The sequence below is a fragment of the Stenotrophomonas sp. STEN008 genome (genome assembly GCF_056760435.1).
Map to the genome: position 1 here is coordinate 1 of NZ_JBRRET010000007.1, position 114243 is coordinate 114243.

General features: G+C 67.4%; 106 protein-coding genes, 2 tRNA genes, 1 pseudogene and 1 riboswitch (1 of these 110 only partly in view). Of the genes and pseudogenes, 58 read left to right on the forward strand and 51 right to left on the reverse strand.

The annotated features are described in order from the left end of the window. Positions 1-162 precede the first annotated feature (162 nt). Positions 163-900, forward strand: a pseudogene (locus ACVOME_RS05330) (endonuclease/exonuclease/phosphatase family protein); the annotation flags it as partial. A 175-nt stretch (positions 901-1075) separates the two neighbouring features. Here the strand turns inward: ACVOME_RS05330 and ACVOME_RS05335 are convergent. Then, positions 1076-1687: a superoxide dismutase gene (locus ACVOME_RS05335; RefSeq protein ID WP_049458515.1), complete on the reverse strand. Its 612-nt coding sequence runs from the start codon at positions 1685-1687 to the stop codon at positions 1076-1078. Between the two features lie 218 nt (positions 1688-1905). Between ACVOME_RS05335 and ACVOME_RS05340 the strand changes: the two genes are divergently transcribed. Together ACVOME_RS05340 and ACVOME_RS05345 are read left to right on the forward strand one after the other, a co-directional pair. Beyond that, entirely contained in the window at positions 1906-2364 is a 459-nt protein-coding gene (locus ACVOME_RS05340) for a guanyl-specific ribonuclease (RefSeq protein WP_180875611.1), read from the forward strand. After that, positions 2361-2774 (forward strand): barstar family protein, encoded by a 414-nt coding sequence (locus ACVOME_RS05345; protein WP_164152668.1) that lies wholly within the window; start codon positions 2361-2363, stop codon positions 2772-2774. The genes ACVOME_RS05340 and ACVOME_RS05345 overlap by 4 nt, the downstream gene beginning before the upstream one ends. A 121-nt stretch (positions 2775-2895) precedes the next feature. Here the strand turns inward: ACVOME_RS05345 and ACVOME_RS05350 are convergent, their stop codons facing one another. Together ACVOME_RS05350 and ACVOME_RS05355 are read right to left on the reverse strand one after the other, a co-directional pair. Next, positions 2896-4656, reverse strand: coding sequence for a hypothetical protein (locus tag ACVOME_RS05350; RefSeq protein WP_481504811.1), 1761 nt, complete (start codon positions 4654-4656; stop codon positions 2896-2898). Between the two features lie 10 nt (positions 4657-4666). After that, positions 4667-5266, reverse strand: a complete 600-nt coding sequence (locus tag ACVOME_RS05355; RefSeq protein ID WP_065175480.1) for an NfuA family Fe-S biogenesis protein — start codon at positions 5264-5266, stop codon at positions 4667-4669. Between the two features lie 90 nt (positions 5267-5356). On the opposite strand from ACVOME_RS05355, the gene ACVOME_RS05360 reads away from it, so the two are divergent. The 3 genes from ACVOME_RS05360 (at position 5357) to zupT (ending at position 7023) form a co-directional block, all read left to right on the forward strand. Next, positions 5357-5707, forward strand: coding sequence for a 4a-hydroxytetrahydrobiopterin dehydratase (locus tag ACVOME_RS05360; protein WP_065181954.1), 351 nt, complete (start codon positions 5357-5359; stop codon positions 5705-5707). Beyond that, on the forward strand, positions 5704-6117 hold the full coding sequence (locus ACVOME_RS05365) for an energy transducer TonB (protein WP_053516898.1): 414 nt from the start codon (positions 5704-5706) through the stop codon (positions 6115-6117). The genes ACVOME_RS05360 and ACVOME_RS05365 overlap by 4 nt, the downstream gene beginning before the upstream one ends. 96 nt (positions 6118-6213) lie before the next feature. After that, complete coding sequence (zupT, locus tag ACVOME_RS05370) at positions 6214-7023, forward strand: zinc transporter ZupT (RefSeq protein WP_111186415.1); 810 nt, start codon at positions 6214-6216, stop codon at positions 7021-7023. A 147-nt stretch (positions 7024-7170) separates the two neighbouring features. On the opposite strand, the gene ACVOME_RS05375 is transcribed toward zupT, so the two are convergent. After that, positions 7171-8145: an RluA family pseudouridine synthase gene (locus tag ACVOME_RS05375; RefSeq protein WP_481504812.1), complete on the reverse strand. Its 975-nt coding sequence runs from the start codon at positions 8143-8145 to the stop codon at positions 7171-7173. Positions 8146-8553: 408 nt separating this feature from the next. On the opposite strand from ACVOME_RS05375, the gene rne reads away from it, so the two are divergent. Continuing rightward, the gene (gene rne, locus ACVOME_RS05380; RefSeq protein WP_262218745.1) at positions 8554-11784 is read left to right on the forward strand and encodes a ribonuclease E; all 3231 of its coding nucleotides are present in this window, start codon (positions 8554-8556) and stop codon (positions 11782-11784) included. Between the two features lie 111 nt (positions 11785-11895). On the opposite strand, the gene ACVOME_RS05385 is transcribed toward rne, so the two are convergent. The 10 genes from ACVOME_RS05385 to ACVOME_RS05430 form a co-directional block, all read right to left on the reverse strand. Next, positions 11896-12780: an endonuclease/exonuclease/phosphatase family protein gene (locus tag ACVOME_RS05385; protein ID WP_065181951.1), complete on the reverse strand. Its 885-nt coding sequence runs from the start codon at positions 12778-12780 to the stop codon at positions 11896-11898. Positions 12781-12782: 2 nt separating this feature from the next. Beyond that, positions 12783-15950, reverse strand: a complete 3168-nt coding sequence (locus ACVOME_RS05390; protein ID WP_481504813.1) for a discoidin domain-containing protein — start codon at positions 15948-15950, stop codon at positions 12783-12785. After that, the gene (locus ACVOME_RS05395; protein WP_053516890.1) at positions 15947-16783 is read right to left on the reverse strand and encodes a carbohydrate ABC transporter permease; all 837 of its coding nucleotides are present in this window, start codon (positions 16781-16783) and stop codon (positions 15947-15949) included. Before ACVOME_RS05395 ends, ACVOME_RS05390 begins: the two co-directional genes overlap by 4 nt. Further along, positions 16780-17661, reverse strand: a complete 882-nt coding sequence (locus ACVOME_RS05400) for a carbohydrate ABC transporter permease (RefSeq protein WP_065175483.1) — start codon at positions 17659-17661, stop codon at positions 16780-16782. Before ACVOME_RS05400 ends, ACVOME_RS05395 begins: the two co-directional genes overlap by 4 nt. After that, a complete protein-coding gene (locus ACVOME_RS05405; RefSeq protein WP_440210869.1) occupies positions 17658-18980 on the reverse strand; it encodes a sugar ABC transporter substrate-binding protein in 1323 nt (440 codons plus the stop codon). The genes ACVOME_RS05400 and ACVOME_RS05405 overlap by 4 nt, the downstream gene beginning before the upstream one ends. A gap of 25 nt (positions 18981-19005) precedes the next feature. Continuing rightward, a complete protein-coding gene (locus tag ACVOME_RS05410) occupies positions 19006-20610 on the reverse strand; it encodes a glucoamylase family protein (protein ID WP_053516886.1) in 1605 nt (534 codons plus the stop codon). Positions 20611-20787: 177 nt separating this feature from the next. After that, entirely contained in the window at positions 20788-23844 is a 3057-nt protein-coding gene (locus ACVOME_RS05415) for a TonB-dependent receptor (protein ID WP_053516885.1), read from the reverse strand. 77 nt (positions 23845-23921) lie between these two features. Further along, positions 23922-24959 carry a LacI family DNA-binding transcriptional regulator gene (locus ACVOME_RS05420; protein ID WP_053516884.1) on the reverse strand — a complete coding sequence of 346 codons (1038 nt, stop codon included), beginning with the start codon at positions 24957-24959 and terminating at the stop codon, positions 23922-23924. Between the two features lie 148 nt (positions 24960-25107). Beyond that, complete coding sequence (locus ACVOME_RS05425) at positions 25108-25383, reverse strand: BolA family protein (RefSeq protein WP_065181947.1); 276 nt, start codon at positions 25381-25383, stop codon at positions 25108-25110. Continuing rightward, positions 25380-25679, reverse strand: coding sequence for a YciI family protein (locus ACVOME_RS05430; protein ID WP_065181993.1), 300 nt, complete (start codon positions 25677-25679; stop codon positions 25380-25382). The genes ACVOME_RS05425 and ACVOME_RS05430 overlap by 4 nt, the downstream gene beginning before the upstream one ends. 359 nt (positions 25680-26038) lie before the next feature. Here ACVOME_RS05430 and ACVOME_RS05435 point away from each other — a divergent pair, with 359 nt between their 5' ends. The 3 genes from ACVOME_RS05435 to ACVOME_RS05445 are packed head-to-tail and all read left to right on the forward strand — an operon-like array spanning position 26039 to position 29430. Further along, the gene (locus tag ACVOME_RS05435) at positions 26039-26944 is read left to right on the forward strand and encodes a segregation and condensation protein A (RefSeq protein ID WP_053516881.1); all 906 of its coding nucleotides are present in this window, start codon (positions 26039-26041) and stop codon (positions 26942-26944) included. Positions 26945-26957: 13 nt separating this feature from the next. Then, positions 26958-27830, forward strand: coding sequence for an SMC-Scp complex subunit ScpB (gene scpB / locus ACVOME_RS05440; protein ID WP_180875560.1), 873 nt, complete (start codon positions 26958-26960; stop codon positions 27828-27830). Next, positions 27823-29430, forward strand: a complete 1608-nt coding sequence (locus tag ACVOME_RS05445) for a pseudouridine synthase (protein ID WP_065175486.1) — start codon at positions 27823-27825, stop codon at positions 29428-29430. Before scpB ends, ACVOME_RS05445 begins: the two co-directional genes overlap by 8 nt. A 79-nt stretch (positions 29431-29509) precedes the next feature. On the opposite strand, the gene ACVOME_RS05450 is transcribed toward ACVOME_RS05445, so the two are convergent. The 3 genes from ACVOME_RS05450 to ACVOME_RS05460 all read right to left on the reverse strand — a co-directional run bounded on the left by ACVOME_RS05450 (position 29510) and on the right by ACVOME_RS05460 (position 32019). After that, positions 29510-29944, reverse strand: a complete 435-nt coding sequence (locus tag ACVOME_RS05450; RefSeq protein ID WP_053516878.1) for a hypothetical protein — start codon at positions 29942-29944, stop codon at positions 29510-29512. Between the two features lie 105 nt (positions 29945-30049). Then, positions 30050-30856 carry an amidohydrolase gene (locus ACVOME_RS05455; protein ID WP_053516876.1) on the reverse strand — a complete coding sequence of 269 codons (807 nt, stop codon included), beginning with the start codon at positions 30854-30856 and terminating at the stop codon, positions 30050-30052. 14 nt (positions 30857-30870) lie between these two features. After that, a complete protein-coding gene (locus ACVOME_RS05460) occupies positions 30871-32019 on the reverse strand; it encodes a pyridoxal phosphate-dependent aminotransferase (protein WP_065181945.1) in 1149 nt (382 codons plus the stop codon). 143 nt (positions 32020-32162) lie between these two features. Here ACVOME_RS05460 and ccmA point away from each other — a divergent pair, with 143 nt between their 5' ends. The 11 genes from ccmA to ACVOME_RS05515 all read left to right on the forward strand — a co-directional run bounded on the left by ccmA (position 32163) and on the right by ACVOME_RS05515 (position 40626). Next, positions 32163-32864 (forward strand): heme ABC exporter ATP-binding protein CcmA, encoded by a 702-nt coding sequence (gene ccmA / locus ACVOME_RS05465; protein WP_428992327.1) that lies wholly within the window; start codon positions 32163-32165, stop codon positions 32862-32864. Then, positions 32861-33556: a heme exporter protein CcmB gene (ccmB, locus tag ACVOME_RS05470; protein WP_053516872.1), complete on the forward strand. Its 696-nt coding sequence runs from the start codon at positions 32861-32863 to the stop codon at positions 33554-33556. Before ccmA ends, ccmB begins: the two co-directional genes overlap by 4 nt. 43 nt (positions 33557-33599) lie before the next feature. Further along, on the forward strand, positions 33600-34370 hold the full coding sequence (gene ccmC / locus ACVOME_RS05475) for a heme ABC transporter permease CcmC (protein WP_065181944.1): 771 nt from the start codon (positions 33600-33602) through the stop codon (positions 34368-34370). Further along, positions 34367-34555 (forward strand): heme exporter protein CcmD, encoded by a 189-nt coding sequence (gene ccmD, locus ACVOME_RS05480; protein WP_053516869.1) that lies wholly within the window; start codon positions 34367-34369, stop codon positions 34553-34555. The genes ccmC and ccmD overlap by 4 nt, the downstream gene beginning before the upstream one ends. Continuing rightward, positions 34552-35028, forward strand: coding sequence for a cytochrome c maturation protein CcmE (gene ccmE / locus ACVOME_RS05485; RefSeq protein WP_111186423.1), 477 nt, complete (start codon positions 34552-34554; stop codon positions 35026-35028). Before ccmD ends, ccmE begins: the two co-directional genes overlap by 4 nt. Beyond that, entirely contained in the window at positions 35029-36948 is a 1920-nt protein-coding gene (locus ACVOME_RS05490; protein WP_478053641.1) for a heme lyase CcmF/NrfE family subunit, read from the forward strand. It abuts the gene before it with no gap. An 8-nt stretch (positions 36949-36956) separates the two neighbouring features. After that, positions 36957-37574: a DsbE family thiol:disulfide interchange protein gene (locus ACVOME_RS05495; protein WP_053516864.1), complete on the forward strand. Its 618-nt coding sequence runs from the start codon at positions 36957-36959 to the stop codon at positions 37572-37574. 4 nt (positions 37575-37578) lie between these two features. Next, on the forward strand, positions 37579-38025 hold the full coding sequence (locus ACVOME_RS05500; RefSeq protein WP_053516933.1) for a cytochrome c-type biogenesis protein: 447 nt from the start codon (positions 37579-37581) through the stop codon (positions 38023-38025). Beyond that, positions 38019-39011, forward strand: a complete 993-nt coding sequence (locus tag ACVOME_RS05505; protein ID WP_478053647.1) for a tetratricopeptide repeat protein — start codon at positions 38019-38021, stop codon at positions 39009-39011. Before ACVOME_RS05500 ends, ACVOME_RS05505 begins: the two co-directional genes overlap by 7 nt. Before the next feature lie 161 nt (positions 39012-39172). Further along, positions 39173-40285 (forward strand): homoserine O-acetyltransferase MetX, encoded by a 1113-nt coding sequence (gene metX / locus ACVOME_RS05510; protein WP_197571230.1) that lies wholly within the window; start codon positions 39173-39175, stop codon positions 40283-40285. Continuing rightward, entirely contained in the window at positions 40285-40626 is a 342-nt protein-coding gene (locus tag ACVOME_RS05515; RefSeq protein WP_053520347.1) for a DUF1294 domain-containing protein, read from the forward strand. Before metX ends, ACVOME_RS05515 begins: the two co-directional genes overlap by 1 nt. Before the next feature lie 13 nt (positions 40627-40639). Here the strand turns inward: ACVOME_RS05515 and cydC are convergent, their stop codons facing one another. Continuing rightward, positions 40640-42313 carry a thiol reductant ABC exporter subunit CydC gene (gene cydC / locus ACVOME_RS05520; protein ID WP_481504814.1) on the reverse strand — a complete coding sequence of 558 codons (1674 nt, stop codon included), beginning with the start codon at positions 42311-42313 and terminating at the stop codon, positions 40640-40642. Further along, entirely contained in the window at positions 42310-44049 is a 1740-nt protein-coding gene (gene cydD / locus ACVOME_RS05525) for a thiol reductant ABC exporter subunit CydD (RefSeq protein ID WP_193396141.1), read from the reverse strand. The genes cydC and cydD overlap by 4 nt, the downstream gene beginning before the upstream one ends. A 228-nt stretch (positions 44050-44277) precedes the next feature. Between cydD and ACVOME_RS05530 the strand changes: the two genes are divergently transcribed. The 6 genes from ACVOME_RS05530 (at position 44278) to ACVOME_RS05555 (ending at position 49003) form a co-directional block, all read left to right on the forward strand. Continuing rightward, positions 44278-45867: a cytochrome ubiquinol oxidase subunit I gene (locus ACVOME_RS05530; protein ID WP_053520344.1), complete on the forward strand. Its 1590-nt coding sequence runs from the start codon at positions 44278-44280 to the stop codon at positions 45865-45867. A gap of 17 nt (positions 45868-45884) precedes the next feature. Further along, positions 45885-47036, forward strand: a complete 1152-nt coding sequence (gene cydB / locus ACVOME_RS05535; RefSeq protein ID WP_481504815.1) for a cytochrome d ubiquinol oxidase subunit II — start codon at positions 45885-45887, stop codon at positions 47034-47036. A gap of 27 nt (positions 47037-47063) precedes the next feature. Next, positions 47064-47180: a cytochrome bd-I oxidase subunit CydX gene (gene cydX / locus ACVOME_RS05540; RefSeq protein WP_053520342.1), complete on the forward strand. Its 117-nt coding sequence runs from the start codon at positions 47064-47066 to the stop codon at positions 47178-47180. Positions 47181-47235: 55 nt separating this feature from the next. Continuing rightward, positions 47236-47312, forward strand: a tRNA-Pro gene (locus ACVOME_RS05545). Positions 47313-47453: 141 nt separating this feature from the next. Next, a tRNA-Pro gene (locus ACVOME_RS05550) sits at positions 47454-47530 on the forward strand. Positions 47531-47797: 267 nt separating this feature from the next. Next, positions 47798-49003, forward strand: coding sequence for a CynX/NimT family MFS transporter (locus ACVOME_RS05555; RefSeq protein WP_277380888.1), 1206 nt, complete (start codon positions 47798-47800; stop codon positions 49001-49003). Between the two features lie 38 nt (positions 49004-49041). Here the strand turns inward: ACVOME_RS05555 and ACVOME_RS05560 are convergent, their stop codons facing one another. The 11 genes from ACVOME_RS05560 to ACVOME_RS05610 all read right to left on the reverse strand — a co-directional run bounded on the left by ACVOME_RS05560 (position 49042) and on the right by ACVOME_RS05610 (position 60346). Beyond that, positions 49042-50313, reverse strand: a complete 1272-nt coding sequence (locus ACVOME_RS05560; protein WP_481504816.1) for a glutamate-5-semialdehyde dehydrogenase — start codon at positions 50311-50313, stop codon at positions 49042-49044. Then, positions 50310-51467, reverse strand: a complete 1158-nt coding sequence (gene proB / locus ACVOME_RS05565) for a glutamate 5-kinase (RefSeq protein WP_053519697.1) — start codon at positions 51465-51467, stop codon at positions 50310-50312. Before proB ends, ACVOME_RS05560 begins: the two co-directional genes overlap by 4 nt. Positions 51468-51477: 10 nt before the next feature. Then, positions 51478-51741 carry a YciI family protein gene (locus ACVOME_RS05570; protein ID WP_065181936.1) on the reverse strand — a complete coding sequence of 88 codons (264 nt, stop codon included), beginning with the start codon at positions 51739-51741 and terminating at the stop codon, positions 51478-51480. After that, complete coding sequence (gene argH / locus ACVOME_RS05575; RefSeq protein ID WP_481504817.1) at positions 51741-53036, reverse strand: argininosuccinate lyase; 1296 nt, start codon at positions 53034-53036, stop codon at positions 51741-51743. The genes ACVOME_RS05570 and argH overlap by 1 nt, the downstream gene beginning before the upstream one ends. Before the next feature lie 19 nt (positions 53037-53055). Then, a complete protein-coding gene (argC, locus tag ACVOME_RS05580) occupies positions 53056-54009 on the reverse strand; it encodes an N-acetyl-gamma-glutamyl-phosphate reductase (RefSeq protein WP_053519694.1) in 954 nt (317 codons plus the stop codon). After that, positions 54006-54608 (reverse strand): GNAT family N-acetyltransferase, encoded by a 603-nt coding sequence (locus ACVOME_RS05585; protein WP_065175501.1) that lies wholly within the window; start codon positions 54606-54608, stop codon positions 54006-54008. Before ACVOME_RS05585 ends, argC begins: the two co-directional genes overlap by 4 nt. 3 nt (positions 54609-54611) lie before the next feature. Next, a complete protein-coding gene (locus tag ACVOME_RS05590; protein ID WP_053519692.1) occupies positions 54612-55940 on the reverse strand; it encodes an acetylglutamate kinase in 1329 nt (442 codons plus the stop codon). Positions 55941-56015: 75 nt separating this feature from the next. Further along, a complete protein-coding gene (locus tag ACVOME_RS05595; protein ID WP_053519691.1) occupies positions 56016-57104 on the reverse strand; it encodes an acetylornithine deacetylase in 1089 nt (362 codons plus the stop codon). Between the two features lie 85 nt (positions 57105-57189). Further along, complete coding sequence (locus tag ACVOME_RS05600) at positions 57190-58386, reverse strand: argininosuccinate synthase (RefSeq protein ID WP_053519690.1); 1197 nt, start codon at positions 58384-58386, stop codon at positions 57190-57192. A 60-nt stretch (positions 58387-58446) separates the two neighbouring features. Further along, positions 58447-59457, reverse strand: coding sequence for an N-acetylornithine carbamoyltransferase (locus ACVOME_RS05605; RefSeq protein ID WP_053519689.1), 1011 nt, complete (start codon positions 59455-59457; stop codon positions 58447-58449). A 319-nt stretch (positions 59458-59776) separates the two neighbouring features. Further along, positions 59777-60346 carry a glycine zipper 2TM domain-containing protein gene (locus tag ACVOME_RS05610; protein WP_053519688.1) on the reverse strand — a complete coding sequence of 190 codons (570 nt, stop codon included), beginning with the start codon at positions 60344-60346 and terminating at the stop codon, positions 59777-59779. A 187-nt stretch (positions 60347-60533) separates the two neighbouring features. Here ACVOME_RS05610 and cysS point away from each other — a divergent pair, with 187 nt between their 5' ends. Genes cysS through ACVOME_RS05625 form a run of 3 tightly spaced genes read left to right on the forward strand, consistent with a single transcriptional unit; the run spans position 60534 to position 63642 of the window. Beyond that, the gene (cysS, locus tag ACVOME_RS05615) at positions 60534-61910 is read left to right on the forward strand and encodes a cysteine--tRNA ligase (RefSeq protein WP_262218727.1); all 1377 of its coding nucleotides are present in this window, start codon (positions 60534-60536) and stop codon (positions 61908-61910) included. 35 nt (positions 61911-61945) lie between these two features. After that, the gene (locus tag ACVOME_RS05620; protein WP_053519686.1) at positions 61946-62398 is read left to right on the forward strand and encodes a SufE family protein; all 453 of its coding nucleotides are present in this window, start codon (positions 61946-61948) and stop codon (positions 62396-62398) included. Continuing rightward, on the forward strand, positions 62395-63642 hold the full coding sequence (locus ACVOME_RS05625; RefSeq protein ID WP_180875549.1) for an MFS transporter: 1248 nt from the start codon (positions 62395-62397) through the stop codon (positions 63640-63642). The genes ACVOME_RS05620 and ACVOME_RS05625 overlap by 4 nt, the downstream gene beginning before the upstream one ends. 541 nt (positions 63643-64183) lie before the next feature. Here ACVOME_RS05625 and dksA read toward each other — a convergent pair. Further along, a complete protein-coding gene (dksA, locus tag ACVOME_RS05630) occupies positions 64184-65401 on the reverse strand; it encodes an RNA polymerase-binding protein DksA (RefSeq protein WP_481504818.1) in 1218 nt (405 codons plus the stop codon). 272 nt (positions 65402-65673) lie between these two features. On the opposite strand from dksA, the gene yidD reads away from it, so the two are divergent. The 12 genes from yidD (at position 65674) to ACVOME_RS05690 (ending at position 77902) form a co-directional block, all read left to right on the forward strand. Further along, entirely contained in the window at positions 65674-65928 is a 255-nt protein-coding gene (gene yidD / locus ACVOME_RS05635; protein WP_053519683.1) for a membrane protein insertion efficiency factor YidD, read from the forward strand. 1 nt (position 65929) lies between these two features. Beyond that, positions 65930-67276 carry a dihydroorotase gene (locus ACVOME_RS05640; RefSeq protein WP_279942401.1) on the forward strand — a complete coding sequence of 449 codons (1347 nt, stop codon included), beginning with the start codon at positions 65930-65932 and terminating at the stop codon, positions 67274-67276. Continuing rightward, a complete protein-coding gene (locus ACVOME_RS05645; protein ID WP_312551699.1) occupies positions 67276-68121 on the forward strand; it encodes a M23 family metallopeptidase in 846 nt (281 codons plus the stop codon). Before ACVOME_RS05640 ends, ACVOME_RS05645 begins: the two co-directional genes overlap by 1 nt. 156 nt (positions 68122-68277) lie before the next feature. Continuing rightward, on the forward strand, positions 68278-69024 hold the full coding sequence (locus ACVOME_RS05650; RefSeq protein ID WP_481504819.1) for an N-acetylmuramoyl-L-alanine amidase: 747 nt from the start codon (positions 68278-68280) through the stop codon (positions 69022-69024). 144 nt (positions 69025-69168) lie between these two features. Continuing rightward, positions 69169-70329: a murein transglycosylase A gene (gene mltA, locus ACVOME_RS05655; protein ID WP_283219057.1), complete on the forward strand. Its 1161-nt coding sequence runs from the start codon at positions 69169-69171 to the stop codon at positions 70327-70329. A 184-nt stretch (positions 70330-70513) separates the two neighbouring features. Then, complete coding sequence (locus ACVOME_RS05660; RefSeq protein ID WP_065182072.1) at positions 70514-71467, forward strand: alpha/beta fold hydrolase; 954 nt, start codon at positions 70514-70516, stop codon at positions 71465-71467. A 144-nt stretch (positions 71468-71611) separates the two neighbouring features. Further along, positions 71612-71893, forward strand: coding sequence for a hypothetical protein (locus tag ACVOME_RS05665; RefSeq protein ID WP_053520269.1), 282 nt, complete (start codon positions 71612-71614; stop codon positions 71891-71893). A gap of 82 nt (positions 71894-71975) precedes the next feature. Then, the gene (locus ACVOME_RS05670) at positions 71976-74021 is read left to right on the forward strand and encodes a TonB-dependent receptor (protein ID WP_481504820.1); all 2046 of its coding nucleotides are present in this window, start codon (positions 71976-71978) and stop codon (positions 74019-74021) included. 65 nt (positions 74022-74086) lie between these two features. Further along, positions 74087-75148 carry a two-component system sensor histidine kinase NtrB gene (locus ACVOME_RS05675; protein WP_053518064.1) on the forward strand — a complete coding sequence of 354 codons (1062 nt, stop codon included), beginning with the start codon at positions 74087-74089 and terminating at the stop codon, positions 75146-75148. Then, positions 75141-76589 (forward strand): nitrogen regulation protein NR(I), encoded by a 1449-nt coding sequence (gene ntrC, locus ACVOME_RS05680; protein ID WP_065174140.1) that lies wholly within the window; start codon positions 75141-75143, stop codon positions 76587-76589. Before ACVOME_RS05675 ends, ntrC begins: the two co-directional genes overlap by 8 nt. Positions 76590-76682: 93 nt before the next feature. After that, the gene (locus tag ACVOME_RS05685) at positions 76683-77249 is read left to right on the forward strand and encodes a superoxide dismutase family protein (protein ID WP_445393939.1); all 567 of its coding nucleotides are present in this window, start codon (positions 76683-76685) and stop codon (positions 77247-77249) included. Positions 77250-77281: 32 nt separating this feature from the next. After that, on the forward strand, positions 77282-77902 hold the full coding sequence (locus ACVOME_RS05690) for a superoxide dismutase family protein (RefSeq protein ID WP_065174141.1): 621 nt from the start codon (positions 77282-77284) through the stop codon (positions 77900-77902). 151 nt (positions 77903-78053) lie between these two features. On the opposite strand, the gene ACVOME_RS05695 is transcribed toward ACVOME_RS05690, so the two are convergent. After that, positions 78054-78941, reverse strand: a complete 888-nt coding sequence (locus tag ACVOME_RS05695) for a hypothetical protein (protein WP_253118354.1) — start codon at positions 78939-78941, stop codon at positions 78054-78056. A 93-nt stretch (positions 78942-79034) separates the two neighbouring features. On the opposite strand from ACVOME_RS05695, the gene ACVOME_RS05700 reads away from it, so the two are divergent. Then, positions 79035-80330 carry an acetyl-CoA C-acetyltransferase gene (locus tag ACVOME_RS05700; protein WP_476342861.1) on the forward strand — a complete coding sequence of 432 codons (1296 nt, stop codon included), beginning with the start codon at positions 79035-79037 and terminating at the stop codon, positions 80328-80330. A 97-nt stretch (positions 80331-80427) separates the two neighbouring features. On the opposite strand, the gene ACVOME_RS05705 is transcribed toward ACVOME_RS05700, so the two are convergent. The 3 genes from ACVOME_RS05705 to ACVOME_RS05715 all read right to left on the reverse strand — a co-directional run bounded on the left by ACVOME_RS05705 (position 80428) and on the right by ACVOME_RS05715 (position 83635). Beyond that, the gene (locus ACVOME_RS05705) at positions 80428-81738 is read right to left on the reverse strand and encodes a heme biosynthesis HemY N-terminal domain-containing protein (RefSeq protein ID WP_053518053.1); all 1311 of its coding nucleotides are present in this window, start codon (positions 81736-81738) and stop codon (positions 80428-80430) included. Then, positions 81735-82724 (reverse strand): uroporphyrinogen-III C-methyltransferase, encoded by a 990-nt coding sequence (locus ACVOME_RS05710; protein ID WP_164152958.1) that lies wholly within the window; start codon positions 82722-82724, stop codon positions 81735-81737. Before ACVOME_RS05710 ends, ACVOME_RS05705 begins: the two co-directional genes overlap by 4 nt. Positions 82725-82828: 104 nt before the next feature. Continuing rightward, positions 82829-83635: a uroporphyrinogen-III synthase gene (locus tag ACVOME_RS05715; protein WP_053518049.1), complete on the reverse strand. Its 807-nt coding sequence runs from the start codon at positions 83633-83635 to the stop codon at positions 82829-82831. Between the two features lie 35 nt (positions 83636-83670). Between ACVOME_RS05715 and ACVOME_RS05720 the strand changes: the two genes are divergently transcribed. The 5 genes from ACVOME_RS05720 to ACVOME_RS05740 all read left to right on the forward strand — a co-directional run bounded on the left by ACVOME_RS05720 (position 83671) and on the right by ACVOME_RS05740 (position 86754). Beyond that, on the forward strand, positions 83671-84138 hold the full coding sequence (locus tag ACVOME_RS05720; protein WP_053518047.1) for a YiiD C-terminal domain-containing protein: 468 nt from the start codon (positions 83671-83673) through the stop codon (positions 84136-84138). Between the two features lie 32 nt (positions 84139-84170). Beyond that, on the forward strand, positions 84171-84596 hold the full coding sequence (locus ACVOME_RS05725; protein WP_065182065.1) for a hypothetical protein: 426 nt from the start codon (positions 84171-84173) through the stop codon (positions 84594-84596). A gap of 56 nt (positions 84597-84652) precedes the next feature. After that, a complete protein-coding gene (locus ACVOME_RS05730; protein ID WP_053518043.1) occupies positions 84653-85090 on the forward strand; it encodes a rhodanese-like domain-containing protein in 438 nt (145 codons plus the stop codon). 100 nt (positions 85091-85190) lie between these two features. Continuing rightward, positions 85191-85709 carry a protein-export chaperone SecB gene (gene secB, locus ACVOME_RS05735; RefSeq protein ID WP_004153553.1) on the forward strand — a complete coding sequence of 173 codons (519 nt, stop codon included), beginning with the start codon at positions 85191-85193 and terminating at the stop codon, positions 85707-85709. Between the two features lie 19 nt (positions 85710-85728). Beyond that, complete coding sequence (locus ACVOME_RS05740) at positions 85729-86754, forward strand: NAD(P)H-dependent glycerol-3-phosphate dehydrogenase (protein WP_053518041.1); 1026 nt, start codon at positions 85729-85731, stop codon at positions 86752-86754. A gap of 151 nt (positions 86755-86905) precedes the next feature. On the opposite strand, the gene ACVOME_RS05745 is transcribed toward ACVOME_RS05740, so the two are convergent. The 6 genes from ACVOME_RS05745 to ACVOME_RS05770 form a co-directional block, all read right to left on the reverse strand. Further along, positions 86906-87385, reverse strand: coding sequence for a YybH family protein (locus tag ACVOME_RS05745; RefSeq protein ID WP_481504821.1), 480 nt, complete (start codon positions 87383-87385; stop codon positions 86906-86908). Positions 87386-87481: 96 nt separating this feature from the next. After that, the gene (locus ACVOME_RS05750) at positions 87482-87853 is read right to left on the reverse strand and encodes a hypothetical protein (protein ID WP_481504822.1); all 372 of its coding nucleotides are present in this window, start codon (positions 87851-87853) and stop codon (positions 87482-87484) included. Between the two features lie 524 nt (positions 87854-88377). Further along, positions 88378-89094, reverse strand: coding sequence for a DUF2971 domain-containing protein (locus ACVOME_RS05755; RefSeq protein ID WP_414487556.1), 717 nt, complete (start codon positions 89092-89094; stop codon positions 88378-88380). Between the two features lie 449 nt (positions 89095-89543). Continuing rightward, complete coding sequence (arsB, locus tag ACVOME_RS05760; RefSeq protein ID WP_481504823.1) at positions 89544-90590, reverse strand: ACR3 family arsenite efflux transporter; 1047 nt, start codon at positions 90588-90590, stop codon at positions 89544-89546. Positions 90591-90604: 14 nt separating this feature from the next. Continuing rightward, the gene (locus tag ACVOME_RS05765) at positions 90605-91108 is read right to left on the reverse strand and encodes an arsenate reductase ArsC (protein ID WP_164152961.1); all 504 of its coding nucleotides are present in this window, start codon (positions 91106-91108) and stop codon (positions 90605-90607) included. A gap of 38 nt (positions 91109-91146) precedes the next feature. Then, a complete protein-coding gene (locus tag ACVOME_RS05770) occupies positions 91147-91476 on the reverse strand; it encodes an ArsR/SmtB family transcription factor (protein WP_053518034.1) in 330 nt (109 codons plus the stop codon). 17 nt (positions 91477-91493) lie between these two features. On the opposite strand from ACVOME_RS05770, the gene arsH reads away from it, so the two are divergent. After that, positions 91494-92234 carry an arsenical resistance protein ArsH gene (gene arsH / locus ACVOME_RS05775; protein ID WP_065182062.1) on the forward strand — a complete coding sequence of 247 codons (741 nt, stop codon included), beginning with the start codon at positions 91494-91496 and terminating at the stop codon, positions 92232-92234. Positions 92235-92267: 33 nt separating this feature from the next. On the opposite strand, the gene ACVOME_RS05780 is transcribed toward arsH, so the two are convergent. Further along, positions 92268-92792, reverse strand: coding sequence for a DUF6622 family protein (locus ACVOME_RS05780; protein WP_180876382.1), 525 nt, complete (start codon positions 92790-92792; stop codon positions 92268-92270). A 320-nt stretch (positions 92793-93112) separates the two neighbouring features. On the opposite strand from ACVOME_RS05780, the gene ACVOME_RS05785 reads away from it, so the two are divergent. The 3 genes from ACVOME_RS05785 (at position 93113) to ACVOME_RS05795 (ending at position 95376) form a co-directional block, all read left to right on the forward strand. Beyond that, positions 93113-93688 carry an OmpO family porin gene (locus ACVOME_RS05785; protein WP_065174160.1) on the forward strand — a complete coding sequence of 192 codons (576 nt, stop codon included), beginning with the start codon at positions 93113-93115 and terminating at the stop codon, positions 93686-93688. A 220-nt stretch (positions 93689-93908) separates the two neighbouring features. Further along, complete coding sequence (locus ACVOME_RS05790) at positions 93909-94883, forward strand: Dyp-type peroxidase (RefSeq protein ID WP_460256175.1); 975 nt, start codon at positions 93909-93911, stop codon at positions 94881-94883. A gap of 73 nt (positions 94884-94956) precedes the next feature. Continuing rightward, a complete protein-coding gene (locus ACVOME_RS05795) occupies positions 94957-95376 on the forward strand; it encodes a hypothetical protein (protein WP_346475825.1) in 420 nt (139 codons plus the stop codon). Between the two features lie 16 nt (positions 95377-95392). Here the strand turns inward: ACVOME_RS05795 and pnuC are convergent, their stop codons facing one another. The 5 genes from pnuC to ACVOME_RS05820 form a co-directional block, all read right to left on the reverse strand. Then, entirely contained in the window at positions 95393-95965 is a 573-nt protein-coding gene (gene pnuC, locus ACVOME_RS05800; RefSeq protein WP_053518445.1) for a nicotinamide riboside transporter PnuC, read from the reverse strand. Between the two features lie 8 nt (positions 95966-95973). After that, positions 95974-98163, reverse strand: coding sequence for a TonB-dependent receptor (locus ACVOME_RS05805; RefSeq protein ID WP_262100937.1), 2190 nt, complete (start codon positions 98161-98163; stop codon positions 95974-95976). 70 nt (positions 98164-98233) lie between these two features. Continuing rightward, a riboswitch (TPP riboswitch) is annotated at positions 98234-98328 on the reverse strand. 43 nt (positions 98329-98371) lie between these two features. Further along, positions 98372-99496, reverse strand: a complete 1125-nt coding sequence (locus ACVOME_RS05810) for a phosphotransferase enzyme family protein (RefSeq protein WP_481504824.1) — start codon at positions 99494-99496, stop codon at positions 98372-98374. 123 nt (positions 99497-99619) lie between these two features. Next, a complete protein-coding gene (locus ACVOME_RS05815) occupies positions 99620-100003 on the reverse strand; it encodes a glycine zipper 2TM domain-containing protein (protein WP_074902303.1) in 384 nt (127 codons plus the stop codon). Positions 100004-100191: 188 nt separating this feature from the next. Further along, complete coding sequence (locus tag ACVOME_RS05820) at positions 100192-100830, reverse strand: response regulator (RefSeq protein ID WP_053518414.1); 639 nt, start codon at positions 100828-100830, stop codon at positions 100192-100194. A 75-nt stretch (positions 100831-100905) separates the two neighbouring features. Here ACVOME_RS05820 and ACVOME_RS05825 point away from each other — a divergent pair, with 75 nt between their 5' ends. Continuing rightward, on the forward strand, positions 100906-104508 hold the full coding sequence (locus tag ACVOME_RS05825; protein WP_481504825.1) for an ATP-binding protein: 3603 nt from the start codon (positions 100906-100908) through the stop codon (positions 104506-104508). Here ACVOME_RS05825 and ACVOME_RS05830 read toward each other — a convergent pair. Further along, entirely contained in the window at positions 104502-104903 is a 402-nt protein-coding gene (locus ACVOME_RS05830) for a c-type cytochrome (RefSeq protein WP_053518416.1), read from the reverse strand. The two genes, ACVOME_RS05825 and ACVOME_RS05830, sit on opposite strands and share 7 nt — an antisense overlap. Positions 104904-104968: 65 nt before the next feature. Further along, entirely contained in the window at positions 104969-106645 is a 1677-nt protein-coding gene (locus ACVOME_RS05835) for an electron transfer flavoprotein-ubiquinone oxidoreductase (RefSeq protein WP_128989300.1), read from the reverse strand. A gap of 256 nt (positions 106646-106901) precedes the next feature. Here ACVOME_RS05835 and ACVOME_RS05840 point away from each other — a divergent pair, with 256 nt between their 5' ends. Continuing rightward, a complete protein-coding gene (locus ACVOME_RS05840) occupies positions 106902-108065 on the forward strand; it encodes an acyl-CoA dehydrogenase family protein (protein WP_322523090.1) in 1164 nt (387 codons plus the stop codon). A 141-nt stretch (positions 108066-108206) separates the two neighbouring features. Here the strand turns inward: ACVOME_RS05840 and ACVOME_RS05845 are convergent, their stop codons facing one another. Next, on the reverse strand, positions 108207-108686 hold the full coding sequence (locus ACVOME_RS05845; protein ID WP_061479351.1) for a tRNA (cytidine(34)-2'-O)-methyltransferase: 480 nt from the start codon (positions 108684-108686) through the stop codon (positions 108207-108209). Between the two features lie 69 nt (positions 108687-108755). Continuing rightward, a complete protein-coding gene (locus ACVOME_RS05850; RefSeq protein ID WP_065182052.1) occupies positions 108756-109232 on the reverse strand; it encodes an XAC0231 family protein in 477 nt (158 codons plus the stop codon). 415 nt (positions 109233-109647) lie between these two features. Between ACVOME_RS05850 and ACVOME_RS05855 the strand changes: the two genes are divergently transcribed. From ACVOME_RS05855 to ACVOME_RS05870, 4 genes are all read left to right on the forward strand, one after another. Then, positions 109648-112497 carry a M16 family metallopeptidase gene (locus tag ACVOME_RS05855; protein ID WP_053518421.1) on the forward strand — a complete coding sequence of 950 codons (2850 nt, stop codon included), beginning with the start codon at positions 109648-109650 and terminating at the stop codon, positions 112495-112497. Between the two features lie 96 nt (positions 112498-112593). Then, the gene (locus tag ACVOME_RS05860) at positions 112594-112911 is read left to right on the forward strand and encodes a DUF4156 domain-containing protein (RefSeq protein ID WP_053518422.1); all 318 of its coding nucleotides are present in this window, start codon (positions 112594-112596) and stop codon (positions 112909-112911) included. 103 nt (positions 112912-113014) lie between these two features. Further along, positions 113015-114031, forward strand: coding sequence for a 3-oxoacyl-ACP synthase III (locus ACVOME_RS05865; protein WP_008264841.1), 1017 nt, complete (start codon positions 113015-113017; stop codon positions 114029-114031). A 61-nt stretch (positions 114032-114092) separates the two neighbouring features. Then, positions 114093-114243: the 5' portion of an alpha/beta fold hydrolase gene (locus tag ACVOME_RS05870; RefSeq protein WP_053518424.1), read on the forward strand. Its footprint extends 740 nt past the window's final position; 151 of the gene's 891 nt are visible here — the first part of the coding sequence; it begins with the start codon at positions 114093-114095; its stop codon lies off the right edge, out of view.

A 114243-nucleotide genomic window follows, 5' to 3' on the forward strand; every position in this document is an offset into this window, starting at 1 on the left:
CCCCGGCGTTACGCCCCGCCACCCGCCCCCACCCGCGTTAACTTTTTGTTTCGGCGCCCCCCCGCCCCGGCCCGCCCGGTGCGGGGGGGGGGGTGGTGGGGGGTCGCCTGGGGGGGGGCGCGGCGGCCGCCGGCGGCGGACACCCCTACCCTCGACGCGCAGGCCCGGCAGCTGACCGTGGCGGCCCTGGAACTGCCCGGGCGGGACGATGCGCAGTGGAAGCAACGCCGCGAACAGGTGGCGCAGCTGTTGACCGAGCTGCAGCCGGACGTCATCTCGGTGCAGCAGGTACGGCAGCAGCAGGGGCGCAACCCGGCCTGCTGGCTGGCCAATCGGCTGCGCTACAGCTGCGACTTCGTCACGGCCGACCCGCCCAGCCAGCCGCTGCGGCACGGCAATGCGATGCTGACGCGGCTGCCGGTCAGCGAGGATGGCGTGACCCTGCTGCACCCGCCCGGTACGTTCAGCGCGGCGGGCATGATGCGGCTGCGGCTGGGCGAGGCCCTGGTCAATGTCTACGTGACCCGCCTGCGCCCGGAGCCGGATGAAGCGGCGGCCCGCCAGCACCAGACCAGCGATCTCATGGCCTGGATCAGCGCGACCGCAGAAGGCCTGCCCAGTGTGATCGCAGGCGATTTTTCCGCCGGCACGGTGGAACTGGTGCGCGCTACGCCGGGCTTCCAGCCGGCCCGGCGCAGCCCGGGCGGCCGGGCGGAAGCGTCAGCTTCCGGTGCCGGCGGCGCCAGCGGCCATGGCCTGGATGTCCTGTTCCAGGTCAAGCATTTCGGTGGCATCCGCCAGCAGCCCATCCTGCTGCCTGCCGACGGCGAGCTGCCTGGACTGCGCCTGGGGATGATGGCCACCCTGCGCCTGCAGGGCGATACGGCCACCGCGGAATAGGCCCGCCCTTGGCTCCGGTGGGTGCCGACCTTGGTCGGCACATTCCCACCGCGCTCGCACCATCGCCCGTGCCGACCAAGGTCGGCACCCACCAGGTCCCGCCCGACGTCCAGAAGCTGGCAAACAAAAAGGCCGGGGTCTCCCCCGGCCTTCTCATGTCATCCCGTCACCGCCTTCAGGCGATCGCGTCCTGGTAACGGCGCTCGACTTCGTTCCAGTCGATGACGTTGAAGAACGCGCCGATGTATTCCGGACGACGGTTCTGGTACTTCAGGTAGTACGCGTGCTCCCACACGTCCAGACCGAGGATGGGCGTGTTGCCTTCCATCAGCGGGCTGTCCTGGTTGCCGGTGCTTTCCACCACGACCTTCTTGTCGGGGGTGACGCTCAACCATGCCCAGCCGCTGCCGAAGCGGGTCAGCGCCGCCTTGGTGAAGGCGTCCTTGAACTTGTCGAAACCGCCCAGGTCCTTGTCGATGGCCTTGGCCACGTCGCCCACCGGGTTGCCGCCCGCGTTCGGCGCCATCACCGTCCAGAACAGCGAGTGGTTGGCATGGCCACCGCCGTTGTTGCGCACCGGGCCCTGCAGGTTCTCCGGCAGCGACTTCAGCTTCTTCACCAGCTCTTCCACCGGCAGGTCAGCGTACTCGGTACCTTCCAGCGCCGCGTTGACGTTGTTGATGTAGGTCTGGTGATGCTTGGTGTGATGGATCTCCATCGTCGCCGCGTCGATATGCGGCTCCAGCGCGTCGTAGGCGTAGGACAGCTTGGGCAGGGTATAGGCCATGATGCATCTCCTGATTGCGAGGGCACCCGACGGTGTCGGGTGTAGCGCGGTGAATGATGGGGACAGACCACTAGATTACCAAGGGGGATGTAAAGGAAATTGCGTCCTGCCGGTGAGCATGCCGGCAATTGTTACGCAGCGGTGACGCGGCGGTTCCTCATGCAGCGTGCAGCGCACAGGCGCTACAGTGCATGCACCACCCTCACCCGTTCGTGCCCATGCGCAACCCCCGGCTGCTGATCACTGCCATCGCCCTGCTGCTGCTCGGCCTGGTCGTCAACCACGTCATGCAGCGGCCGCCGGCACCGCAGTTCGCGCCGGACCTGCAGGGCGCCCCGACCCGGACTGCCCCCACCCCGGCACACGGCGATGGCGCACGCAACGGCCTGCCCGCCTTCCTTCCCGCCGAAGCACGCCAGACCATCACCCTGATCCAGCGGGGCGGGCCCTTCCCGCACCGCCAGGATGGCAGCACCTTCGGCAACCGCGAGCAGCGCCTGCCGCAGCGGCCGCGTGGCTACTACCGCGAGTACACGGTCGACACCCCCGGTGCGGGCAACCGGGGGGCACGCCGCATCGTCACGGGCGGCGATCCGGCAGAGGCGTGGTACTACACCGATGACCATTACGGCTCATTCCGCAGCTTCACCGTTCCATCCCCCGGAGACGCTCGATGAGCCACGATGATTTCGGCCTCGGCCTGCACGACATCAACAACGCCGGCGTGTATGCCATCGACAGCGCGGACATCGGCGCGCTTGCCGCGGCCATGCGCGATGCCGGCCTGAAGGTGATCCGCATCGATCTGGAGGGCGTGACCGACAAGCGCACCCTGCTGGCGCGGCTGTCCGCGCAGCTGGACTTCCCGGCCGGCTTCGGCGGCAACTGGGATGCCCTGTCGGACAATCTTCGCGACCTGCAGTGGCTGCCGGCCAGCGGTTATGCGCTGTTCCTGGCGGATGTCGACGCGCTGCGCGCTGGCGCAGCCAAGGATTTCGACACCCTGCTCGACGTGCTGGACGAAGCCAGCCGGGATTGGGTCGGCCGCGACGTGCCGTTCTGGGTGTTCCTGTCACAGAGCGGGTAAAGGGGCGACGCCGACCAAGGCCGGCCGCCCGCAATGGTTCCGGCGAAGAGCCCCCTTGTTGTTCAAAGGGGGCGCGCCAACGGCGCGGGGATAAGGAAACATGCGTGGACAATGGGAGCCGCTAGCGGCTCCCATTGTCTTCCTGCAGTTCCTTCTTGAACGGGATATCCGGCGGCGGCCGGGCCACGGCCGGCTGGTCCTGCATGTTCGGGTCGGTCAGGCCGCAGCCGCCACCCGCCTGCAGAATGGAGATGACGCAGGAAATCCGGGTGCTGGTGCCGGGAAGCGGAATCTCCATCGCCTTGACGCCCTTGCGCACCCACTCGGCCAGCAGCGACTCCTGCGGCACCCAGTATTTGTCGAACGAGGTGGGCGTGTAGTCGTAGGGCGGTCGCTTCAGCCATGTCCCCGACTGGGCGATGCGTTCCTTGCTCCAGCCGTCGTTGTCCCCCCCGGGAGCGCCACGCTGCGCATTGCCGGGGCCGTCCTGCCCCGGTACACGCACGCTGCCGTCGGCGTTGAACAGGCCGTTGCCCCGGCCCGCGCTGCTCGCCTGCGCGGCGCCGCTGCGGGCGCCATCACGAGTGCGATCCGAGGCCCCCCAGTCGTCGCCCCGGGCCGGCGTAGCCCAGTTGCCCGGGGTCGGCGTCGGGCGGGCACCGGCCTGTGCCGGTGTCGTGGCGGCGGCTGATGGGCGCGCCGCGGGACTGCTCACCGCAGCCGCGCTGCCCTGGGCTGCGGGGGCGGAGGTTGCGGCACTGCCACCGGAAGGCGCAGGCGAAGCGACCGGTGCAGACGCCACCTCACGTTCGCGCACCTGCACGTCGCGGCCCGCGGGCGCCCGTACTGCAGGCTCACGGCCTGCGATCGGCGCCATCCGCACCTGCGGATCGACAACCGCCTGCACTTCGCGTTCGCGCACCTGCACATCCTGCTGCGGAACGCGGATCGGTACTTCCGCTGCGCGCACCGCCGGAGCCACGACGGGTGTCTCCACGATGGCCACCTCACGTTCCTGCACCTGCGGCTGGCGGATCTGCGGCACCCTCACCTGCACATCCGGTGTGCGCAGCGCTTGCGGTGTGGGCGGCGCCTCCAGCGGCTGCACGCTGCGCTCGCGTACGCTGGGCGTTGTGTCGCGCGGCACGATGCTCACTTCGGTGCGCGGCACGCTGACCGGCGGCACCACGAAATCGGTCGTGGCCTGCGCCACGTCGGTCGCCTGGACCGGCGAAGGCGGCGGCGTGGCCGGTGGGGCCGGCTCGGTCGGCATGGCTTGCGGAGGCGTACTGGCGGCAGCGGGGGCCGCAGCAGGGGATGGCTGCGGGCGCGCCGCGACCGGTCGCGGCTGCGGCGCAGTTGCCGATCCTGCCGCGTCTCCTGCAGCCGTGCGGCCGGCTGCAGCTGCTGCAGCCGATTCGGCGCCGGGCTGGTCGCCTCCGCCCTCCTGGCTGGCGCGGCCGACAAACTCGATCTGCACGCGCTCACCGTCGGATCCCTGCTCGGCGGGCACCGAGGTGCGGATCACCGCCACCCACAGCAGCAGCAGGAAGAACAGCAGGTGCAGCAATGCACTGGCGACGGCCGACGTCCAGCGCATCCAGCGCTGGTCACGCGGCGCCGGCTCCCAGTCCTGCCACAACAGGCGCCGCAGCGCCTGCCAGCGGGGCAGCGCCGGCAGCGTCCCGGGGCGTCCCGGCAGAGGCCTGGGCAGCAGCACCGCGATCACCTCGCGGGCATGGAACGGGCGTGGCAACGGGCTCAGCGAGCGCAGCCACAGCGCCCAGCCATAAGGCAGGCGCGTGTTCTTCTCCAGGATGATCGGTTGCTGCTGGCGCGCCAGCAGCAGGTCGATGAGTTGCTCGGCTCTGGGCAGAGGCACGCGTCGGCGATCAGGCGGCGTTGCCGCGCGGGATGTACGGTGCGTGGCCGCTGTCGTGGTCGGTCGCGTCGCGCACTGCGGTCACGCCGGGCACCCGGCCCATCAAGGTCTTTTCGATGCCCTGCTTGAGGGTCACATCGGCCATGCCACAGCCCTGGCAGCCACCACCGAAACGCAGCAGCACCACGCCCTCGGCCGAGACTTCCTGCACTGCGACCTTGCCGCCATGGGAGGCGAGCTGTGGATTGATTTCATTCTCCACCACCCAGTGCACGCGCTCGACCAGCGAAGCGGCCTCCCCGGGCGCTTCGCCCTTGATGCGCGGCGCCTTGATGGTCAACTGCTGGGCACCTGCCGCGCCGGCCACGATGTCAATCTCCGCGCCATCGAGCCAGCCGACGCTGCCGGCGTCGACATACAGGGTGAACCCGTCGCAGTCCACGGCCCACTCGTCGCCGTGCAGGTCCGAGGGTTCGGCGAATTCCAGCCGCGCATCGGCACGCGGAGTGCCGGGATCGACCGCGCTCAGGCGTACGCCCATGCCGGGCGCGCCCTCGCGTTCGATCAGCTTGCGGAAATGGGTCTGGGCAGTGTCGGAGATCTGGATCATCAGGCTATTCTAGCCAAGTAAGTGTCAACCGCTCATTCGGTTTATACACCGTCCGGCGCATTGTTCAGTCAACACGAGGTGGAGATTCCCATGGCCGACCTGATTCCACTGGCCCAGGCCCGTTGCGTGCCGCGCAAAGGCAGCGACCACAAGCTGGGCGAGGCCCGCCTGGCCGAGCTGCTGCCGCAGATTCCCGGCTGGGAACTGACCGAAGGCGGCCAGGCGCTGCTGCGCACCTTCCGCTTCAAGGACTACTACGCCACCATGGCCTTTGTGAATGCACTGGCCTGGATCGCCCACCACGAGGATCACCACCCGGACCTGGGCGTGCACTACGACCGCGCCGTGGTGCGCTATTCGACCCACGACGTCGGCGGCCTGAGCGAGAACGACTTCATCTGCGCGGCCAAGACATCGGCCCTCACGGAGCAACTGCCATGAATGTGCGAGTGCTGAGCCTGTCCCTGATCGCTGTGACCGGCCTCGCCGGCTGTGGCGCCTCCGAGCCGTCGCCGCCCGTGCCGCCGCCGACCGAGGTGGCTGCGGTGAAGACGCCGCCACCCCAGTACCCGCTCGAGCTGGCCTGTACCGGTACGGGCGGCACCAGCACCTTCAAGGTGACCATCGGCACCGACGGCAAGCCCAGCGAAGTGACCCTGCTGAGCGGCGCGGGCAACCCGCAGCTGGATGAGCTGGCCAGGAATGCCGTGCAGGGCTGGCAGTTCAAGGCCGCCACCCGCAATGGCCAGGCCGTGCCCGCCACCATCCAGGTGCCGGTCAGCTTCAACCCGCCGCAGCCGAAGCCGGACCAGTGTTTCGCGGTGGAAGAGCGCCTGCGCCGCGGCGGCTGACCGCACACCATGACGAGGCCAGCCGACGCCCGCCTCGCCCTTGCCGCCCCGGCAGTGCCCGGGGCGGTTGTCTGTTGACCAGGACCGCGTCGGTACATGCTGCAGATCCCCCCCGAAAACATCTGGATCGCGCTGGCGGTCACCCTCGCGGCCGGCCTGGCGACCGCCATCGGCAGCCTGCTGGTGCTGTTCTCGCGCCGCCCCAACCCGCGCCTGCTGGCGTTCGGCCTGGCCTTCGCCGGCGGCGCGATGGTCTACGTGTCGCTGTCGGAGATCCTCAACAAGTCCATCGCGTCGTTCGCCCTGGCCTATGGCGAGCGCACCGGCTTCACCTACGGCACGCTGGCGTTCCTGGCCGGTGTGATCGTGATCGTGCTGATCGATCACTTCATTCCCAATCCGCACGACAGCCTGGACAAGCAGGACCCTGCGTTCCGCGAGAACAGCCGTGAGTACCTGAAGCGGGTCGCGCTGCTGACCTCGGTGGCGATCACCGCACACAATTTCCCGGAAGGGCTGGCGACCTTCTTCGCTACGCTGGAAAGCCCGTCGGTGGGCATGCCGCTGGCCTTCGCCATCGCCATCCACAACATTCCCGAGGGCATCGCAATCGCGGTCCCGGTGTACTTCGCCACCCAGAACAAGCTCTATGCGTTCGGCGCCAGCCTGCTGTCGGGCCTGGCCGAGCCGGTGGGGGCCATGCTGGGCTACTGGCTGCTGTCCGGATCGCTGTCGCACGCCACGTTCGGCTGGGTGTTCGGCCTGATCGCCGGCGTGATGGTGTTCCTGGCCCTGGATGAACTGCTGCCGGCGGCCAAGCGCTACGCCAAGGGTCACGAAACGGTGTACGGCCTGGTTGCAGGCATGGGAACGCTGGCGGTCAGCCTGGTGCTGTTCAAGTGGTGAGCGGGTTGCGGCCAACGGGCTGAGCCCCCTCGCGGCTGGCGGCGTGTTTCTTTGGTTGCTTTCTTTGCACGAGCAAAGAAAGCGACAAGCCCCTCATCGCAGGGAAGCGACGGTGCCGACCCAGCGCCCGGCGCCGCCGAACCGCCGTCAGCGCAGGCGGTCCAGCGCCTCGACCAACTCATCCGCCAGCGGAGCGTTCAGCACGTAGGGGGTCTTGCCGTCGTCCAGCGCGAACTCCAGCGAGGCCGCGTGCAGGAACAACCGCTTCAGGCCGACCTGCTCACGAAGCCGCTTGTTCACCGCAGGATCGCCGTACTTGTCGTCACCGGCCACCGCATGCCCCAGATGCTGGGCGTGCACCCGGATCTGATGGGTCCGGCCGGTCTCGATGCGCACCTCGCAATAGGAATGGCCCCCACGCCGCTCCAGCACGCGGAAATGACTGATCGATTCCTTGCCGATCACATTGACCTGGACATGTCGCTCACCGCCCTGGCGCAGGCCCACGTGCAGCGGCGCGTCCACCGTCATCACCCCGTCGGGCATGCGTCCGGTCAGCAGGGTCAGGTAACGCTTGCGGATGCCGGCGCCATGGTCTTCACGCAGCAGCGCCTGCAGCTCGCTCAGCGCCGAGCGCTTCTTGGCCACCACCAGCAGGCCCGACGTATCGCGGTCGAGACGGTGCACCAGTTCCAGCGTCTGGCCCGGGCGCAGGGCGCGCAGGGTCTCGATGGCGCCGAAGCTGATCCCGCTGCCGCCATGACTGGCCACGCCCGAGGGTTTGTTCAGCGCCAGCAGCCGTGCGTCCTCGAAGACGATGGCCTGTTCCAGACGGCGCATGAACGACTCGGGAGGGCCAGCCTTGTCTCCCTCCTCGGTGAGACGAACCGGCGGCACCCGCACCTCGTCGCCCGCCTCCAGCTTGCGCTCGGCCTTGGCGCGGCCGCCATTGACCCGCACCTGACCGCTGCGCACCAGCTTGTAGACCAGGCTGCGCGGGGCCCCTTTCAGCTGGCCGAGCAGGAAATTATCCAGGCGCTGGCCGGCGCGGTCGGCGGGAACGGTGATCATGCGCACGGATGGCTTGTCGCCAGCTGGCTTGGTGGGGTCTTGGGCGGTCATCAGGCTGTTTATTCTGTTACACTCGGGGGGCGAGATAAGGGATTGATTTCGTTGGAAGTTACTCAGGGCCAGAAGCCCAGCTTCCGACGAATCCGGCACAGTGCGCGACCACCGCCCGCGGGGCGGCCATGTTAGCGGCTCACCGGCCTTCCCGGCCATCGCCGGATGCCTGACACGCAACCGTGCTGAACATGTCCCGCGTGGCGCTCCAGCCTGGCTGACAGCTGCCTGCGGCCCTGCAACACCCCAAAAACCATATGAGTGAAGCGCTCCCGCGGCCTGCCGTGGTGTCGTAGCGCTGGAAACCCAAGCCCCCCTCCCCGCGCTTGCGCGAATGGGGGGCGAGCCGTATCCAGAGGCGAAACCCCATGGCGTTCCGCGCGGTAGCCGCTTGCGAGGAACGCAACAATGAAGCGAATGCTGATCAACGCCACGCAGGCTGAAGAGCTGCGTGTTGCCATCGTGGATGGCCAGTCGTTGTATGACATCGACATCGAGCAGCCGTCGAAGGAACAGAAGAAGTCCAACATCTACAAGGGCCGGATCTTCCGCATCGAGCCCTCGCTGGAAGCCGCCTTCGTCGAATATGGCGGTGGCCGCCATGGCTTCCTGCCGCTGAAGGAAATCTCCCGCGACTACTTCCAGGCCGGTGTCGACCACAACAAGGCCGGCATCCGCGAGCTGCTCAAGGAAGGCCAGGAAGTGGTGGTCCAGGTCGACAAGGAAGAGCGTGGCAACAAGGGCGCCGCCCTGACCACGTTCATCTCCCTGGCCGGCCGCTACATGGTGCTGATGCCGAACTCGCCAAGTGCCGGCGGCGTCTCCCGCCGCATCGAGGGCGAAGACCGGGCTGCCCTGAAGGACGCACTGGACAAGCTGAACATTCCCGACGACATGGGCGTGATCATCCGTACCGCCGGCGTCGGCCGCGATGCGGAAGAGCTGCAGTGGGATCTGGACTACCTGCTCAGCGTCTGGCGGGCGATCGCCGAGGCGGCGCTGAGCAAGCCGGCCCCGTTCCTGATCTACCAGGAATCGCGCCTGATCGTGCGCGCCCTGCGTGACTACCTGCGCGCCGACATCGGCGAGATCCTGGTGGACACCGAGGAGATGTACGAGCACGCCAAGGAGTTCATGCAGCAGGTGATGCCGCAGACCCTGCGCAAGCTCAAGCATTACAAGGACGACATCCCGCTGTTCAACCGCTTCCAGATCGAATCGCAGATCGAAGGCGCCTACGAGCGCAACGTGCGCCTGCCGTCGGGCGGCTCGATCGTGGTCGACCAGACCGAAGCACTGACCGCCGTCGACGTGAACTCCTCGCGTGCGACCAAGGGCAGCGACATCGAGGACACCGCCTTCCAGACCAATCTGGAAGCGGCCGAGGAAGTGGCCCGCCAGCTGCGCCTGCGCGATCTGGGCGGCCTGGTGGTGATCGACTTCATCGACATGTCCTCCAACAAGCATCAGCGCGAGGTCGAGAACCGCCTGGCCAACGCGCTGAAGTACGACCGCGCACGCGTGCAGGTCGGCCGCATCTCGCGCTTCGGCCTGCTGGAAATGAGCCGCCAGCGCCTGCGCCCGAGCCTGGGCGAATCGAGCCAGATCGTCTGCCCGCGCTGTGATGGCCACGGCCGCATGCGCAGCGTCGAGTCGCTGTCGCTGTCGATCATCCGCGTGGCCGAAGAGCACGCGATGAAGGAGAACACCGGGCAGGTGCTGGTGCAGGCGCCGGTGGAGATCGCCAATTACCTGCTGAACGAGAAGCGCAGCGCGCTGCGCGAAATCGAACAGCGCCATGAAGCGCCGATCGTGATCGTCGCCGACGAGCAGCTGCATACCCCGCACTACACGGTCACCCGCCTGCGTGAGAACGAACTGGGCGAGGAAAGCAGCCGTCCGAGCTACCAGCGTGGCACTCCGCGCAAGCTGCCTGTGCACGCCCTCACCAAGGGCCAGCTGAACATCCCGCCGCCGGTGGTGACCCAGGTCAAGCACACCTCCCCCGCCCCGGTGCGTGAGGAAGTGGAGCCGGCTGCAGCGGCACCCGCGCCGGTGGTGGCTGCGCCCGCCGCCCCGTCGACCGGCGGTGGCGTGATCGGTTGGATCAAGCGCGTGTTCGGTGGTGAGCCGGCACCCGCCCCGGCGCCGCCGGCCGCCCGCCAGCCGCAGCAGGACGGTGGCCGCAGGGAGCGCAACAAGGATCGCAACAAGGACCGCAAGGACCGTCGCGACGACAATCGCGGCAACGGCAATGCGCAGCAGCAGAAGGAGGGCGGCAACCGCAAGGATCGCGGCGAACAGCGCAAGGACGGTCGTCAGGGCGGCAATGGCAACCCGAACGGCAACGGCCAGCCGCAGGGCAAGCAGAAGGACGGCCAGCAGCCGCAGCAGCAGAACAAGCCGCGCAACGAGCAGCAGGGCCAGAACCCGCAGCAGCAGCCGAAGCTCAAGCAGCCGAAGCAGCCGCGTCCGCAGCAGGACGGCGACAAGCCGGCCGAGAAGCCGCAGCGTGGTGCCGCAGAAGCCCAGACCGACACGGCGACGGCGTCCGCTGCGGTGGCGGCCAGTGCCATCACCGCTGCTGCGGTGACCGCGCGGGAGGCTACGGCGCCGGTCGCGGCGGTGGTCGCACAGCCGCCGGTCGAAACCGCGGCGCCGGCCGAAGTCGCGCCTGTCACCGCCGTTGAAGGTGACGCCACTGCCGTGACGGGCGAAGAGGCACCTGCCGACACCACGGGCGAGCAGGCCGGCGAAGGCGCGACCCGCCGTCGTCGCGGTCGTCGTGGTGGCCGCCGCCGCCGCCGTGGTGGCGCCGAGAATGCGGCCGGCACCGATCCGCTGGGCGAAGACCAGGATGACGGTGACGAAGGCGATGACGCCGACAGCACCGACAGCGCCGAGCCGCGTGTCGACCACGCTGCCGGGTCAGCACCGGTTGCAGCCACGCAGCCCGCCCGCTCGCAGCCGGAGTTCGACTTCGATGATGACGTCGAGCCGTCCATCGTCGAAGGCGAGAAGCCGGCCCGCGTTGCGGCCGCTGTCGCCGCCGCACCGGCCGCCGTGGTCAGCAGCGCCGTGGTTGAAGCCGCCGCGCCGGTGACCGCCGCGCCTCCGGCACCGGTCGAGACCGCTGCCAAGGCAGAACCGGCGCCCTCGCCGGTGCAGACCAGCATGCTCGACGCCATCGACGCCGCGACACCCGCACAGCCCGTGGCGGCGGCAACCCCGTCGGCGGACGCCGCACCGGTGATCGAAGCAACGCCGGTAGTGGCCGAAGCGGCCCCTGTGGTGGACGTGAAGCCGGTCGTGGTCGAGCCTGCACCCGTCGTGGAATCGAAGCCGGCGGCTGTTGAGGCAGCGCCCGTGCCTGAGACCGCACCGGTGGCTGTTGAGGCGGCCCCGGTGGTTCAAGTGAAGCCGGTCGTCGAACCTGTTGTGGTTGCCGAAGCCCCGGTCGCACCGGTGGCCGTGGAAGCCCCGTCGGTGGAGGCCCCTGCACCGGTCGCCGATGCCGTCGTGACGCCGACCCTCGACCCGGTCGCGGATGGCCATGCCGATGCTGCCGCCCAGGCGGCCGAAGCCAAGGCTGACGAAGAGGACGACGAGGCCGCCAAGCGCACGCCGCCGGCCAACTGACCGCTCGTTGATCGGGTGACAGCAGAACGGCGGGGATCGATGATCCCCGCCGTTTCTGTTTGTGCATCGGGCTGTATCGTGCCGACCGGGGATAGGCCGCTGGGTCGTTGTTCAGGGTTTCGGCGCGAACTGCAATCGCGTCCAGACGCCGTAATGATCCGAAGCCCAGCGCCCGCTGTCATCCGGCTGGTCGAACAGAAGCCTGGCCTCCCGTGCAACCAGCTGATCCTGCTGGAAGAAGATGTGATCGATCCGCGAGGGCGCCTGGTAGTAATGCCGGTTGAGGGTGCTGACAGCCGCCAGGTCGGTGTTCACATGCACGCTGCCATAGCTGTCGCCATAGTGGCTGCGCAGCTCGCTCAGGTCACCCGCATCGACCAGTGCGTTGAAGTCGCCTGCGATCACCACCGGCGCGCCATCCGACGTTGCGGCGATGAAGCGCAGCAGATCTTCCACCTGCGTCCGCCGGATGCGCTTGCCGCTTTCATCGCTGCGCTCATTGAGATGGGTTGCATAGAGGTTGACTGGCCGGCCCTCCACCTCGATGCGCAGGTGCGCCACGGTGCGGTAGTCGTCCAGCGGCAGCAGCAGGTGCTCGCCCTGGGCGAGGATCGGCTGTCGCGTCAACAGTGCGTTGCCGTAGCGCTTGGGCGCGCCGACCGGATCGGTGGACACGAACACGTATCGGTAGCCCAGCTGGCTGGCGAGCCATTGCGCCTGGTTGCGCACGTTGCGCCGCTGGATCACTTCCTGCAGCGCGATCGCATCAGGTTGCAGGCGCTTGAGTTCTGCCAGGATGGTACGACGCCGGCTGGGCCAGTCCTCGCGGTCGTGGTGCAGGTTGAAGGTGACCATGCCCATGCCAGGCGAGCGGGCGGCTGCGTCCCCATCGTCCGCCCGTGGCACGTCCGCCACCGCCGCGGCAGGCAGCGCCAGCGCGATCGCCATGCTTAGTGCGCACGCTGCCGCGCGCGCACGCCATGCCTTCCTACCCATGCTTACTGTCCCTTGCGCTCGGAGCGACGCACCGCCGCCGGCACTTCGATCTCGACGCGGGCCGGCAGTTCGTGCACATGCAGTTCGCGGTCGATCCATTCACCCGGCGCGCCATTGATGGTGGCGTCACCCGGTTCGCCCGCATAGGGCCACGGAAGCACGACGCCTCCAGCCGGTGGCACCAGGCCGGGCTGCACCTCCAGCACCAGCAGCTTGTCACTGCGCCGCAGCCGATAGTTCAACTGCCCCTGCGGCGTACGCAGGCCCTGCACCGCGATGCCCTCACCCTGCAGCCAGGCCGTTGGAACGCCGCCGGCCAGCACCAGTGACTCATCCATGTCGCGGCTGTAGGCGAACATGTCCAGCGCCGAGCGCACGAAATCCGACGCGACCCATGCATGCGGCAGGTCGCCGACGAAGAACGGCTTGCGCGGTGTCCGCGAGACCACTTCCGCCCATTGGTTCCATGCCTGCGGGGCACGGTCCTTGAAGAAGAACTCGGTCGCCTGCCAGGCGCGGTCGCGCCAGCCCAGGCGCACGAAGGCGGCGACGTTGCGCCACTCATACGGCGTGTAGTCTTTCCATTCGCGCTTGCCATCGCGACGCGCGACGAATTCCTTCCAGTAACGCTCGAAGGTTGCTTCCAGGGCCTGCTGCGGCAGCCGGCCCTGCTCGCCCCCGGGCGCCAGTGCGATGGTCGTCGATGTCGCGTCGAAATCGCCCAGCTCGGCCGAGCCCGGCAGGTAATCGATGCTGTGCTGCTGCATGGCCGACAGCAGCGATGCCTGCAGGTCGTCGCGGAACTGATCGCGTGACTCGGCGATCTGCATCGCCTCCACCTTGCCCAGCTGGGTTGCCAGCAGCGCAGCGTCCTTGTAGCCACGCAGCGCCCAGAAGTTGTCCCAGTACGAATGCATCGGCTTGGCCGAGTAACCTTCGTGGCTGATCGAGGCCGGCATCATCCCGTAGAAGGCCGGGTTGCGTGCACGGTTCTCCTCGGTGCGCTCGCTGGCACGCAGCTGCTCCATGTACTGATAGGCCCCCTGCACATGCGGCCACATCAGTTCCATGAACGTGCTGTCGCCGGTGTAGCGGCCATACTCGGCGATGTTGTAGATCAACTCACCATGGCTGTCGTTCTCCGGCACCGGGTCGCTGCCACGTGCGTCGACGCAGCACGGCACCTTGCCATTCTCGAACTGGAACGGCGCATACCAGTTGAGGTAGTCACGCACCGCGTCGCTGCGGCCCATGCGCAGCAACCCTTCGGAGATCATCGCGCCGTCGCGGATCCAGCTGCGCGCATACGAGCGCGTGCCCGGCTGCAGGCTTGGCCCGACGCGCGAGATCAGCATGTGCGCTACCGCGGTGCGCAGCGTGTCGACCATCGGCTGGCCCGCCTTCGGAACCTGCAGCGACACCACGCCGAGCTTGGCACGCCACATGTCGGCAACCTGCTGCTGCGCCTTTGCCACGTCCACGGCCTGCGGCGCCCAGCCACCGGTCTGCGGCAGTACCACCGCCACTTCGCGGCTTTGCCCGGGTTCCAGGGTGATCGTGTACAGCAGCGCGCCCGACGCCATGCCGGTGCTGTCCTTCACCGTGGTCGTCGCCGGCAGCTTGCCCGAGGCGAGGTGCATGGCATCGAGCTTGCCATCGAAAGAGGTGGCAAAACGCGCATCAGGTACCTGCAGCGGGTAGATGCGTGGCTCGCCATTGATGCGGACCAGCTGCTCGCCGACGTCGAGGCTGTCGATGCGGCTGAAGCCGCCGGTGGTGTTGAGGAACTGGGTTGGCGGATTGACCTGCCAGGGGCGGATGGCCAACGCCAGCGTGTACTCGTGGGCCACCTTGTCCGGATTGCTCAGGCGGTAGCGACCGATCAGCTGCGCACGCTCGGGCGTGCCCTGCACGAATCCGGTGACCGCCAGCCCCACCTTCTCATGCACCCAGTCGACATTGGCGATGGGCAGGTAGCGATCCTGCAGCGACTGGGTGATGGCCACATCGCTCCAGGCGATCAGCTTGCCATCCAGGCGGACGAACGGCTCGATGCTGAAGCTGGCCTTGGCAGGCTCCAGCGCACCGTCTTCGCTGATCAGCGCCTGTTGCTGGCCGCCATCCAGACCCAGCAGGGTCCAGTACGGCTGTTCGCCCACGAACGCGCGCGGTACCGCACCGCGTGGGAGGTCAGCGGCAACCGACGACAGGAATGCATTGGGCGTGGCTGCGAAGTCCAGCGGTTTGAGCGTGATGTCACGAATGCCATAGCGCCAGTTCGGACCTCCCTGCAGGTCGAAGCGCACATAGCGCGCATCGGTTTCCGGCAGCGCCAGCCAGTCACGGCCACCGCCGCCGGCGGTCACCTCGCGTACCGTGCGCCAGTCGCGTCCGTCCACGGACGTGCGCACGGTGTAGTGGGTCGCCTGCAGGTCCGGCAGCCAGTCGATCACCGCGCCGCCGATCTCGCGGCTCTTGTGCAGGTCCAGGCTGATGGTCTGCTGCTTCACCCCACCGCTGATCCAGAAGGTATCGCTCTTGCCGTCCACCATCCGGTCCTGCAGCGCCGTGGCGGTGTCGGCAATCACCTCCGGCCGCAGCGGCGATTCGTCCCGTGCGGGCAGGCCCTGCAGGGTCAGTCTGTCGAAGCACACCGTGCCGCGTCCGCCGACCTTGCTGTAGATCGTGAACTCGACCGCGGCGCTGCGCGCCATTTCCTTCTCCGGCGACGGCCCCCACGCCTTGTCGATCTGCCGACGCCGGTACTCGACCGGCGTCCACGACCTGGGAAAACTGTAACCGGGGCGGTTGACCCACCACACGTTGTCACCGCTGGCGTCGATCAGCTTGAACTGCAGATCATTGGCCGGTGAATCACCGCGCAGCTGGAAGCCGAAGCGGTAGTTGACCGGATACTCAACCGCCAGCGCGCGACGGATGCCGACGTAGCCCGACACGTTGTGGAAGTCGTAATCCAGGCACAGCGCGCGGCCGCCACCCGCGCCGCTGACCGGGCGCAGCGAGCCGCTGACCTGGTCGGACAGCACCAGCTTCCAGGCACTGACATCGTCGAAGTCGTCCAGCACCTTCGGCGCCGGCAGCGCCGGAGGGGCGGCGATCGCCAGGGAGGTCCACAACAGGCCCAGTCCAACGGCGATCGCACCCTTCATCCCTTCACGCTCCCCAGCAACAATCCTTGGATGTAGTACCGCTGCAGCACCAGGAACAGTGCCAGCACCGGAACCACGGTAACCACCGCGCCGGCCATCATCATTTCCACGTCCATGATGTGTTCGCGCGAGAGGGTGGCCAGGGCCACCGGCAAAGTGTAGTGCTCCTGATCGGTCAACACGATCAGCGGCCACATGAAATCGTTCCATGCGCCCATGAAGGTGAAGATCGCCAGGGTCACCAGCACCGGCTTGAGCATCGGCAGCACGATCTGGAAGAAGATGCGCAGCTCCCCTGCCCCGTCGATGCGCGCGGCCTCCAGCAGTTCGTCCGGGATCGACCGCGCGTACTGCCGCACCAGGAAGATGCCGAACACGCTCGCCAGCGCCGGCACGATCACGCCACCGAAGCTGTTGACCAGCCCCAGCTGCTTCATCAGCAGGAACAGCGGCAGCATCGCCACCTGGGCGGGAATGACCAGCGCCGCCATCAACACCTGGAACAGGCGCTCACGGCCAACGAAATTCAGCTTGGCGAACGCATAGCCGGCCATCGTATTGAGCAGCAGCGAGCCCAGCGTGATCGCCAGCGACACCAGCAGGCTGTTGGCGAAATTGCCGCCCATGCCGGTACGCGCGAACAGCTCGTGGTAGTTGTGGGTGGTCACCTGCGAGGGCAACAGCGGAGGCGGGAAATGGCTGGCCTCGCCCTGCGGCATGAACGAGACCGAGACCATCCACAGCAGCGGCGCCAGGCTGACCAGGGCCAGCACCAGCAACGCGCCGTTGATCCACCACGGATGCCAGCGCGACTGGCCGATTTCACGACTCATACCAACTGCCTCCTGCGGCCAAAGCGCAGCATCACGGTGGTCACCGCCAGGATGATCAGGAACAGCAGGAATGCCACCGCGGAGGCGCGTCCCAGGTTCCACCACTTGAAGCCTTCCTCGAACATGAAATACAGCACGCTGACCGTGCTCTGCAGCGGGTCGCCACGCGTCATCACGTAAGGCTCGGCGAACAGCTGGAAGTAGCCGGAGACGGTGATCACTCCGACCACGAGCAGCACCGGGCCGAGCATGGGCAGGGTGATGTGCAGGAACTGCTTCCAGCGCGAGGCACCGTCGATCCGCGCCGCTTCGTACAGATCATGCGGGATCGCCTGCAGGCCGGCCAGGAAGATCACCATGTTGTAGCCGAAGTTCTTCCACACCGCGAACAGCATGATGGTGGGCATCGCCCAGTTCGGATCGCCCAGCCAGTCGATCGGGCTGATGCCCAGATGGCCCAGGCCGTAGTTGACCAGGCCATAGCTGGTATGGAACAGGTAGCGCCAGATCACCGCCACCGCCACCAGCGTGGTCACCACCGGCGCGAACAGCGCGGTGCGGAACAGCGCCTTGAAACGCGCGGCAGGCGCGTTCAGCAGCATCGCCGCGCCCAGTGACACACCGATCGACAGCGGCACACCGATCAGCACGAAGTAGCTGGTGTTCCACAGCGACTTCCAGAACATCGGCGTCTGCAGCAGGTCGATGTAGTTGCCGAGGCCGACGAAACGCAGGTTGCTGCTGTCGGCCAATGCGTACAGGTCGAAGTCGGTGACGCTGAGCGCCAGCGCCGAGGCGACCGGCAGGCCGAAGAACACCCCCAGCACGATCAGCGATGGGCCTGCGAAGATCCATCCGGCCAGCGAAGTTCGTTTCATTGCGCGCTCCCGTCGGCCAGGGTGCTGCTTGAGCGCGTCGGCGAAGGCGCGCGCTCCTGCAGGCGTTGTTGTTCATGCATCCAGCGACGCTTGGCCAGCACCTTGTCCACGCGCTGGTCCAGCTCGGCCACGGCGTCGTCCTGAGGCATCCCGCCGCGCACCACCTTTTCGGTGACGATGCGCATTTCCTGCACGATGCGCTCCCACTCAAGCACCTTGGGCGTCGGCCTGACCCGCTCCAGCTGGTCGCGGAACGCCGCCGCCAGCGGATCACCGGCCAGGGACGGTGCATCCCAGGCACTGCGACGCGGCGGCAGATCACCGATGATCGAATGGAAACGGGCCTGGATTTCCGGGCGCGACAGGAACTCGATCAGCTTCCAGGAGGCTTCCTTCTGCTGCGATTTGCGGAAGATCACCAGGCTGGTACCGCCGGCGATGCCCGCACCGGGGCCATCCGGGCCCGGCAACGCAGCGGTGCCCCACTGCCCTTCCAGCGCCTTCGGCTGCAGCTTCTTGAACTCGCGGATGTTCCAGGGGCCGGAGATGTAGAACACGTTGAAACCGCGGAAGAATTCATCCCAGACATTGGAGATCTGCGTCTCGGACATCTTCGGCGCCCAGCCCTGCTCGAACATGTTGGCGTAGAAGGCCAGCGTGCGGCGGAAGCCCGGGCTGGAGAAGTTGCCACGGGTATCGTCGTCGCGCAGCAGCGGATCGGGTTGCTGCAACGCCAGCGACAGCTGCTGCTCGAACTCGTTGATCGGCATCAGCACGGCATAGCGGTTCGGGCCCTGCATGCGCTTGATCGCCGCCATCTGTTCGTTCCACTCCTGCCAGGTCCGCGGCGGGTGGTCATAACCGGCCTTGGCCAGCAGATCCTTGCGGTAATAGATCAGGCGGGTATCGACGTACCACGGCACGCCCACCAGCTCGCCATGGATCACGTTGGTATCCCAGATGCCCTGGAAGTAATCCTTCGGGTCGACCACCGCCGAGCGCTGCACGAACGGTTGCAGCGGCGTCAGCGCATCGAGCTCGGCGAATTCGGGAACCCAGGTGTTGCCCAGCTGGCAGACATCGGGCAGGCCATCGGCGGCGAACGCGGTGAGCAGCTTCTCGTGCGCCGCGGTCCATGGGATGTTCTGCACATCCACCTTGATGCCGGGATTCTCGGCCTCGAATTCGTGGATCAGCTCGCTGACCACTTCCGCTTCGCGCCCCATCGCCCAGAAGCGCACGGTGGTGGTGCCCGGTTCGGTACGGGCGCAGCCCGCCACGACCAGCGCGGCCAGGGCCGGCAGCGCCCAGCGGCGCATGCGATGGAGCCAGTTCTGCACAGCGTTACTTTCCCTGGCCTGTGGTGCGGTTGGCATTGTTCTTCTGTTCCTGTGCGGCGGCCGCGCGTGACTCGGCGATGCCGACCGCGCGCGCCGATGCAGCCTTCTCGTCCTTCTGCAGTTCCAGCGGCTGGAACGAGCCCTCGGGGGCCAGCCAGCCGCCGCTGAATCCGGCGCGCTCCAGCCCCTTGCGGATGTAGGGGTTCTTCTTCATGACTTCCCACACGAAGTCGTTGCGGTAGTTGGCGATCATGGTCAGGATCGGGCCCTGGTCGATGGCGATGTAGTCGCTGGCGACCCAGCCACGGTCCGGCACCAGGCGCCCGGTCTTGATCGGAATGTCGTAGCTGAAGCTGGGATTGAACGAATCCAGGAAGCCGTAGCTGGAATAGATGTAATCGCCGAAGCGCTTGTGCATCTCCAGCGTGGCCGGAATGACCTGCTCCGGGGCGAACACGATCGAGGCCACCGCCGCGGTCGGCGCGATGGTGCCGTCGTCGAAGTTCTCGCGCAGGCCGGCGCCGCGCGAGGAGTAGTGGCGGAACTGGCGCTGCTCGCCGCGATATTCCTGGGTGGTGTTCTGCGGACCATCGCTGGCGGTCAGTCCCCACACGTTCTCACCGTACTCCTTCCACTGCATCGGGTTGGCGATGGCGTACTCGCGCTGGGCCAACGCGGCCGAGCGGCTGTTGAGGAAGTAGGTGCTGCCGCGCTCGCGCATGTAGGCATCCTGGATATCGCGGAAATCGATCCAGACATGGCTGTACTGGTGGCCGAACAGTGGCCCGAAGGACAGGTATTCCTGGCCCTGGTAGACGCCCCAGTCGTTGTCGTAGGTCCGGGTCCACACCGTCCATGCGTCGGGGCTGACCGGATGCGTGGGCGAGCCGAGGGCAAGGATGTACACCATCATCGCCTCGTTGTAGCCCATCCAGTCGTGGTCGATGAAGCCGCTTTCGGGGAACCAGCCCATCGAGATCAGCGGCGCGCGCTGCTGCAGCCACGGCCAGTCGATCTTCCTGTACAGGGTATCGGCAATCTGCCGGATTTCCTTCTCGCGCGGATCATCGCCGTCGTAATAGGACTGCGCGAACAGCACGCCCATCATCAGCAGCGCGGTATCCACCGACGACAGTTCGACCCAGCTGTCGTAACGGCGGCCTTCCTGCATGTCCAGGAAGTGATAGTAGAAGCCCTTGTAGCCGGCCTTGCCGGTGCGCTGCGGGCCCATCGGCACGTCACGGAAGAATTTCAGCGTCGTCAGCGTGCGGTCGATCGCCTGGTTGCGGCTGACCCAGCCATTCTCGATGCCGATCGGATAGGCGGTGAGCGCGAAGCCGACCGAGGCGATGCTGGCGAACGGGCGTGACGGATAGCGGTCCGGTGTCAGGCCGTTCACTTCATTGGTGGTGTCCCAGAAGAACTGGAAGGTGCGGCGTTCAATGTCATCGAACAGCGGCGGCAGTTCCGGCTTCATCGGCCGCGGCGGTGCATCGGCCTCGATCAGGATCACCGGCGGCCGGGGTTTGGCGGGCTCCTGCTGGGCCGGCTTGCAGGCGGCGATGGCCAGGGTCATCGCTGCGGCGGACAACAGGTGGCGTGCCTGCATGGCGCGGTTCCTCCGGTGGACTGATCGATGGGAAAGCATAACGTCCAATGATCTGAAATCGTTTACAAACCACACATTTAAAAAAGCCACGGGAACGTGGCCTGACAGCGCGATCATCGCAGTTGCCGATGCCGCCGGCGAACCGGCGGCATCGACTCCTGCAGCAGGCGTACCCGCTTAGAAGCGGAAGCCCACTTCCGCCTTGATCTGGCGGGGCGTACCGATGATGTCACCGGTCTCGTTGTAGCTGGCCTGCAGCTTGCCGTTGGTCTTGACGTAGTTGTAGGTGGAGAAGTTGTCGAAATCGAACACGTTGATGATGTCCAGGCGAGCGTACAGCTCGGTATCACCCGGCATCTTGAACGTCTTCGTCGCCTGCAGGTCGACCGAGCGGTAGCCGAAGATCTTGCCACCCACCAGGAACTTGCCGTTGGCGTTGGGCACGGCCGCCTGCGGGGTCGGCAGGGTGTAGCCGCTGGCCTGCGGCACGGGGTACCAGTCGTTGACGGCCGTCGGCGTTGCCAGGGTGATCTTGCCGCCGAAGGTGATGCCCCAGAAGCCCGCGTACGAACCGGTCACCACCAGGCGGTGACGGGGAGCGCCGTTGGAACGGATGGTCGGGTAATCGCCGATCAGGCCACGGTCGAAGGCGTACTTCTCGTTGATGTCGCGGTTGTGGCGTGCGGTGGTCCAGGTGTAGGCGATCGAGGTGCCCCAGCCGCTTTCCTTGGTGAACGGCTTCTGCGCCGACAGCAGCACCTGCGTGGCACGGGTCTTGATGCCCTGCTGGCCGATGATCAGGCTGCCGAAGCCCGGCACGTTGCAGCTCCAGGCCTGGCTCAGGCCCGGCTCGGTACCGCCGCACAGGCGCGGATCATCGAAGAACTGGCCGGTCGGGTAACGGTTGCCCAGGGTGAAGGCGAAGCCGTCGTAGCTCAGGGTGCGGGCGATGGTGGCATCGGTCAGCCAGTCACCGATCTGGTTGCTCATGCCCAGGCTGAACTGATCCGAGTACGGCGCCTTCAGCTTGTTGTTCAGCAGGTCGACCTCCAGGCCGGCGTTGCTGGTCGAACCCACCAGCGCCTGCAGGTTGCCGATGCCGTTGAGCAGGTTCGGATTCCAGTCGTAGCAGGCGGCCTGACCGTTGATGCAGGTCCCGGTGGCCGGGTTGCGGAAGTAGATGGTCGGCTGCGGCAGGGCCAGCTTGGTGGTCTCCAGCTGCAGGTTGTCGAACAGGTCGCGGTCGTAGGAACGGCCGGCACCACCGTGGATCACATGCTGCTCGTCGGCGTTGATGTCATACGAGAAGCCCAGGCGCGGCTGCCAGGCATCCTTGAATGCCTTGCGGTTGTGACCGTTGCTGATGTAGTCGCTGATGTCCAGGCCGCCCAGCGCCAGCGAATCGGCGTAGGTCTGACCGGCGGGTGCGCGCGGATCCTGCGAATAGATGGCATCGACCACCTGCTGCGGGGTCACGAAGTCCAGGTAGGACGGGGTCTTCTCGTAGTCCCAGCGCAGGCCGATGTTCAGCTGCAGGTGGTCATTGACCTGCCAGTCGTCCTGGATGAACACGCCGTACTGCTTGGACTTGGAGCGTACTTCGCCGGACACGCCCGACACGCCGGTCACCGGCTTGACGAACTGCGCCTTGTACGGAATGGAATCCGGGAAGTCCGGATCACCCAGGGTGTAGGTGAAGGTCGGGTTGATCTGCGCCGCATCGGAAGCGTACAGGTCGATCTGCTTGTACTTCACGCCCATCTTGATGGTGTGGTCGCCAGCCCACTGGATGCCATCCAGGGTCAGGTTGTCTTCGATCGACCAGCCCTTCTGGCCCTTCACCTGCGAGTCCAGTGCCGAGGCGCCACCGATCTTCACGATCGTGCGGTCTTCAGGACCGTCCGGCGCGGTGTAGGTGATGCCGTTGGCCAGGGTCAGCGGGGTCGGGTTGTTGAACGAATCTTCGTGGGTGACCATCAATTCGTTGTAGTAGCGCTCGCCGCTGTGGTTCCAGCGCAGCGCGTAACGACGGTCGGTATTGACCACTTCACGGCCGGCTTCCGGCGAGGTCTGGCCACTGAACTGCGACTGCGTTTCGTCGCGGTCCTGGAAGGTCAGCTCGATGCGATCGTTGTCGGTCGGCTCGAAGTCGATCTTGCCGAAGATCAGGTCCTGCTGGAACGGCTGGCTGGCCGGGCCGAGACCGGCGGCGCCGGCGGGCGGCAGCAGACCGGCGGCACCGGTGACCGCACCGTCCGGTGCGATGGTGACCGGCAGGTCGAAGCGCTTGGCTTCGTAGGTCACGAAGAAGTGGGCCTTGTCCTGGATGATCGGGCCGCCCAGCGCGAAGCCGTATTCCTTCTCGGCCGACACCTGCTTGTCCTTGCCGCCCTGGCGTTCGGCCGGGGTCTTGGCACGCATGTCCTCGTCGGTGTAGCGATAGAACGCCTCACCCTTGAATTCGTTGGTGCCGGACTTGGTCGCGGCGGTCACCGCAGCGCTCGAGACCTGGCCGTACTCGGCCTTGTAGTTGCCGCTGATGACCTTGTATTCGCCAATGGCCAGCTGCGGGAAGGGGTTGCCGGCGCTGCCGGACTGGCCGGCCACACCGCCGCCCTTGACGTAGCTCTTCTGGCCCACGCCATCGATGTACACGTTGGTGCCATCGGCATTGGTGGCGCCGCCGCGCAGCGAGGTGTTGCCCTTCGCATCACGGGTGAAGATCAGGCCCGGCACCGCATCGGCGAACTCCAGGAAGTTGCGCGACACCTGCGGAGTGGTCTGGATCTGCTGCAGGCTGACGGTCTTGCCGACTTCGGACGTGCGCACTTCCTGCAGCAGGGTCGGCGCGACGACGTTGACGGTGTCCAGGTTGGTGGCCGCGGTTGAACCCGGGGTACTGCTGGCAGCGCCAGCGAAGTTCAGGGTGGCGGTGGAGGCCACGGTCACGGTGACCTTCTGGGTCTGGCCGTTGGCCACCACGTCGTAGGTGCCCGGGTCCAGGCCCATCAGCGAGTAGCTGCCGTCGGCGCGGACGGTGCCGCGGCGCACGGTGCCGGTCGCAACGTTGGTGGCGGTGACCTCCGAACCGGCCTGTGCGCCGGCAACCTGGCCGCGCAGGCTGGCGTTGGCCGACTGCGCCAGGGCGTTCGGGGCGGCGGCCAGCATCAGGCAGCTGACCAGTGCGGTGCTCAGCAGCCGGCGCGCCGGCGTGCGGATAGTGGAATGCATCATCAACTCAATCTCCGGGTGGTGGCGACCGCGTGTGCGGTCCCCTGCGATCAATCAAAAAAGAAGGAACGCCTCCGGCTTCAACGGCCGGATGGCGGAGTGGTGGAATCGCGAACAACGAGACGGGGTACCAGGGTCTGCTTGTCCCCGGCCCCTTCCGTGGAGGTGCCGTCCATCAACTGCATCAGGCGCGTCATCGCCCGATCGCCGAGCTCGGCGATGCTGACCTGCATGGTGGTCAGCGACGGGTGAACGAAACGTGCCAGCGGAATGTCATCAAAACCCGCCAGGGCGACATCGGACGGAACATGGACGCCTGCCTGCGCGAAGGCGTACAGGCAGCCAAGTGCCATCATGTCGTTGGCGGCGAACACGGCATCGGGCAGCGTGCCGGCTGCCAACAACTCCTGACCGGCGCGATGGCCGGAAGCTTCGTCGAAATCACCGGGCAGCTCGATGCCTTCGGCGCTGCCGCCGGCAGCCGCCAGCGCGTCACGGAAGCCGCGCAGGCGCTCGCGCGCGTCGAAGTTGAGGTCCGGGCCAGAAATGAACGCGATGCGCCGGTGACCGGCATCGAGCAGATGACGGGTCATCGCCATTGCGCCCGCGTGGTCGTCGATGCTCAACACCGGATGATCCTGCCCAGGCAGGTAGGTGTTGATCAGTACGGTGGGCAGCGACTGCGGCAAGTTGTCGGTCAGGAAGCCGGGGCTCTCCGCATAGGGCGAGAGCACCAGCAGGCCATCGACACGCCCGCGCATGGCGCGCAGGGCAGCACCCTGCTGCTCCTGGTCGCCGTGGTAGCTGGACACCAGCAGATGCTGGCGGCGACTGCGGGCAACGCCGTCGATGCCGCGCATCAGCTCGGAGAAGAACTCGCCGTACAGGTCCGGCAGCACCACGCCGACCGTGTTGGTACGGCGGCTGCTCAGGCTGCGGGCGGCGGCGTGCGGGGTGTAACGCAGCCGTGCGGCCACCTCCAGCACAAGCTGGCGGACCGGTTCGGCGACATTTTCATGCCCGTTGAGCGCGCGGGAAACCGTGGCCACGGAGACCCGGGCTTCACGTGCGACATCCTTGATTGTAATGGCTGCCTTGTTCACGAAGCCGCCCTCCACGGCTTGGACCTACCAGCATTGGCGCGGAATGTAAGCGTTTCCATCTGGGCTTGTAAACTGTCCGTTAGACGAATGTCCTGAAATGGACATGGAAATCTGTCCCTGACGGTCCACGCACGGACCGGCAATGACAGTGCGGGACAAGGGCTCAGCCCTGTTCTGACGGTGCCAGCGCGCGGATGGACAGCGCGTGGATGTCGGTCTCCATCATCGCGCCCAACGCCGCGTATACCGCGCGGTGGCGGGCCAGCGGGCCGAGGCCGGTAAAGCGCTCGCTGACCACATGCACGTTGAAATGGCCACGGCCATCGCGCGCGCCAGCGTGGCCGGCATGACGATGACTGTCGTCCTCGATCTCGAGCACGCTCGGGGCCAGCGCCTGCTGCAGCGCATCACGGATTCGCTCGATCCGGTCCGCGTTCACGGCAGCACCTGGCGGAAGGGCCGCACCTGCAGCCTTACGTAGACACCTGCGGCCACATAGGGGTCCGCATTGGCCCAGGCCTGCGCCTCCGGCAGCGACCCGAAGCGGGCGATCACCACCGAACCACTGAACCCCGCCGGGCCTGGATCTTCGCTGTCGATCGCCGGACAAGGGCCGGCCAGCAGCAGTCTCCCTTCATCACGCAGCGCGTGCAGCCGCGCCAGGTGTTCCGGCCGGGCCTGCAGCCGTTGCGTCAGCACGTCCTGGCCGTCATAGCCTTCAATCACATACCACACCGGCATTTCCTCGCTCGCGTTGTCGGGTCCGCCGATTCTAGCCAAAGCCCCCTCGCCCTGGCCGCAGCTGGACACTGGCGCGGCAAAGGCTTACCCTAGAGTCCATTGCACGTGGCTGGATGCAGCAACCCGTCGGTTTTTGCGGCCAACGCAGCCCCCGACGACCGACCTGCCGCTTCCGGGCAGGCCACGTAGACGACCTCCCCGTAGTCCCGTCGCTGCCGTCTCCTGCGGCGCGTCCTGCTGTTTGATATGTGTGGAATCGCGCCGAGACAGGCGCGCCTGGTGCCTTGGGGCCCGCGGTGCACGCGCGGCGCCGGGTGCCGCGACTGGTCCGTTGCAATCCTGATGTCCATTAGATGACTTCCGAACTCGCGCTCGACGCGAACCCGCCAACCCGGCCGCCCGCCCCCCAGCAGCAGGAAATGCCGCTGGCCGTCGTGCATGGGCAACCGGTCCTGCAGATCCCGCAGGACCTGTACATCCCGCCGGACGCACTGGAAGTCATCCTGGATGCCTTCGAAGGTCCGCTGGACCTGCTGCTGTACCTGATCCGCCGGCAGAACCTGGACGTGCTGGACATCCCCGTGGCCGAGATCACCCGGCAGTACGTGGAGTACATCACCGTGATGCGCGAGCTGCGCTTCGAACTGGCGGCCGAGTATCTGGTGATGGCAGCGATCCTGGCCGAGGTGAAGTCGCGCATGCTGCTGCCGCGCCCGGTCAGCGACGAAGGCGATGAAGCCGATCCGCGCGCCGAACTGGTGCGCCGGCTGCAGGAGTACGAACGTTTCAAGCAGGCGGCGGAGGACATCGATGCCCTGCCCCGCCAGGACCGGGACACCACGGTGGCCCATGCCTTCATGCCCGAACGCGCCACGGTGAAACTGCCGCCGCCGGTGGACCTGAAGGAGATGCTGCTGGCACTGCACGATGTGCTCAAGCGCGCCGAGCTGTTCAGCGGCCACGCGATCAAGCGCGAGGCGCTGAGCGTGAGGCAGCGCATGGGCGAAGTGCTCGGCCGCATGGAAGACGGCAGGTTCTACCGTTTTGAAAGCCTGTTCACTGCTGAAGAAGGCAAGCTGGGCGTGCTGGTCACCTTCCTGGCCGTGCTGGAACTGGCCAAGGAGCAACTGCTGGACATCGTCCAGGAGGAACCGCTGGCGGCGATCTACGTGAAGTCGCTGGCGGCCGGCAACACCAATGCCCCGCTGCAGTTCAGCAGCGAGTTCGACGACAACGACGCCGCCAACGAGAACGAGTGAGCGCTGCCTGCCGATGGATCAACCGCTGATCAACCGCATTGTCGAAGGTGCCCTGCTGGCCTCCAGCCAGCCGCTGACCCTGGCCCAGCTGAAGGACCTGTTCCCGGAGGAGGAACCAGCACCGCCGGGCAGCATCGAACGTGCGCTGGAGCACCTGCGCGAAGGCTGCGAAGGCCGCGGCGTGGAACTGGTCGAGGTCGCCTCCGGCTTCCGCTACCAGGTCACCGGCGAGGTGCATGGCTGGATCAGCCGGCTGTGGACCGAACGCAAGACCCGCTACACCCGTGCCACCCTGGAAACGCTGGCGCTGATCGCCTACCGGCAACCGATCACCCGCGGCGAGATCGAGCAGGTGCGCGGCGTCGCTGTCAGCAGCAACATCATCCAGGCACTGGAAGAACGCGAATGGATCCGCGTCGTCGGCCACCGCGACGTGCCCGGCAAGCCGGCACTGTTCGGCACCACCAAGGGCTTCCTGGATTACTTCGGCCTCAAGCGCCTGGATGAGCTGCCGCCGCTGTCGGAGTTGAAGGACCTGGGCGAGCTGGAACCACAGCTGGCCCTGGACCGCGATGCACCGGCTGCCGCCAGCGCCGACGGCCCCGACGTTTCGGCCGAGCCGGACGGGGCCGCCAATGATGATGCCGGCCTGGCCGGTGGCAACACCCCGCATTCCGCCGACGCAGTCCCTGCGGCGGCCACCGATGAGCAAGCACCTTCGCCCCTCGATGATGGGCACCCCGATTCCGCGCCGGGCGAGCGCGCGGTGCCAGTGAACGAACGCGAAGACAACGCCGTCGCGACGACGACCGTGGCTGTTGACCAAGCCGATTCCGAACCAGAGGCCGACCTCGAAACCGTCGGCCGGAGCAAAACTGATGAGTGACACCCCTCGCAAGCTGTCGTTGAACAAGCTCTCGCTCAAGCGCGAAGCCACCTCCGAACAGTTCAAGTTGGAAGAACGCCTGCACAAGGTCCTGGCCCAGGCTGGCCTTGGCTCGCGCCGCGCGCTGGAACAGCGCATCGCCGAAGGCCTGGTCAAGGTCAACGGTGAAGTTGCGCAGACCGGCATGTCGGTCAAGAGCGGCGACAAGATCGAACTGGACGGCCGCGGCTTCGTCGCCACGGCGCTGTCCGAACCCTCGCGCGTGCTGGTCTACAACAAGCCGGAAGGCGAAGTGACCACCCGCGAAGACCCCGAAGGCCGTCCGACCGTGTTCGAATCGCTGCCGCCGCTGAAGGGCGCGCGCTGGATCGCGATCGGTCGCCTCGACATCAACACCACCGGCCTGCTGCTGGCGACCACCGACGGTGAACTGGCCAACGCGATGATGCACCCGTCCTTCGAGGTCGAGCGCGAGTACGTGGTCCGCGTGCGTGCACCGGAAGGCCAGGAAAAGGTGGCCGATGCCATCGTCGACCGCCTTGCCCGTGGCGTCGCGCTGGAAGACGGCCCGGCCAAGTTCGACGAGATCGAACGCATCGGCGGTACCGATTCGCACGACTGGTTCCGCGTCGTGGTCAAGGAAGGCCGCAACCGCGAAGTGCGCCGCCTGTGGGAATCGCAGGGCTGCCAGGTCAGTCGCCTCAAGCGCACCCGCTACGGCCGGGTCAGCCTGCCGCGCGAACTGGCCCGTGGCCAGTCGGTCGAGCTGCCGAGCGCCCAGGTCGAAGCGCTGCGTGCTGAACTGAAGCTGGAAGAAGGCGCTCCGTCGGCCCTCACCCTGCAGCCGGTGATCGGCCAGCGCCGCGCCGCCAAGACCACCGTGCGCGTGCGTGAAGGTGGCCGTGGCAACGCCTACGTCAATGGCCACAGCACGGCCGACGAAGGGCGCGAACTGCGCCGTTTCGACACCCTGCGCGAAGACCGTGGCCGTGGACGCAACGGCAAGGGGGGCGGCTTCAAGGGCGGCCTCACGGTCAGCGGCGAGGCCGCGGCCAAGCAGTCGCAGAAGCCGTTCAAGCAGCGCAAGCCGAAGAATGACCGTTCGCTGCCGGAAGGCAATCCGGCTGCGTTCCGCACCTGGTACGTGCCCGATGGCGTCAGCACCGGCCCGAGCGGCCACCGCAACGCCGGTCCGGGCGCGCGTGGTCCGGGCGGCGGCCAGGGCCGTCCTTATGGCAAGCCGAAGGGTCCGGGCGCCGCAGGCGGCCAGGGTCGCGGCGGCGCCGGTGGTCAGGGCCGTCCCGGCGCGGGCAACCGCAGCCAGGGCGCGCAGGGCAACAAGCATCCGTACGGGCATCCGGGCAACGCCCCGAGCTTCCCGTCCGACCACGCCAACCCGGGCTTCAATCCGTATGGCAGCCCGAAGCCGGCGCAGGGTGCCCGTCCGGGCGGCCGCGGTCCCGGCGGCGGCAACCGTGGCCCGGGTGGCCCCGGTGGCAATCGCGGCCCCGGCGGTCCGGGGGGCAACCGCGGTGCGGGCGGCCCCGGCGGCAATCGTGGCCCGGGTGGCCCTCGTCGCGGCGGCCCGCGCGGCGGCTGATCGGCAGCACGCCTGACATGAAAAACCCCGGCATTGGCCGGGGTTTTTCGTTATCGGGTGCCGCCGCGACGGGAACCGGTCAACGCCGGCTGATGGTGAAGGCCGTGCCGTCCACACCCAGGTCCCAGCCCTTGCCGGTACCGGACAGCGCCAGCGAGATGTCGCCCTTGGTCATCACCTGCGCATTGCTGGATTTCACCGCACCGGCATGAGCCCCCACCGACGCGTAGGTACCGAGCAGTTCATCCACGCTGACGGCGCCGGTGAAGCTGCCGCGCCCGTCGGTGATCTTCGATTTGCCAACGGTCAGGCCACCGCCCTTCATCTGGATGCGCACCGGCAGACTGGCACCGTTGCTGCAGCTGACGGTGCCGGTGCCCGAGGCCGTCTTGTAGATCAGCGACCAGCCGGACAGGTTGTAGCGCAGGTGGCAGTCGAGGTTGCCACCGGCATGCGCGGCCGGAGCCAGGGAGGTGGCGGCCAGCGCCAGCAGCAGGGCAAGGGACTTGTTCATCGGCAGGACTTCCACAGCGTTCGGACTGCCGGCGAATCTAGCAGCGCGCGCGTGCAGGGTGAATGCAGGCGCGCACGGTGATGCGGGCAGCGTTCAGCCCTTCGTTCAGGCCTGCACGTCCAGATGGAAAGCATCGGCATCGAGCATCGCCGGGAAGCGCGCACGGTGCAGCGCCAGCGCGTCGGCCGAAATGGTGGTGGTCACCACCTGCTCGCGCTCGCGGATCTCCACCTGCGGCTGGCCAAGGAAATCCAGCACGGCGCTGTCGCCGGCATAGTGCAGCTGGTTGCCGTCCACGCCGACACGGTTGACCGCAGCGACGAAGCACAGGTTCTCGATCGCACGTGCGCGAAGCAGCGTCTTCCACGCGTAGGCACGCGCCGAGGGCCAGTTGGCAACGAAGATCTGCAGATCGAAATCCAGCTGTTCGGGCCGTTCCACGTTGTAGCGGTTGCGGCAGAACACCGGGAACCGCAGGTCGTAGCAGACCTGCGGATTGATGCGCCAGCCCTTCCATTCCACGCAGAGGCGGTCGCGGCCGGCGGCATAGCGCTCGTGCTCGCCGCCATAGCGGAACAGGTGGCGCTTGTCGTAGTACTGCAGTCCACCGTCGGGGGTCGCGAACAGCAGCCGGTTGTACACGCCCGCGCCGTCGCGCAGCTGCACGCTGCCGACCACCGCCGCGTTCAAGGCCCTGGCCTGTTCACGCACCCAGGCGACGGTGGGTCCATCCATGCCTTCAGCCTGGGCAATGGCCTCGTTGGAGAAGCCACTGGTGAAGGTCTCCGGCAGGATCACCAGATCGGTGGTGCCGGCGAGCGGCGCCAGCAGCGCGCCATAGTAGGCGCGGTTGCCGGCCGGGTCATGCCAGCGGGTGTCGCCCTGGACGAGGGAAATGCGCAGATCCTGCATGGTCGTCACTCCGCTCACAGCAGGCGCAGGCGTTCGATCGCCGCGTCCAGGGTCGCCTCGTTCTTGGCGAAGCACAGCCGTACCAGGCGCTGGCCGGTCGGTGCGGTTTCGTAGAACGGCGACAGCGGGATGGCGGTGACGCCCTTCTCGATGGTCAGCCACTTCACGAACTCATGGTCGGGCAGATCGCTGATGGCCGAGTAATCGACCAGCTGGAAGTAGCCGCCCGGCACCGGCAGCGGCCTCAGCCGCGTACCGGCCAGCTGCTCGCGGAAGCGATCACGCTTGGCCTGGTAGAACGCGCCCAGTTCCAGGTGGTGCTCCGGTTCGTCGCGGATCATCGCGGCAAAGCCATACTGGGCCGGGCCGAAGCTGGTGAAGGTGTTGTACTGGTGCACCTTGCGGAATTCCGCGGTCAGCAGCGGCGGCGCCACCGCATAACCGATCTTCCAGCCGGTGCAGTGGTAGGTCTTGCCGAAGCTGGAGATGACGAAGGTCCGCTCGCGCAGTTCCGGGTAGCGCAGCACCGATTCGTGGCGGCGGCCATCGTAGATGATGTGCTCGTACACCTCATCGGAAATCAGGTAGATCTGCGTGCCACGCAGCACGTCGGCCAGCGCCTGCATGTCGGCCTCGTCCAGCATCGCACCGGAGGGGTTGTGCGGGGTGTTGACCATCAGCATGCGGGTGCGCGGCGTGATGGCCGCACGCACGCGGTCCCAGTCCACGGCGAACGTCTGCGGGTCCAGCGGCACGTGCACGGCGGTTGCGCCGGCCAGCTCGATGGCCGGCTCGTAGCAGTCATATGCGGGGTCCAGCACGATCACCTCCTCGCCGGCACGCACCACGGCGTGGATGGCGTTGAAGATGGCCTCGGTCGCGCCGCTGGTGACGGTGATTTCGGTGTCCGGGTCGACCTGGGCGCCATACAGGTCCAGTGACTTCTGCGCGATGGCCTGGCGCAGCGGCGCCACACCGGTCATCGGCGGATACTGGTTCAGGCCGGCCGCCATCGCCCTGGCGGTTTCGTCGATCAGGCGCTGCGGCGCGGAAAAATCCGGAAACCCCTGGCCCAGATTGACTGCACCGTGCTCGGCAGCGAGCTGGGACATGACGGTGAAGATGGTGGTACCGACCTTGGGCAGCTTGGTGGTGGGTTGCATCGGCCTGGGCTAATGGGAACAAGGGCTGGAAGTGTACGAAATCCGGACCCGGCCTGCGGCGCGGGCCGGTCGTGACGGGTCATGCCGGGCAGCTGTTTGCACATGCCCTTTCAGCGGGATACCGCGCTTGACGCTCGCCGGGCGTGGCCCGGCGCTACCGGGCGGATTTCATCGCTACAATTGCCGCCGCACTCCGGCATGAAGATCCCTGCCCCTTGGACACCCCTGCATTGCTGGCCGCCAGCGGCCTGAGCTTCTCGCGCAATGACGCGCCCGTGTTCGGCCCGCTGGACTTCCACGTGGATGCTGGCGAGGCGCTGCTCGTGCAGGGCGGCAACGGTGCCGGCAAGACCACCCTGCTGCGCGTGCTCGCCGGCCTTGCGCGACCCGGCGCCGGCCAGGTGCGGATCGACGGCAGGCCCGCCAGCAACGCCGAACGGGCGCGCTACGTCGCCTATCTCAGCCATCTTCCCGCGCTGAAGCCGGACCTGGACACACTGGAGAACCTGCACTTCCTGTGCGGCCTGCACGGGCGCCGGGCGCGGCAGATGCCGGGCAATGCACTGGCCATCGTCGGCCTGGCCGGGTATGAGGACACCCTGGTGAGGCACCTGTCGGCCGGACAGAAGCGGCGGCTGGCGCTGGCCCGCATCTGGCTCTCGCCCGCCCCGCTGTGGCTGCTCGACGAGCCCTACGCCAACCTCGACCTGGAGGGCATCACCCTGGTCAACCGGATGATTTCGGCGCACCTGCGCGCAGGTGGCGCCGCCCTGGTCACCACCCATGGGGCCTACGCCGCACCACCGGTGCGTACCCGCCAGCTCGACCTCGGCGGTGCCGCATGATCGCCCCAGGTACCGAACCGGGCCTGTGGCAGACCGCGCGGGCCCTGGTCAGGCGTGACCTGCGCCTGCTCTGGCGCCGCCGCGGCGATGCGTTGCAGCCGCTGCTGTTCGCCCTGCTGGTGGTGGTGCTGTTCGCACTGGCACAGGGACGCGATCCACAGCCGCTGGCGGCGACCGCGGGTGCGGTGCTGTGGCTGGCGGTGCTGCTGGCCGGGCAGCTTGCGCTGGATTCGCTGTTCCGCTCCGACGCCGAGGATGGCTCGCTGGAGCAATGGCTGCTGGCACCGGTGCCACTGGCGTGGCTGGTGCTGGTGCGGGTGCTGCTGCACTGGGCCACCACGGCCCTGCCACTGATCGTACTGAGCCCGCTGCTGGCGGAAATGCTGCATCTGCCGCATGACCAGCTGCCGATGTTGCTGGCATCGTTGCTGCTGGGAACACCGTTGCTGAGCCTGATCGGTGGTGTGGTCGCTGCACTGACCGTGGGCATCCGGCGCTCTGGTATTCTCGTGGCGTTGCTGTCGTTGCCGTTGTACGTACCGGTGCTGGTCTTCGGTGCAGGCAGCCTGGCTGCAGCCAGCCGTGGACAGGATCCGGTCGGCGCGCTGCTGATGCTGGGTGCCGGCCTGCTGGTGGCACTGGTGCTGGCACCGCTGGCGACTGCCGCTGCGATTCGTATTTCTCTGAGTTGATCGAGCTGAGAGCCAATCCACCCCTGCTGGATAGCCGTCACGCATGAATCCGATTGTCCGCTGGTTCCACCAACTCGGTTCTCCGCCCACGTTCGATCGTTTCGCCGCCCGCTGGTCGCGGGTGTTCTACCTCGCGGCCGTGCCGGTCCTGCTTGTCGGAATCTGGCAGGCATTGCTGGTGGTGCCGCCGGAAGCCCGGCAGCTGGACAGTTTCCGCATCCTGTACATCCATGTGCCCAGCGCCTGGATGAGCCTGTTCGTATTCGCGCTGATGGCGCTGTACGCCGCCATTGCCCTGATCTGGCGGATCAAGGTCTGCGAGATCCTGGCCATGGCGTGCGCGCCGATGGGCGCAGGGTTCACGCTGATCACCCTGCTCACCGGCAGCATCTGGGGCAAGGGCACGTGGGGGACCTGGTGGGACTGGGACCCGCGCATGACCAGCGAACTGGTGCTGCTGTTCCTGTATCTGGGCGTGATCGGCCTGTACCACGCCATCGAGGATCGCCGCAGTGCCGCCCGTGCGGCCGGCCTGCTGGCCATCGTCGGCGTCAGCCTGCTGCCGGTGATCCGCTATTCCGTGGACTGGTGGGGTGGGTTGCACCAGCGCCAGTCGATCAACGTGTTCGGTGAATCGGCCATCGACAGTGCCATGATCGCCCCGCTGTGGTGGATGGTGATCGGTACCAAGTTCTGGTTCGCCGGTTCGGTGCTGGCCAAGGCGCGCGCCGACAATCTCGACCGCGAGGCCGGCAAGGCCTGGGTCGGTGGCCGCATCGACGCCGCGCAGGCTGCTGCGGAGAACCCGCAATGAGCCACCTGCCCTACGTGATCGGTGCGTACGCGGTGTTCGTGCTGGTGCTCTGCGCCGACGCGCTCGGCTCCTGGCTGCGCCTGCGCGCCGCCCGGCGCATGGCACAGGCCCGGCAGCAGCGGCAGCAGGCACGTGCCAGCGCCCAGGATGTCCCACCGTCGCTGTCCACGGAGCTGGAACGATGACACCGGTCCAACGCCGCCGCCTGGCCTGGGTCCTGCTGGCCCTGCTCGCTTCCGGCCTGGCCACCGCGCTGGTGGCGATGGCACTGGAGCGCAACATTGCTTACCTGTACACGCCCTCCGAAGTGCTGCGTGGCGACGTCGAGCCGCAATCTCGGTTCCGCCTCGGCGGCATGGTGGTGAAGGGTTCCTTCAACCGCCCGCCCGGCTCGCTGGAAGCCCACTTCCTGGTCACCGATGGCGATGCCCAGCTGGCGGTGACGACCTCGCGCATCCTGCCGGACATGTTCGCCGAAGGCACGGCCGTGGTCGCCAGCGGCCGCCTGCAGGAGGGCGCGCTGCAGAACGCCGTGTTCGTCGCCGACGAAGTGCTGGCCAAGCACGACGAGCAGTACGTGCCGAAGGAAGTGGCCGACAAGATGGGCCAGGCCCATCTCAAGCACGACGTGCCGGTGACGGCACCCGAGGTCCGCTGAGTGCTGCCCGAACTGGGTCAGATCCTGCTGCTGTGCGCACTGCTGGCGTCGCTGCTGCTGGCCGGCCTGCCGCTGGCCGGCGCCCATCGCGGCAACGCGGCGTGGATGGCGGTGGCACAGCCGGCCGCTTACGCGCAGCTGCTGCTGGTGGCCGGTGCATTCGCGGTGCTGACCGCCACCTTCGTGCAGCAGGACTTCTCGGTGCGCTACGTGGCCGAGAACTCCAACTCGCTGCTGCCCCTCATCTACCGCTACTCGGCGGTGTGGGGCGCGCACGAAGGCTCGCTGCTGATGTGGGCGCTGGTGCTGGCGCTGTGGACCGGCGCGGTCGCGCTGTTCTCACGGCACCTGCCCCGGCACGTGCAGGCGCGCGTGCTGGCGGTGATGGGCATCGTCAGCGCGGGCTTCCTCGCCTTCCTGATCTTCACCTCCAACCCGTTCCTGCGTTTGAACCCGGCCCCGCTGGAGGGCCGTGACCTCAATCCGCTGCTGCAGGATCCGGGGCTGATCATCCACCCGCCGATGCTGTACCTGGGCTATGTGGGTTTCGCGGTGCCGTTCGCCTTCGCCGTGGCCGCGCTGCTGGAGGGACGCGTGGACGCACGCTGGCTGCGCTGGACGCGGCCATGGACCAATGTCGCCTGGGCGTTCCTGACCCTGGGCATCGCCCTGGGCAGCTGGTGGGCCTACTACGAACTGGGCTGGGGCGGCTGGTGGTTCTGGGATCCGGTCGAGAACGCCAGCTTCATGCCATGGCTGGTCGGCGCCGCACTGATCCACTCGCAGGCGGTGACCGAGAAGCGCGGCACCTTCGGCAGCTGGACCCTGCTGCTGGCGATCGCCGCATTCGCGCTGTCGCTGCTGGGCACGTTCCTGGTGCGCTCCGGCGTGCTGACCAGCGTGCACTCGTTCGCCGCCGATCCTTCGCGGGGCCTGTTCATCCTCGTGTTCCTGTCACTGCTGGTGGGTGGAAGCCTGCTGCTGTACGCGCTGCGCGCGGGCCAGCTGAGCATCGACGCCGATGATGCCCGCCGCGGCTTCACCGCAACCTCGCGCGAAACGCTGCTGCTGGCCAACAACCTGCTGCTGGCCACCGCCTGCGCGATGGTCCTGCTCGGCACGCTGTACCCGCTGCTGGCCGATGCGCTGGCGCTGGGCAAGATTTCGGTCGGCCCACCCTACTTCGGCAGCCTGTTCCTGCTGTTGATGGCGCCGTTGGTGCTGCTGCTGCCCTTCGGCCCGCTGGTGAAATGGCAGCGCGACCAGCCTTCGCGCGCGATGGCCCTGCTCGCCCCCTGGTTCGGTCTGGCGGTACTGCTCGGTGCGCTGGCCTGGTGGCAGGCGCCGCAGAACGGATGGAAAGCCGGCATCGGCGTCGCCGCGGCGGCCTGGGTCGCGCTGGGCACCGCCCGCTTCGTCTGGCAGCGGTTGCGTGGCAATGGCCGCTTTACTGCCGAAATGCTCGGCATGATCGTTGCCCATGCCGGCGTCGCCGTGTTTCTGGCGGGCGCGTTGCTGGTGGAAGCGCTGAACGTGCAGCGCGAAGTGGCGCTGGCACCGGGCCAGCAGATCGTGGTCGGCGGTCACGAAGTGCGCTTCGAAGGCGTGGATCACCGCGAGGGCCCCAACTTCATTGCCGACCGCGGTCATCTGCGGGTGTTCCGCGACGGCCGCGAACTGGCCCTGCTGCATCCGGAGAAGCGGCAGTACGCCAGCGGTGGCCAGGTGATGACCGAGGCCGGCATCGATGCGCGCATCGGCGGTGATGTCTACGTGGCATTGGGTGAGCCGCTGGGCAACAATGCATGGGCGGTCCGCGTCCACATCAAACCGTTCGTGCGCTGGATCTGGCTGGGCGCGCTGCTGATGGCCCTGGGTGGATTCATCACCGCCGCTGACCGCCGCTTCCGTCGTCCGTAGGAGTTTCCATGTCCGAGTCCCCCGCCCCGCGCCCCTCCCGCCCGCTGCCGCCGGTCGCCATCGTTATCGGCGTGCTGTTCTTCTTCGGCCTGCTCGGGTTGATGATCTACGGCGTGATGAAGTCGGGCGACCCGCAGCGCGACGTGCTGCCTTCGGCCCTCATCGACAAGCCCGCCCCCGCCTTCGCGCTGCCGGTGCTGCACGATCCGCAGATGATCGTGCGCAGCGAAGAACTGCGCGGTGCGCCCTATCTGCTGAACGTCTGGGGCAGCTGGTGCGCGGCCTGCCGCGAGGAACACCCGGTACTGACCCGTTTCGCCGAGAGCAAGCGCGTGCGCGTGATCGGCTACAACTGGAAAGACGACCCCACCGATGCCCTGCACTGGCTGGAACAGCTGGGCAATCCGTTCATGGTCGTGCTCAGCGACATCGAAGGCCGTACCGCGATCGACTGGGGCGTAACGGCCGCGCCGGAGACCTTCCTCGTCGACGGCAGCGGCATCGTGCGCTGGAAGTACAGCGGAGCGATGACGCAGAAGGTGGTCGACGAGAAGCTGATCCCGGCGCTGGAGAAGATCGAGAAGGCTCAGAACGATGCGGCCGGTTCGCAGCGCGTTGCTCCGTAGCGGCCTGCGCGGGCTGCTGGTACTGCTGCTGGCCGGGTCGTTGCCCGGCCTGGCGCAGCAACCACTGCATGACCCAAAGCCGCTGCAGTTCCGTGATGCAGCGGAGGAGCGTCGTTTCCACGACCTCGCCGCGCAGCTGCGCTGCGTGCAGTGCCAGAACCAGTCGCTGGCCGATTCCAACGCCCAGATCGCCCAGGACCTGCGCCGGGAGGTACTGCAGCTGATGCAGCAGGGCCATGACGATACGCAGATCAAGCGCTTCCTCGTCGCCCGCTATGGCGACTTCGTGCTTTACCAGCCCCCACTGCAGCCGGGCACCTGGTTGCTGTGGGGTGGTCCGCTGCTGGTACTGGGCGCCGGCGCGCTGGTGGTGGTGGGCATCGTCCGCCGTCGTGCCCGTACCGTGGCCGCCGCACCGCCGACATCGGCCGACGTGGGAGAGGACTGGTGAACGATTGGCTGCTTTTCGCGGCTGCCGCCAGCGCTGCGCTCACTGCGCTGCTGGTGTTGTGGCCGCTGCGGCGGCAAGGCCGCACCGGCTTCCTCGTCGCCGTGGCTGCCGTGGGCATCGCCGGCGCCTGCCTGTACCAGCTGGTGGGGAACCCGCAGGCGGCACGGGTGCAGCCGGCGCCATCGGTGGCGACCCTGCGCGAGGGCGTGCAGGCCCTGCAGGGCGCGCTGCAGCGCGATCCACAACGTGCCGATGGCTGGGCCCTGCTCGGCCGGTCGCAGAGCGAACTGGGCAACGCCGCCGCGGCTGCCGAAGCCTTCGCGCGCGCGGTAGCACTGGCACCGGACGACCCGGGCGTGCTGGTGGAGGCGGCGCAGGCGCGCGCCCAGGCCGATGCCGGAAAGCAGTTCGACGACACCGCCGTATCGTGGCTGCAGCGGGCGCGCACGCTGGCGCCCGATGCCGAACGGGCCAGCTGGCTGCTCGGCATCGCCCTGCGCCAGCGCGGCCGCAACAGCGAAGCCGCCGATGTCTGGAGCGGCCTGCTGCCGCACCTGGAACCGGGTGCCGCGCAGGCGCTGCAGGCACAGATCGCCATTGCCCGCGAAGCGGCCGCACAGGCACATGAGCCAGCCCCGGCGACCTCGCCTGCACTGCTGCAGGTGCGTGTGCAGCTGCCCGTCTCCGTGCAGCATGCGCAATGGCCGGCGGGCGCGCAGATCTTCGTGCTGGCGCGTGCGGTCGGCGGCCCGCCGATGCCGGTCGCGGTGCGCAAGCTGCCTCTGGCTGGTTTTCCCGGCACGGTCGGACTTGGCGACGGCGACAGTCCGATGCCCACCGCGCCCCTGTCAGCGCATCGCGAGGTGGAAGTGCTGGCGCGGATCTCGCGCAGTGGCAGTGCCAATCGCGGCGACGGTGACCTGCAGAGCCTCCCGGTAAAGGTGACCCTGCCGCATGAGGGCGTGGTGGAACTGCGGTTTCCGTAACACCGCACCGCTGCGCTCGCCGGGCACGGCCCGGCGCTACCTGCGCGCTTGCCATCGGTAGCGCCGGGCCATGCCCCACAGAGGGTTGGCGTGCGACATTCGCCCGCTGATGGAAACCAGCGTGTCGCCAGCTCCACATGCCGCCCCGCTAGAATGCCCGCATGACCGAATTCATTCCGCCCGGCACCCGCTTCCATGCCCTGCCTTCGCCCTTCCCGTTCAAGCGCGGCGGCGCCCTGCACGGTGCGCGCGTGGCCTACGAGACCTGGGGCACGCTGGCTGCCGATGGGGGCAACGCGATCCTGATCGTCACCGGCCTGTCGCCGGACGCGCATGCCGCCGGCAACGCAGGCAATCCCGCACCGGGCTGGTGGGAGGCGATGCTCGGGCCGGGCAAGCCGATCGATACCGACCGCTGGTTCGTGGTCTGCGTGAACTCGCTGGGCAGCTGCAAGGGCTCGACAGGACCGGCATCGATCAATCCGGCGACCGGCGAACCGTACCGGCTCGGCTTCCCCGAACTGTCGATCGAAGACGGCGCACGCGCCGCCGTCGAGGTGGTGCGTGCGCTGGGTATCGAACGGCTGGCCTGCGTGATCGGCAACTCGATGGGCGGCATGACCGCGCTGGCGGTGCTGATGCTGCATCCGGGAATCGCGCGCAGCCACATCAACATTTCCGGCAGTGCGCAGGCGCTGCCGTTCTCCATCGCGATCCGATCGCTGCAGCGGGAGGCGATCCGTCTCGATCCACGCTGGAACAGTGGCCACTACGACGATAACCACTACCCGGAATCCGGCATGCGCATGGCGCGCAAGCTGGGGGTGATCACCTACCGCTCGGCGCTGGAATGGGACGGCCGCTTCGGTCGCGTGCGCCTGGATTCGGACCAGGCCGACGACGATCCGTTCGGCCTGGAGTTCCAGGTCGAAAGTTATCTCGAAGGCCACGCACGCCGCTTCGTGCGCTTCTTCGATCCGAACTGCTATCTGTACCTGAGCCGCTCGATGGACTGGTTCGACCTGGCCGAGTATGCCGATGGCGATGTCATGGCCGGACTGGCCAGGATCCGTGTGGACAAGGCGCTGGCCATCGGTGCCAACACCGACATCCTGTTCCCGGTGCAGCAGCAGCAGCAGGTGGCCGACGGCCTGCGCGCCGGTGGCGCCGATGCACGCTTCATCGGACTGGACTCGCCGCAGGGCCATGATGCCTTCCTGGTCGATTTCGATCGGTTCGGCCCGGCTGTTCGCAGCTTCCTCGACACGCTCTAGTGGGATGGCGGCGTCATCTCGCGCTGGCCGCCTTCGGCGCGCTGATCGCACTGACGATCAGCGGCGTTCTGCCCCTGTGGCTGGGCGGCTGGTGCCTGCTGGCCAGTGCCGTGTCGTTTGGCCTGTATGGCCATGACAAGCGCGCCGCACAACGCAACCACCGGCGCATTCCGGAACGGACACTCCAGCTGCTGGCCTTCGCCGGCGGCTGGCCCGGCGCATTGCTGGGCCAGGCGACGTTCCGCCACAAGCATCGCAAAGCCGCATTCCAGTGGGTGTTCGGGTTGTGCGTGCTGGCCAATGTGGCCTCGATCGCCGTGATGCTGCGCGAATTTTCCTGATGAGGCGCGCCGCTCACGCCTCGCGGATCAGCACGCCATCGCGCAACCGGTACTGCGCGTCGACCACGCCATCGGGCAGGTCGTCATGGGTGATCATCAACAGGCTGCGACCGTCCAGCAGGCCGGCCAGATCCTGCAGCAGCGCATGGGCCGTGTCCACGTCCAGGCCTTCGGTCGGTTCGTCCAGCAACAGGATCGGCGCGTTGCGCAACAGCGCGCGGGCCAGCGCCAGGCGTCGCGCCTGACCCGCGGACATCGTCGCACCGTTCTCGCCAACCCAGGCCAGCAGGCCACCATTGCGCTCGGCCCACTCGCCCAGCCGCACCCTGTGCAACACCGCCCACAGTGCAGCATCGTCGGCATCAGGATCCCCCAGGCGCAGGTTCTCCGCCACGCTGCCGGCGAACACCGGGGCGTTCTGCGGCAGCCAGGCCAGCTGCCGATGCCAATCGGCCTGGGCGAAATCACGCAGGTCCCGCCCGCCATAGGTCAGCCGGCCCTGCTGCGGATCCCACAGGCGCAGCAGCAGGCTGGACAACGTGGTCTTGCCGCAGCCACTGTCGCCACGGATGGCGATGCGCTCGCCGGGCGCCAACGTCAGCTGCAGCCCGCGCAGCACCGGGCGTACCGCCCCCGACCACTGGAAGTGGACGTCATCCCAGTGCACGCGTGCGTGCACCGGAACCGGCTGCGGTGCCAGCGGTTCGTCCACGGCCGGCGGCTGCTCGACGATGGACTGCAGGCGATCGGCCGAGATGCGACCGGACTGCAACGACTGCCATGCCAGGCCCATCCCCGCCCACAGCTCGATCAGCGCCACCGTCAGGAACACCAGTCCGGCTGCCATTTCAGCGGCGATGCGCTGTTGCTCGGCCGCATGCAGGGCCAGTGCCAGCATGGCGACCAGGCCAAGTCCGGCCACGCTGCCGTGCAGTGTCGACGCGGCGATCAGGCGCCAGCGGCGACGGCGATCACGCGCGGCCAACTGCTTGGCGGCCACCCGCACCTTCAGCTGCCACGCCGCATCGGCATGCAGCGCCGCCAGATCACCCGCGCCTTCCAGTCCTTCAAACGCGGCAGTGCGCAGCGCGGCTCGATGCGCGGCGCGATCCGCTTCCTCGCCATCGCGGCCACGCACGCCCAGCCACGGCACACCGAAGGCAATCAGCGCGGCCAGCACCGCCAGCAGCACCGCTGCGGACGGCAGGATCATCGCCGCCGACAGCACGGCCACCATCGACAGGGCACCCAGCGCGACCAGCGGGCCCAGCGCGCGGACCAGCAGGCCGTCCACTTCACCGATATCACCGAGCAGGCGCGCGAGCAGCTCGCCGGTGCGGGTGGCACCCAGCCGCGCGGGCGCCAGTGGCAGGGCGCGCCGGAAGAACCATACCCGCAGGTCGCGGGCGATGCGCAACGTGGCATCGTGGCCAACCAGCTTCTCGAAATAGCGGGAAACGATGCGTGCCATGGTCAGGCCACGGATGCCGGCCGAAGGCGAAAAGAAGTTGAAGCCCTGGCCGAGACCGGCGGCACCGGCCAGCGCCGCTGCGGTGAGGAAGCCACCGGACAGGCCAAGCAGGGCGGTGCCTGCCAGCATCGTGGTCCACAGCAGCAGCATGGTCAGCAGCAGACGCGGCCGCTGCTGCAGGAACACCGCACGCAGCGTGTCGGGCGAGCGGCTCATGCGTGCACCGCCTGCGCCGGCTCGACGAGACGTCCTTCCGGCAGCAGCAGGCAGCGATCAGCCCAGGCGATCACGGCCGGGCTGTGGGTGGCAACCACCACGCTGCGACCGCGCGCGTAGGCGGCAAGACTGCGCAGCAGCGCGGCCTCGGTATCTGCATCGAGGAAGGCGGTCGGCTCATCCAGCAACAGCACCTGCGGATCGCGCAGCAGCAGGCGGGCCAGGCCGATGCGTCGTGCCTCGCCCCCGGACAGGCCGAAGCCGCGTTCACCGATGATCGTGTCCAGCCCCTGCGGCAGCCCCTGCGCGAACGTGAGCACCTGCGCTGCCTCGGCCACCGCGCGCAATCGTGCATCACTGGCGCCAGGATCGGCCAGCCGCAGGTTGTCGGCGATGCTGCCGTGGAACAGATAGGGGCGCTGGCTGGCATAGGCCACCTGCACGCCGGGGCGCAGCATCAGCCTGCCCGCGCGCGGCGGCAGCCAGCCGGCCAGCGCCTCCAACAGCGTGCTCTTGCCGCTGCCGCTGGCACCTACCAGTGCCAGCCGCTGGCCTGGTTCCAGCAGCACATCCACGCCCTGCAGCACATCCTGCGACGCGCCCAGCGGGCGCAGCACCAGGCCCTGTGCCTGCAGCGGCGGCAGTGCGGCCTCGGCCGGCTCCACTGCCAGCGGCACGACCTCGTTCTCGATCAGTCCCTGCTCATCCGGCAACGACTGCAGCAGGCGCTCCACTTCGGCTGCCGCGGCCAGCGCGTTGGCACGATCGTGATAATGCGCGGCCAGCCGTCGCAGCGGCGCGTAGAATTCCGGTGCCAGCAGCAGGCAGAACAGGCCTGCGCCCAACGTCGGCACGGCCGCATGCAGCGACATCATGCCCAGATAGCTCAAGCCCAGGTACAGCGCAACCATCGCCACGCTGACGGAAGCGAAGAACTCCAGCACCGTGGACGACAGGAACGCGATCCGCAGCACTTTCATCGTGCGCAGCCGCACGCCCTCGGCAGCGGCTTCTATTCCCGCCAGCTCGGCCTCGCCCCGTCCGTACACGCGCAGCAGGCCCAGGCCCTTGATGCGGTCGGCGAAATGGCCGCTCATGCGCGCCAGCTCACCCAGCTGCGCGCGACCTGCCGCTTCGGCGCCCCACCCCACCAGCATCATGAAGAACGGCACCAGCGGCGCCGTGAACAGCAGGATCAGCGCCACCACCCAATCCACCCAGGCTACCGCGGCCAGGATCAGCACGGGCACCACCACCACTTCAGTGCGCACCGGCAGGAAACCGCTGTAATAATTCTCGATCGCATCACCGTGATGCAGCAGCAGCTCGCCCAGCTCGCCGGTGCGGCGCTGCCGCAGCCACAGCGGCCCGTGGCCGAGCAGGCGCGCGAACACGCGCTCGCGTAGGGCCAGGCGGGCAGTGTCGGCAACATCGCCGGCGGCAGCTTGGGTCGCGCTGCCCAATGCCGTGCGCAGCAACAGGATCAGCGCCAGTGCGGCCAGCACCGGCAGGCCCGAGGACAGCGGCGCCTGCTCCACCAGAACCTGCTGCACCAGCCAGGCGATGGCGGCGGCCTGGCCGATCAGCAGCGCGCCGGACAGGCTGATGCATACGGCCGCCAGGCGCTGGCGGCCCCGTGCCCCCCGCGCAAGGTCGGCCAGCCACGCGGTGCGGGCACGCCGCTGCCGGTTCGTCTCGGCTTCCGGCGAAAGGACGGTCGGTTCGGCAGCGCTCAAAGGGTCTTCACAGGGAGTGGAGGATGGATGGCATTGTAGGCACAGGCAACAGCCTCCCCCTGCGGCCAGGGGTCGCAGTTTTCACAGGGCCCGCATACGATCTCTTCGCGTACCTGTTCATACATTGATCTGGATCAAGGCTGTCTGAAGTAGTCGGTCACATCATTCACGTCGTAGACCACCCTTCCCGCCACCTGCAACGGCACTATCCAACGAGGTAGCCAGGCCATGATTGATCAGACAGTCGTAGAACTGTCGCGGCTGCAATTCGCGCTGACCGCGATGTACCACTTCCTATTCGTACCACTCACCCTGGGCCTGTCGTTCATGGTCGCCATCATGGAGAGTGTCTACGTGATGACCGGCAAGGAGATCTGGCGCCGGATGACCCTGTTCTGGGGCGTGCTGTTCGGCATCAACTTCGCCATGGGCGTGGCCACCGGCATCGTCATGGAATTCCAGTTCGGCATGAACTGGTCGTACTACAGCCATTATGTGGGTGACATCTTCGGTGCGCCGCTGGCGATCGAAGGGCTGATGGCCTTCTTCCTGGAAGCCACCTTCGTCGGCCTGTTCTTCTTCGGCTGGAACCGCCTGAGCAAGGTCAAGCACCTGACGGTCACCTGGCTGATGGCGCTGGGCACCAACCTGTCGGCGGTGTGGATCCTGATCGCCAACGGCTGGATGCAGAACCCCACCGGCGCGGTGTTCAACCCGGAAACCATGCGCATGGAAGTGGTCGATTTCATGGCCGTGGTGTTCAACCCGGTGGCGCAGGCCAAGTTCGTGCATACCGTCAGCGCCGGCTACGTGACCGGCGCGGTGTTCGTGATGTCGATCAGTGCCCTGTTCCTGCTGCGCAACAAGCACAAGGACCTGGCCCGCCGTTCGTTCGCGGTGGCCGCTGCGTTCGGCCTGCTGTCATCGCTGTCGGTGGTGGTGCTGGGCGATGAGAGTGGCTACGCCGCCAGCGAGCACCAGAAGATGAAGCTGGCCGCGATCGAGGCGATGTGGGAGACCGAGCGTGCCCCGGCGGACTTCACCGCCTTCGGCATTCCCAACCAGCAGACGCACCAGAACGACTATGCGGTGAAGATCCCATACCTGATGGGCCTGATCGCCACCCGTTCACTGGACCAGCCGATCCCGGGCATCCTGGAACTGGTGGAGCGCGCCGAGCACCGCGTACGCGGCGGCCAGCTCGCCTACGGTGCGCTGGAGCGCCTGCGCGCCAACAAGAACGACGTCGAAGCCCGTGAGATGTTCGACCGCCACTGGCAGGATCTGGGCCATGGGCTGCTGCTCAAGCGCTACCGCGAGGACATCCTCAACGCCACCCCCGAACAGATCTCGCAGGCGGCAATGGATACCGTGCCGCGCGTGATGCCGCTGTTCTGGACCTTCCGCGTGATGGCGGGCCTGGGCTTCTATCTGATCGCCTTCTTCGCATTGGCCTTCTACTACTCGTGCCGCAACAACTTCCAGGACAAGCGCTGGTTCCTCACGCTGGCCCTGTGGACGCTGCCGGCACCGTGGATCGCGATCGAATGCGGCTGGTTCGTGGCCGAGTACGGCCGTCAGCCCTGGGCGGTTGATGGCGTGCTGCCGACGTTCTACGCGGCATCGGGCCTGGCCCTGCACCAGATCGTGCTGACCCTGGCCGGCTTCACCGCGATCTACACCGCACTGATCGTGGTCGAGATCAAGCTGATGCTCAAGGCGATCCGCAAGGGTCCGGACGAGGTGCTGCCGTCGCTGCAGTCGCCCCGCCCGCATGCTTCCCACAATGCCGCAGCGCCGGCCGCCGGCCAGGCCTGAGGCAGGAGAAAACCAAGATGGATTTCATTCTTCTGGACTACACCACGCTGCGCGTGATCTGGTGGCTGCTGCTCGGCATCCTGCTGATCGGCTTCGCGGTGATGGATGGTTTCGACCTGGGAGTGGGCACGCTGCTGCCTTTCGTGGCCCGCACCGACGCCGAGCGCCGGCTGGTGATCAACACCATCGGCCCGGTATGGGAAGGCAACCAGGTGTGGCTGATCCTGGGTGGCGGTGCGATCTTCGCCGCCTGGCCGCCGCTGTACGCGGTCAGCTTCTCAGGCTTCTACCTGGCGATGTTCGTCATCCTGTTTGCCCTGATCCTGCGCCCGGTCGGCTTCAAGTTCCGCAGCAAGATGCCGGGCGAGCGCTGGCGCAACACCTGGGACTGGGCGCTGTTCATCGGCGGCTTCATCCCTGCGCTGATCATGGGCGTGGCGGTGGGCAACGTCCTGCTGGGCGTGCCGTTCCACTTCGATGACAGCATGCGCATCTTCTACACCGGCTCGTTCTTCGGGCTGCTGATGCCGTTCGCGCTGCTGGCCGGCCTGCTCAGTGTTTCCATGCTGGTGGCCCACGGTGCGGCGATGCTGGTGATCAAGACCGATGGCCAGGTGGCTGACCGCTCGGCACGCTTTGGCAGCATTGCCGCGCTGATCGCCTTCGCACTGTTCGCGGTGGGGGGAGCCTGGGTGGCCTTCGGCCTGCCGGGCTACCAGATCACCTCGCAGGTGATCACCGACGGCGCCACCAACCCGCTGCTGAAGAGCGCCGAGCTGGGCGCGGCCGGCGGCTGGATGCGCAACTACAGCACCATGCCGGCGACCCTGCTGGCGCCGCTGGTCGGCCTGCTTGGCCTGCTCGCCAGCGCGGTGCTGCTGCGTGCCCGTCGCGGCGGCCTGGCCTTCATCGCCTCCGGCGCAGCCATCGCCGGCATCATCCTGACCGTCGGCTTCGCGATCTTCCCGTTCCTGCTGCCGTCCTCCAGCCAGCCCACCTCCAGCCTGACCGTGTGGGATGCCTCGTCCAGCCATCTGACCCTGTGGATCATGCTGCTGGCCACGGTGGTGTTCCTGCCGATCATCCTTGCTTACACCACCTGGGTGTACCGCGTGCTCAAGGGCAAGACCACCAGCGATGAAATGGGCAGCAACCCCAACGCCTACTGATCCCCTGCCTCCCAAGGAGAACCGAACATGTGGTATTTCGCCTGGATCCTCGGCGCCGGCCTCGCCTCGACGGTCGCCATCCTCAACGGCATGTGGTTCGAAGCCCGCGAACAGAACCGCATCGACACCGAGAATCGTCGCTGAAATGTAAAAAAACCTTGCCGCCCAGGCCTTCACACGGTATCTTAGGCGGCTCCTTCGGGGTGTAGCTCAGTCTGGTAGAGCGCTACGTTCGGGACGTAGAGGTCGCAGGTTCGAATCCTGTCTCCCCGACCACTTCGGTGGTCGCATTGAAGCCTGGTGAAGTCGTCCAGGCTTTTTTGTTCCCTGAAGAGCCGCTGCCCCCGGCAGCGTGAAGGAAACGGCGTTCACCCCTTGCCGCCATCGGGGTGAATGGCTAGAATAGGCGGCTCCCTTCGGGGTGTAGCTCAGTCTGGTAGAGCGCTACGTTCGGGACGTAGAGGTCGCAGGTTCGAATCCTGTCTCCCCGACCACTCCGGTGGTCACCAAGAAGCCTGGAAGACGCCATCGTCCTCCGGGTTTTTTTGTGTCTGCCGTCCAGCGACCCGCCGGACGCGACGCCGGAGAGGCGCGCCGCAGCGTGCCGGAAAGTGCCGATAGCGACAGATTGCGCCGACGGGACCTCGCCCCGCCCGCCAGCCACGTACAATGATGCCCACTCCCCCACCCGCCGCGTCGGCGTAGACCGATGCCGGCGCTGCACGCCACTGTGGCGGCGTGCGACACCTGCAAGGACCACCATGAGCTCCTCCTCACCCGAATCGCCGTCGCTGCTGCACGGCCGCGTTCTGGCATTCGCCGCCATCCTGCTGGCGGCGGTCAACCTGCGCACTGCCGTCACCTCGATCACCCCGCTGCTGGACGTACTGGGCCAGCAGTTCGGATTCGGCACCACCATGACCGGCGTACTGGGCATGCTGCCGACCGCCTCGTTCGCGCTGTTCGGCGTGGCCACGCCGGCTGTGGCCCGGCGCCTGGGCCTGGAGCGCACCACCCTGCTGGCGATGATCCTGGCCACGGCAGGCCTGCTGCTGCGCTCCAGCGCCGGCAACGTCGGCACCCTGCTGCTGGGCGCGGTCGTCGCGCTGGCTGGAATGGGCATCGGCAACGTGGTGGTGCCGCCGCTGGTGAAGCGCTACTTCGCCAATAAGGTCGGCACCATGAGCACGCTCTACATCAGCGTGCTGCAGCTGGGCACCATGCTGCCGGCACTGCTGGCGGTGCCGGTGGCCAGCGCGGCCGGCTGGCGCGTATCGCTGGGCATGTGGGCATTGCTGGCATTGGCCGCCGCGCTGCCGTGGCTGGTACTGGCCAGGCGCGCACCGAAGCCGCAGGCCGACGTTGCCGATCCCACCGCGCAGCCTCACGGCAAGGTCTGGCGCACCTCGTTGGGCTGGAGCATGACGCTGATGTTCGGCATGACATCGCTGATGACCTATTCGATGTTCACCTGGCTGCCGCGCATCGTGGTCGAAGCCGGCGCCACACCTGCGTTCGGTGGGGTGATGGTGGCGGTGTTCTCGGCGCTGGGCCTGTTGCCGTCGCTGGTCATTCCGTCGATGGCGGTGCGCCTGCAGAATCCGTTCCCGCTGGTCCTGATCGGCTATTCGTCATTCGTGATCGCCTTTGCCGGCCTGCTGCTGGCCCCCATGAAGGCGCCGCTGCTGTGGGCCTGCCTGCTCGGCGTGGGCCCCTCGACCTTCCCGCTGGCGCTGACCCTGATCAACCTGCGCACGCGTACCCCGACCGGTTCCGCCGCGCTGTCCGGCTTCATGCAGGGCGTGGGTTACAGCTTCAGCTGCCTGGGTCCGTTCCTGGTCGGTTGGCTGCATACCGTCAGCAACGGCTGGACGCTGCCGTTCGGCTTCCTGTTCGGCTGCGCCACGCTGATGCTGTGCGCATCGTGGGTGGCCTGCAAGCCGCGAAAGCTGGAAGACCTCTGGTAAAACGGCTCGCCGCCGGCGCAGGCCTGGCGGCTGCCGGGTCAGACCCGCGTCTGACCCTCGCCGCGGACCACGAAGCGCTCGACCGTCAGTGCCTCCAGCCCCATCGGACCATAGGCATGCAGGCGCGTGGTGGAGATGCCGATCTCGCTGCCCAGCCCAAGCTGGCCGCCGTCCGAAAAGCGCGAGGACGCGTTGACCATCACCACCGCCGAGCGCAGCGCATTGACGAACCGCTCGGCATTGACGGCATCGGTGGTCGCGATCACTTCGGTGTGATCGGAGGTGTAGCGGCGGATATGCGCGATTGCCGCATCGAGATCATCGACGACGCGCACGGCCAACACCAGATCGAGGAATTCGGCTGCGTAGTCCTCGTCGGTCGCCTCGGTGCTGCCCGGCAGCAACGGACGCGCGCGGGCATCCGCGCGCAGTTGTACGCCCCGTTCGCCAAGCGACTGCGCCACGCGTGGCAGGAACTCCGCCGCCACGCGCTGATGCACCAGCAGCGTCTCCAGTGAATTGCATGCGGCCGGCCGGCTGCACTTGCCATCGACCAGCAGACCGATGGCCTGGTCGAGATCGGCGCTGGCATCCACGAACAGATGGCAGACGCCCTTGTAGTGCTTGATCACCGGCACGCGCGCGTGTTCGGCGACAAAGCGGATCAGGCCTTCGCCGCCCCGCGGAATCGCCAGGTCGATCAGCTCGTGCAGCTGCAGCAGCTCCAGCATCGCCTCACGCCGCAGGTCGGTCAGTACAGTCACCGCTGCGGGGGGAACACCGTTGGCCTGCAACGCACCGGCCAATGCCTGGGCAATGGCGGTATTGGAATGGATCGCCTCGGAGCCACCACGCAGGATCACGCCGTTGCCTGCCTTCAGGCACAGTGCGGCCGCTTCGGCGGTCACGTTCGGGCGCGCCTCGTAGATCATCGCGATCACGCCCAGCGGCACCCGCACTTTCTGCACGCGGATGCCATTGGGGCGGACGTCGTTGCGGGTCACCTGCCCGACCGGATCGGGCAACGCGGCAACCTCACGCACCGCGTCGGCCATCGCCAGCAGACGCGGCGGGTCCAGTGCCAGCCGGTCCAGCATGGCACTGCCGACGCCCTTGTCGCGCGCGGCGGCCAGGTCGCGTGCATTGCCGGCCAGGATCTGGCCGGCATTCACTTCCAGTGCCTGTGCCATGGCCTGCAGCAGCGCGCGCCGCGCTTCGCTGTCGAGGCCTGCAACCGCCTGGGCCGCGTCACGGCAGGCGCGTGCCTGTGCTTGGATGTCACTCATCGGGGTGTCCTGCGGTCCGGTCATGGCAGCACCAGATCGTCACGATGGACGACGCTGCCCCCATAGTTGTAGCCCAGTACGGCCTGGATGTCGCGCGAATGGCGGCCAGCGATGCGGCGCACGTCGTCAGCCGCGTACTGGCTGACACCACGGGCAACGCAGACCCGCCCTTCGGCGGTGTTCCAGCACACCTGCACCATGTCGCCCCGGCGGAAATCACCGTCGGCACCGGTGATGCCACCGGGCAGCAGCGAGGCGCCCTTCTCACGCATCGCCTGCGCCGCGCCCGCGTCGATCACGATCGCGCCATCGGCCAGGGGGGCATGGCGCAGCCAGTGCTTGCGCGCCGCCTCACGGCTGCGTGCGGCATGGATCCGGGTGCCGAACAGGCGATCCTGCGCCAGCGCGCGCACCACCTCGCCGCTACGGCCGTTGAACAGATAGGTTTCGATACCCAGCCGGCCGGCCTTGGCTGCGGCCTCCAGCTTGGTACGCATGCCCCCGGTGCCCGCGCGCGAGCCGGCGCCGCCGGCCATCGCCAGCACGTCCGGGCCCAGTTCCGGCACATCGTGCAGCGGCCGTGCGTCGGCCACGGTGCGCGGATCGGCGCTGTACAGGCCATCGATGTCGGTGGCGATGAACAATGCGTCGGCATCGACCAGCGCCGCCACGGTCGCGGCCAGGTTGTCGTTGTCGCCGAGCTTGAGTTCATCCACCGAGACGGTGTCGTTCTCGTTCACCACCGGCAGCGCACCCAGCCGCAGCAGTTCGGTGAGGGTGGCGCGGGCGTTGAGGTAGCGGCGGCGGTTGCGCAGGTCGTCGTGGGTCAGCAGCACCTGCGCGACCGGGCGCTCGAAGAAGCGCTGCCACAGGCCGATCAGCTGCGCCTGGCCAAGCGCAGCCAGTGCCTGCCGCGCGGCCATCGCAGCGCCCGGCGCATCGGCACGCGGCAGGATCGCGCGGCCGGCGGCGACCGCGCCCGACGAGACGATCACCACTTCGCGGCCAGCCAGCACATTGGCCGAGACGAACTGGGCCAGGCCAAGCGCGTGGCGTGGCGACAGGCCGCCTCCATCGGCAGCGAGCAGGCTGCTGCCCACCTTCAGTACGGCACGTCGCCATGGCGGCAGCGCCTGTTCGGGAAACGGCGAAGCGACGGGGGCGGCGTGCGGGGTCATGGCCGGGCTCTCAGCGCGTATTCCATTCGTGCACGGTCAGCTCGGAGGCCTGCATCGTCACCAGCGGATCCGTGGCGACGATGGCCTGCGCCTGTGCGAGGCTCTCCACGTTGCACAGCACGTAGGCACCGCCGCTGCCGTCGGCGAAACCACCGGTGAGCTGCAGTTGGCCCTGCGCACGCAGTCCATCGAGGAAATCCAGATGCGGCTGCACAGCGGCGGCACTGAAGCCGGGCCGGCGCATGGCCAGGACCAGATAGACGGTGCCCGCCATCAGGACAGCGCCTGCCAGCGCGCGCGCAGCTCATCCAGGCGCAGGTCCGATGCCGAACCCGGCGAGACACGCGCGGCCAGGCTGCCCTCCGGCGTGCGTCCCTGCCCTGCGCTGTCGGCACCTGCCGCGGCGGCCTTGTAGGCGTCGCGGAACGGCACGCCGGCCACGGCGGCCTCGACCGCGACGTCGGTGGCATACATGCCGGAGTCGATCGCCGCGCGCAGCCTGTCCTTGCGCCATTCCAGATTGGCCAGCAGCGCCGGCAGCAGTTCCAGCGCGGCCAGGCCGCGACCGAAGCCGTGGAAGATGGCCCCCTTGGACGACTGCAGATCACGATGGTAGCCGGACGGCAGCGACAGCAGCTGTTCGATTTCGGTGCGCGCCGCAGCAACGCTGGCGTGGGTGGCACGCATCAGTTCGATCACATCGGGGTTGCGCTTGTTCGGCATGATCGAGCTGCCGGTGGTGTACTGCGCCGGCAGTGCGACGAAGCCGAATTCGGCGCTGGTGAACAGGGACAGGTCCCAGGCGATGCGACGCAGGTCCAGGGTAGCGCCACCCAGCGCCTCCAGGGCGGCCAGCTCGAACTTGCCGCGCGACAGCTGTGCATAGATCGGTGATACCTGCATGCGCGCGAAACCGAGCGCGGCCGTGGTGTGCTCACGGTCCAGCGGCAGGTTCACGCCATACCCGGCGGCGGTGCCCAGCGGGTTGGCATCGACCAGCGCATGGGTGTCACGTGCACGGATGGCATTATCGATGAAGGCTTCCGCCCAGCCGGCCCACCACATGCCCGCCGAGGACACGACGGCTCGCTGGATGTGCGTATAGCCCGGCACCGGCAGGTCCTTTTCCGCCTGAGCGCGGTCGAGCGCGACCTTGGCCACCTCGGCGCTGAGCTGGGCGACGCGCTGCAGCTTTTCCTTCAGCCACAGGCGCGTGGCGACCAGGATCTGGTCATTGCGGCTGCGACCGGTGTGGATCTTGCGGCCGGCATCACCCAACCGCTCGGTCAGGCGCGCTTCGATCGCCGAGTGACCGTCTTCATAGCGCGTATCCAGCACGAAACGGCCTGCGCGGAAGTCGTCTGCCAGCACCTCCAGCTCGCGCAGCAGGCCCTCCAGCTCGCTGGCGGCGAGGATGCCGATGTGCTGCAGGCCCTGTGCATGCGCGGCGCTGGCCGCGATGTCATGCAGGAAGAACTCACGGTCGAGGATCACGTCATCGCCGGCGAGGAAGGTCTGGATCTGGGCGTCGACAGCGACGCCGGGTTTCTGCCAAAGAAGGTCTGCCATGGGGGCTCCGGATGCGGGTTCAGTGCGGGATCGACGTCAGTTCGTCGATGCCCAGCGCAAGGTTGAGATTCTGCATGGCCTGGGTGGCCGCGCCCTTCAGCAGGTTGTCCAGCGTCGCCACCACCACCACCCGCTTGCCACCCGGGGCCAGGGTGAAGCCACCGATCTGGGCACCGTGGCGGCCGGCGATGCGGCTGACCCACGGCGCGTCATCCACCACCTCGATGAGTGCTTCGCCGGCATAGGCCTGCTGGAAACGCTCGACGATCTGCTCGCGCGTCTGTGCGCGGTTCAACCACAGATTGGCGGTCAGGGTGATGCCGCGGAAATGGGGCGCCACATGCGGCATGAACTCCACTGCCACCCCCAGCTGCACCGACACCTCGCGCTCGTGCACGTGGTTGGTCAGCGCGTACGGCATCAGGTTGTCGGCCAGCAGTTCGACGTTGTTCTTGTCGGAGGGCGTGGTGCCCGCACCGGAGTAGCCGGACACGCCGAAGCACTGCGGGGGCCCGGCCAGCAGGTCCAGCAGCGGATGGATCGCCAGCTGCATCGCGGTGGCGTAGCAGCCAGGATTGCTGATGTGCTTCTGCCCGGTGTAGCGACCGCGGGTCAGCTCCGGCAGACCGTAGTACCAGCTGTGATCGAAGCGGTAATCGGCCGACAGGTCCACGATCACCGTATCGGGCCGGGCGCTTTCAAGCGCGGCCACGAACGGTGCGGCCAGGCCATTGGGCAGCGCCAGGATCACCGCGTCCACGCCCTTGGCCGCCACCGCGTCGGCGTCGAGGTTCTCGTAGCGCAGATCACCCTGCACTTCCGGGTGATGGTCAGACAGGCGCTGCCCTGCACGTTCGCGCGAGGATACGAACGCCAGGCGCAGGCGCGGATGCGCGGCAACGAGCTTGATCAGTTCGGCACCGGTATGGCCGCGGGCACCGATGATGCCCAGGGAGAAAATCGAATCGTTCATGCGTGGCTGTCCAGACGGTACTGCAGGTGGCGCTTCACGCCCTGCCATTCCGCATCGATGATGGAAAAGATGACGGTGTCGCGCGGCGTGCCGTCGGCATGCCGTTTGTGGTTGCGCAGCACGCCATCCTGCTTGGCCCCCAGGCGGGCGATGGCGGTGCGCGAGGTGGTGTTGAACCAGCTGGTTTCCAGCACCACGCTGATGCAGCCCATGACTTCGAAGGCATGCTGCAGCAGCAACAGCTTGGCCTCGGTATTGGCACCGGTACGCTGCGCGCGCGGTGCATACCAGGTATAGCCGAGACTGAGCCTGGGCACGGCGGCATCGAGGTCATAGAAGCGGGTGCTGCCGACGATGTCGCCAGCGGCATCACGGATGACGAAGGGCAGCACCCTGCCCTCCGCCTGCGCCTGCAGTGCGGCCTGTACGTAGGCGCCTGCCTGTGCCGGCGCCGGCACCTGGGTGTACCAGAGCCGGTCCAGTCCGCTGCCTTCCAGCGCGGCACGCAGGCCGTCCACGTGTCCCTGCTGCAAGGGCTGCAGCGTCACATGCTGGCCGCGCAGGGTCGGCACCGTCGCCCAGGTGTCGGTGACGGTCATCGTTCAGCCCTGCAGGCTCGGTGCGCGTGCAGCGCAGTGATCGACATAGGTGCGGATGCGGTCGATGCCATCGGCACCGAACCAGAACACCTTCCACTGGTCCTGCTTGTAGCAGCCGTCGGATTCGGCGTAGTAGAAGTGGTTGATCGGATTGCCGTGACGCGAGCGCCAGAACAGCTGAGGCGTTTCCTCCAGCATCACGTTCCAGACCGCACGCCCCAGGCCCTCGCCCTGCGCATCATCGAGCACGGCGAACTTGTCCAGATAGACACCTTCGGCCTCGTTGGTCAGGATGACGGCCGTCCGATAGTTCTCGCTGACGTACGCGCGCAGCAGCCTGGTCTTCTGGAAGTAGTCCGGCACCAGGGTGCGGCCGAAGCTGGATTCGATCAGGCCCTTCAGGCGTGGCAGATCCAACTCGTCCCACGTGGCCGCGCGCAGCACCTTCTCGCCCTTGCGCACCAGCGTGCCTGAGCCCTTGTGGGTGAACAGTTCCTTGGCCAGATCGGCCGGGCGGGTGATCGACACCGACGATTCCAGCGGCAAGCGATCGAGCAGATCCTTGATCTGTTCGATCTTGACCTTCATGCCGCCGTGGATCCACGGCTGTGCGATCAGGTGGTCGTACTCGGTGGACAGGTTGATCGAATCGATGACGTTGCCCGCCTCGTCCAGCAGGCCACCGGTACCGGTCAGGAAGATGATCTTGTACGGCTGCAGTTCCTGCACCAGTTCGTTGGCGGCAAAGTCGGCATTGACGTTCAGGATCTGTCCGCCGGCGGTCTCACCCAGGCTGGTGATGACCGGGATCGATCCGGCGCGCAGGCTGGCTTCGATCGGCGCCAGGTTGACCTTCTTCACTTCACCGACCAGGCCGTAGGTGTCCACGTCCAGGTACTCGGCCTCGAACACGCCACCGGTGATCGAGGTGGCACGCGCTCCATTCTGCTGCAGGGCTTCGACAAGGCGCAGGTTGGATTGCTGGAACACCCGGCGCACGATCGCCAATGCTTCCGGCGAGGTCACGCGCAGGCCGTTGACGGTCTGCTTCTCGATGCCGGCAGCGGACAGCTCGGCATCCAGCTGAGGGCCGGCACCGTGCAGCACGATCGGGGTCAGCCCGACTTCCTGCAGGAAGGACAGCGAGGAAGTCAGCGCTTCAAGATCGTCGCGCAGCACGGCGCCACCGACCTTGACCACGGCGAAGCGCTTGGCGTCCAGCTGCGAGAAGCGCTTGAGGTACTGGCTGATCTCCTTCGCGCTGGCCATGCTGGACAGCAGGCGCACGATGGTCTGGCGGGTCTGGCGGTGGGGCTGGAGGGCAGGAGACATTTCGGTTTCGTCACGGGCGGCGGTCGCCGCGTTGCAGTTCCACCATGCCGGGGCATGGCGGCGTTGTGGGGTTGATCAGGCGCCGGCGCCGATGATGCGGTGCACGGCGTCGGTATAGCGTTGCAGCTGCTCCAGCGTCACGAACTCATCGGCCGTGTGGGCCTGGGCAATGTCGCCGGGGCCGAACACCAGCGTGGTATAGCCTGCCGCGGAGAACAGCGATGCCTCGGTCCAGAAGTCCACCGCGTTGCCGATCGGCAGCTCCAGTGCATCGGCCACGTCACGCGCCAGCAGACGGCGGTTCTCGGCTTCGGCGATGTCACCGGCCGGGAGGCTGGGGCCACGGAAGGTTTCGGTGAACAGCGCGGCTTCCGGTTCGGCAAGACCCGCGAAGGTCGCCAGCAGCGCATCGATGTCCATCGAGGGCAAGGGGCGGAAGCCGAAACGCACTTCGGCTGCCGGTGCGATCATGTTGGCCTTGATCCCGCCTTCGACGCGCCCGATGTTGAAACGCAGGCCGGTCAGGCCACCGAAGCGTGCAGATGCAAGGGAATCCACATGATCCAGGGCCCGATTGCCCCAGCGCATCGCCTGGTGCAGCGCACTGGCGGCGGCATCCTGCCTGCCGGACGCATGGCCCGCACGGCCGGCGAACTGCATCAGCACCGAGCTGATGCCACGGTGCGCGAGCACGGCCTCGCTCATGGTCGGCTCGGCCACCAGCACCGCGTCATAGGCAATGCCACGGGCCAGGAACGCGGCGATGCAGCGTGGATCGTTGGCTTCCTCGTCGCTGGAGAACAGGAACGCGGCGTCGCCGTCACTGGCATTGGCCGCAGCCACCAGCGCCGCCGCAGCGCCCTTGATGTCACACACGCCCAGGCCGACCACACGATCGTCCAGGCGGCGCATCACGTGCGGGTCGGCAGTCCAGTGTGGCGAATCCGGCACCGTGTCCAGATGCACGTTGAACAGGTACTTCGGTGTGCCGCGCACGGCATACAGGCTGACCGCACCGGCCCCGTGATCGATCACTTCAACGGTGAAACCCGGCAGGTTGGCGCGCAGGTAATCGAAGATGCCAGCGGTGCTGATCGCGCGCGGCGGGTTGCGGGTGTCGAAGGACACCAGGGCCTGCAGGTGATCGAGTGTCTGTTCAAGCATGAATCAACAGTTCCTGTGAAATTCCGCCGGGCATGGCCCGGCGCTACCGTATCGCCTCTGCTGGAGCGCCCCAGCGCAATCGCGGTCAACCGCGATTGACCTGCGCGTACAGCGTGGAGCTCATGCCGAACAGCTTGATGAAGCCTTCCGCCTCTTCCACGCCCCAGTCGGCCGACTGCGCATAGGTGGCGCCCTTGGTGTTGAGCAGATGCGGCGACTTCACCGCCACCGCGTCCACGCGCCCACCACGGGTCTCCAGTACCACTTCGCCGTTGACCTTGGCCTGCGAGGACTTCAGGAACGCCTCGATGTCGGTCTTCAGCGGGTCGTGATAGAAGCCTTCGTAGACCAGCTCCACCCACTTGCGCGCCACGTCCGGCTTGAAGCGGTTCTGCTGCTTGGTCAACACCGCGTCTTCCAGCGCGCGGTGGGCGGCCAGCAGCGAAACCAGGCCGGGGGCCTCGAACACGATGCGGCCCTTCAGGCCGATCACGGTGTCGCCGGTGTACACGCCACGGCCCACGCCGTAGGGAGCGAACAGCTTGTTGAGCTGTGCCAGGATCTGGTCGCCCGGCAATGCCTTGCCGTCGAGCTCGACCGCTTCGCCCTCGACGAACTTCAGGGTGACGGTCAGCGCCTGTTCCGGCCATTCACTGCGCGGCGAGCACCAGCCACGTGCGCCCTCGCCCGGAGCTTCCCAGCGGTCGATCTCGCCACCGGACATGGTCACGCCCAGCAGGTTCTCATTGATGGTGTAGGCCTGCTGCTTGGCGCGCACGCCGAAACCACGCTCTTCCAGGTACTTCTGTTCGTAGGCGCGGGTCTGGGTGTGCTCCTTCTGGATCTCGCGGATCGGCGCGATGATCTGGTAGTCGCCCAGCGCCTTCACCGCCAGATCGAAGCGGACCTGGTCGTTGCCCATGCCGGTGCAGCCGTGGGCGATGATGTTGGTGCCCAGCTCGGCGGCACGCTTCAGCGCGGCATCGACGATCAGGTAGCGGTCCGAGACCAGCAGCGGGTACTGGCCCTGGTAGCCCTCGCCCGCCCACACGAACGGCTTGACGAAGCCCTCCCAGATGGCCGGGCCACCGTTGACGGTGACATGGCTGGTCACGCCCAGCTCGGCGGCACGCTTCTCGATGAAATCACGCTCTTCATCATCCACGCCGCCGGTGTCGGCGAACACGGTATGCACGTTGTAGCCGCGCTCCTGCAGGTACGGCACGCAGAAGCTGGTATCGAGGCCACCGGAGAAGGCGAGGACGACGTCTTTGTTGCTCATGGGGGGTAATGTCCTGGTAGCGCCGGGCCATGCCCGGCGGGGTTTTTGAATGGGAAAGAATCAGCGCCCGGCAACCGCCGCCATGATCGCCTTCTGTACGTGCAGGCGGTTCTCGGCCTCGTTGATGGCGATGCACTGCGGCGAGTCCATCACCGCGTCGGTCGCCTTCACGTTGCGGCGCAGCGGCAGGCAGTGGCTGAAGACACCGTTGTTGGTCAGTGCCATCTTGCGTTCGTCGACGATGAAGTGCTTGAACTGGTCGCGGATCGGCTTTTCCGGCTCCCAGTTGCCGAAGAACGGCAGCGCGCCCCAGCTCTTGGCGTAGACCACATCGGCACCGGCGTAGGCGCTGTCGATGTCATGGCTGATCTTCAGCGAACCGCCGCTCTCGGCCACGTTCTGCTCGGCCCAGCCCATGTAGCGGTCGTCGAGAATGTAGTCGGCGGTCGGGCACAGCAGGGTCACGTCCATGCCCATGCGGGTGGCGATGGTCAGCGCCGAGTTGGCCACGGCGGTATTCAGCGGCTTGGGATGATAGGTCCAGGTCAGCACGTACTTCTTGCCGCGCAGGTCCTGGGTGCCGAAGTGCTCCTGCAGCGCCATCACGTGAGCCAGTTCCTGGCACGGGTGGGTGATGGTCTCCATGTTGATCACCGGCACCGGCGAATACCTGGCGAAGCTGTTGAGCACGATGTCCTGGCGGTCATAGGCCCAGTCCACGAACTTCGGGAACGCGCGCACGGCGATGATGTCGCAGTAGCGGCCCAGCACCTTGGCCACTTCGGCGATATGTTCTTCGGTATCGCCGTCCATCACCGTACCGAGGTTGAACTCGATCGGCCACGCATCCTTGCCCGGTTGCAGCACCACCGCGTGCGCACCCAGCTGGAACGCGCCCAGCTCGAAGCTGGTGCGGGTGCGCATCGACGGATTGAAGAACACCAGCGCGATCGACTTGCCCTTGAGCTGGTCGCCGAGCTTGTTGCGCTTGAACAGCGCTGCCTGGGTCAGCAGCGCATCAAGCTCGCTGCGGCTCCAGTCCTGGGTGTTCAGGAAGTGCTTGGGGGACATCATCTTTCCTTGCGTGGCGGCGTCAGGTTCGACGCGGTGGAAGGGAAATGCGGAAACCAAAGGTGGGGTGAAATCGTTGCAGTTGAAGCTTTCAGGAAGCGGAAACGAAAAAACCCAGCCGGCGGGCTGGGTTTCTATCGGACGAACAGCAAAAAGCTCCGGTTACCCAGCGAGAATGTGGGGTTCCGGTCGACGGGCACGCGAGGTCATGCCCGACGCCTGTCGGGCTGCGCTGCTGTCGTGCTGGAAGTCGGTGAGCTTCATGGCCGGGCATCTTTGCACGCGGCCGGCGCCGGCGCAAGGGGCCGGGGTCCCAGAATCAGGGATTGCTGGCGGTGCCCTGCTCCGGGCCGACCCAGGGCGTGATCGAGACCCGGACCTTGAGCCGGTTGCCAGGGTCTTCCGGCAGGCGCGAGCGGTACTTGGTGCCCCTGTAGACGTAATCCACGTCGTAGGCGATGGGCCGACGGAACTCGCGCCCGACGGGAACGATCCGGCAGTCGCGGGTCAGCATCGGCCCGTTGTTGGTGGGACCGGTGGGCGCGGCCGGCGTCTCGGCTGCGGTCTCGTCCACCGCCTCCTCGTCGCTGCGCTTGAACATCGAGCGCACCGAGTCCCAGAAGCGGCTGATCCGGCCCTTGTCCTCCGTCGGCTCCTCGCCGGTGACGTTCACCGGGGCCAGGGTCCGGGTCGACACCGGCTCGCAGTGCTCCTCGGTCCGGGTCGCGCGCAGGGTCTGGAACACCGGCTCGACGTTCAGCACCTGGGCGTAGTCGAACTTCACGTTCTCCACGATCACCACCCGGTTGCGGGGCTCCCCCTCCTGGGCCAGAGCCACGGCCGGCAACGCCGACAGCCAGGCCAGGGTCAGCAACGCGGTGGATTTCATTGGCGACGGGAGCAAGGACACGGCAATAGTGTAGGCAGTGACGAGCGCAAGGGGCTGAACATTACCCGTCCGCGCCGCTCCTGCCCACCCCACCTGGGTGGCCCCCGGGTCCACCGGTGGCAGGCGGTCGCCCCAAAGGGGGCCGACACGTTCTAAAATCGCAGGCTTGTCCCCCAGCCACACCCCCATGACCCTGCGCCTGCACAACAACCTGACACGCCAGCTCGAACCGTTCATTCCGCTCGACCCGGCCTGTCCGACCCTGTATGTGTGCGGCCCGACGGTCTACAACTACGTGCACATCGGCAATGCCCGTGGGCCGGTGGTGTTCGGGGTGCTGGCCGACCTGCTGCGGCGGCGTTTCGGCGCCCTGCGCTACGCCCGCAACATCACCGACGTGGATGACAAGATCAACACGGCCGCGCGCGAACAGGGGGTGCCGATCAGCACCATCACCGACCGTTTCGCCGCCGCCTACCGCGAGGACATGGCCGCGCTGGGCGTGGTGCCGCCGGACATCGAACCGGAAGTGACCGCGCACATGCCGCAGATCATCACCATGATCGAGCAGCTCATCGCCAACGGTCATGCCTATGCCGCCGAGGGCCACGTGCTGTTCGCCGTTGCCAGCTTCGATGGCTACGGCAAGCTCTCCCGCCGCGACCCGGAAGAAATGCTGGCCGGCGCCCGCGTCGATGTCGCGCCGTACAAGCGCGATCCAGGCGATTTCGTGCTGTGGAAGCCGTCCACCGACGACCTGCCGGGCTGGGCCTCGCCGTGGGGCCGTGGCCGCCCCGGCTGGCACATCGAATGCTCGGCGATGGCTGCCGCCCATCTGGGCGAGACCATCGACATCCATGCCGGTGGTGTCGACCTGCAGTTCCCGCATCACGAGAACGAAATCGCGCAGAGCGAATGCGCCCATGGCGGAAAGATCTTCGCCCGCTTCTGGCTGCACAACGGCATGCTCAATTTCGGCGGTGCCAAGATGAGCAAGTCGCTGGGCAACATCGAACGCGTGCACGACCTGGTGCGCCAGCACCCGCCGGAAGCGCTGCGCCTGGCCCTGCTGTCGGCCCACTACCGGCAGCCGCTGGACTGGTCCGACGCGCTGATCGAACAGTCGGTGCGCACGCTGGACCGCCTCTACGGCACCCTGCGCGAGCTCGCCGCGGTTCCGGCCGTGGCGGTGATCCCGGCCACGATCGAGGCAACCCTGGATGACGACCTCAACACGCCGCAGGCACTGGCCGAACTGGCGCGCATCGCCGCCGAAGCACGCCGCGCCATCGAGCCGGCCGAACAGGCGCGCCTGAAAGGCGAGCTGCTCGGTGCGGGTCTGGCGCTGGGCCTGCTGCAGGCCGACCCGGCGCAGTGGTTCGGCACCGTTGCCCACGGTGATGGCGAGGATGCGCGCATCCAGGGCCTCATCGATGAACGCGCCGCCGCCAAGAAGGCGCGTGACTTCGCCCGCTCCGATGCCATCCGCGACCAGCTGGCCGCCGAAGGCATCGTGCTGGAAGACACCCCGCAGGGCGTGCGCTGGTCGCGCAAGCGCGGCTGATCCGCGCCCGCCACGCCCCCACCGAAGAGATTGCAGTGATCGACTCCCCGTTCCCGCTTGAACCCACCACCGCCGAGGCCCAGGCCGCCATCGCCGAGGAATTCGGCTTCTTCGGCGACTGGTCCGAGCGCTACCAGTACCTGATCGACCTCGGCCGCAAGCTGCCGGCCTTCCCCGAAGAGTGGAAGACCGAAGAACACCGCCTGCTCGGCTGCCAGTCGATGGTCTGGATCGTTCCGGAAGGCAATGCGCAGTCGCTGCGCTTCCACGCCATCAGTGATTCGGCGATCGTCTCCGGCCTGATCTTCCTGGCCCTGCGTGTCTATTCCGGGCGCTCGGCACAGGAAATCCTGGACACGCAGCCGAGCTACATCCAGGACATCGGCCTGGCCCGCCATCTTTCGCCGACCCGCAGCAACGGCGTCGCAGCGATGCTGGCCTTCATCCGCGAGACGGCGCAGGCCCAGCTGCAGCGCGGACACCCGTGAGCGGGACCGCCCCGGCCGAAGACACGGCGCTGGGCCTGCTGGCCCGGCCGGGCTTCGCCAAGCTGCTGGCCTACCGCATCTTCGCCATGTTGTCCTACCAGGTGGTGGCCGTCACCGTCGGCTGGCACATCTACGAAGTTACCCGCAATCCGTTCTCGCTGGGCCTGATCGGTCTGGCCGAAGTGCTGCCGTTCTTCTGCGTGGCCCCGTTCGCCGGCTATCTGGTCGACCATCTACCGCGGCGCAAGCTGGGAATGGTCGCCTGCTCCGGCCTGATCGCCACCGCACTGGTACTGACCAGCGTCGCCATGGGCTGGCTGCCGTTCCACGGCGTATGGCCGATCTATGCGGCGATCGCACTGACCGGCATGGTCCGTGCCTTTCTTTCGCCGATCTACAATGCATTGTTCGCCCGCGTGCTGGCGCGCGAGCAGTTCGCACGCGGTGCGGGACTGGGCGCCGTGGTGTTCCAGGCCGGCATGGTGGTGGGTCCGGCGCTGGGCGGCGTACTGGTCGGCCTGGGAGGCAAGGGGCTGTCCTATGGCGTGGCGACGGCCTTCGCGCTGGTGGCAGTGGCCTGCCTGGCCACGCTGAAGGTGGAGGAACCGGTGCACAGCGGCCCCGCAGCACCGATCTTCCAGAGCATCGCCGAAGGTGCGCGCTTCGTGGTCGGCAACCGCATCATGGTCGGCGCGATGGCGCTGGACATGTTCTCGGTGCTGCTGGGCGGCGTGGTGGCAATGCTGCCCGCCTTCCTGCATGAGATCCTGCACCATGGACCCGAAGGGCTGGGCATCCTGCGCGCTGCGCCCGCTCTGGGCTCGATCGGCGTGGGCCTGTGGCTTGCCCGGCACCCCCTGCACCGCAACGCCGGCCGGGTGCTGCTGTCTGCGGTCGCGGGCTTCGGGCTGTGCGTGATCGGTTTCGGGCTGTCGCAGCACTTCTGGCTGTCGGCGCTGATCCTGCTGTTCTACGGCGCCTTCGATGGCGTGTCGGTGGTGGTCCGCTCGACCATCCTGCAGCTGGCGACGCCCGAGGAAATGCGTGGGCGGGTATCGTCGATCAACGGCATCTTCATCAGTTCGTCCAACGAACTGGGCGCCTTCTATGCCGGCACGATGGCACGACTGCTGGGCCTGGTACCGGCAGTGGTGCTGGGGGGCTTCGCGGTGCTGAGCGTGGCCGGCATCACAGCATGGAAGAACCCGACGCTGCGGAAGTTGAATCTTCGCGACCTGCAGTGAACCTGCAGAGCCGAGCCCGTGCTCGGCTGCGCATTTCCGTGCGCCCACGCAGCGGTTGCGCCGGGCCGCGCCCGGCGGGCTTCTTCCGCGACCGCGGCGGGGTGTAACTTTCTTTGCTCGTGCAAAGAAAGTCACCAAAGAAACACGCCGCCATCCGCGAGCCGGCGCTGCGCGCCAGTGCCCTGCGGTGCTCGGCTCGCTACAAGGCGGACCCAACAGCCGCGAGCGCACGCATGACCGCTCCTGGTAGAGCCAAGCCATGCTTGGCTGCTTTTGCTTTTGCTTTTGCTATTCCTTGCCCTCCGGCTTCGGCCTGAGCCGAGCGTGGGCTCGGCTCTACATCGGCCGCGCACGCAGGGATGCGTCGAGAGCCTGTCGGTGGGGCCGGGCAGGACCGTCCGCGGCATGGATACCGCGGCCGAGCTTACACCCGCGGGCTCCACCCGATACCCGGAAGGCGCTGCTCTACACAGCCAACGTGAACCCAACAAAAAACCCTGCCAAGGCCGGGTTTTCTGCATGACCAGACAACGACCGGGAATCAGTCGCCCTGCTGCTTCTGCAGGTGCTCCCAACGCTCCTGGGCGTCGATGGTGCGCTCGGCCGTGAGACGGGCTTCCAGGCGCTCCAGACCGATCTCTTCACCCGTGTCCACGCAGTAGCCGTAATCACCGGCTTCCAGGCGCTTGAGCGTGCTGTCGATCTTGCCGATCAGCTTGCGGTAGCGGTCGCGGGTGCGCAGCTCCAGCGAGTTCTCGGTCTCACGGGTCGCACGCTCGGCCTCGTCGCCGATGTCACGCACTTCCTCGCGCAGATTCTCGATGGTCTGCTTGGACTCCTCCACCAAGTCCGCGCGCCAGTTCTGCAGGCGCTGGCGGAAGTACTCCTGCTGCAGCGGGCTCATGTATTCCTCTTCCGACGACGGCTTGTAACCGGCCGGCAGGATCGGGCGGCCGGTGGCCTCGTCGGTCTTGTACTCGACGACCTTGTACTTGCTGCGCGGGGCCGGGGCGGCCGAGCGGGCGGCGACGGCCACGGCGACCTTGCCGACAGGGCGCGACACGGTCTTCGGAGCGGGATCGGATTTCACGGCGGTTTTGGCAGGCGATTTCGAAACGGGCACGGGATTCTTGGATTGCGGGGCGGTCGACGCGGAAGGTGCAGCGGCCGAGGCCGGCTTGGATGCCGGTTTGGCTGCAGCACCTGCCGCGGTCTTGGCCGGGACAGGCTTGGCCGGAGCCTGCGTTGCGGCAGGCTTCGGTGCGGACTTCACTACGGGGGCCGGTGCCGGCGTGGCAGCCGGCGTGGCGATATTCTTGGTGACCTTCTTTACAGCGGCAGGCTTGGCCGCCGGCTTGAGCGCCGCGGCCTTCTTTGCCGCTGGCGGTGCAACCGGCTTTTTCACCGCCGCCTTCGGCGCCGGCTTGGCTGCCGGCTTCTTCGCAGCCGGTTTGGCAGCAGCCTTCTTGACCGGCACCGCCTTGCTGGCGGCCTTTTTCACTGCCGGCGCCTTCTTGCTGGCAGCAGCAGGTTTGGCCTTGACCGGCGCAGCGGCCTTCTTGACGGCCGCTTTGCTTGCCTTGGCCGGCGTTTTTTTCGCGGTGGCCTTCCTGGCCGCCGGTTGCGAGGACGCTGCCTTGGTCGCCGGCTTGGCCGCCGGCTTCTTGACAACGGGCTTTGCCGCCAACTTCTTCACAACAGGCTTGGCGGTTTTCTTGGCGGCCTTTGCGGCCTTCTTTGCAGTTTTTTTAGCAGCCACGAAACGCTCTTCCTTGGATTCCCCGGGGCCCGGGAAAGCGGGCCTTTATAGCCTACCCGACCCGCAGCAGCAACCTCGACAGCCCCGCTCCATTCAGTCCTGGAGTCAAGGCCCCCAAGGGGCAGTCCGACGAACACGGACCGCCTCGCGCGGTACGGAACCTGGCCGGCACCCGAAGGTGCCGGTACCGGTCGCAGGCCATCGGCGACATGCGACCAACGGCCCATCCTGCACAAATGCGGCCTTCATGCCAACTGGCATAAGATGACTGGGTGATCTCGCGCCTGCTCATTGCCCTGCTGCGCTTCTACAAGCGCTTCATCAGCCCCCTGCTGGGGCCACGCTGCCGTTTCGTGCCCAGCTGTTCTGAATACGCGATGGAAGCCATCTCCCTGCATGGCCCGCTGCGCGGCAGCTGGCTGGCCGCGCGCCGGCTCGGCCGCTGCCACCCCTTCCACCCCGGCGGTGTCGACCTCGTGCCCGAACGCACCGACACCCCTTCATGCCGTTGCACAGGAAAACACTGACATGTCCTCCACGCTCATCACCAATGCCCGCATGGTCAATGAAGGCCGCACCTTCGACGGCGACCTGCGCATCGAGAACGGTCGCATCGCGCAGATCGGCACCGGGCTGGCGCCGCGCGAGGGCGAGCAGGTGGTGGACGCCGCCGGCCGCTGGCTGTTGCCCGGCATGATCGACGACCAGGTGCACTTCCGCGAGCCGGGCCTGACCCACAAGGGCGATATCGCCAGTGAATCGGCAGCGGCCGTGGCCGGTGGCCTGACCAGCTTCATGGACATGCCCAACACCAATCCGCCGACGCTGGACTCCACCATCCTGGAAGCCAAGTACGAACTGGCGCGTGGCCGCGCCTGGGCCAACTACGGCTTCTACCACGGGGCCAGCAACGACAATCTTGAGGCCATCCGCCAGCTCGATCCGAAGAAGGCGCCGGGCGTGAAAGTGTTCATGGGCGCGTCCACCGGCAACATGCTGGTGGACAACCCGGAAACACTGGACGCGATCTTCCGCGAGTGTCCGACCCCGATCATCACGCACTGTGAAGACACGCCGATGATCGATGCCAACCTGAAAGCCTTCCAGGAAAAATACGGCGACGCGCTGACCCCGGACATGCACCCGGACATCCGTTCGCGCGAAGCGTGCATCAAGTCGACGCGGCTGGCGCTGTCGCTGGCACGCAAGCACGGCACCCGCCTGCACGTCCTGCATATCTCCACCGCCGACGAACTGGCACTGTTCGAGAAGGGCCCGCTGATCCGGGCCGATGGCAGCCGCAAGCAGATCACCGCCGAAACCTGCGTGCACTTCCTGCACTTCGCCCGCCCGGATTACGCCACCAAGGGCAACTTGATCAAGTGCAATCCGGCCATCAAGGACGTGGCCGACCGCGAGGCGATCACCGCCGCGCTGGCCGACGACGTGCTGGACGTGCTGGCCACCGACCATGCCCCGCACACCTGGGAGGAGAAGCAGAAGCCCTATGCGCAGGCGCCGTCCGGCCTGCCGCTGGTGCAGTACGCGCTGGTGGCCGCACTGGAGCGCGTGCACGAGGGCAAACTGACCCGTGAGCAGGTGGTGCAGAAATTCGCGCATGCCCCGGCCCAGCTGTTCGACGTGGAGCAGCGCGGCTTCCTGCGCGAAGGCTATTTCGCCGATCTCGTGCTGGTGGAAGACGTGCCGTTCACGGTCAAGCGCGAGGACGTGCTCTCCAAGTGCGGCTGGTCGCCGTTTGAAGGCACGACCTTCCGGTCGCGCATCGCCTCCACCTGGGTCAACGGCCAGCGGGTGTGGGACGGCAGCGCACTGGTGGGCGAGCCCGCCGGCCAGCGCTTGACCTACGACCGCTGATGCGTCGGGTCCTCATGCTGGGGGTGCTGGTTGCCGCCCCCCTCTGGGCCGCATCTGCGGCGCAGGCCCAGGACGGCATCGGCAGCCTGATCGACAGCCGTGTGGTGTTTCCTGCCAGTGCGTCGCAGGGCGCGCTGGTGATCGGCAAGGTTCCCGCCGGCAGCCGCGTGCAGTATGCCGGCCGCTCGCTGCGCGTGAGCGGTTACGGCAGCGTGGTGTTCGGTATCGGCCGTGATGAAAAGGGACCGCTGCGCGTGCAGGTGCAGCGCCCGGACGGCGGCAGCGAAACGGCCACCATCACGGTGACGCCGCGTGACTGGCCGACCGAACGGGTCAACGGTGTGCCGCCGAAGACGGTCAATCCTCCGCCCGCCATTGCCGAACGGATCAAGCGCGAGCAGGCGCAGGTGACCGCCGCGCGTGCCCGCGATGATGACCGCACCGACTTCACCCAGACCTTCATCTGGCCGGTGCAGGGCCGCATCAGCGGCCGCTTCGGCAACGCCCGCGTCTACAACGGCCAGCCCGGTGCCGGCCATTCCGGCATGGACATCGCGGTACCGACCGGCACGCCGGTGAAGGCACCCGCTGCCGGGGTGGTCACCTTCGCCGGCCCCGACCTGTACCTGACCGGTGGCACGCTACTGATCGACCATGGCTACGGCGTCAGCTCGAACTTCCTGCATCTGTCGCGCATCGACGTCAAGGTCGGTGATCGCGTCGAGCAGGGCCAGGTCATTGCCGCGGTTGGCGCCACGGGCCGTGCCACCGGACCGCATCTGCACTGGGGCATGAACTGGTTCGACACCCGCATCGATCCGCTGCTGGTGCTGGAGCGGAAGTAACCCGCGTGCCCCCTCGCCGGGGGGGGGGGGGGGGGGGGCCGGGGCCCCCCCCACGCTGTGCAGCCGGGGCATGCCCGGCTGCGTCCGTCAGGGCACCGGCCACGCGCCGCGTGCCCCTCCATGCACGATCCATCCCGATCGCGCACAATCAGGGGCATGCACCCGATCCGCACGTCCCTGCTGCTCTCGGCCTGCCTGCTGCTGGCCGCCTGTGCGTCCGCTCCGCCGGAGCCGCGCAATCCGCTCGCGACCTGGGTGCCCTCGCCGAACCACAACGCGCGGGGTCCGGTCATCATCGTCATCCACCACACCGAACAGGATTCGGTGCAGCAGAGCCTGCGCACGCTGCGCACCGCCAACAGTGGCGGCCGGGTCAGCGCGCATTACCTGATCGGCGCCGACGGCCATCGCTACCAGCTGGTGAGCGATCAACGTCGTGCCTGGCATGGCGGCACGGGCCGATGGGGCACCATCACCGACCTCAACTCGGCGTCCATCGGCATCGAGCTGGACAACAACGGCCGCACACCCTTCAGCGCGGCGCAGATCGAATCGTTGATCGTGCTGCTGCGCGACCTCACCGCGCGCTTGGACATTCCGCCGCGGCAGGTCATCGGCCACGCCGACCTGGCGCCGACGCGCAAGCAGGATCCCAGCCGTTTCTTCCCGTGGCAGCAGCTGGCAGAGGCCGGCTTCGGCGTGTGGCCGCGTGCCAGCGATGGCCCCGCACCGGAAGGCTTCGATGCCTGGAATGCGCTGGCCCGCTTCGGTTACCCGCTGGAGGATAGGGACGCGGCGGTAGCTGCGTTCCACCGTCGATTCCGTGGCAGCGATGATCTGCCGAAGACGCTGGATGCGGAAGACGCGCGCATCCTGTACTCGCTGCTGCTGCAGACGCCGTGACCGGCAGCGCCGGGTCGGAATGCCGGTAGCGCCGGGCCATGCCCAGCGAGCGCACAGCGCGGGATCCGCTTTCCGCCGGCCATGGGCCCGCGCTACACCTGCATGAGGTTGCCGGGCCAGCACCCGCCCCACTACATTGCGACCATGATCACTGTTAAGTCGTTGCCGCACGCGCTGCTCCTCCTGCTCGGTGCAGCCCTGCTCGCCGCGTGTTCCACCACCGGCACCCGCCCAGGCACGCCTGCCGCTGCCACGCCCGCTGCGGCCACCTACGCCAGGGTTGAATGGAGTGCGCTGCCACCGGTCTCGGACAGCGACCTGCAGGCCGGCTTCGTCGCCTGGCGCAGCAGCTGCACCCGCCTGAAGAACGATGCGGTCTGGGCCAGACCCTGCGCCACAGCCGCTGCGGTTTCAGACAAGGACCCGGCCGACATCCGCCAGTTCCTGCAGCGTGATCTGGACGTCTATGCGCTGCGTGCGGGTGGCCAGCAGGCCGAAGGCCTGATCACCGGCTACTACGAGCCGATCTACCCCGGCAGCCTCAGCCGCACGGACACGGCAACAGTGCCGGTCTATGGCACCCCCGATGATCTGATCGTGGTGCAGCTGGACAGCGTCTACCCCGAACTGAAGGGCAAGCGCCTGCGCGGCCGCCTGGACGGCAAGGTACTCAAGCCCTATGACGACGCAGGCACCATCGCCGGCAAGGGTGCCAAGGCGCCGGTACTGGCCTGGCTGACCGATCCGATGGACCTGCAGCTGCTGCAGATCCAGGGCTCGGGCCGGGTGCGCCTGGCCGATGGCACGCAGGTGCGGCTGGCCTACGCCGAGCAGAACGGCCATCCCTATCGCGCCATCGGCCGCTGGCTGGTGGAGCAGGGGGAGCTGCGCAAGGAAGACGTCACCATGGACGCCATCCGCACGTGGGCGAAGGCCAATCCCGCGCGTGTTCCGGAGCTGCTGCGCAGCAATCCCAGCTACGTGTTCTTCGTGCGCAGCGCCGACAGCCCGGAAGGCCCGCGCGGTTCGTTGAACGTACCGCTGACTGCCGGCTACAGCGTTGCCGTGGATCGCACCGTGGTACCGCTGGGCAGCCTGCTGTGGCTGTCGACCACCCGTCCGGACGGTACGCCGCTGGTACGCCCGGTGGCCGCGCAGGATACCGGTGGCGCCATTGCCGGCGAAGTCCGCGCCGACCTGTACTGGGGCACCGGTGATGCCGCTGGGAAGCTGGCCGGCGACATGAAGCAGCAGGGCAGCCTGTGGATGCTGTGGCCGAAGGGCGTGGCGCTGCCGGCCCGCTGACCGCTGACCGCAGACCGCTGACCGCAGACCGGGCCGCGGCGATGCCCGCGCGAGGTAGCGGTCGCGGGCCATGGGGATTGGCGGACGAATGGTCAAATTTTAAGGACTTTACGTAGCAAACAGTCCCGGAAAGGGGCGCAAAGTGGACCTGTCGAAACCCACTCACTTCGCAGGAGATTCCACCATGAACACCGTCACCCGCACCCTGGCCGCCACTGCCCTGGCTCTGTCCCTGCAGGCCGGCCTGTCCGCCCAGGCTGCGCAAGCGGCGCCCTCCACCGCCGTCACCGCCGTCGCCCGTACCGCCAGCACCCTCACCACCGCCGATGGCGTGCAGCTCTACTACAAGGACTGGGGTCCGAAGGATGGCCCGGTGGTCACCTTCAGCCACGGCTGGCCGCTGGACTCGGACAGCTGGGAATCGCAGATGATCTTCCTGGCCGACCATGGCTACCGCGTGATCGCGCATGACCGCCGCGGTCATGGACGCTCCAGCCAGCCGTGGGAAGGCAACGACATGGACCACTATGCCGATGACCTGGCCACGGTGATCAACACGCTGGATCTGCATGACGTGACGCTGGTGGGCTTCTCCACCGGGGGGGGCGAAGTGGCGCGCTACATCGGCCGCCATGGTACCGGCCGGGTGAAGAAGGCCGTGCTGATCAGCTCGGTGCCGCCGCTCATGCTCAAGACCGCCGACAACCCCGGCGGCGTACCGATCGAAGTGTTCGATGGCCTGCGCAAGGCGCAGCTGGAAAACCGCTCGCAGCTGTACCGCGACATTCCCTCCGGCCCGTTCTATGGCTTCAACCGCCCCGGCGCGAAGGTTTCGCAGGCCATGATCGACGCCTGGTGGGCGCAGGGCATGCTGGGCGGGCACAAGAACACCTACGATTCGATCGCCGCATTCTCGGCAACCGATTTCCGCCAGGACCTGAAGAAGTTCGACGTGCCGACGCTGGTGATCCACGGTGATGACGATCAGATCGTGCCGATCGACGTTGCCGGCCGCATGTCGGCCAAGCTGATCAAGGGCGCCCGCCTGATCGTCTACCCGGGTGCGCCGCATGGCCTGACCGAAACCCACAAGGACAAGGTCAACCAGGACCTGCTGGCCTTCCTGCAGCAGAAGTGAGTGCAGGGCCCCGGCGGTGAGCCGGGGCCTTCTGCCGTGATCGACGGGCGCATGGCAGGTCATCGCCGGGCCCCTGCGGTGCCCGCTGGGCGATAATGCCGCCCTCTGAACTCTCCGGCTGCCTCCACAGCCAGAACTCCGGCAATGAAGAACGCAAAGAAGTACTACAAGCACTGGGCCGAATCGGGCCTCGGCAAGGGCAACGTGCTGATGGAAGCACGGGGCGACAGGATCGTCCGCCAGGTGGAGATCTACGGCTCCAAGCTGGTATGGGCCGATGAAAACGGCCAGAGCGATGACCGTTTCATGCTGGCTGACCAGCCCGTCTCGTTCCTGGATTTCGATTCCGACGACGAGATCAGCGCGCGCGAATTTGAAATCGCGTGGAAGAAGGCCAGGGAAGCGACCGGCTATCCGTCTGCCTGACGCCCGGCAAACCGGCGTCCCCGATGGCTGCCAGAACTGAAATGTTATAAAGTTTCATTTTTGGAACTCCATCTCCTTCCCCATGAAGACCCCCACGCTGCTGGCCGCCCTGGCGGCGGCTCCCCTTGCCCCTGACGCATTGGCGCAGTCAGCCGACGCGGCGCTCACCCTGGGCAAGGTCGATGTCCACCAGCACCGGGAAGGCGCCCTCAGCGCGCACCAGGTACTCACCTCCGTCGACGTTCTGGGCGCAGACCAGATTGAAGACCGCACCGTGTCCCACAGCTGGGAACTGCTGGGGCAGATGCCCGGCATCCAGCTGACCGAAACACGCCAGGGTGCCGAGTCGGGCAAGGTCAGCTTCCGCGCCTTCAATGGCGAGGGTTACCTCAATGCCATCAAGACCCTGATCGATGGCATCCCGAGCAACGTCAACAGCGGCAACCAGCGCTTCATCGACATGCTGTTCCCGCTGGAAATCAGCTACATCGAGGTGGTGCGCGGGACCAACGATCCGCGTTATGGGCTGCACAACATCGGCGGCAACGTGAACTTCGGTACCCGCCAGGGCGGCAGTTACACCGATGCACGGCTGGCCTATGGCAGCTACAACACGCGCGATGCGCAGCTGGCGGTGGGCCGCGAATCCAACGGCTTCGCGCAGAACTACTTCATCGGCACCCAGGCCAGCGACGGTTATCGCGAGCACGACACCTCCAGGAAGTATTCGCTGGGTGGCAAGTGGTTCTACGGTTCACTGGACGATGGCCTGCGCGTGGGCCTGACCGCGCGCGCCTATCACCACGAGGCGGACGAGCCCGGCTTCATGACGGCCGAGGAACTGCGCACGCACCGCCGTGGCAGCGACCTGCGCAACGCCCATGACGGCGACGACCGCGACATGCGCCAGTTCGCCGCGCATCTGGACCTGAAGCTGTCCGACGCGCTCGTTCTCGGCACCCGGCTGTACTACAACCGTTACCAGGACGATCGGCGCGTGACCTTCAGCGACCTGCCCACCGGCAACCTGCCGCGCCAGCGGCGGCTGTGGGACGAGCGCCAGGCCGGCCTGCTCACCACGCTTACTTGGCAGCCCGCAGCCACGCTGACGGTGGAGGGCGGGTTGAACTACGAGCAGCAGGACAACGGTTACATCCGCGAGCGGTATGCCTACGCCGAACCCACCGATTTCACCCGCCCGCCGGCCCGCGTGCAGAACGACGACCGCCATAGCTTCGACAACGTGGGCGCTTATCTGCAGGCCATCTATCAGCCAGCCGCCGCCTGGAAGATCGTGCCGGCCTATCGCGTGGACCGCTTCAGTGGCCGCACGCGGTTGATGGATGGCACCCGCGGGCGGCTGCAGGACTACGGCACCATCGGCCAGCCCAAGCTGAGCGTCATCCACAGCCTGGGCGACACCACCCACGTCTACGCGAACTGGGGCCGCACGTTCCAGGTGCTGACCGGCGCCACCGCGCCGGCCTATCTCACGCCCGGGCAGACGCCGATGCGTCCTTCCACCAACACCGGCATGGAGCTGGGCCTGAAGTTCCAGCCCTTTGACGGCGCCCAGGCCCGCCTGGCGGCATGGCAGCAGGATGCGGAGAACGAGGTATCCAACATGCCGGCCACCGGCACCACCGTCACCCTGGGCAAGACCCGGCGCCGTGGCGTGGACGCGCAGTTGAGCCTGCAGGTGGGCGACGACTGGACAGTGTGGGCCTCGCATGCGTACCAGGAAGCGAAGATCACCCGCGACAACCGCGCCCCCGGCGTGTCCCTGCAGGGTCGCGAAGTGGCCGCCACCCCGCGCCACATCAGCAACCTGGGCGTGGACTACCAGGCCAGCCAGGCACTGCGGCTGGGTCTGCAGGCGCGCGCGCAGGGCGACTACTACCTGGAAGAGCGCAACGTGGCCGGCAGGTTCGGCGGCTTCGCCGTGCTCGACCTTACTGCCGCGTACCGGATCAATCCGCGCTGGAGCGTGGACCTGCAGCTGAAGAACGTCACCGGACGCGAGTACGCCTACGCGTGGTACGACAGCTTCTTCTGGGACAGTGCCCGGCCGATGTTCTCGCCTGCCCCCGGCCGCACCGTCTTCGTCGGCCTCAGCATGAAGCTGTAGCCCGGCGGGGCGCTTCGGGCTGCGGAAGGAACGCATCTGCCACGCTTTTGCACTACATTGGTGCAATGTCCGACCCCGCGCCGCCACCGTCCCTCGATGCCCTGGGTACCCCCTTGGCCTGGGCCGCTGCCGACGGCCGCATCACCGGCTGCAATCCGGCCTTCGGCCGCTGGCTGGGCGTCAGCGGCCGTCGCCTGCTGGGCCAGCCCCTGGCGGCGCTGGAGGTGCAGGGCGAGGCGCTGGCCCACTTCCTGGCCCGCGACGAGCGTGACAGCCTGCGCCTGCACCGGCTGGCACTGGCGGTACCGGGAGAGGCACCCCGCTTCGCCGAAGGCTGGATGAGCCGCCGTGATGATGGCGGCTGGCTGCTGGAGGCGCATCCGGTCGATGAGTTCCCCGGGCTTGACCCCACCCAGGCCTTGCCGAGCGCACTCAGCGCGGCACTGAAGGGCCTGGCCCACGAACTGCGCAACCCGCTGGCTGGCCTGAAAGGCGCGGCGCAGCTGCTGGCGCGCCGTGCCGCACAGCGCGATGCCAGCGAGCGCGAACTGATCGAACTGATCGGTTCGGAGATCGAACGCCTCAACGGGTTGCTTGACCAGCTGCTGTCGCCGGCGCCGGCCGCACCGCATGCCGCCTTGAACATCCATGCAGCACTGGAGCGCGTGCTGCGCCTGGCCGAGAACGAAGCGGGCTGGGCGGTGCGCCTGCAACGCGACTACGACCCCAGCATTCCCGAGCTGGATGGCGACGCCGACCGCCTTACCCAGGCAGTGTGGAACCTGGTGCGCAATGCGATCCAGGCCGGCGCGGGCACCATCACCCTGCGCACGCGCGTGGAGCATGGTGCGCGGGTTGCCGAGCGGCTGCATACGCTGGCGCTGCGGCTGGAGATCGCCGATGACGGTCGCGGCGTACCCGAGGAGCTGGCCGAACACCTGTTCCTGCCCCTGGTCAGTGGTCGCGCCGAAGGCACCGGCCTGGGCCTGGCGCTGGCCCAGCAGGTCGCGCGCGAGCATCGCGGCACGCTGACCTACCGCTCGCGGCCCGGCCACACCGTATTCACCCTGCTGCTGCCGATCGGCAGCGGCACCGTTCCGGCCGAGGAGGCCCCGCGCGATGTCTGACGCGTCCCCTTCACCCCAGCGGATCTGGGTGGTCGACGATGACCGCGCCGTGCGCTTCGTGCTGTGCACCGCGCTGCGCGAGGCGGGCTACCGGGTCGATGATTTCGACAGCGCCGCCGCCGCCCTGCAGGCGCTGGCCGAGGGCTCTCCGCCGGCACTGCTGTTCACCGATGTGCGCATGCCCGGCGATGACGGCCTGGTGCTGCTCGACAAGCTCAAGGCTGCCTTGCCACAGCTGCCGGTGGTGGTGATGTCGGCCTACACCGATGTCGCCAGCACGGCGGGCGCCTTCCGCGGCGGCGCGCACGAATTCCTGTCCAAGCCGTTCGATCTGGATGATGCCGTGGCGCTGGCCCAGCGCGTGCTGCCGGCGGTCGCGCCGGCACTGGCCGCGCCGGTACCGGCCACGGAGGCCTCCGCCGACCCGTCGCCGCAGCTGGTTGGCGATACGCCGCCGATGCGCGCGCTGTTCCGCGCCATCGGCCGGCTCGCGCAGGCGCCGCTGGCGGTACTCATCACCGGTGAAACCGGCACCGGCAAGGAGCTGGTGGCCAACGCGCTGCACCGCGAATCGCCGCGTGCGCAGGGCCCGTTCGTGGCATTGAACACCGCCGCCATTCCCGCCGAGCTGCTGGAGAGTGAACTGTTCGGCCATGAAGCCGGCGCATTCACCGGCGCACAGCGCCGGCACATCGGCCGCTTCGAGCAGGCCGACGGTGGCACCCTGTTCCTCGATGAAATCGGCGACATGCCCCTGCCGCTGCAGACGCGCCTGCTGCGCGTGCTGGCGCAGGGCGAGTTCTTCCGTGTCGGCGGTCGTGAACTGATCCGTGTCGATGTGCGCGTGATCGCAGCGACCCACCAGGACCTGGAAGGACGGGTGGCGCAGGGGCTGTTCCGCGCCGATCTGCTGCATCGCCTGGACGTGGTGCGCCTGCAGCTGCCGCCGCTGCGTGAGCGCCGCGAGGACATCGCGCAGCTGGCCACCACCTTCCTGGCGGCGGCCGCACGCCGGCTGGATACGCCGACCAAGCGCTTGACCGCCGCTGCCTTGCAGGCGCTGCGCGAGCACGACTGGCCGGGCAATGTGCGCGAACTGGAGAACGTGTGCTGGCGGATGGCCGCACTGGCTGCTGCCGACACCATCGGCGTGGCCGACGTGGATACCGCGCTCAACCGGGCACGCACCCGGCGCAGCAGCACCGGCGGCACCGACCCGGGGCAGTGGGAGGCGCTGCTGTCGGAGTGGGCGCGGCGGCAACTGGCGGAGGGCGTGGAAGGGCTGCATGCGCAGGTGCGCGAGCGCGTCGATCACGCCCTGCTGGACGCTGCCCTGCAGATCACCCACGGTCGCCGCGCGGAAGCAGCGGCGCGGCTGGGCCTGGGCCGCAACACGCTGACCCGCAAGCTGGGCGCAGGCCGCCGCCGCGGCCCCCATTGAACGGTCCCTGCACGCGATCCTCGCATCCGCTTGCCGAACCGTTGATCCCTCATGGACGATGCCGTCCGTAGTGTCACCTGCAAGGAGTCTTCGATGCGCCTGTTACCTGCCCTTCTTCCGCTGTCCGCCGCCGCGCTGCTGTCCGCGTGTGGCAGTACGCCGAAGCCGCAGCCCACGCCACCGCCGCCGGTCGTGACCAGTACCGCACAGCAGGCCGAGGCGAATCTGGCCCCGGCGTCGGCCAGCATCGTCAGTGGCCGGCTGGTGCTGAAGGTCGAACCGGCAGGCGTACATATCACCGGCCTGGTCGGTGGCCTGCAGCCGATGCAGCAGGCAGGCTTCCATATCCACGAGCGTGGTGATTGCAGCGCTGTGGATGCCAGCAGTGCGGGCAATCACTTCAATCCCGGCGGCGTCGCGCACGGGCGCGCCGGTGCCAGCACGCATCACCTGGGCGACATCGACAACCTGCGTGCCGATGCCCAGGGCCGCGCCAACGTCGACATCCACCTCAAGGGCGTTACTCTGGGCGGAGGCGCCGCCACCGATATCGCAGGACGCGCATTGGTCGTGCATGCCAATGCCGATGACTATCGCAGCCAGCCTGCCGGCAATGCCGGCGTTCGCATCGCCTGCGGCGTGATCCGCGTGACGCGCTGATCGCCGCCGGCCATCTTCCAAGGAGAGCATCCATGCGTCTGATCCATACTTCGCTGTTCGCGGCCATCGCCGCCCTGGGCCTGGCGGCCTGCGGCAAGCCGGCCGACACCCCGCAGACCGAGACGCCGCCGGCCGCGCCGGCCGAGAGCGCAACCACCGAACCGGCGCCCGCTGCAGAACCGGCGTCCACCGCCGATGCCTCGGCCACGGCCGAGCTGGCACCCACCCAGGGCAACGAGACCAAGGGCAGCGTCACCTTCAAGCGGGTTGACGGCAAAGTGCACGTCACGGGCCAGATCAGTGGCCTGAAGCCCGGCAGCGAACACGGTTTCCACATCCACGAGAAGGGCGACTGCAGTGCGCCGGACGGCACCAGCGCCGGCGGTCATTTCAACCCGGGCAAGCAGGACCATGGCAGCGTGGCCAGTGATCCGCACCACGGTGGCGACATGCCCAACATCAAGGCCGACGACAAGGGCGTGGCCACCATCGATGGCCCGGTGTCGAGCAACGTGAACATCGGCAAGGGCGATGATTTCGACATCATCGGCCGTGGCCTGATCGTCCACGCCGATCCGGATGACTACACCAGCCAGCCGACCGGCAACGCCGGTGCGCGCCTGGCCTGCGCAGTGATCCAGAAGGCCCCGTAAGGCCAGCCCCGCTGGATTGGAAAACGCCGGCGCAGGCCGGCGTTTTTCTTTGCATCGCTTTCTGTAGAGCCGAGCCCACGCTCGGCTGCTCTTCCGGCGGCCTGAGCCGAGCATGGGCTCGGCTCTCCAACACGCGGCCGCCGTTCCCTTGTCAGCGCGCCAGCAACTCGCGCGCGTCCTGTCCCGCCTCGCAATGCACGAACAGCACCGGCACACCGTGTGCTTCCAGCACTGCCGCCATCTGCCGCTGGCGCATCAGGAACTGCTCATAGATGCCCTGCAGGCGATCGCAGTCGCCACTGTCATGATTGTAGTGGGCGCACCAGCCGGCCGGATCGAACAACGCCATGCGCGCCTCGCCATGGCTGTAGCGCAGCAACGGCTCCGGTGCGGCCTCAAGCCACTCATCCTCGCCCGGCGCCATGATCGCGGTCTCGATCAACGGCCACAGCGCGGCCAGGCCCTGGTTGTCGTACTGCATCGACATCATCGCGGCCAGGTCGTTCACGGTGAAATAGCGCGCATGCTCGATGCGGGCACCGAAACTGTTCTGCGCCATCAGCGCGGTATCGGCATGGGCCATGCCATTGGCCAGCAGCACCTCTTCCAACGCATCGGCCACCGCACGGGTGGTCGCCACATCACTGCCGGTCAGCAGGAACGGCAGCACACGCAGGCCGCCACCCACCAGCGTCGCATCGGCCTGGAACGGCAGCGGCACATCGCCATTGGCATCGGTACCGAAGGCCAGCAGCCGCGGGCCCTGGTTGCGGCCCGGCGCGCGCATCTGCAGTTCTTCCAGACGGCGATGGATCGGCCAGCCCGGGCGCAGCACTTCGGCCGGGTCGAAATGGGCGGCGGCCAGGACCAGGTCCAGCTCGGCCACGGCCGGCACCAGCTTGGACAGGTCGCGGCCGACGCGCTCGGCCAGTTCACCGGCCTGGTCTGCGCTGAGTACCGCCTGGCGGGGGATCTCGCCGCCGGCCAGTTCCAGGGCCAGCACGCCAAGGGCATTCATCGCGGGGTCGGGTTTGCTCATGGTTCCACGGTTGGCCCATCACAGGGCGGCAGCTACACTTGGCCCCATTATGCCTGCTCTGTCGTGCAGGCCATGTTGCAGACACCCTCATCCATGTCAGGTATCTCCATGCCCAACGCTCGTCCCGTCGCCATTCTCGGTGGCGTCCGCATTCCGTTCTGCCGCCAGAACACCGCGTATTCGGATGTCGGCAACCTCGGCATGTCGGTCCGTACGCTGGGTGCGCTGGTCGAACGCTTCGGCCTGCACGGCCAGCAGCTGGGTGAAGTGGCGATGGGTGCGGTGATCAAGCACTCCAGCGACTGGAACCTGGGCCGCGAAGCCACGCTGTCCTCCGGACTGTCGCCGCTCACCCCGGGCATCACCCTGCAGCGTGCCTGCGGCACGTCGCTGGACAGCATCATCACCGTCGCCAACAAGATTGCCCTGGGCCAGATCGAATCGGGCATCGGCGGCGGGTCGGACACCACTTCCGACGTGCCGATCGTGTACGGCAAGAAGCTGCGTGCACGCCTGCTGGCCGCCAACCGCGCCAAGAGCACCGGCGACAAGATCCGCGCGCTGACCTCCGGCTTCAAGTTCTCCGAACTCAAGCCCGAGTTCCCGGGCGTGGCCGAACCGCGCACCGGCAAGAGCATGGGCGATCATTGCGAGGACATGGCCAAGGAATGGAACATCTCGCGTGACTCGCAGGACGAGTGGGCGGTGTCCTCGCACAAGAAGCTGGCCGCCGCCTATGAGCGTGGCTTCTTCAACGACCTGATCGCGCCGTTCCGCGGCGTGGAGCGCGACAACATCCTGCGCCCGGATACCTCGCTGGAAAAGCTGGCCACGCTGAAGCCTGCGTTCGACAAGGTGTCCGGCCGCGGCACCCTGACCGCCGCCAACTCCACGCCGCTCACCGATGGTGCCGCGGCGGTGCTGCTGGCCAGCGAGGAATGGGCCCGCGCCCACGGGCACGAGCCGCAGGCCTACCTGCGCGATGCGCATGTCTCGGCGGTCGATTTCGTGCACGGCGAAGGGCTGCTGATGGCACCGACCGTGGCCGTGCCCGAGATGCTCAAGCGCAACGGCCTGACCCTGCAGGACTTCGACATCTACGAAATCCACGAAGCGTTTGCCGCACAGGTGCTGTGCACCCTGCGCGCGTGGGAGAGCGAGGATTACTGCCGCAACCGGCTGGGCCTGGAGGCACCGCTGGGCCGCATCGATCCGGACAAGATCAATCTGCTGGGCTCGTCGCTGGCTACCGGTCACCCGTTTGCCGCTACCGGTGCGCGTGTGATCGCCACGGCCGCAAAGCAGCTGGCCGAACGCGGCGGCGGCCGCGCGCTGGTGTCGATCTGCACGGCAGGCGGCATGGGCGTGGTGGCGATCGTCGAGCGCTGATCGCTGCAGAAGGCTGTACATGGAAAAGCCGCCCGGATGGGCGGCTTTTTCGTTGCGGTCCCGGTGGGGTGCCGACCCTTCGCCGGCACTGCGCCGATCAGGGAAGACGGGGGTTGCCGAACTCGTCGCGCTCTTCGTTGGCGTTGTACACCGGCGGTTGCGGCACCGTCGGCAGATCTTCCACGGTGGCGCGCGGCGGCACTTCATCGGCACCGGCCCCTGCCGTGCGCACCAGCGCCACACTGTCCTCGCCGCGCTGCAGGCGCAGCGCGTTGGCCAGGCACTGTGCAGCCAGGGCGTGTTCACCCCGCTGGGCGAACAGCTCACCCAGCGCTTCCCAGGCCGGGGCACCGGCGCCGCTGGCGATCGCTTCGTGCAGGAACGTATCGGCAGCGTCCCATTGCTGCTGGGCCAGGGCGACGCGGCCCTGTGCCAGGCGCAGCGCCGCCGAATCGTCATGCACGTTGCGCCAGCGCTGCAGGTTGGCCTGGCGGGTGGCGAGGCGTTCGGCCGGCAGGCGGCCATACAGGGCCACCAGTTCGTCGTCCCACCGCTGGTCCAGGGCGTGCTCCAGCGCCAGCAGCGCCGGCTCGTCCCAGTTCAGCGCCACCGCGCGGCTGGCATAGGCGCCCACCACGTCGGGGGTCGGCCGCAGCGCTTTCGGCGTGGCTTCCCACTGCGCGGCCAACGCATTGACGTCGGCCGCTTCCAGCAGCGCCTGCGCGGCCAGGCGCGCTTCCAGTTCGCTGTTGGATTCGGCCGGCAGCACCTTGCTCTGACGCAGGGCGCCCAGCTGTCCATACGCTTCGTGCGCACGACCGGCGCGGGCCAGTGCCTCGGTGCGCAGCCACAGGCCACGCGGCGGAAGCGGCTGGATCGCGGCCACATCCAGCACGTTGATCGCGTCCACCGGCAGGTCGCGCGCCAGCAGTTGCTCGGCGCGCAGCAGCGCCTGCAGGGTGGCATCGGATTCACCCAGCCGCTGCAGCAGCGCCTCACCTGCGCTGGCGTCAGCACGTGCCTGTGCACTGCGCACGGCATTGGCCAGCGCCACCGCGCTCACTTCCGGATCCTTGGCGGCGCCGTCGAGCAGCTTTTCCGCGCGCTGCCACTGCCCGTGCTCGTAAGCCTGCAGGCCATCGATCAGGCGCACCCGGCCCTGCTTGCGGCGGTAGCGGCCCCACGCACGGAACGGTGCGGCGATCAGGCTCCACAGCAGCCACAGCACCAGCACTGCAATCACCGTCAGCAGCGCCACCTTCGGCAGGTTGCTGTGATAGTCGTAGCCGCCATAGCGCAGAATCACTTCGCCGTAGCGGTTGAGATCGTCGGTGCCGAGCCATTGCGCGGCGACCACACCAATGGCCACGGCCAGCAACAGCACGACCAGGGATTGCAGGGGTTTCATTCGGGTAGCCTCCGGTCGGTCTGGGTGCGCAGCTGTTGCAGGGTGCTGCCTAGGACGGTGTTGCTGGTCTGCAGGGGAAGCTCGCGCAAGGCCTGCAGTTCAGCACGCTGCGCGCGCAGGGCCGGTGAATCCGGCCAGCGCCGCTGTGCCCACTGCTCCACGCGCGACAGCGCGGCGTCACGGCCGGCACGGTCGCCGCGCTCGATCGCCGCCCGGGCCAGGGTCAGTTCCAGTTGCAGCGCATCGTCGGCGTTGCGCCGTTCGGCGGCGGTCAGCGGACCGTTCTGGCGGCTCGGGCTGATATCGACGAAGGGCGCCAGAGCGGCCTGCCACCACGCTCGCGTCTGGTCGCCGGCCGGCGTACTGGCCACTTGGGTCGGCAGCCCCTGCAGGGCGCCGGCCAACGCATCCAGTCGCTGCAGCGCCTGAACGCGGGGTCCGGCACCCAACGCATCGAGGGCATCGCGCTCCTGTACCAGCGCCTGGCGCAGGTTCAGGCCCTCGCTGTCGGGCAGCGCGGCCAGCGCGGTCGCGGCCTGTGCATAAAGACGGCGGGCACCTTCGACATCGTCGGCGTAGTTCAAGCGCTGTGCGGCCTGGGTCAGCAGCAGTTCGGCCTCGTCGCGCTGCACGGCCTGCCGGCCCTGGTTGGCGCTGTCGGCGAGCTTGGCGAGGTTTTCCTCCAGCAGCGCGCTGCGCTGCGACAGGCCCAGCATCTCGTCGCGCAGCACACGGTTGGTTGCGGCCGCGTCCTGCAGGCGTTGGCTGGTTGCGCGCTGGTCGCGACGCAGCGCATCCAGCGTGGCCTCCAGGCCCTGCAACTGCACCGCCATCGTCCGCGACTGTGCTTCCTGCTCATGCTGTTGCTGCTGCCAGAAACGCCAACCGGCATAGCCCCCTGCACCGAGCACGGCCACCACCGCCAGCGGCAGCAGCAGCCAGCGCAGGGAGCGGCGGGGTGGGGAAACGGGGGCGGTGTCGTTCATCAGGCTTCCTTGTCGGCGGCGTCGCCGGAAGGGTTCCGGCAGGCAGCGTCAGGCACAGCATCCCTGTTGCCGACGACAGCGGCAAGCGTGACCCACGTCCCTGTTCAGGTCGCTGCCGGCCCGGTGAGCGTGGTGTGTGCAGCGGCGATCAACTGCGGGGTGGTCGGCCCCGCGCTGCGTACCACCCGCAGGCCCAGCGCCTGCGCCTGCACGCCCAGCCGTTCGCTGGCGACCAGCGCGGTGGCATGGGCCTGCAGCCGCTGCTGCCACTGCGGCGACAGCTGCTCCCACACACGTTGCAGGGCTTCACCGCTGCTGACCGCCATCAGCCAGGGCGCAGAACACTCTCCCAGCCGTGACAGGGCGCGAGGCGACAGGCGCAGTGGTTGGCGCCGATAGACATCGGCACGTTCGATGCTGGCACCCGCCGCCTGCAGCCGGGCGGCAATCAGGCCCCGGCCACCGGGCGCGGTGACCAGCCCGATCCGCAGGCCCTGTACCGCCGCCAGTACCGGCAGGGCCAGCAACCCCTCGCTGTCCATCCGCTGCGGCGCGTGGACCTCGCTGATGCCGTGCGCCTGCAACGCGCGTGTGGTGCCCTCGCCAACCGTCAGCCACGGGCTGTGCTGCGCCGGGCGCAGCGGCAGCAGCGCGGCAGCCGCCGTGACGGCTGCGGGGCTGGTGAACACCACCCGATCGCAGTTCAGCGCGCGTTGCAGCTGGCGCACCACGGCAGGGCCCTGCAAGCGTTGCAGCCGCCACGGCGACAGCGCCACCAGCTGCCCGCCGAGCCCAGCAACGGCGCGGCGCAGCGCCGCATGCTGGCCCTGCGGACGCAGCGAGATCAGCGTCCAGCCCGCGCCGCGGCACGCGCTGCCAGTGGGTATCGTATGGTCATCCATTGCCTGCATTATGCGGGCCCGCCGTTGTCGTGGTTGCTGCTCCGATGTCCGTTGATGCCCTGAGCTCCTCGTTGGCCTCCCTGCAGGAGGTGCTTGACTGCATGCCTGCGGTCCGTGCCATGCAGATCCGCCTGGACGGCTATGCCGATGGCGTGCTGCGCATCACCGCGCCGCTGACGGCGAACGTCAACGACAAGGGCAACGCCTTCGGCGGCAGCCTGGCCTCGGTGCTGACCCTGTCCGGCTGGGCGCTGGTCAGCCTGCGCCTGCGCCTGGCCGGCCACGATGCCGAGGTCTACGTGGCCGACAGCAACCTGCGCTACCTGGCACCGGTCTACGAAGACCTGCACGCGCAGGCCGAGGCGGCCGAAAGCGGTGCCTGGGACACCTTCCTGGCCACCTTCCGCCAGCGTCGCAAGGCCCGCATCAGCATCATCGCCACCCAGCCGGCCGCCGACGGCCGGGCCGCTGCCGAGTTCAGCGGTCGCTTCGTTGCCTTCGCCAAAGGGTAGGATGGCAGGCTGACGCCCTGCGGAAACCCCTGATGCGCCGCCTCATCCAGATCCTGTTGAGTTCCCTGCTGCTGGTCAGCGCCATGGCCGGTGCCGACGAGCTGAGCCGCAAGCAGCGCAAGATGCTGGAAGAGACCCAGATCGCCTACGGGGCGACGATCCGCTGGGGCAGCATGGACGACGCCATCGGCTACCTGGATCCGGTGCTGCGCAAGGAAAAGCCGCCCACCGAGTTCGAGCTCAACCGTTATGCACAGCTGCGGGTGTCCTCCTACCGCGAGCGCAGCAGCGCCTCGCTGCCCGATGGCCAGGTCGAGCGCCGGGTGGAAATCGGCGTCATCAACCAGAACACCCAGGCAGAGCGCACCGTGGTGGTGACCGAGCGGTGGCGCTGGGATGCCGAGGCGAAGCGCTGGTGGCAGGCCGGTGGCCTGCCGGATCTGTGGCAGGGGCAGTGACGGGCCGCGTCCGGCTTGTGCGACAATCGGCGCCCGCTTATCGACCCGTGACCTGAGTGAATTACGAAGAGTTGCTGGCCTTTGCAGGCCGAAACCCGATGCTGTCCGCGGCCCTGGTCGGCCTGACCGTGGCCCTCATCGTCACCGAAATCCGCCGCCTGTTCCGGGGCTTCAAGGGCATCAAGCCCGCCGAACTGACCCAGCTGATGAATGCGGGCGGCACGGTGGTGGTGGACCTGTCCGCCAGCGGTGACTTCGAAAAGGGCCACATCGCCGGCAGCCGCAATGCGCAGGCCAGCGCGTTCGGCCCGGAGCACAAGCTCGTGGCCAGCGCCAAGCAGGCGCCGGTGGTTCTGGTGTGCCGCAACGGCAACGCATCGGAAACCGCCGCCAAGGCGCTGAAGAAGGCCGGTTTCGAAAAGGTCTTCGTGCTCGAGGGCGGCATTCCCGCCTGGCAGCAGGCCGAACTGCCGCTGGTCAAGGGCCGCAACTGATTGCCGCAGGTGGCGGATCCGGCCTTGTATGGGCCTGATGCCGCCCCCATCGCAGTAATTCGACCCTAGTTTTCATTGCATTCACCTGGAGTTACTGGAAATGTCCGAAGAGATCACCAACGGCGCCGCTGCGCCGGTCGATGCCGCTACCGGCCCCGCTTTCACCGTCGAGAAGATCTACGTCAAGGACGTCTCCTTCGAGTCGCCGAACGCACCGACCATCTTCAATGACCAGGTGCAGCCGGAGCTGCAGCTGAATCTGAACCAGCAGGTGCAGCGCCTGGGTGAGAACGCGTTCGAAGTCGTGCTGGCCGTCACCCTGACCTGCCAGGCCGGTGAGCGCACCGCCTACGTGGCCGAAGTGAAGCAGGCCGGCGTGTTCGGCCTGGTCGGCCTGGACCCGCAGTCGATCGACGTGCTGCTCGGCACCCAGTGCCCGAACATCCTGTTCCCGTACGTGCGCCAGCTGGTCAGCGATCTGATCCAGGCCGGCGGCTTCCCGCCGTTCTTCCTGCAGCCGATCAACTTCGAAGGCCTGTACGCAGAAACCCTGCGCCAGCGCCAGGAGCAGGGCGACGCACCGTCGCTGGCTGACTCCGAGCCGGCCGGCAACGCCTGAATCCGCCGCGACGTCACGGATGAGCACTACCGCTGACAAGATCGCCGTGCTGGGCGCCGGTTCCTGGGGAACCGCGCTGGCCAGCCTGCTCGCCCGGCACGGTCATCCGACCGTGCTGTGGGGGCGTGATGCCGCCGTGGTCGAGGCCATCGACCAGCGCCACGAGAATCCGCGCTACCTGCCGGGCATCCCGCTGCCGGACAGCCTGCATGCCACCACCGACCTGGCGTCGGCGGTGCACGGTGCCGCCTGGATCCTGGTGGTGACCCCGTCGCACGCGTTCAACGAGACCGTGCGCGCGCTGGCGCCGCTGCGTCCGGCCGGTGCCGGCGTGGCCTGGGCGACCAAGGGTTTCGAGCCCGGCTCCGGCCGTTTCCTGCATGAAGTCGCGCGCGAGATCCTCGGCGAGGACGTGCCGCTGGCTGTCGTCACCGGGCCGTCGTTCGCCAAGGAAGTCACCCAGGGCCTGCCCACCGCGATCACCGTGCACGGCGACGTGCCGGCGTTCGCGCAGACCGTGGCCGAAGCGATGCATGGCCCGGCGTTCCGTGCCTACACCGGCGACGACATGGTCGGTGCCGAGCTGGGGGGCGCGATGAAGAACGTGCTGGCCGTGGCCACCGGCGTTGCCGATGGCATGCAGCTGGGCCTCAACGCCCGTGCCGGCCTGATCACCCGCGGCCTCAACGAGATGCTGCGGCTGGCCGCGGCGATCGGTGCCAAGCCGGAAACCCTGATGGGTCTGGCGGGCCTGGGCGATCTGGTGCTGACCTGCACCGGCGACCTGTCGCGCAACCGCCGCCTGGGCCTGGCCCTGGGCCGCGGGCAGACGCTGCAGGATGCCGTGCGCGAGATCGGGCAGGTGGTCGAATCGGTGCAGACGGCCGATGAGGTGATGCGTCAGGCACGCCGACACGGCATCGACCTGCCGATCTCCGATGGCGTACGCGCCGTACTGCACGGCGAGCAGACCCCGGCAGAGGGCCTGCGCGCATTGCTGGCGCGCGAACAGAAACCGGAATATCCGGACACGCTGTTCAAGTAACCGAAAACCCCGGCCATGCGCCGGGGTTTTTTCATCAGGGAGTACCCCATGCGGGTGCCGGACCGGACACAGGCTTTGGTGGGTGCCAAGCTTGCTTGGCATCACGCGTGCAGCATATCCACGCATGGCGTGGATCCACTGCAACGCCCGATCACCGCGCCCGTGGCGGCGCGTTGCCGTTGTCCATGTCCGAGAAGATCATCCAGGGTCCATCGCCCGCGCGCGTCAGCGTCAGCGTGAACTTTCCGGTATCGCCGACGTTGCCGCCAAACGTGTAGGCACCAATGATGTAGGCCGTGCTCCTGTCCACCGCGTACGCCAGCGCACGCAGGCGCAGCGGGCTTCCGCCCTGTCCGGCGTAGGCGGCCGCGATCGCGTCGCGCCCGCGCACCGGCGGCTGTTGGCTTTGCAGGATGAATCCGTCTTCGGCGAACAGCGCCGCCAGTGCCTTGCCATCGCCCGCGCTCCACGCCCGCTCGTAGTCGCGCAGCACGCGATCCAGTGCCGCAGGCAGTGCCACGTCGGGCAGGCGTTCAGCGGGCGGCGGTGCGCTGCTGGCGTGCTGCGCGAGGGCAGGACCGGCCAGCAGCACGGTGGCAAGAAGGATCGCGGCATGGAAGGGTCGGCGCATGCGAAGAGTCCCGGGCGGTGGCGGAAGCCTGGCCGCAAGAATAACCACACGGGCCGGCCCCGGATCACGCGGCCGAGGGTGCGCGAAACCTCCCTGTCAGCCCGGACGCAGCAAGGTGCCGGCCTGCACTGACAGTGACAGGCAGGCCATCACCAGTCCTTCCATCACGCGATCGCCCACGTACTGCTCCTCCGGCCCGTTCTGCCGGACACGCTCGGCGGCCAGCAGCATCTCCAGCGCCACCCGCAGGCCGGCGTGCGCGCAGTCGGCATCGGCCAGCGCCAGCTGACGGCCAGGCAGCGGATGGCGTTCCGGCCAGGGCAGGCCATCGGCGGCTGCGCCGCTGCCGATCCGTTTCAGCGTGGCGATGAAGGTGTTGGGGTCGGACTGGGACTGTTGGGGGGTCGCATCGGCGTCGTTGGCCGGCGCGCTGTCGGAATGCGGAGGGGGAAACTCAGGTGTGGTCATTGATGAGGCTCCGTGCAGGACAGACGGTAGCCGCCACGGATAAAGGTGGCGGGCGGAGACGTGGCTCGAAAACCGGGAGGTTGCTAGGCCGGCAGGCACAAGGCCTCCACGCTCCGCCCGCCATGGCCGGCGGACGCGTTGCCAGCCGGCACCACACGAGGTGACACCGGCTGGCAACCGTAATCAAGCAACTCCACGGGTTTTCGATGCCCGGCCACCTTTGGGGGTGGCACCGCATCTGTACCTGTGTCACTGCGCAACGCCAATGAGCCGAGTTGTATTCAACCCACGATGCTCGACGCTTTCAGCATCCTCGCACACGGTTAAGTAGTCGCAGACGTTGATGGCGCAAGGGCCTCACGCGTTCGGGGAATTTGCGACACGGGTCGTGGTTGAAGGGGAGCGGGCCGTTATGTGGTTTAGGCGTTTGCGACAGGTACTTGAGCCAGCTGAGCGGACCATCGTTTTTCATCTGCATTACAACTTTAGCTTAGCCAGGACGTCCCATTGGCCAGGGCTGGTGATTAGAGGTCAGCGCGGACAAGCGCACCACGAGCCACCTGAATCTGCTGCATCAAGCATTGCGGGTAGTGACATCGAACCAACTCCATTAGCCTTTTCCGCTGCTCCGGTTCGCATTTCAAACCGAACGTGACGGACTCAAGCTCTGCGGGAAGGAAGGGGTAGTCACCAAAGAGAGCATCACCCTCGCTACTACGCCATGTGATTGCCCGCCACTCTTCCTCGTAGCGCCACTCTTCACGCTTCGTGTAGCAGATGGCGTTGACTACCCCCTGTCCGATGGTCTGCTTGTCGGCATAGAGGTAGAAGTCCAACCCCGAGCATAAGACCGGCACTTCGTTGCTGTAGTGCACAGATCGAGATTCAAGAAATGGTGTGTTCTCAGCGGGAATGTGCCTAAACCCTAGGACGCAGCCAGATCCGTTGCCTGCGTAGTTGGCCCACATCGCCGGGTTGACCGGATTGGCCGTCAGGCACATTACACGAGCATGAGCGGCAAACTCTGTGCCGAGATGGTCTCGGATCATAGCTTCATGAATCCGGTCGAGCTCGCGGCTTTCCTCCGGTGCTCCTTCAAGAAAATCATCTGGCGACATCCCGTGATTCAGGCCGAAGCAGATCATGTCGTACATCCGGCGCGTCATCGGCGTCAGGCGAGCGACATCGATCTCACGTGCTTGCAATGCTGCGTCCACGAGCAACCTTGGAAGCTCGTTCATGGCCTGCTTTAGCGGTGGATCGAATCGAGGTAGTCGCTGGAACTCGATGGGATCGTTGAACAGTAACGGACTAGACCAGCGAAGCGTCCTCGACTTAAGCACTATCTCGGCGGTGTTGGCAGTCAAGTACTTGTACAGGGTTGAAGGAGGTCGCATAAGGGGTGCGAATGCTGGGTTTCAATGGACAGGGTGGATAATCGCTTCACTCTGCGCAAGGGGGCAGTCTCAGGTGGATGCGCCTGTGCCGAATTACAGCAGGCGCTGAAGACTGGACGGCCATCACGAGCTGTGCCACTTGCTCTCGCCCACCACTCAATGGAATGACATCGCGACCGAACTCGTTCGTAGGCTAGAAGGGCTGACTTGGTCGCAAGTTCAATATCCGCTCATATGCGGAATCGCGCTCTGTGAACTGATTGAATCCAAGGGCGAATACAGACATTCTTTCTCTACGACTGCCCGCGGCTACCCGCACCCTGCCTCTCGTACCAGCCTTCAGTACGGTTCACGATACGAACGACCGACAACATCACCGGCACCTCGATCAGTACACCGACAACGGTGGCCAGCGCGGCGCCCGAATGCACACCGAAGAGCCCGACGGCGGTTGCGACCGCCAGCTCGAAGAAGTTGCTCGCGCCGATCAGCGCCGATGGGCCGGCCACGCAATGGGCGACGCCCAGACGACGGTTGAGCAGATAGGCCAGGCCCGAAGTGAAATAGACCTGGATCAGGATGGGCACAGCGATCAGCGCGATGACCAGTGGCTGCTCGACGATCTGCTGACCTTGAAAGCCGAACAGCAGCACCAGTGTCAGTAGAAGGGCCGACAGCGAAACCGGGCCGAGTCGGGTCAGCGCCAGCTGCAGACCGGCCTCGCCGCTGCGCGAAAGCATCCAGCGCCGCAGCAGGGTGGCAACACCGACAGGTGCAACGATGTACAAACCCACTGACAGCAGCAGGGTGTCCCACGGAACAGTGATCGCGGACATGCCGAGCAGCAACGCGACCACCGGCGCATAGGCCACCACCATGATCGCGTCGTTCAGCGCGACCTGGCTCAACGTGAAGTTCGCATCGCCGCGGCACAGGTTGCTCCACACGAACACCATCGCGGTGCAGGGCGCGGCTGCCAGCAGGATCAGGCCGGCGATATAGCTGTCGATCTGGCCGGCTGGCAGCCATTCCGCGAAGAGGTGACGCAGGAATACCCAGCCCAGCAGTGCCATCGAAAAGGGCTTGACCGCCCAGTTGATGAACAACGTTACGCCGATGCCTTTCCAGTGCTGCTGCAACTGGCGCATTGCGCCGTAGTCGACCTTCAGCAGCATCGGGATGATCATCAGCCAGATCAGTGCCGCGACCGGCAGGTTGACCTTGGCCACTTCGGCGGACGCCAGTGCCGCAAAGGCGCCGGGCAGGAGGTGTCCCAGCAGGGTACCGGCCGCGATGCACAGCGCGACCCACAGGGTGAGGTAGCGCTCGAACAGGCGCATGCGCGCGGGCGCCGTCACGGTGTGCTGTCGGTCGGCTGCAACCGGCCGATCTGATCCAGAGCGTTCTGCATTGCCTCGCGGTCGGACCACAACGATCCGGGCAGATCGATCAACGCACGCAGCCGCGATTTCACGATGGCATGCGCGCGTGCAAACGCGGCTGCTTTCTCGGCATCGCTGCCTGCAACTGCGGCCGGATCCGGCTGGCCCCAGTGGCTGCGAATGAAGTCGCCAAACACCACCGGGCAGGCGTCTGCCGCAGCCGAATCGCACACGGTGATCACCAGGTCCATGGGCGCAGCATCCACGAACTCATCCCACGATTTGCTGCGCAGCCCATCGATGGTGATTCCTTCGGCCTGCAGCTGTGCGAGCGCGAATGGGTTGACCTGGCCGGTGGGGTGGCTGCCTGCGCTGAATGCATTGAAACGTTCAGCGCCCCAGGCTCGCAGCGTGGCCTCGGCAAGGACGCTGCGGGCGCTGTTGCCGGTACAGAGGAACAGGACGTTGTGTGTCATGGTGCAGTCGTTGTGATGGCAGGAGGTTGGATCGGGCTTCAGCACTTGCATGCGGGCGCAGTGGGCCCGCACTCCTCGCTCGGCGAACCCGCGCAGCAGTTGTGCGTGAGGTACTCGATCAAGCCGGTCATGGCGGCGAAGTTGGCGCGGTAACAGACATTGCGGCCCTGGCTCTCGTTCTCCACCAGGCCGGCCTGTACCAGCTCCTTCAGGTGGAAGCTGAGTGTGGCCGGTGGCACCTGCAGGGCCGCCGCGATGTCACCGGCCACGCGCCCCGCTGGACCGGCTTCCACCAGCAGGCGGAAGGCCGCCAGGCGGGTGGCGTGGCCCAACGCGGTGAGCGCGACGATTGCATTTGACGTTTCCATATTTCTAGAATAGTCGAATGAATAAGACGATCGCAAGTACCCAGCTGCCGAATCTGAGGGAAGCCTCGCTGCCCCAGCCCGACCCCAGCCTGCTCGCCGCGGGGAATCTGGGACCGCCCCGCATCCTGCTGCTCTACGGTTCGCTGAGGCCGCAGTCGTTCAGCCGCAAGCTGGCCCTGGAAGCCGAGCGGCTCCTGCAGCATCTGGGTTGCGAAACCCGGGTGTTCGATCCGCATGCGCTTCCGATGGTGGACAGCGTGGACAGGAGCCATCCCGAAGTGCAGCGGCTGCGCGCGTGGTCGCAGTGGTCTGAGGGGCAGGTGTGGGTCAGCCCGGAACGGCACGGTACCGTCACCGGCGTGTTCAAGAACCAGATCGACTGGTTGCCGCTGGAGGACGGCAGCGTGCGGCCCACGCAGGGCAGAACGTTGGCCGTGATGCAGGTGAGTGGCGGCTCCCAATCGTTCAACACCGTCAACACCCTGAGGGTGTTGGGGCGCTGGATGCGCATGCTGACCATCCCCAACCAGTCTTCGGTGGCCAAGGCCTGGCAGGAGTTCGATGAGGACGGACGAATGAAGCCCTCGCCATACTACGACCGGGTGGTGGATGTCATGGAGGAACTGGTGAAGTTCACCCTGTTGACGCGGGGCCGGGCGGACTACCTGGTGGATCGCTACAGCGAGCGCAAGGGCGACGCTGCAGCGGCAGTGCTGGCGCAGGCCGCAGGGGCGACGACCGCAGCCGGCACCGGGTGACGGCACTGCGCGACGCCTCCCGGGTGCACCGCCTCAGCTGGCAGCTCCCATCCGGCTGTGCCCCTCAAGGCGTGCCGCCGACAGATACCGGCAGTAGCGGCCGATGAAGATGCCGGTGAAACCACCGGACAGCAGCAGGTAGGCAGCGCTGAAACCTGAGTTCGCGCTCAGCGCGGGCGACACTGCGAGCGCCGTTTCGAAGCCATACTTCACCAGGAACGTGATCAGCAGCAGCGGCAGCAGGCTGTAATCCGCGCTGCGCCACAGCCGTCCCGTCGCACTGTTCATGGCCACACGCGCCCGGCGCAGCAACAGCCAACCCAGGCCCGTTCCTGCGCCGACGCCGACCAGCCACTCGCCCCAGGCCGACCACGATGCGCCGTAGCGGTGGCTGATGGACCACACCCCCCATGCCGCGAACACCGCCGGCACGATCGCCAGCGTAGGCAACGAGGTTTCGCCGGGCTTCATGGCCGCGATGCCCCGGGTGATGAGAAACACCATCAGCACCCAGACCCAGATCGGAGTATGCGAAAGGAGTTGCTGGAACAGGCTCATGACAGGTCCCCTTGGTGAGTGCCGGCGCAGTGGTGCCGGGCTGTGACGCGTACTATTCGCGCCGGAGCCTTCCCGAACCAGTGACAGGTGTCAGCCGCCTGAAGGGACATGACGGGTAGGTGGCGCTGGCATGCAGCAGCATGCTGCTGTCGACCAGCCCCGGAGTTCCCTGAACAGCAACTTCATTCATGTACCGGTCAGTTCAATATTCAGGGCTGATTTCGCCAACAAACGGATAATTCACACCTGTCGACCGCCTCTCCTCTCTCCCCCTCCCGGGAGGCGGTCGACGAAACCAAAATAATTAAAGGTGTGTCCCGATGAACAAGAATTCGCTGCTTGCCCTGGGTCTGCTGGCTGCCCTGCCGTTCGCTGCATCGGCTGCCGATGGCCTGTCGTACAACTACGTTGAAGGCGGCTACGTGAACACCGATGCCAAGGGCGGCGACGCCGATGGCTGGGGCGTGAAGGGCTCGGTGGCCGTCCACCCGAACTTCCACATCTTCGGCGACTACAGCGCGCAGGAAACCGACCGCTTCAAGAATGACGTCGACCAGTGGCGCCTGGGTGTCGGCTACAACTACGGCATCGCACCGAACACCGACCTGGTGGCCCGCGTGGCCTATCAGAAGTACGACGAGAAGCGCGGCCTGGACTTCAATGGCTACTCCACTGAAGTGGGCGTGCGCACCGCGTTCAACCCGTACCTGGAAGGCTACGCGCTGGCCGGCTACGAAGATTTCAGCAAGAAGCACGGCTACAACCCGGACGGCGAGTTCTACGGCCGCGTCGGTGCCACCGCCAAGTTCAACCAGAACTGGGGCCTGAGTGGCGAAGTGAAGCTGGCCAAGGCGGGCGACCGCGAGTGGTTCGTCGGCCCGCGCTTCACCTGGTAAGAAACGCTCTGTCGTTAGTGCGTGTAACTGGCGTGTGACTCTCTCTCTCTCCCGCACGCCATCGAAGCCCGGCCTCGCGCCGGGCTTCACTTTTCTGCGCCCCAAGCGGCTGGCGCGCGACTGAGAACCGCTCCGTCGCAGCGGAAGCCGTTCCGCTATGATCGCCCGCACATCGCTGCACCATGCGCGATGCGCCCGCCTCAAGCCCGCAGGAACTGCCGTGAATTCCCAGCCCGCACCGATCACCGCCCTCAATCACACGCTCGACAACGAGCCGCAGCAGATCACTGCGCCGCTGACCCACTCGGCCGCCTTCCTGGTGCTGAAGGTGAAGGATGATGCGGACTCGATCGCGAAGGTGCGCGACGTGCTGGCCAGCACCGATGACCTGATCAAGAACACGGCCATCCGGGAGATCGAACGGACCTTCACCTGCAATGTGGCGATCGGCCACCGTGTGTGGCAGCCGCTGGTTGGCAGCACGCCGCCGCGCGAGCTGCATCCGTTCCGCGAGATCAAGGGCGCCATCCACACCGCGGTGTCGACCCCGGGCGATCTGCTGTACCACATCCGGGCACGCACGATGGACCTGATCGTGGCGTTCGAGCGCAACCTGCTGATGGCGTTCGGCGATGCGGTGGAGACGGTCGATGAGGTGGCCGGCTTCCGCTATTTCGACGGCCGCGACCTGCTCGATTTCGTTGACGGCACGGCCAATCCGGAAGGGTTGTCGCTGCCGGACGCCACGATCGTCGGCGACGAGGATCCCGCGCATGCCGGCGGCAGCTACGTGGTGGTACAGAAGTACCTGCACAACCTCGACGCATGGCGCGCGCAGAAGACCGAGGTGCAGGAGGCGATCATCGGCCGCACCAAGCACGACAACACCGAGCTGGACGATGCGCCGGCCGACGCGCAGAAGTCGCACAAGACGCTGTGCACCATCGAGGACGCCGACGGCGAGCACGACATCCTGCGCGACAACATGCCCTTCGCCAACCCGGGGCGCGGTGAGTACGGTACGTACTTCATCGGCTACACGCGCCGCCTGTGGGTGATCGAGAAGATGCTCGAGCGCATGTTCATCGGCAACCCTGCGCCGCTGCATGACCGCATCCTGGACTTCTCTACCGCGATGACCGGCGTGACCTTCTTCGCGCCTTCGCGCAAGGTGCTGGCCGACCTGGGCGGGTGATGCCTGCCCGCCATCTGCCTGTCATCCGCGCCGCCGACGATGGAGCGCTGGACGACTGCATGAGGGTACCGCCATGGAATCCATACTTCGCGCCGACCGCCGCCGCTGGTGGCGACCGCTGGCGTCGCTGATCGGCCTTCTGGCGCTGGGCGGCGCCGGGGCCGTCTCGGCCGATGAGGCTCCACCGCACTGGATGGCCTACGCCGCCACGGCAGGCAGTGAGCTGCAGCAGCGCCTGCAGCAGGAGCAGGACCCGAAGGTGCAGCGCGTGCTGGCCTGGCTGCAGGCGCACCCACAGGTGCCCACGCCGCTGCCGGTCAGCCTCTGGATCGCAGCCGATGGCCGCATCGCGAAACTGGAATTCGACAGTCTCGGCGATGCGCAGGCGGACGCGGATCTGCGCGCGACGCTGCAGTCGGCGCCGCTGTCGTCGGCGCCACCGGCCGACATGCGCCAGCCGTTGCGGTTGGGGCTGGTGCTGCAGCCGAAGTGAAGTGCACTGCGCGGCACTACCGCGCCGGCAGCAGCTCGCGCTCCCGCGCCGCCGCACTCCAGGCGCGCAGGCCGAATACTGCCAGCCCCAGGAAGAACACATACAGCGCGGCCGTGACGTGCAGCGACTTGAACAGGTACGCGCCCACGTAAACCACGTCCACCCCGATCCACACCCACCAGCACGCCACATGGCGGCGCGCCTGCCACCACTGGCCGACCAGGCTCAGGGCGGTCAGCATCGCGTCCAGCCATGGCAGCGCCGCATCGGTGAAGGTGTGCATGACCGTGCCCAGCGCCACGCCACCGCACAGGCCGATGATCAGGTCACGCAGCAGTTTTCCGCGTGCCAGCGGCACGATGCGGATGCTGCCCTCATCGGCGGCGTGCTGGCGCCAGTTGATCCAGCCATAGACCAGGAAGCCGGCGAAGGCGACCTGCAGCAGCGTGTCGGAGTACAGCCTGGCCTCGGCGAACACCAGGCCGTACAGCGCCACCGACAGCAGGCCGACCGGCCACGCTGCCAGCCGCCGGCGCGCCATCAGCCATACGCCCAGCACGCTGCACAGCGCGGCGGTCCACTCGAGCACGGCGCCGCTCACAGCGCGAACGTCACCGACAGGCGTGCCTGTCGCGGTGCGCCGGGGAACAGGTAGTAGTCACCGCCGCTGCTGCCGGTGTCGCGCCAGTAGAAGCGGTTGAACACGTTGTCCACCGACAGGTTCCAGGTCACGGCGCGCTCATGCACGCGGTGGCGGAAGCGCAGGCCGGCATCGAACACCGAATAGTCCGGCGCACGCACGCCGCCGTCGGCACGGGCCACATTGGCGGCGGCATAGCGCCAGCCACCGGTGACATCCAGGCCCTGCACGAACGGCAGTGCGTAGGCCAGATGCACACTGGCACGCACCTTCGGCACGTTCACCAGCTGATGGCCTTCCTGGCCCGGCGTGCCGGTATCGCGTGCACGCGCCTGCAGCACGCTGGCGCTGGCGACGATCTGCAGCGCATCGGTCAGCTGGCCGTTGGCGGTCAGCTCCAGGCCGGTATGGGTCTGCGTGCCGCGCTCGACGAAGGTGTAACCGGCATCGCTGTCATCCGGCATGGCGTACTGGTAGGGCTGCGAGATGCGGAACAGCGCGGCGCCCAGGGTGAGCGAGGCAGCTGGCACGTACTTGACGCCGGCTTCCAGCTGCCGTGACTGCACCGCCGGCAGGAAGGCATCGGCGTTGGAGGTCCAGAACGGTGCCTCCTGGCCCAGCGCAATGCCGCGCACATAACTGGCGTACGCATTGAGCTGGTCGGTGGCCTTCCATACCAGCGCGGTCTGCGGCAGGAAGCGCGACAGCCGGCTGTGCCGCTGCGGCGTGCCGCGCTTGTCGTAGGCGCGCTCGTCCAGGCGGACGAAGCGGCCACCAGCCAGCCACTGCCAGTCATCGCCGAACTGCATGCGGTCCAGCGCGAACACGGCGGTCTGGCGGCTGTCCAGACGCCGTGCGGACGGGCCGGGCATCAGCGGCGAGGGCTCGTACACCGGCACCTGCGTGTCGTGGATGTTGCTGCTGCCTACGTACTCGTTGACGCTCGGTCGCCTGTCCACCGTGCGGCGGAACGTGTCGGCGCCGACCGTCAGCTGGTGGCCGACGCTGCCGGTGTCGAAGCGGCCACGCAGCTCGGCGCGCGCCTGCTGGTTGCGGCGCGTATCGTCCGGACTGCGGTAGTCGTAGATGTCGTAGTCGCCGTTGGGGGCGAAGTAGTTGCCGGGCACGCTGCCGTCAGCGCATGCGTCGGCGTAGTAGCAGCCATAGGCGAAGGCGACATTGTCGTCGATCACCGAGCGGCTGTGGCCCACCGACAGCCGCGACTGCCAGCGCTCGTTGAAGTCGTAGGTGTGTACGGCGGTGATGTTGGTGCTGGCGATCTCCACCGGGCGCTGCCACGGCTGATAGCCCAGCAGGTGCTCGCGGTCGACGCCACGAGGCAGCTCCCGTGCGCCCAGCAGCTGGTAACCGGACACCGAGCGCTGCGAACTGGTCTGGTAGTTGGCGTCCACTTCCAGCTTGCCGCGCTCGCCGATCAGCCAGTCCGCTGCAAGCGAATAGAAGTTGCGGCGGCCGTCGGCGTGCTCGACGTAGGACTCGCTGCCCTCCCAGGCGGCATTGAGGCGGATGCCGAAACGCGGCGTGATCCAGTGGCCGACATCGACGGCGGCATAGCGCGAGCCTTCCGAATCGGTGCCAAGGGTAGCCGTGCGCACTTCCGCCGGGCGCTTGCCGATGTAGTTGATGATGCCGCCGGGTGCCATCACCCCCGCGGCGAGGCCGGCCTCACCCTTCAGGATCTCCACCGCCTGCACGTTCTCCAGCGCCAACCGCTGCTCGCCGGCGATGGCCAGGCCGTTGAAGCGGTAGCCGGTGGCGGCATCGAGCGCGAAGCCGCGGATGGCGACGTTCTGGTAGTAGCCCACCGGCGCGTAGGCATCACCGAGCGAGGCGTCATTGCTGGCCAGTTCGGACAACGAGCGCACCTGTCGACGGTCGAGGTAGTCGCGTTCGAGCACGTTCACCGAGGCCGGGGTGTCCTTCCAGGAGCCGGCGCCGAATGCACTGACCCGCGCGCTGTCGGCCGCCGGCCTGCCGGCCTGCACGCGGACCGCTGCCAGCTCGGTGGGCGAACGTTCGCCGCTGTCGGCTGTCACGTCGGGGGAGGCTCCAGCCTCGCTGGCATGCAGCGGCAGCGCGGCACAGAGGGCGAGAGCGAGCAGGGTGGGACGCAGGCAGCGGTTCATTCGATTCGTCTTCGGACAACAGGGGAGACGAAGCGACGGCGCGCAGGTGCACCGGCCCGGAACGGGGGTGTGGCTGCGGCTCAAAGCTCCCTACGCCGGTGCAAACCGGATCAGGTTCCAAGGGACTCTCTCAGCCTGCAGATCCAGGCACCCCCGCTTCAGGCCGCTATTTCACTACAGATGGCAGGGATTTGCGAGCCGATGCCCTTCAGGCGGCGGCATGCAGCGCCTGCAGCAGGGCCTGGCCGGGTGCGCTGGCGAACCACGCGGCATGGCCCAGCATGAAGGGATACCAGGCGACATCGGCGTTCGCCGTCGAGCCGGTGATGCCTTCGAAGTACTCCACTTCGGACAGTGCGAAGTCGAAGTGGACCATCGGCAGCAGGTCCGCCAGCAGGTGCAGGCGGGTGGCCGACAACGGCAGCACTTCGCGGTAGCCGTCGAGCAGCGCCAGCGCGATGTCGATGCGCACCGCCTCATGGCCCCGCTCCAGCTCCAGCCAGGCCACCGCATTGCGCTCGATCGCGGTGGCCAGGTCGAACAGCGCGCTGGTGGGTGAGGTGAGGCCGAAATCCAGCACGGTGCTGACGTCGTCGCCGCGCCACAGCAGGTTGGACACATGCCAGTCGTTGTGCGCCCACAGCGGCGGCTCCGCGGACAGGCGCTCGGCCAGGCCGGCATGCCAGGGCAGGACGTCGCGGCGCAGCTGCGCCTGCCACGGAATGCGTGCCAGGTAGCGCGCCAGTCCCGGGCGGTCGGGAAGACCCGCTTCCAGCGCGCCGATGGGGTCGGCGGCGCGGATCAGCTCGTCGCGTGCCACCAGGACATGCGTGCTGCGCTGCGGGGCGTGGTAGCTGGCGGCGGCCTGATGCAGCTGGGCCAGCATGCGTCCGGCAGAACGCGCCCGTGCGGTGTCCGTCAGCAGCGTCCAGGAGGCGGCGTCGCGGTACAGATCGTCACCCACCCCCGGTGAATGCAGTTCATAGGTCCACGGCCCATGCTCGATGGCGCTGTCGCCTCCGGCGGTGGGCAGAACCTTCACCACCGGCACGCCGGCAGCGTCCAGATGGGCGATGAAGCGGTGTTCCTCCTGCAGGCAGGCGGCACTGCGCACGCTGCGGTGGTGGCGCTTGATGAACACCCGACCGCGGGTACCCTCGGCCAGCGCGGCGGCCGACAACGGCCGGGGGCTGTGCCAACGCAGGGCGCTGTCCGCGTCCAGCACCGGATAACGGCGGGTCAGCCAGGCAACCTCGGCTGCATCGATCGCGGGCCAGTCGGCAGCGACCTCATCGTTGTTGAGGCCCTGCACGCGGTGGGCGGTGGAGGTCATGCGGGGGCCGGGGGCAAAGGAGTCATCCAGGGCTGCGCATTCAACGCCATGGACGGTCCGGACGCAAACGGGCGGGTCATCGACCCGCCCGTTGCCGGTGATGCCGGGCAGTGCCGGCGAGGGTTACCAGCCGCGGTGGCGACCGCGGTCGTGGTAGTAGCGGCGGTCGCTGTCGCGCCAGCGGCGGTCATGACCGCGGTCCCGATAGCCATAGCCTCGGTCGTAGCCGCGCTGGTAGCCGCGGTCGTAGCGGCGGTCATAACGACGGTCGTGGCGGTCCGGGGTGGTCAGGTTGCCGATCGCGCCGCCGGCCACGGCACCGCCGACGGTGGCGGCCGGATCGCCATTGGAGATCAGGTGGCCGGCGACGCCGCCCACCACCGCACCGACGACGGTGCGCTTGTCCTTCCTCGACATGGCGCTGGCGTCGCTGACCACGGCGACACCGGCCAGCAGGGCCAGGGCCATCGCCACGCCACGGAAGCTGAGAGCGGAAGTACTGAGCATGTTCGGTTCTCCTGTAGGGGCATGCCACGGTGGGCAGGGAGGGCGCGGGCGCCCTGGCTGCCGTAGTGACCACGCTGGCGCCCGGAGATTGCCGGAACATTGCGTGGGCCACTGGGCGGCGTGCGTATTCATCTAGCGTCAGACGGCATGAAGCCTGCCTGAAAGTTCAATGGCCGGATGGACAGGATTCAGATTTTGCCGTCACGCAGATAGTCGAACAGCTCCGCATCGCCTTTCAGGCCCAGCTTCAGCATCGCATCGCCCTTCTGCCGGCTGATGGTGCTGACGCTCTTGTGCAGCTGCACCGAGATCTCCTTCACCGTCATGCCGGTGCCGAGCAACCGCAGCACTTCCAGTTCGCGCGGCGACAGCGGTTTGCCGTCGCCCTCGCGCATGCGCCAGCTGCCGGCGGCCTCGACCCGCTCGCGCAGGCTGCGGCTGATATAGAGCTGGCCGCGGTTCACCGCCTGGATCGCCTGCGGCAGCTCGTCCATCGACGAACTCTTGTCGACCAGGCCGAGCACGCCGCTGTCGAGCACCATGCGCAGGATCGCCAGGTTGCTGGAAACGCTGAGCATCAGCACCTTGAGGTCGGGATGGCGGCGCCGGATCATGCCGATCATGGCGAAGCCATCGGCCTGGGGACTGCCGGGCATCGAATAGTCGGTGACCAGCAGGTCGCATGGCTGGCTGGTCAGCAGCGCCATCAGCGCCTGGGCGCTGTCGGCTTCACCGACGACCTGGCCAACGCCGCTGGACTCGATGACGGCGCGGGTTCCGATACGGACCACGGGGTGGTCGTCTGCGATGATGATGCGCAAGCTCATGCTCTAGTATGACCACCGGGCACGCCGGACCGCGACCATCGCGGCTCCTGGCAGGATTCTAGGAGATCAACGCCGATGCGTAGCTGGGCTGTTCGCGGGCGGGTCCTGCTGCTGGCCATGTTGGGTCCTGCCGTCGCTTGGGCGCAACTCGCGCCCGGCCCATTGCCGTTGAGTCCCCTGCAACGCGAATACCTGACCGCGCACCCTCGCATCGTCGTCGGGCAGTATGACAGCGGTTGGCCCCCTTTCGAGTCGATCCACGAAGGCCAGCAGGTCGGCCTGGGACCGGACTACTTGTCGCTTTTGGCTCGTCGTTTGGGCGTGAAAGTCGAGGCACGCCGCTATCCGGACTGGACATCCGTGCTGGACGCGGCATGCCGGGGCGAGATCGATGTGGTCATGAACATCGGCCTGAGTGCCGACCGAACCCGTTGCATGGTCTACACCTCGGCCTATGTCGAAGCGCCGCTGGCGGTGGTCGGACGACCTGGAGACCTGCGTGCTTCGGAGATGCCGGATCTTGACGGACTGCGCGTCGTGATCGAGCAGGATTTCCTGACCGCACCGCAGGTGCGTGCACGATTTCCACGCGCTCGACAACTTGTCGCAAATGGCACTTTGGCGGCGTTGCAGATGGTCAGAGACGACAAGGCCGACGTCTATATCGGTAATGCCTATGTCGCCACCGAGCTGATCGCGGCCCATCAGCTGAAGGGAGTGGTGCTGCTGCGGCCCAGCGATCTGCCGCCGGAGCGGGCGCACTTCGGCGTCCCCAACAGCAAGCAACCGCTGGCCGAGGCACTGGATCTTGCGCTGGCTGCCACCAGCCAGGCGCAGCGGGACGCGCTGGCCCAGCGCTGGCTGCGGCCTCCGGAATGGTCCGCGTCGGCGCAGCTGGCCCTGAGCCAGGCCGAAAAGCGCGTGCTGCAGCAGCCGTTGAAGATCACCTTCGCGCCCAATGCCGCGCCGCTTTCGTTCACCGACGACGACGGCCAGCCCAGCGGCCTGACCAGCGAGTACCTGCGGCGGCTGATCCAGGTCGGCGCCAACCTGGAGGTGGAAACCAGCCACGACTGGTTCGAGGTGCGCGAGAAGGCGCTGCAGGGTGAGGTGCAGGCGGTGATGGGCATTCCCACCGATTCGCGCTACCTGGGGCCGGACTGGGTGTTCAGCCAGCCCTTCATCAGCGTGCCGAGCGTGATCGTCGGCACGCGCGACAGCCCGGCGATCCTGGGGCTGGCCGATCTGCAGGGCAAGCGCGTGCTGCTGTCCGACCCGGAACGCCTGCGCGGCTACGTGCTGCAGCAGGCGCCACGGGCAAAGATCATTCCCGCGCGCAGTGGCGAGCAGGCGTTGCAGCGATTGGCCAATGGCGAGGCCGATGCCTACGTGGGCAACCTGGTCCTGGTCGATCACCTGTTGCGCAACCGCTTCCCGGGCCGTCTGCAGATCCTTGCGCCGGCCGGATTCGGCGACCAGCTGGCGCTGGCTGTCGACCGTCGCCATGCCGCCCTGGCGACCACCTTCGACCGCCTGCTGCTGCAGATGTCACCGCGGGAGCATGAGGCGCTGCGGGGCGACTGGCTGGCCGTGGAATATCGCAGTGGCATGGACTGGGACGCCGTGCTGCATTGGGGGCTTCCGCTGCTGCTGGTGCTGCTGACCGGGGCGGTGGTGCATGGCGTCGGTCACTGGCGGCTGCGCCGGGAGGTGGCCGGTCGCCGCCATCTGGAGCAGCGCCTGGCCGAGGTCACCGACAATCTGCCTGCGGTGGTCTACCAGGCACGTCGCGACGCGGACGGCAGCCTGGCCTTCCCCTTCATCGCCGGCGACCTGCAGGCACTGTTCGGCATTCCGCGGCAGCGTGCCGAGCAGGATGCGCAGGCGCTGCTGGCGCGGATCGAGGACACCGACCGCCAGGCCGTGCTGCAGGCCATCGACCAGGCGGCCCGCCAGTTCGCGCCGCTGGCCTTCGAGTTCCGCCTGCTGCCGGGTGATGACGGCACGCCCGCGCGCTGGGTACGCAGCCAGGCTCACCCTTACGCCACCGAGGCCGGCGCCGTCACCTGGAGCGGCTACTGGGTGGACGTGACCCAGGCACGCGTACAGGCCGATGCGCTGGCGGCGGCCAAGATCGAGGCGGAACAGGCGGCCGAGGCCAAATCACGCTTCCTGGCCACGATGAGTCATGAGATCCGCACGCCGATGAGCGGTGTACTGGGCATGCTGGAAGTGCTGGCGCACTCGCCGCTGGATGCAGAACAGCAGCGCATCCTTGCCGTGATCGAGGATTCTGCACAGATGCTGCGGCAGATCCTCGATGACATCCTCGACTACTCGCGCATCGAAGCCGGCGCGCTGCGCCTGGAACCGGTGCCATTGTCACTGCGGACGCTGCTGGAAGGCGTGTGCCGGCTGATGTCGGCGCAGGCCAGCGCGCGTGGCCTGACCCTGCACGTGCAGATCGATCCGCAGCTGGCTGCGGCGCATGAAGTGGATGGCGTGCGCCTGCGGCAGATCGTCTTCAACCTGCTCAGCAATGCCATCAAGTTCACCGCGCAGGGCGATGTGTGGCTGCGGCTGGAGGTGCTCGGGCCGACCACCGCCGATGGCAGTCAGCCGTTGTGCCTGAGCGTCATCGATACCGGCATGGGCATCGCGCCGGAACAGCTGCAGCACCTCTTCGCGCCGTTCACCCAGGCCGGTGCATACATCCAGCGCGACCACGGCGGAACCGGCCTGGGCCTGAGCATCTGCCAGCGGCTGGTGCAGATGATGGACGGCACGTTGACCCTGCAGAGCACGCTCGGCGAGGGCACCCGCGCGGAGGTCCGTCTGTCGCTGGTGGAAGCCGGCATCGAGGACGTCGCCGTGCTGGCGAGCGAGCACGAGCAGGCGGCGCTGCTGCCGACCGCGCTGCGCCAGAGCCGCGTGCTGGTGATCGAGGATCATCCGACCAACCAGGCGATGATGGCCTGGCGGCTGCAGCAGCTGGGCCTTCCGCACGTGCTGGTGAGTGATGGCCAGCAGGCGCTGGACCGGTTGGCGTCGGAACGCTTCGACCTGGTGATCACCGATTGCCGCATGCCGGTTCTCGATGGCTTTGCGTTCACCCGCCTGCTGCGCGAGCGCGAAGGCCGCCAGGGCCAGGCGCGCATGCCGGTACTGGCATTGACGGCCAGCGTGCTGGACGACGACGCGCGACGTTGCCGCGAGGCCGGCATGGATGAGGTGCTGGCCAAGCCGTTGTCGCTGGCTACGCTGCGCGCGGCGTTGATGCGATGGCTGCCGCAGGCGTCCGTGGCACCGGAGGCGACCGCCGAGTCGTCCGCAGCGGTGGAGGGCGACGCATCGCTGGACCTGGCGGGCCTGCAGCGGCGCTTCGGTTCGCTTGCGGTCGCCGTGCTGCGGGCCGCCACCCTGCTGCTGGCCAGCGATGTGTATATCGCGGCGGTGCCGGGTGCGGGGCAGGCGGGCGACCGCGAGGCCGCCGCCCTGCACCTGCATCGCCAGGCCGGGGGGCTCGGGGCGGTGGGTGCGCATGCGCTGGCAACGCAGGCCAATGCCCTGGTCGAACGCCTGGAAGACGCCGGAGAAGTGGACAGCGCGCCGTTGTTCGCCGAAGTCCAGGCGTTCCTGTCACGCCTGCAGCAGCAGCTGCAGGGGCTGTCTCACTGAGCAGACTGCTGCTGCAGGTAAGCGATCACCAGCGCACGTCGTTCGGCGCTGGGAAACGCGTTGTACATGCGCGTGCCGGGCACCTGCTGCGTTGGTGACTGCAGGAAGGCATCCAGGGTCTGCGCGGTCCAGACGATATCGGCCCGGCGCATGCCCTGCGAATAGCCATAGTCGGGCAGGCTGCCAGCGCGGCGTCCGATCACACCGTGCAGGTTGGGGCCGAACCGGTGGATGCCACCGGCCTGCACCGTGTGGCAGCCCGCACACAGTTCGAACGCGCGCTGCATCGCCTGTTGTCGCGCCTGCTCAGGTGTGGCCGGTGGCGTGGCCGTGCGCTGGCAGCCGCTGCACGCCAGCAGCAGGACGAGGGCAGGGAGCAGACGGAAGGCACGCATGGGCGGAGAGGATAGCCGTGGCCGCCGCGGGCCGGGCTGCGACACGCGGTCGCAGCCCCCTGCGGTCACATGCCCGAGTAGTTCGGGCCGCCGCCGCCCTGCGGGGTCACCCAGACGATGTTCTGGGTGGGATCCTTGATGTCGCAGGTCTTGCAGTGCACGCAGTTCTGCGCGTTGATCTGCAGGCGTGCGTTGTCGGCTTCGCCAACGAACTCGTACACGCCGGCCGGGCAGTAGCGCGCTTCCGGGCCGGCGTACTCGGCCAGGTTCACCTTCACCGGAATGCTCGGATCTTTAAGGGTCAGGTGGCTGGGCTGGTTCTCGTCGTGGTTGGTGCTGCTCAGGAACACCGAACTGAGACGGTCGAAGGTCAGCACCCCGTCCGGCTTCGGGTAGCTGATGCGGGTGTGCTGGGCCGCCGGCTCCAGGCAGGCGTGGTCCGGCTGCGTACGGTGCAGCGTCCACGGCGGGTTGCGCACGCCCAGCTTCGGCAGCAGCCACTGCTCCACGCCGGTCATCAGCGTGGCCACGGTCTGGCCCTTCTTGAACCACTGCTTGAAGTTCTTGGCCTGCTGCAGTTCGGTGAACAGCCAGCTGGCTTCGAAGGCCTGCGGATAGGCGCTCAGTTCATCGTGCTGGCGATCGGCGGCCAGCGCGTCGAACGCGGCGTCGGCGCACAGCATGCCGGTCTTGATCGCGGCGTGGCTGCCCTTGATGCGGCTGGCGTTGAGATAACCGGCCTCGCAACCGACCAGCGCGCCACCGGGGAACACCGTCTTCGGCAGCGACAGCAGGCCGCCGGCGGTGATCGCACGCGCGCCGTAGCCGATGCGGGTACCGCCTTCCAGGTGCTTGCGGATCTGCGGATGGGTCTTGAATCGCTGGAATTCCTCGAACGGGCTCAGCCAGGGGTTCTTGTAGTCCAGGCCGACCACGTAGCCGATGGCGACCTTGCCGCCGTCGGCGTGGTAGAGGAACGCGCCGCCGTAGGTGTCGCTGTCCAGCGGCCAGCCGGCGGCGTGCACCACCAGGCCCGGCTCATGCCTGGCCGGGTCGATCTGCCACAGTTCCTTGATGCCGATGCCGTAGGCCTGCGGGTCCTTGCCTTCGTCCAGCTTGTAGCGGGCGATCAGCTGGCGGCCGAGGTGGCCGCGCGCGCCTTCGGCGAAGACCGTGTACTTCGCATGCAGCGCCATGCCGCGCTCGAAGGCCGGGCCGATGCTGCCGTCCTTCTCGATGCCCATGTCGCCGGTGGCCACGCCGATCACTTCGCCGTTGTCGCCGTACAGCACTTCGGCGGCGGCGAAGCCGGGGAAGATCGCCACTTCCAGCGCCTCGGCCTGCTGCGCCAGCCAGCGGGTCACTTCGCCCAGGCTGATGATGTAGTTGCCTTCGTTGTGGAAGCACTCCGGCAGCAGCGCATTGGGCGTGCTGCGCGACCCGGTTTCACTGAGGAACAGGAATTCGTCGCGGGTGACCTTCTGCTTCAGGGGTGCGCCGCGCTCGGCCCAGTCCGGGAACAGTTCGGTCAGGGCGCGCGGGTCCATCACCGCGCCGGACAGAACATGTGCACCGGGCTCGGAGCCCTTCTCCAGCACGCACACCGACAGTTCGCGGCCGGCTTCGATCGCACGCTGGCGCAGGCGGATCGCGGTGGCCAGCCCGGCTGGGCCGGCACCGACGATCACCACGTCGAACTCCATTACTTCACGCGGGGGCAGGGCGTTGGCTTCAGCGCTCATCGATTGCATGACTCGTGGGTAGTGCCGGTAGCAGGGCCACCGGCGGTTGCCTGGAAATCGCGCGTGCAGCCACGGCGAAACGGTTGTTTGAATGTGTCAGGGTACCGGGACGGGCGTGATCGAGCTAGATCGCCGATGTTCACGTCGTGATTGCTGCAGTGCAGCGTACGCCCGCAGCCGGATGGGAGCCGACCTTGGTCGGCACGCGCTTCCCGGATGACCGACAATGGCCCGGTCCCGACTGCGTGTGAGTGCCATGGCCCTGGATCCGTACGACCTGTTCGATGTCCGTTCCCTGCTCAGCGAGGAAGAGCGCGCAGTACAGGACAGCGTGGCGCGTTTCACCGACGAGCGCGTGCTGCCGATCATCGGCGATGCCTTCGACCAGGCGCGCTTCCCGGCCGAACTGGTACCGGAGATCGCATCGCTGGGCCTGCTGGGCGCGACACTGCCGGCCGAATACGGTGGCGGTGGCCTCGGCGCGGTCAGCTATGGCCTGATCTGCCAGGAGCTGGAGCGCGGCGATTCGGGCCTGCGCAGCTTCGTCTCGGTGCAAAGCTCGCTGTGCATGTACCCGATCTACGCCTATGGCAGCGAGGAACAGCGCCAGCAGTGGCTGCCGGCGATGGCGCGCGGCGAGCTGATCGGCTGCTTCGGCCTGACCGAGGCGCATGGGGGTTCCGACCCGGCCAGCATGAAGACCCGCGCCGTGCGCGACGGCAGTGACTGGCGCATCAGCGGCAGCAAGATGTGGATCACCAGCGGCCCGGTGGCCGATCTGGCCATCGTCTGGGCACAGACCGAGGACGGCATCCAGGGCTTCGTGCTGGAGAAGGGCATGGCCGGCTTCACCACGCAGGAGATCAAGCACAAGATGAGCCTGCGCGCCTCGTTGACCGGCGCGCTGTTCTTCGACGATGTGCGCGTGCCCGACAGCCACCGCCTGCCCAACGTGAAAGGCCTGAAGGGGCCGCTCGGGTGCCTGACCCAGGCGCGTTACGGGATCAGCTGGGGCCCGATCGGCGCGGCCATCGCCTGCCTGGATGAAGCGCTGGGCTACGCCAAGGAGCGCGTGCTGTTCGGCCGCCCGCTGGCCGCCACCCAGAGCGCGCAGATCAAGCTGGCGGAAATGGCCCGCCGCATCACCACCGCCCAGCTGCTGGCCCTGCAACTGGGCCGGCTGAAGGAAGCCGGCCAGCTGCAGCCGCAGCAGGTCAGCCTGGCCAAGTGGAACAACTGCCGCATGGCCATCGACATCGCCCGCGAGTGTCGCGATCTGCTCGGTGGGGCTGGCATCACCACCGAACACGTGGCGATCCGGCACGCGCTGAACCTCGAATCGGTGATCACCTATGAAGGCACCGAGACCGTGCACCAGCTGGTGATCGGCCGCGAGCTGACCGGCATCAACGCGTTCTGACAGCGGGTTCCGGTGGGTGCCAACCTTGGTCGGCACATTTCTTCGGCGCGCATCCGGGCATCGGTGCGGACCAAGGTCCGCACCCACCATAAGCAGGTCACACGTACGTGTAGAGCCGAGCCCATGCTCGGCTGCTTCCTCTCACGCGCCGCCGGCAAACCCGTGCTGCCGCCAGGCTTCATACATCACCACGGCAACGGTGTTGGAAAGATTGAGGCTGCGGTTGTCCGGCCGCATCGGCAGGCGCAGGCGGCGGCCATCCGGCAGTGCATCGAGCACGTCCTGCGGCAGGCCGCGGCTTTCCGGGCCGAACAGGAAGGCGTCGCCCTCTTCAAAGGCCACGCTGTCGTAGCGCACGCTGGCGCGGGTACTGAGTGCGAACAACCGATTCGGTGCGATCCGCGCCAGCGCGGTGTCCAGATCCGGATGCACCTGCAGGCGCGAGTACTCGTGGTAGTCCAGGCCGGCGCGCTTGAGCTGCTTGTCTTCCAGTGCGAAGCCGAGTGGCTCGACCAGGTGCAGCTGCGCGCCGGTGTTGGCGCAGAGCCGGATCACATTGCCCGTGTTGGGCGGGATTTCCGGTTGGAACAGGATCACGTGGAACTGGGGTGCGGCATTCATCGGCGCAGTGTACCTGCGACGGCGGCCTGCTTTACGGCGCGCGCCCTGCGCGGGGCAGGGCGGCACCGCTTACGGGCGCAGCAGGACCTGGGCGGTTTCGGTGGCCAGGGCCTGCAGGTCGGCCGCGCTCGGACGCACCTGCAGGGTCGGCAGGTTGACGATCACCTGGTTGGCGACGCTGGTGGCGGCGGCGGCCAGGGTGGCGGCGTAGCGCTGTGCTTCCAGTTCGGCGGCCAGGGCGACGCGCTGTTCCAGGCTCGGGCGCACTTCCACCGCGGCCAGGGTGGTGATCGGCAGGGCGGCGGCGACGGGGGCGGCGGTGAAGCCGTCGCGTTCGGCCAGCTGGTCGGCGCTGGGGCGCACTTCCACGGTGGCCAGGGTCGGAATGCCGCTGGCCTGTTCCCAGGCCTGCTGGGCCAGCTGGTCGGCGGCCGGGCGAACCTGCACGGTGGCCAGGGTCTTGATGGATTCGGAGGCCTGCACCGACGAAACAACCGCGGTGCCGGCGATCAGGGCGATGGCGATGGCAATGGTCTTGGCGTTCATGACGGGGCCTGTTTAGTGTTGTTGAGCGGTGGTGTGGTAGTAAGGTAGAACACCAATTCGGGGGATGCAAGGGAAATTTTCGATTTCTTGCATTTGTTCAGTCTTCAGTCAGCTTTTGTCTGAAGCCCTTCTTGGCGCAGGAAGTACCAAGCAAACCCCGTGCCAACTTTTAATCATTGATTTGAAAGGGTTTTTCTCCCGTCGGAAAGTGTCCGCGGGGCGGACACCTGTCCATCCGAGGGGGCGCGGACACTGTCCGGACGCAGGGGCGGGGGAGACGTGACTGCTGTCGGGGGCCGCCGACAAGGCCCTGAACGGCTACGGGGGCAAACACCCCCAGTGACTGCTGGCGGATTCCGGGCCCCGGATGGGCGCGCTAGGATCGGGCTTCACCAACGTGACCAAGGATCCGGAAATGTCTCTCGCCCTGCGCCCGCGTGCTGCACTGCTCGCTGTTGCCCTCAGCACTGCCCTGGGCACGCTCGCGCCCACTCCTGCACTGGCGGCCAAGACGGTCACGCCGGCCAAGGTCGATATTCCGTTCGAGCAGTTCACCTTGCCCAACGGGCTGCGCGTGATCGTGCATACCGATCGCAAGGCGCCGATCGTGGCGGTCAACGTCTGGTATCACGTCGGCAGCAAGGACGAGCCTGCGGGCCGCACCGGTTTCGCCCACCTGTTCGAACACCTGATGTTCCAGAGCAGCGAAAACCACGACGGCGAGTATTTCGAACCGTTCAAGCAGGTGGGTGCCACCGGCCAGAACGGCACCACCAATACCGATCGCACCAATTACTTCGAGAACGTGCCGACCACCGCGCTGGACATGGCGTTGTGGATGGAGTCGGACCGCATGGGCCATCTGCTCGGTGCGATCGACCAGGCGGCGCTGGACGAGCAGCGTGGCGTGGTGCAGAACGAGAAGCGCCAGGGCGAGAACCAGCCCTACGGCCAGGCCTGGGAGAAGCTCAACCGTGCGATGTACCCGGCCGGCCACCCGTATCACCACAGCGTGATCGGCTCGATGAACGACCTCAACGCGGCCTCGCTGGATGACGTCAAGACCTGGTTCCGCACCTGGTATGGCCCGAACAACGCGGTGCTGGTGCTGGCGGGCGATATCGACGTGGCCACCGCCAAGGAGAAGGTGGCCCGTTACTTCGGCAGCATCCCGGCCGGTCCGAGCATGGCGCAGCCGAAGGTCGACGTGGCCAAGCGCCCGGCCGACACCCGCGAGACGATGACCGACAAGGTGCCGCAGTCGCGCATCTACCGCGCCTGGAACGTGCCGCAGGTCGGCACCACCGACGTCGACCAGCTGCAGCTGCTGGCCTATGTGCTCGGCGGCGCCAAGTCCTCGCGCCTGAGCCAGCGACTGCAGCACCAGGACAAGCTGGTGGACAACATCAGCGCCGGCGCCTACGCCTCGCAGCTGGGTTCCAACTTCATCGTCATGGCCACGGTGAAGCAGGGCCAGGATCCGGCCAAGGTCGAGAAGATCATCGACGAAGAACTGGACCGGTTGATCAAGGAGGGCCCCACGGCCGACGAGCTGGCGCGTGCCAAGACCGGCTCGCGCGCAGCGTTCATCCGCGGCATCGAGCGCATCGGTGGTTTCGGTGGCAAGGCCGACGCACTGGCCGAATGCGCGGTCTACACCGGCGACCCGGGCTGCTTCCGCACGTCGCTGGCCAACATCGACAAGGCGACCGCGGCCGACCTGAAGCGCCTGGGCGCACAGTGGCTGGACGTCGGCAGCCACACGCTGGTGGTCGAACCGGGCGAGCGCGTGGCGCTGAAGGAAGATCCCTCACAGGCGCCGAAGCCGTTCAACGTGCCGGCGGTGGACCCGAAGTACAGCACTCTGCCGGAGCAGGTGGACCGCAAGGCCGGCGTGCCGCAGACCCGTGAATTCCCGCAGCTGAAGTTCCCCGCCCTGCAGCGCGCCACGCTGAAGAACGGCACCCAGGTGGTGCTGGCCGAGCGCCACGAGATTCCGGTGGTGCAGTTCAGCTACCAGTTCCCGGGTGGCTTCACCGCCGACCAGGGCCGCAAGCCGGGCACCGCCAACTTCACCATGAACCTGATGACCGAAGGCGCCGGCAAGCTCGGCTCGCTGGCCTTCGCCGATGCCGCCGATGCGCTGGGTGCCAGCCTGGACGCCGGTGCCGGCCTGGATTCGGTGACCGTGGACCTGTCGGCACTGAAGGAGAACCTGGTGCCATCGCTGGCCCTGTACCGCGATCTGCTGCGCGAGCCGCGCTTCGAACAGGCCGAGATCGACCGGGTCAAGGCCACCTGGATCGCCGGCATCCAGCAGGAGAAGGTCAACCCGAACGCGGTGGCCATGCGCGTGCTGCCGCCGCTGCTGTACGGCAAAGGCCATCCGTACGCCATTCCGTTCACTGGCAGCGGCGATGAAGCGGCCATCAGCAGCCTCACCCGCGAGGATCTGGTCGACTTCCACCGCGACTGGCTGCGCCCGCAGGATGGCACCCTGATCGTGGTTGGCGATACCACGCTGGCCGAGATCGTGCCCCTGCTGGACAAGCAGCTGGGCGACTGGAAGGCCACGGGCGATGCGCCGCAGGTGAAGGCGGCCACCGATGTGGCGCTGCCGAAGGGCCCGCGCGTGTTCCTGATCGATCAGCCGGGTGCGGTGCAGGCAAACCTGTTCGCCGGCCAGGTGGTGCCGCCGTCCAGTGACGCCAGCTCGACCCGCTTCGATATCGCCAACGGTGTGATCGGCGGTGACTTCACCTCGCGCCTGAACATGAACCTGCGCGAGGACAAGCACTGGTCCTATGGCGCGCGCAGCAGTGCGCCGAACTCGGTCGGACAGCGGCCGTGGGCGGCCAGTGCCCCCGTGCAGATCGACAAGACCGGCCCGGCGCTGGCCGAGATGCAGAAGGAAATCGTCGAGTTCAGCACGGGCAGCAAGCCGGCCACCGCTGCCGAGGTCAACCGCATCCGCAACATCCAGACGCTGAGCCTGCCGGGCGCCTATGAGACCGCCAGTGCGGTGGCCGCGACCATCAGCAGCATCGTGCAGTTCAAGCGGCCGGATGACTATGTGCTGCGTCGCAAGGCCGAGATCGAGGCGATGACGCCGGCCCAGGTGCAGCAGGCTGCGGCCGAGATCAAGCCGCAGGCGCTGACCTGGGTGGTGGTGGGCGACCTCAAGCAGACCGAGGCGGCCGTGCGCGCGCTGAACCTGGGCGAGGTGACCGTGCTGGATGCCGAAGGCAAGCCGGTCAAGAAGTAAGGGACAGGCCTGCCCGCCACGGCGGGCAGGCCTCCCGGCTACCCTCGATTCAGGCGGTTCAGGCAGAATCCCCTCATACCCTTCCAGGATCTGCCCATGCGCGTTCTGCTGCTTTCCTCCCTGCTGCTCACCGTCACCGCCTGTACCTGGGTGCCGATCGAACCGGCCGGGAAGACCGTCCGCGTGCTGCCGGCCGGGCCGGCGCCCACCGGCTGCATCACCAAGGGCGAGGTGGTGGTCACCGTGAAGAGCAAGGTCGGCTTCTACAACCGCAACCCGCTGCGCGTGCAGGAAGAACTGGAAACGCTGGCCCGCAACGAGGCCCCCAGCGCCGGCGCCAATGCCGTACAGGCCGCCGCACCGCCGGCCGATGGCAGCCAGCGCTTTGCCGCCTTCCAGTGCCCGCCGCGCTGAATCCTTCACCATACGGGCAAGCCTGAATTCGTAAAGATGCGGTGAAGGCCCGGGGGGTTATAGAATAGCGCCCCCTTTTGCCTGAGCCTTGGCGCTAACCTCGATGCTCTTCAAGAATGTCTCGATCGCCGGCCTGGCACACGTCGATGCGCCTCATACGCTGACGACGAAGGAAATCAACGAACGCCTGCAGCCGACGCTGGACCGGCTGGGCATCCGCACCGACGTGCTCGGCGATATCGCCGGCATCCACGCCCGCCGCCTGTGGGACAACGGCGTGCTGGCCTCGGACGCGGCCACCATGGCCGGTCGCAAGGCACTGGAAGATGCCGGCATCGAAGCCACCCAGGTCGGCCTGCTGGTCAATACCTCGGTCAGCCGCGACTACCTGGAGCCGTCCACGGCCTCCATCGTCTCGGGCAATCTGGGTGTCAGCGACGAATGCATGACGTTCGATGTCGCAAATGCCTGCCTGGCTTTCATCAACGGCATGGACATCGCAGCGCGCATGATCGAGCGCGGTGACATCGACTATGCGCTGGTGGTGGATGGCGAAACCGCCAACCTGGTGTACGAGAAGACGCTGGAGCGCATGACCGCGCCGGACGTCACCGCCGACGATTTCCGCAACGAACTGGCGGCGCTGACCACCGGTTCGGGCGCTGCCGCCATGGTGATGGCGCGCTCGGAACTGGTGCCGGATGCCCCGCGCTACAAGGGCGGCGTCACCCGTTCGGCGACCGAATGGAACCAGCTGTGCCTGGGCAACCTGGACCGCATGGTGACCGACACCCGCCTGCTGCTGATCGAAGGCATCAAGCTGGCGCAGAAGACCTTCACTGCGGCCAAGATCGCGCTGGGCTGGGCGGTGGAAGAACTGGACCAGTTCGTCATCCACCAGGTCAGCCAGCCGCACACCGCAGCGTTCATCAAGAACTTCGGCATCGACCCGAAGAAGGTCATGACCATCTTCGGCGAGCACGGCAACATCGGCCCGGCGTCGGTACCGATCGTGCTGAGCAAGCTCAAGCAGCTGGGCAAGCTGAAGAAGGGTGATCGCATCGCGCTTCTGGGCATCGGCTCGGGCCTGAACTGCTCGATGGCCGAAGTGGTCTGGTAAACAGACCCCTGCGTTGAATCCTGGGGCCGGTACTACCGGCCCTTTTTACAGGTGCGACCCGATGTCCAAGCTTCCCGGTTACCCCGCCCATCCCCAACGCTTCGAGGTCCGCCCTGGCCTGTCGATGAACTATCTCGACGAGGGCCCGCGCGACGGTGAGGTGGTGGTGATGGTGCACGGCAATCCGTCGTGGAGCTATTACTGGCGCACGC

Coding starts and splice junctions, on each gene's coding strand:
- ACVOME_RS05590 (WP_053519692.1), bottom strand. CDS start 55,940: ATGTCTCCTGCCCTCCAGCCCCACCGCCAGACCCGCCAGACCATCGTG.
- ACVOME_RS05865 (WP_008264841.1), top strand. CDS start 113,015: ATGCTCTTCAAGAATGTCTCGATCGCCGGCCTGGCACACGTCGATGCG.
- ccmD (WP_053516869.1), top strand. CDS start 34,367: ATGAGCCACCTGCCCTACGTGATCGGTGCGTACGCGGTGTTCGTGCTG.
- arsH (WP_065182062.1), top strand. CDS start 91,494: ATGAATAAGACGATCGCAAGTACCCAGCTGCCGAATCTGAGGGAAGCC.
- rne (WP_262218745.1), top strand. CDS start 8,554: ATGAAGCGAATGCTGATCAACGCCACGCAGGCTGAAGAGCTGCGTGTT.
- cydX (WP_053520342.1), top strand. CDS start 47,064: ATGTGGTATTTCGCCTGGATCCTCGGCGCCGGCCTCGCCTCGACGGTC.
- ACVOME_RS05810 (WP_481504824.1), bottom strand. CDS start 99,496: ATGACCTCCACCGCCCACCGCGTGCAGGGCCTCAACAACGATGAGGTC.
- cydC (WP_481504814.1), bottom strand. CDS start 42,313: ATGAGCCGCTCGCCCGACACGCTGCGTGCGGTGTTCCTGCAGCAGCGG.
- ACVOME_RS05400 (WP_065175483.1), bottom strand. CDS start 17,661: ATGAAACGAACTTCGCTGGCCGGATGGATCTTCGCAGGCCCATCGCTG.
- ACVOME_RS05700 (WP_476342861.1), top strand. CDS start 79,035: ATGTCAGGTATCTCCATGCCCAACGCTCGTCCCGTCGCCATTCTCGGT.
- ACVOME_RS05670 (WP_481504820.1), top strand. CDS start 71,976: ATGAAGACCCCCACGCTGCTGGCCGCCCTGGCGGCGGCTCCCCTTGCC.
- ACVOME_RS05765 (WP_164152961.1), bottom strand. CDS start 91,108: ATGACACACAACGTCCTGTTCCTCTGTACCGGCAACAGCGCCCGCAGC.
- argC (WP_053519694.1), bottom strand. CDS start 54,009: ATGAACGATTCGATTTTCTCCCTGGGCATCATCGGTGCCCGCGGCCAT.
- ACVOME_RS05570 (WP_065181936.1), bottom strand. CDS start 51,741: ATGGCGGGCACCGTCTATCTGGTCCTGGCCATGCGCCGGCCCGGCTTC.
- ACVOME_RS05805 (WP_262100937.1), bottom strand. CDS start 98,163: ATGAACCGCTGCCTGCGTCCCACCCTGCTCGCTCTCGCCCTCTGTGCC.
- ACVOME_RS05335 (WP_049458515.1), bottom strand. CDS start 1,687: ATGGCCTATACCCTGCCCAAGCTGTCCTACGCCTACGACGCGCTGGAG.
- ACVOME_RS05445 (WP_065175486.1), top strand. CDS start 27,823: ATGAGTGACACCCCTCGCAAGCTGTCGTTGAACAAGCTCTCGCTCAAG.
- mltA (WP_283219057.1), top strand. CDS start 69,169: ATGATCACTGTTAAGTCGTTGCCGCACGCGCTGCTCCTCCTGCTCGGT.
- zupT (WP_111186415.1), top strand. CDS start 6,214: ATGCTGCAGATCCCCCCCGAAAACATCTGGATCGCGCTGGCGGTCACC.
- ACVOME_RS05345 (WP_164152668.1), top strand. CDS start 2,361: ATGAGCCACGATGATTTCGGCCTCGGCCTGCACGACATCAACAACGCC.
- ACVOME_RS05695 (WP_253118354.1), bottom strand. CDS start 78,941: ATGAGCAAACCCGACCCCGCGATGAATGCCCTTGGCGTGCTGGCCCTG.
- ACVOME_RS05835 (WP_128989300.1), bottom strand. CDS start 106,645: ATGAGCGCTGAAGCCAACGCCCTGCCCCCGCGTGAAGTAATGGAGTTC.
- ACVOME_RS05825 (WP_481504825.1), top strand. CDS start 100,906: ATGCGTAGCTGGGCTGTTCGCGGGCGGGTCCTGCTGCTGGCCATGTTG.
- ACVOME_RS05725 (WP_065182065.1), top strand. CDS start 84,171: ATGCGCCGCCTCATCCAGATCCTGTTGAGTTCCCTGCTGCTGGTCAGC.
- ccmE (WP_111186423.1), top strand. CDS start 34,552: ATGACACCGGTCCAACGCCGCCGCCTGGCCTGGGTCCTGCTGGCCCTG.
- ACVOME_RS05340 (WP_180875611.1), top strand. CDS start 1,906: ATGCGCAACCCCCGGCTGCTGATCACTGCCATCGCCCTGCTGCTGCTC.
- ACVOME_RS05450 (WP_053516878.1), bottom strand. CDS start 29,944: ATGAACAAGTCCCTTGCCCTGCTGCTGGCGCTGGCCGCCACCTCCCTG.
- ACVOME_RS05650 (WP_481504819.1), top strand. CDS start 68,278: ATGCACCCGATCCGCACGTCCCTGCTGCTCTCGGCCTGCCTGCTGCTG.
- ACVOME_RS05645 (WP_312551699.1), top strand. CDS start 67,276: ATGCGTCGGGTCCTCATGCTGGGGGTGCTGGTTGCCGCCCCCCTCTGG.
- ACVOME_RS05410 (WP_053516886.1), bottom strand. CDS start 20,610: ATGCAGGCACGCCACCTGTTGTCCGCCGCAGCGATGACCCTGGCCATC.
- ACVOME_RS05600 (WP_053519690.1), bottom strand. CDS start 58,386: ATGAGCAACAAAGACGTCGTCCTCGCCTTCTCCGGTGGCCTCGATACC.
- ACVOME_RS05845 (WP_061479351.1), bottom strand. CDS start 108,686: ATGAATGCCGCACCCCAGTTCCACGTGATCCTGTTCCAACCGGAAATC.
- ACVOME_RS05750 (WP_481504822.1), bottom strand. CDS start 87,853: ATGACCACACCTGAGTTTCCCCCTCCGCATTCCGACAGCGCGCCGGCC.
- ACVOME_RS05705 (WP_053518053.1), bottom strand. CDS start 81,738: ATGAAACCCCTGCAATCCCTGGTCGTGCTGTTGCTGGCCGTGGCCATT.
- ACVOME_RS05390 (WP_481504813.1), bottom strand. CDS start 15,950: ATGAAGGGTGCGATCGCCGTTGGACTGGGCCTGTTGTGGACCTCCCTG.
- ACVOME_RS05395 (WP_053516890.1), bottom strand. CDS start 16,783: ATGAGTCGTGAAATCGGCCAGTCGCGCTGGCATCCGTGGTGGATCAAC.
- ACVOME_RS05595 (WP_053519691.1), bottom strand. CDS start 57,104: ATGCTTGAACAGACACTCGATCACCTGCAGGCCCTGGTGTCCTTCGAC.
- ACVOME_RS05365 (WP_053516898.1), top strand. CDS start 5,704: ATGAATGTGCGAGTGCTGAGCCTGTCCCTGATCGCTGTGACCGGCCTC.
- ACVOME_RS05460 (WP_065181945.1), bottom strand. CDS start 32,019: ATGCAACCCACCACCAAGCTGCCCAAGGTCGGTACCACCATCTTCACC.
- cydB (WP_481504815.1), top strand. CDS start 45,885: ATGGATTTCATTCTTCTGGACTACACCACGCTGCGCGTGATCTGGTGG.
- ACVOME_RS05360 (WP_065181954.1), top strand. CDS start 5,357: ATGGCCGACCTGATTCCACTGGCCCAGGCCCGTTGCGTGCCGCGCAAA.
- ACVOME_RS05755 (WP_414487556.1), bottom strand. CDS start 89,094: ATGAACGAGCTTCCAAGGTTGCTCGTGGACGCAGCATTGCAAGCACGT.
- ACVOME_RS05585 (WP_065175501.1), bottom strand. CDS start 54,608: ATGACCGTCACCGACACCTGGGCGACGGTGCCGACCCTGCGCGGCCAG.
- ccmC (WP_065181944.1), top strand. CDS start 33,600: ATGAATCCGATTGTCCGCTGGTTCCACCAACTCGGTTCTCCGCCCACG.
- ACVOME_RS05745 (WP_481504821.1), bottom strand. CDS start 87,385: ATGCGCCGACCCTTCCATGCCGCGATCCTTCTTGCCACCGTGCTGCTG.
- ACVOME_RS05455 (WP_053516876.1), bottom strand. CDS start 30,856: ATGCAGGATCTGCGCATTTCCCTCGTCCAGGGCGACACCCGCTGGCAT.
- ACVOME_RS05375 (WP_481504812.1), bottom strand. CDS start 8,145: ATGACCGCCCAAGACCCCACCAAGCCAGCTGGCGACAAGCCATCCGTG.
- ACVOME_RS05355 (WP_065175480.1), bottom strand. CDS start 5,266: ATGATCCAGATCTCCGACACTGCCCAGACCCATTTCCGCAAGCTGATC.
- ntrC (WP_065174140.1), top strand. CDS start 75,141: ATGTCTGACGCGTCCCCTTCACCCCAGCGGATCTGGGTGGTCGACGAT.
- metX (WP_197571230.1), top strand. CDS start 39,173: ATGACCGAATTCATTCCGCCCGGCACCCGCTTCCATGCCCTGCCTTCG.
- ACVOME_RS05850 (WP_065182052.1), bottom strand. CDS start 109,232: ATGAACGCCAAGACCATTGCCATCGCCATCGCCCTGATCGCCGGCACC.
- ACVOME_RS05830 (WP_053518416.1), bottom strand. CDS start 104,903: ATGCGTGCCTTCCGTCTGCTCCCTGCCCTCGTCCTGCTGCTGGCGTGC.
- ACVOME_RS05740 (WP_053518041.1), top strand. CDS start 85,729: ATGAGCACTACCGCTGACAAGATCGCCGTGCTGGGCGCCGGTTCCTGG.
- ACVOME_RS05660 (WP_065182072.1), top strand. CDS start 70,514: ATGAACACCGTCACCCGCACCCTGGCCGCCACTGCCCTGGCTCTGTCC.
- ACVOME_RS05560 (WP_481504816.1), bottom strand. CDS start 50,313: ATGACCGGACCGCAGGACACCCCGATGAGTGACATCCAAGCACAGGCA.
- ACVOME_RS05785 (WP_065174160.1), top strand. CDS start 93,113: ATGAACAAGAATTCGCTGCTTGCCCTGGGTCTGCTGGCTGCCCTGCCG.
- argH (WP_481504817.1), bottom strand. CDS start 53,036: ATGGCAGACCTTCTTTGGCAGAAACCCGGCGTCGCTGTCGACGCCCAG.
- ACVOME_RS05405 (WP_440210869.1), bottom strand. CDS start 18,980: ATGCGCCGCTGGGCGCTGCCGGCCCTGGCCGCGCTGGTCGTGGCGGGC.
- ACVOME_RS05605 (WP_053519689.1), bottom strand. CDS start 59,457: ATGTCCCCCAAGCACTTCCTGAACACCCAGGACTGGAGCCGCAGCGAG.
- ACVOME_RS05860 (WP_053518422.1), top strand. CDS start 112,594: ATGCGCGTTCTGCTGCTTTCCTCCCTGCTGCTCACCGTCACCGCCTGT.
- ACVOME_RS05675 (WP_053518064.1), top strand. CDS start 74,087: ATGTCCGACCCCGCGCCGCCACCGTCCCTCGATGCCCTGGGTACCCCC.
- ACVOME_RS05770 (WP_053518034.1), bottom strand. CDS start 91,476: ATGGAAACGTCAAATGCAATCGTCGCGCTCACCGCGTTGGGCCACGCC.
- ACVOME_RS05435 (WP_053516881.1), top strand. CDS start 26,039: ATGACTTCCGAACTCGCGCTCGACGCGAACCCGCCAACCCGGCCGCCC.
- scpB (WP_180875560.1), top strand. CDS start 26,958: ATGGATCAACCGCTGATCAACCGCATTGTCGAAGGTGCCCTGCTGGCC.
- ACVOME_RS05640 (WP_279942401.1), top strand. CDS start 65,930: ATGTCCTCCACGCTCATCACCAATGCCCGCATGGTCAATGAAGGCCGC.
- ACVOME_RS05690 (WP_065174141.1), top strand. CDS start 77,282: ATGCGTCTGATCCATACTTCGCTGTTCGCGGCCATCGCCGCCCTGGGC.
- ACVOME_RS05710 (WP_164152958.1), bottom strand. CDS start 82,724: ATGAACGACACCGCCCCCGTTTCCCCACCCCGCCGCTCCCTGCGCTGG.
- ACVOME_RS05495 (WP_053516864.1), top strand. CDS start 36,957: ATGTCCGAGTCCCCCGCCCCGCGCCCCTCCCGCCCGCTGCCGCCGGTC.
- ACVOME_RS05815 (WP_074902303.1), bottom strand. CDS start 100,003: ATGCTCAGTACTTCCGCTCTCAGCTTCCGTGGCGTGGCGATGGCCCTG.
- ACVOME_RS05795 (WP_346475825.1), top strand. CDS start 94,957: ATGGAATCCATACTTCGCGCCGACCGCCGCCGCTGGTGGCGACCGCTG.
- arsB (WP_481504823.1), bottom strand. CDS start 90,590: ATGCGCCTGTTCGAGCGCTACCTCACCCTGTGGGTCGCGCTGTGCATC.
- ACVOME_RS05555 (WP_277380888.1), top strand. CDS start 47,798: ATGAGCTCCTCCTCACCCGAATCGCCGTCGCTGCTGCACGGCCGCGTT.
- ACVOME_RS05720 (WP_053518047.1), top strand. CDS start 83,671: ATGTCCGTTGATGCCCTGAGCTCCTCGTTGGCCTCCCTGCAGGAGGTG.
- ACVOME_RS05530 (WP_053520344.1), top strand. CDS start 44,278: ATGATTGATCAGACAGTCGTAGAACTGTCGCGGCTGCAATTCGCGCTG.
- ACVOME_RS05685 (WP_445393939.1), top strand. CDS start 76,683: ATGCGCCTGTTACCTGCCCTTCTTCCGCTGTCCGCCGCCGCGCTGCTG.
- ACVOME_RS05610 (WP_053519688.1), bottom strand. CDS start 60,346: ATGAAATCCACCGCGTTGCTGACCCTGGCCTGGCTGTCGGCGTTGCCG.
- cysS (WP_262218727.1), top strand. CDS start 60,534: ATGACCCTGCGCCTGCACAACAACCTGACACGCCAGCTCGAACCGTTC.
- ACVOME_RS05820 (WP_053518414.1), bottom strand. CDS start 100,830: ATGAGCTTGCGCATCATCATCGCAGACGACCACCCCGTGGTCCGTATC.
- ACVOME_RS05415 (WP_053516885.1), bottom strand. CDS start 23,844: ATGATGCATTCCACTATCCGCACGCCGGCGCGCCGGCTGCTGAGCACC.
- ACVOME_RS05715 (WP_053518049.1), bottom strand. CDS start 83,635: ATGCAGGCAATGGATGACCATACGATACCCACTGGCAGCGCGTGCCGC.
- ACVOME_RS05385 (WP_065181951.1), bottom strand. CDS start 12,780: ATGGGTAGGAAGGCATGGCGTGCGCGCGCGGCAGCGTGCGCACTAAGC.
- ACVOME_RS05840 (WP_322523090.1), top strand. CDS start 106,902: ATGGCCCTGGATCCGTACGACCTGTTCGATGTCCGTTCCCTGCTCAGC.
- ACVOME_RS05780 (WP_180876382.1), bottom strand. CDS start 92,792: ATGAGCCTGTTCCAGCAACTCCTTTCGCATACTCCGATCTGGGTCTGG.
- ACVOME_RS05855 (WP_053518421.1), top strand. CDS start 109,648: ATGTCTCTCGCCCTGCGCCCGCGTGCTGCACTGCTCGCTGTTGCCCTC.
- ccmB (WP_053516872.1), top strand. CDS start 32,861: ATGATCGCCCCAGGTACCGAACCGGGCCTGTGGCAGACCGCGCGGGCC.
- ACVOME_RS05665 (WP_053520269.1), top strand. CDS start 71,612: ATGAAGAACGCAAAGAAGTACTACAAGCACTGGGCCGAATCGGGCCTC.
- proB (WP_053519697.1), bottom strand. CDS start 51,467: ATGACCCCGCACGCCGCCCCCGTCGCTTCGCCGTTTCCCGAACAGGCG.
- secB (WP_004153553.1), top strand. CDS start 85,191: ATGTCCGAAGAGATCACCAACGGCGCCGCTGCGCCGGTCGATGCCGCT.